Source organism: Flavobacterium branchiophilum FL-15 (assembly GCF_000253275.1).
GTDB classification, from domain to species: domain Bacteria; phylum Bacteroidota; class Bacteroidia; order Flavobacteriales; family Flavobacteriaceae; genus Flavobacterium; species Flavobacterium branchiophilum.
Window position 1 is genome coordinate 1,614,798 of record NC_016001.1, and the last position, 115,343, is coordinate 1,730,140.

A 115,343-nucleotide genomic window follows, 5' to 3' on the forward strand; every position below is an offset into this window, starting at 1 on the left:
GTTTTGAAAATGCCCGACGGCAATATCACGGTTATTTTGCAAGGAACTAAACGATTTAAAATTGTTGATTTTATACAAGAAGATCCTTATTTTGTAGCTAATATACAATCGATTAATGAAAAAAGACCTGTAAAATCTGATTCAGAGTTTAATGTTATAATCGATTCAATAAAAGAATTGGCCATTCAAATAATAAATGATAATCCAAATATTCCGTCTGAAGCCACTTTTGCAATAAAAAATATTGAAAGTAAGCCTTTTTTAATCAATTTCATATCTTCAAATATGAATTTGGATGTTAAAGACAAACAAGTTCTTTTGAGTATTTTGAATTTAAAAGAAAGGGCATTAGAAACGTTGAAGTTTATGAATTTAGAATTGCAAAAATTGCAATTAAAAAACAATATTCAATCAAAAGTACGATTTGATTTAGACCAACAACAAAGAGAATATTTCTTACATCAACAAATGAAAACCATTCAGGAAGAATTGGGTGGGGTATCGCATGAAGACGAGATAGAAGAAATGAAATCCAAGGCTAAAGCCAAACAATGGGACGAGAAAACTCAAAAACATTTTGAAAAAGAACTTTCAAAAATGATTCGATCCAATCCACAATCGCCAGATTATGGAATTCAGCGAAATTATTTAGAATTGTTTTTGGATTTGCCATGGGGGCATTATTCAAAAGATAATTTTGATCTTAAAAGAGCACAGAAAATCTTGGATAAAGATCATTTTGGATTAGACGAAGTTAAAAAACGGATGATAGAACATTTGGCAGTATTGAAACTTCGCAACGATATGAAATCGCCTATCTTGTGTTTAACAGGCCCTCCGGGAGTGGGAAAAACATCAATTGGTCGTTCGGTTGCAGAAGCATTAGGTAGAGAATATGTAAGAATATCATTAGGAGGTTTGAGAGACGAAGCGGAAATACGTGGTCATAGAAAAACGTATATTGGGGCTTTGCCGGGTAGAATTATCCAAAGTTTGAAAAAAGCGGGAACATCAAACCCAGTATTTGTTTTGGATGAAATAGATAAATTATCTAATAGCCATAATGGCGATCCGTCTTCGGCATTATTGGAAGTGCTTGATCCTGAGCAAAATAATTCTTTTTATGACAATTTTTTAGAATTAGGTTATGATTTATCAAAAATCATGTTTATTGCTACTTCAAACACAATGTCCACCATTCAGCCTGCATTGGTCGATAGAATGGAAGTCATTAAAATGTCTGGATATACAATAGAAGAAAAAATTGAAATTGCCAAACAGCATTTGTTTCCAAAACAATTGGAAGCACATGGATTAAATGCTAAACACTTGAGTATTGGCAAAAAACAGTTTGAAAAAATAATTGAAGGATATACCAGAGAGTCTGGTGTAAGAGGCCTTGAAAATAAAATTGCACAAGTAGTTAGAAATGCTGCAAAATGTGTTGCCATGGAAGAGGAATATAATAAAAAGCTAACAGATGAAGATATTGTTACTATATTAGGTGTTCCAAGATTAGAGCGAGACAAAGCAGAAAACAATGAGGTTGCGGGTGTAGTTACAGGCTTGGCTTGGACATCTGTTGGTGGCGATATATTGTTTATAGAATCATTAATTTCTGCTGGAAAAGGCAGTTTGTCTATAACTGGAAACCTTGGTAATGTCATGAAAGAATCAGCAACAATTGCCTTGGAATATATCAAATCTAATGCTGAAATACTTGGCATCAACCCTGAGTTGCCATCGAAATATAATATTCATTTGCATGTTCCAGAGGGGGCAACTCCAAAAGATGGACCAAGTGCGGGTATTGCCATGCTTACTTCGTTGGTGTCGTTGTTTACTCAAAAAAGAGTTAAAAAAAGCCTTGCAATGACGGGTGAAATTACACTTAGAGGCAAAGTATTGCCTGTTGGTGGTATTAAAGAAAAAATCTTGGCTGCAAAAAGAGCCAATATCAAAGAAATTATATTATGTTATGAAAATAAATCAGATGTAGCTGAAATTAAACCTGAATATATTGATGGTTTAACGTTTCATTATGTGAAAGAAATGCACGAAGTAATTGCAATAGCAATTACCAATCAAAAAGTTAAAAATTTTAAGGAATTAATGTAGTATTAAAATATTAAAAAAAATTTAATTTTAAAAAAAAACCTCTTAATAGAGGTTTTTTTTGTTTTTATTTATATTGAAAATGGTACATGATTTTTTTGTCAGAATAAAGTTGATTGCAGGTTTTGCGTGAGGGATTGCAGTGGAAATCCTTTTTTGTTTTTTCTTTAAAAACAAAAAAGATTGCAACGAAAAGCCCGACCCGTAGTTTTACGGAGGGACATGCCCACATCATTTATATTTTGAAAAATATTAAAATATGAAACCGATAAAAGATAACCTTTTAGGTGATTTTATTTATAATATTTGAAATAAATATAGCGATATTATTTACATAACCTTAAAATAATAATAATTGCACTACATATTTGTCTAAATTTTAAACTTTGATAAAGATGATTGATTTGAATAAATACTTATCAAAACGACATTGATAATAATATTATTAATTTGATTTCAATTAAAAAAAAACCTCGATTAATTTTAATAAAATCGAGGTTTTTTATTTCAATATTATTGGTATGCTTCGATAGGGACGCAGCTACAAACTAAATTTCTGTCGCCAAATGCATCGTCTGCTCTGCGAACGGTAGGCCAAAATTTGTTTTCCTTTAAATAGTCTAATGGAAAAGCGGCTTGGGTACGTGTATATGGAAAATTCCACTCGTCTGCTGTTAGCATGGCTTGTGTATGGGGTGCATTTTTCAAAACATTGTTTTTGTCCTCGATTGAAGCGTTTTCAATTTCTTGTCTGATGCTAATCATCGCTTCGCAAAAACGGTCTAGTTCGTCAAGGTTTTCGCTTTCTGTTGGTTCTATCATCAGTGTACCGGCAACAGGGAAGGAAACTGTTGGGGCATGGAAACCAAAGTCCATCAAACGTTTGGCAATATCGGTTACTTCGATGCCTTTTTGTTTAAACGGGCGACATTCTAAAATCATTTCGTGTGCGGCCCTTCCTTGTTCGCCAGAATATAAGGTGTCGTAGTGTCCGTTGAGTCTTTCTTTGATGTAATTGGCGTTTAAAATAGCCATTGTAGTTGCTTTTGAAAGCCCTTCTTCGCCAAGCATGCAAATGTAGCCATAAGAAATCAAACAGACTAAGGCAGACCCCCAAGGGGCTGCTGAAATGGCTGTAATGGCTTGAGAGCCACCTGTTTGGATAATAGGATTGCTTGGCAAAAATGGTACCAACTGTGGGGCAACACATATTGGCCCAACACCAGGTCCACCGCCACCGTGAGGGATTGCAAAGGTTTTGTGTAAATTCAAATGACAAACATCGGCACCAATAGTAGCAGGATTGGTTAGGCCAACTTGTGCGTTCATATTGGCACCGTCCATATATACTTGACCACCGTTTTCGTGTATAATTTGAGAAATTTCTTTAATTGTACTTTCAAAAACTCCGTGGGTAGAAGGATAAGTTACCATGAGGCATGATAAATTATCTTTATATAAAATGGCTTTTTCTCTTACATCTTCCACATCGATATTGCCATTTTCGAGCGTTTTGGTAACTATGATTTGCATGCCTGCCATGGCTGCCGAGGCTGGATTTGTTCCGTGGGCAGAGGATGGAATTAAAGCAATATTTCGGTGGAAATCGCCTCTGGCATGATGATAAGCTCTAATGACCATTAAACCAGCATACTCGCCTTGTGCACCAGAATTGGGTTGTAAGGTTGTTCCTGCAAATCCTGTAATGATGCTTAATTGTTGTTCTAATTTGCTTAACATTTCTTGGTATCCTAATGCTTGGTTTATTGGAGCAAAAGGGTGCATATTGTTCCATTGCGGGTTGCTTAATGGTAACATTTCGCTTGCGGCATTCAATTTCATTGTGCAGGATCCTAACGAAATCATAGAATGATTGAGCGATAAATCTTTTCGTTCGAGCATTTTGATATACCGCATCAATGCCGATTCTGAATGGTATTTATTGAAAACTTCGTGTTGTAAAAATGCGGATTTTCTGTTTAAATGTAATGGTATTGCTGAATTTTCATCTAAACTGTTAAGTTTTTCAACTGATTGACCTTTTGCAGATGCAAATATTTCAAGAATTTTGTTAACGTCATTAATACTTGTAGTTTCATTAAGTGAAATAGCAATATTTTTTTCATCGATATAATAAAAATTATAGGATTGTGCTTCTGCCAAAGGTTGTATGATCGATTGTTCGGCTTCTATGACAATTGTATCAAAATAAGAAGTATTTTTTTGAATATATCCTAAATTATGAAGCTCTTTAGCAAGATTATAAGCTAATGATTGAATGGTATTGGCAATATATTGCAAGCCTTTTGGCCCATGATACACGGCATACATCCCAGCCATTACAGAGAGTAAAACTTGTGCAGTACAAATATTTGATGTAGCTTTATCTCGTTTGATGTGTTGTTCTCTGGTTTGCAGAGCCATTCTTAAAGCTCTGTTGCCATCAGCATCTATAGTGATGCCAATGATACGACCTGGCATACTGCGTTTGTATTCGTCTTTTGTTGCAAAATAGGCAGCATGTGGGCCGCCATAGCCTAAAGGAATTCCAAACCTTTGGGTTGTGCCAACAACAACATCGGCACCCATTTCGCCAGGAGGTGTAAGAATAGTAAGACTCAATATATCTGCTGCTACCGCCACTTTTATATCATTAGATTTGGCTTTAGTTATAAAATCGGTGTAATCATATATTTGTCCGAATTTAGCAGGGTATTGTAAAATTGCTCCAAAATAACCTGATGAAAAATCAAAATTTTCATGATTTCCAATTACAATTTCTATACCAATAGGCATTGCTCGTGTTTGTAAAACAGAAAGGGTTTGAGGAAAAATAGCTTCCGATACAAAAAATTTATTGACATTATTTTTTTTCTGATCTCTAGTTCTAACGTCAAACAAAAGTGCCATTGCTTCAGCAGCTGCCGTACCTTCGTCTAACAATGAAGCATTTGCTATTTCCATTCCAGTAAGTTCTATAACCATGGTTTGAAAATTCAAAATAGCTTCCAATCTGCCTTGAGCAATTTCTGCTTGATAGGGAGTGTAAGCAGTGTACCAACCAGGGTTTTCAAATATGTTGCGTTGAATGACTGCTGGAACTACTGCCTGATTATAACCTAGACCAATATATGATTTGAAAATTTTATTTTTGTTTCCCAATTCATGTATGTGGTTTGCAAATTCATATTCTGTCATGGCAGGAGCCAATTCTAGAGGTTTTTTTAAGCGAATATCGGCAGGTATAGTTTCAGAAATGAGTTGTTCTGTACTGGAAACACCAATAAATTGAAGCATTTTTTGAACATCATTTTCACTAGGGCCAATGTGTCTTAAAGCAAAAGCATCTGTTTTCATGTGTAGATATAGTTATGTTTTTTAAATCATGTTGCTAATAATCAACAGGTTTAAAAATTGATGGTATAATTTTGAAATGGCAAAATTAAATATTAATTGGCTAATAATGATTGTTTTTTTAATGTATTTTTTAATAATTTATCAACTATTTTGAATAATTTAGGAAATCGTTTTGTTAATTTTGCAAAATGAAATTGCTACATAAATGCTTTGATTTATACCTTTCATACAGTTTGCACATCGGATTTGAGGTGTGGTGTATGGTACAAATAACGTATTATTATTTGCATTTAAAACCAGATCATAACTTGGCCATAGTTGTTTTTTTGGGTACTGTTTTTGGGTATAATTTTCTGAAATATGCTGATGGCTTTATTTCAAAAAGAATGCCATGGCACAAATTCAAATGGTTTTTTGTTTTGAACACATTAATTTTTGTAATTTTTTGTTTTTTTTACAGTCAATTAATATTTTTATTGCAAATAATATTAATTATGTTGGTCACTATGATTTTTATTTATCCAAAAATAAGAAAAATAACCAGTTTAAAATTAATTTATGTAAGCTTTTGTTTGAGTTTAGTTACGGTTTTTTTACCTTTATTACAGCATACCCACCTTCAAAGTCAAGTCTTTCTTGTGTTTTTTGAACGTTTTGTATTGATCATAACATTATTGATTCCATTTGAAATTGCCGATCTAAAAAACGACATTGATATAGTAACCATACCTAAAATTATTGGAATTCATAAAACAAAATTATTAGGTTTTTTATTGTTAATAATTGTATTTTTTATTAATATTATGTCAAATGATATTGATTTCATTAAATTTTTTATATATATTTTAATATTTTTAAGTATTTTATTTTCAAATACGATCAAATCAAAATATTTTACAAGGTTTTGGGTAGAAAGTATTCCTATTATTTGGTACTTAATGCTTTATTTTTTGTAAAAAAAAATCATTCAATACATTTCAAATAATTTATAAAATAAGATTCAGGTTCATAGTATATGCCATCTAAATCAGAATGTAATGTTTTTTTAAACACGATATCTTCTGTTTCCGTGGTAAATTTGATCCTCATAAATGAAATAGGTGATTGTTTTAAATCTTCCATGGTGCCTTGTATAAACATAAAATATCCTGTAAGAATTTTTGTTGTAGTATTGGTATGATCCATCAACGAAGTACCACAATCTTCTTTGTCCATAGCTAAAAGCGTAATGATTTTTCCATTTTGAAGTTGAAAATACAATTTGGAATTTTTATCTAAACATTTTGCCTTTGTAAAATTATTATTTTTTGTAATAAATTGAATAGACAAACTTGGAAAACCATCAGAATTGATTAAAGAAAAATATATAAACCTAGAATTTCCAGCAAATATATGTTCGTGTATCAAATATTCTTTGGTAGCTTTATAAACACCTAAACTGTCTTTTACATTGGAACTGTATTCACATTCTTTTTGTGCCAAAAGCGAATGACTTATGAAATAGATCAATAAAAATAGGAATTTTTTCATTTTATGTTGTTTGTTTTAAATTTTGGTGCAAATTAAAACTATTTTTTGATTATTCAAATTAGTAGTAAAAAAACAATAGCTATTGCCTCCATCTTTTATTTTCCATTTCTTTTTTATTACATCTACAGATTCAGGAAAATTCCTGCAACTAACATTCATTTTTTGATTTTCAATATACTTTTTCAGCTCATTTTTTTGATATACAAACACATTTTCCACTTTAAAAATACGTCCTGGAAAGGTAATTAACTCATTTGATGTGTACAAATGACTATTTTGATGTAATTTTGGTACCTGAAATGCAGTACAAATGGCTTGGAAACCACCAGATTTCATAATAGCGGCATTGGGTTCATATATATATTTTTGTGGTAAATTATATAATGCGTAGTCTTCATTTGAATCATTATAAAAATCAAATGTAATTTCTTCATTTTTGGTTATATTGATCGTTTTAATAGTAATATTACCTGTATAATTGTTTTGAATTTCCCATAATAATTCTTTTACTTCATTATCAAGAGCCACCACATGGATATTTTTGACAAAGTGAAGTTCCTTTAATCCTGCGGTAATATCTAATAAAGTTGCAGTTTTTATAAGTATATTATTAGAATATTTAAAATAAAAATCTAAATTTTCAGCTACATTTGGGACACAATCCTTTAATAAAAAAACTTTTCCTTTAGATTCATGTCGCCTAGACGGATCTATATAAATCCAATCAAATTGTTGGTTTAACTGTTCTAATATGACAGTGCTATCGCCATTATAACCTATAATATTTGTCTGATTTAAAGCTTTAAAATTATTTTTTGCTATTAAAGATAAGCTTTCATTAATTTCGCAATGTATAATATGATTTACTTTTTTTGAAAAAAAATAAGTATCAACTCCAAAACCACCGCTTAAATCAATCATACTTTTTCCAGAAACTATCCTTGATTTGTATAAAGCTGTAATTTCTGACGAAGTTTGTTCGACGGCTATCTTTGATGGAAAAATAATATTTTGGGCATTAAAAAAGGTGGGTAATTTATGTTTTGCTTTAGTTTTTGCAGCAATTTGATTTAAAATTGAGGGCCAATCTACTTCAGGAAATGGATTTTTTTGTAATGCCAATTGACTTACTTCTTTTCCAATATTGTTGGTAATAAAACGTTGAATATCAGGCAATAAAATTGTAGAAATGTCCATTATACGTTTTTTGTAAATGCTATGACTAATTTATTATTTGGCATAAATTCTTTCAAAATAACTTTCAAAATAGTATAAAGTGGAATGGCAATGATCATTCCTGCAATACCAAAAAGGGTTCCAAAAATTAAAGTGATCAAAAATATTTCTAATGGATGTGAATTCAATTTTTTTGAAAAAATCATGGGTTGGGAAACGTTATTGTCTATCATTTGAACCAAAATAAAACCAAACATCACATACAAAGTTGTAGGTAATATTTGAGTTTGAAAATCGCCTCCAATACAATTCAACATCGTTAATAAAGCCGCAATAACAGAGCCAATCATTGGCCCAATATAAGGAATAATATTGAGTAAAGCACACAAAAAAGCAATGATAAAGGCGTTTTCGATATCAAATATTAATAAAACAATGAGGTATAGTACAAAAACAATAGTCAGTTGAATAATCAAACCAATCAAGTAATTACTTAAAACTTCGTTTGTTTTATGTAACGAATTTAGGATTTTTTCTTCATGCGAATCGGGTATCAACTTCTTGATTCCAATAATAAAAAGTACTTTGTCTTTTAAAATAAAAAAAGTAATGAATAAAATTGAGGCAAACCCCATTCCAAAATTACCTAATAAAGACAAAGTAGAATTAAGAAAATTTGGAATAAAATCTAAATTGATTTTTGATGTAATGTCATTTTTTTTAACTATTTTATTCAAATCTACATTGTGATTTAATAAATAAATTTTTATTTTTTCTATTAAATTGACAATATTGTGTTCAATTTGATTGATATTTAACAACGATAAATTTTTACTTTGTGTTGTTATTAATGGGATGAACATCATGATGAATCCAATAAAAATTAAAAATATTACAATAATTGATGTAATAACAGCCAAATTATTTGAAAAATTTAGTTTTTTTCTTAAAAATTCAATAAAAGGGTTGAGTATTAATGCCAATATAACAGATAAGATAATGTAAAGCAAAATGGTTTGTAATTCGTATAAAAAATACAAAAAAACAGTTATAAGAATTAAATAAAGGACTGATTTTAAAATGCCTTGGGCAATTATTTTTGAAGTAATCATGGTGTTAATTATTAAAAACGTAATGAATAATATTGGCTCCCATTTTCAAAGCTTTTTCATGAACTTCTTTTGGGTCGTTGTGCACTTCTAAATCTTCCCATCCATCGCCTAAATCGGTTTCAAATGTATATAACAAAATCAGTCTTTTTTCTAAAAAAATACCAAAAGCTTGTGGTTTTTTTGCATCATGTTCATGAATTTTAGGAATACCATCCGAAAAAACAAAAGGTTTTTGAAAAATGATATGCTGCGAAGGTAGTTCAACTAATTCATTATTTGGAAATAATTTCTTAATTTCTTTTCTAATATATACATCCATACCATAATTATCATCAATATGTAGAAACCCTCCTGATGTTAGGTAATTTCTTAAATTTTCTATATCTGCGGTACTAAAAACGATATTTCCATGCCCAGTGGCATGAATAAAGGGATAGTTCATCAAATCAGGACTGTTTGGCATAACCACTGCGGGTTTGGATTTGATTTTAGTGTTCAAATTTTGATTGCAAAAGCGGATCAAATTGGGCAACGACGTAGGATTTGCATACCAATCACCACCACCATTGTATTTGAGTAATGCAATGTCTTGAGCCGAAATACTACAACTTAAAAACACCATTAGGAGTGCTATTTTTTTCATTATTAGATTATTATACATATTATTCATTATGATACACTATACTATGACAAGCAACAATTGCGGCAGTTTCTGTTCGCAATCGGGTATTACCCAAACTCACGGGCACAAAATTTTCTGCCAGTGCTGCTTGGATTTCTGAGGTTGAAAAATCGCCTTCAGGACCAATTAACATTAAAATATTATGATTACTTTTCATCACACTTTTTAAAGTGTTCTTTTGATCATTTTCACAATGTGCAATATATTTTTGACCTTCAAAAGTTTGTTTCAAAAAAGTTTTAAGAGGTATTGCTGCATTCAATTTGGGTAAATAATATTGATTGGATTGTTTCATGGCCGCTAAAATTATTTTCTCAAAACGATCATTTTTAATAATTTTTCTTTCAGAATGATCACATATTATAGGTGTTATTTCATCAATACCAATTTCAGTTGCTTTTTCTAAAAACCATTCAAATCTTTCATTCATTTTTGTAGGGGCAACGGCTAAATGAATTTTATATTTTTTTGGACTAATTTCTTTACAATCGTTGATATGTACAGTACATTTTGATTCAGATTCTAATATGATTTCACATTCAAATAAAAAGCCTTTGCCATTTGTTACATATAAAATATCGTTTAGTTTTTTTCTTAACACTTTGATAATGTGTTTGCTTTCTTCTTTATCAAAACAAAATGTGATTGTTTCTTGATCTATATCTGGATTATAAAATAATTGCATATTAAAATTCAATTCTTGCTTTTGAAACTACAGATGTGTTTTCAAAATTTTGGGTTAAATATTTTTGATACCCCACAATACCTATCATTGCAGCATTATCTGTGGTATATTCAAATTTTGGAATATAGGTTTTCCAGCCATATTTTTTTTCAGCATTTTTTAGAGTTTGTCTAATGCCAGAATTGGCCGATACACCTCCGCCAATGGCAATTTGTTTGATGCCTGTTGCTTTGACTGCTAATTTTAATTTGTCCATCAAAATTTCGACTATGGTGTGTTGAATGGAAGCACAAATGTCGTTTAAATGGTCATGGATAAAATTGGGATTAATGGCTTGTTGTTTTTGGATAAAATATAAAATAGCGGTTTTCAAACCTGAAAAACTAAAGTCTAAATGTGGCACTTTTGGTTTTGTAAATACAAATGCTTTTGGATTGCCTTTTTGAGCATATTGGTCTATCAATGGGCCTCCAGGATAGGGCAGGCCTAGTATTTTGGCACTTTTGTCAAAGGCTTCGCCAACGGCATCATCTGTTGTTTGACCAATAATTTCCATGTCAAAAAAATCTTTTACACAAACAATTTGAGTATGTCCACCTGAAATTGTTAAGGCCAAAAACGGAAAAGTTGGTTTGTCAAATTCTGGTTCATCTATAAAATGTGCTACAATATGGGCGTGCATGTGATTGACTGCTATTAGCGGAATTTGAAGTGCCAAAGCCATTGATTTGGCAAACGACCCACCTACAAGCAACGACCCCATGAGTCCTGGCCCTTGTGTAAAAGCAATTGCATGGAGTTGCGATGGGCTAATTTGGGCTTTTTTTAGTGCTGTGTCAATAACAGGAACAATGTTTTGTTGATGGGCTCTCGAGGCAAGTTCTGGCACTACGCCACCATATTGTTTATGAATCAATTGGTTAGCTACAACGTTTGACAATACTTTGTCGTTTTGCAAAACGGCAGCAGCGGTATCATCGCAGGAACTTTCGATGGCAAGAATATAGACGTTTTTATTTTGCATATAAAAGGCACGATTTTTGTGTATTATTGCTATTATATCTGTAAAAATTTTTAATTTTACAGCGGTTTACAAAATTATAGTTTTATTTCTATTTTTAAACTAATAATCTTTAATTTCTCAAAAAAAAATTGATCAAAAAAATTCAAAAAATAACAGCCCGTTTATTATTAGGCATTCTTTTACTTATATTAGTATCAGGAATACTGCTTTGTTTACCTTTTGTTCAAACCGCTTTAGGACATTATTTTACAAATAAAATCAACCAAAAATATCAAACAAACATCAATATTGAGCAACTCACTTTTACAGCTTTTGGAGGGGTAAAAATGCAACATGTATTGATTAAAGATTATAAAAACGACACTTTAATTTATTCTAAACATCTGAATACTAATATATTAGATGGGCGTAGATTGCTTGATGGCGACTTGCTTTTTGGATCCATTTATTTAGATGGTTTTTATTTGAATTTAAAAACCTATAAAGGACAAAACGATAGTAATTTGGATCGATTTATCGATGCTTTTGACGATGGAACCAAATCTACAAGTCCTTTTTTGATGCAAGCCAAAGCCGTTTCTATTGCAAATGCAAGGTTTTTGCTTACAGATGAAAACAGGAAAAACCCTAAAGATTTAGATTTAAAAAAATTAAATACCCAATTTAAAAATTTTCAAATTTTAGGGCCCAATGTAACTATGAATATTCCTAAAATGTCTTTTTTGGACCATCGTGGTTTGTTTGTAACCAATATGTCCACCTTATTTTCTTATACAAAAAAACAAATCAAACTTTTAAATTTAGATGTAACTACCACAGAATCAGCACTAAAAGGACAAGTTATTTTGAATTATGAACGAAAAGACTTTGCCGATTTTAATAATAAAGTGCTGTTTGATGTCATGATCAACGATGCCAATTTGGCTACTAACGACATTAGATTTTTTTATGATGAAATTGGAAAAAATCAAAAGTTTAATTTAAAAACGACACTTCGTGGGACACTTAATAATTTGTATGCCTCACAATTGAAATTGATAGACGACAAAAACACTCAAATTATTGGAAATGTTCAATTTAAAAATTTATTTGGCAAAGAATATCAAAAGTTTTATATGAAAGGTACTTTTGATAAAGTAGCATCAAATTATTCAAATCTGATTCAGTTATTACCCAATGTTTTAGGCAAAAATTTACCCTCGAATATTGCAAAATTAGGTCAGTTTTCATTAAAAGGCGATGCAGAAATTACCGTTAGTACCATAAAAACAAAGTTCAATTTGTTGTCTGATTTAGGAGGAATAAGTTCAGATTTGGCAATGACCAATATCAATCACATAGACAATGCCAGTTATCAAGGAAATATCATGTTGGATGCCTTTGATTTGGGTACATTTGTAAACGAACCCAATTTAGGCAAAGTAAGCCTTGATTTGGATGTAAATGGTATTGGTTTTGTTCAAAAGTATTTGAATACTAAGTTTTTAGGAAATGTTACTGCCATACAATATCACGGCTACAATTATACAAATGTGGTAGTAAATGGACAATATGAAAAATCATTGTTTCAAGGTCAATTGAGTGTAAACGACCCTAATTTGTTATTGGATTTTGATGGCATAGTCGATTTGGGTTCCCAAAACAAGCATTATGATTTTAATGCCAAAATAGGTTTTGCCAACCTTAAAAAATTGAATTTTATTTCAGATCCCATTTCAAACCTAAAAGGAAATATTACCATTGATGTTGCTGGAAATTCTATTGATAATTTAATAGGACACGTCAATTTTAATCAATTAGAATATCAAAATCCAAAAAATGTATATTATTTTGAAGATTTTGAATTTGAATCAAGTTTCGACGATCAGAAAGTAAGAACAATTTCGGTTAATTCGCCAGATATTATTGAAGGAAAAGTGGTTGGAAAATTTCAATTTAGCATGTTGCAAAAAATGCTCGAAAATGCTTTGGGTAGTTTATACACTAATTATAAACCAAACATCATTCCAAAAGGCCAATATTTGAAGTTTGATTTTAATATTTACAATAAAATAATAGAAATTTTTTATCCTGAAATTCAAATTGGAAACCAAACCGTGATGAATGGCAGTATGAATTCAGACAATAATGGATTTAAGATGAATTTTAAATCGCCCGAAATAAAAGCATATCAAAATGTTTTTGATAAAATAGACATCCAAATAGACAACAAAAATCCGTTGTATAATGCTTATATTCAAATGGATAGCATTAAAACAGATGGTTATAAAATGAGCGATTTTAGTTTGATTAACATTACTAAAAAAGACTCCTTATTGATAAGAACCGAATTTAAAGGAGGAAAAAAAGGCCGTGATTTTTATAAACTGAATTTGTACCATACTTTAAATAAAGACCGAAAAAACGTAGTTGGAATATTGAAATCGGAGGTTAAATTTAAGGAAAGTTTGTGGTTTTTGAACGAAAAAGAAACAGCCGACAATAATGTAGTGTTTGATAAAGGATTTCATAATTTCGATTTCAATAATATAGTCCTTTCGCACGATGACGAAAAAATTTCATTGAATGGAAATTTACAAAGTAAAACCCAAAAAGATTTACAATTGCGGTTTGAACACGTAAAGCTAAATGAAATTACACCAGAGTTAGAGGCTTTTAAATTTGATGGTGTTTTAGATGGCGAAGTCAATTTGAAGCAAATAAACAGTATTTATCAGCCAAAATCCGATGTAACCATTACAAATTTAAAGGTTAATGCAATTGATTTAGGCAATTTGAATTTAGCCATTGCTGGCGATGATGCTTTCCAAAAATTCAATATTTTGTCGAGTATCGAAAATAAAAATGTAGCCTCTTTTGTAGCCAAAGGCGATTTATCTGTTATAGATAACAAAACACAAATCAATTTAGATTTGAATTTTGACCAATTCAATTTAGGAATTTTAGGTGGTATTGGAGGCACAACAATTTCCGATATTAAAGGATTTGCAACAGGACAGGCAAAACTAAGGGGCAACGTTACAGACATGGATATAGATGGAAAATTGTATGTAAAAAATGCTGGACTCAAAATACCTTATTTGAATACCGCTTTTGGATTTGATGACAACAGTATAGTTACCATTACAAAAGACCAATTTATTTTTGACCATCTCAATTTGCAAGATGTTGTTTACAAAACCCGTGGACAATTGAATGGCTACATCCAGCACAAAAAATTTGACAATTGGCAATTGAATTTAGAAGTTGCCTCCAAAAATATAATAGCCATAGACACACAAGACCACGACGATGCGGCCTATTATGGAAAAGCATTTATCGATGGAAAAGCACAAATCAAAGGGCCGGTAGCATCGTTAGTGATTAACGTTAATGCCAAATCCAACAAAGGAACTCAAATTAAAATCCCTATTAGCGATGCTGCTGCGGTAGGTGATAATGATTATATCCATTTTACAACACCAAAAGAAAAAGAAAACATCAAAAAAGGCATTGTTGCCACTCGAAATTATGATGGATTAGAAATGAATTTTGATTTAGACATCAATCAAAATGCCGAAATAGAAGTAATTTTAGACAAAAACACAGGACACAGAATGTCTGGAAAAGGGCTTGGTTCATTAAATTTAGCCATCAATACATTAGGCAAATTCAATATGACAGGTGACTTTATTATATTTGAAGGAAAATATTTTTTCAAATACTATGGATTAATCGATAAAACATTTGATGTAAAAAAAGGAGGGACTATTGCTTGGCAAGGCGACCCATTAAAAGCAGAACTCAATTTAGAAGCAGTTTACAACAATATTTGGGCAAATCCAGCGGCATTATTGGATAATAATTTGAGTACTGTAAATAAAAAAGTACCTGTTTCGGTAACCATTGGGATAACGGGCAATATGAGCCATCCTGAATCAGATTTTGCAATTGATTTTCCTACTGTAAGCCCAATATTAAAATCAGAGCTTCAAACCAAACTTGATGACAAAGACATTAGACAAAAACAAGCCCTAATATTGCTTGGTACAGGAAGTTTTTTAAGCCAAGACGGAATCAATCAATCGTCGATGGTTACTAGCAATTTGTTTGAAAAAGTAAGTAGTTTATTCGACGATTTGTTTACAGATGCAAATAGTAAAATCAAAGTCAATTTAATTTATAACCAAGCCGATAAAACACCAGGACTAGAAAATACAAGTAGGGTAGGAGTGTCGGGCGTTTATCAATTTAACGATAGAATTACCATCAACGGACAATTTGGAGTGCCTGTTGGAGGAGTAAGCCAAACAGCTGTAGTAGGAAATATCGAAATCAGATACAGAGTAAATGATGACGGTTCTTTTAATTTTACCATGTTTAATAAAGAAAACGAAGTTACCTACATTGGCGAAGGAATAGGATACACTCAAGGCCTAGGAATTAGCTATGAAGTAGATTTTAATAAATTCCAAGAATTGATCAACAAAATTTTTAAAGGAGCCAAAAAAATCAATAACAACCTCAATACCAAAGAGTTACCAAAAAGTAAAAAATTAGAAAAAACCAATTCAAATCAGAAAAAAGAACAAGAAACACCACCCATAAATAAAGAGGCCGTTTTGAATAAAGAAGCCGTTTTGAATAAAGAAGGTATGTAGCCTCAATAAATTGAAATGTACTGATACCATCTTATGTATAGCAATTTTAAAACCTTTTTTAAAATAAGATTATTATTACATATAAATAAAAATATTAATTATATCTAAGCAAATTTTATAAAATGAAGTAAAAAAAATAATATTTGATTATACATCAATTGATATAAAAAACGCCACTACTTTTGAAGATTTACTAGTTGAGCGTCTTTTTAAAAATGACTGAAATCTAAAATAGCAAACTTTATGACAGGACCCAATAAAGACATTAAATTTCCCCTACACAATTACGAAAGACTATGTTTTTTAAAGAATATAGTAAAAAATCCTAACATAATTGTAGGCGATTACACTTATTATGATGACTTCGAACATGTCGAAAACTTCGAAAAAAATGTAAAGTACCATTTTGACTTTGTAGGCGACAAATTAATAATTGGTAAGTTTTGTATGATAGCATCAGATGTAAAATTCATAATGAATGGAGCAAATCATGTAACAAATGCGCTGACTACTTACCCATTTGCCATTTTTGGAAACGGTTGGGAAAACGCAATGGACAATAAATCTTACCCACAAAAAGGAGATATAAATATTGGCAATGACGTATGGATTGGTTACAATGCTACAATAATGGCTGGAGTAACCATTGGAGACGGAGCAATAATTGCAACAAATGCGACAGTTATAAAAGATGTCGAGCCTTATACAATTGTAGGCGGCAATCCAGCAAAAGAAATAAAAAAACGATTTCCCGAAGAAACAATTTCAAAATTACTACAACTCAAATGGTGGAATTGGGATATTGAAAAAATAACAAAAAACATTCAAAACCTAACAGACAACAATATTAACAAATTAAAACTATAAAAATAGATAAAAAAAACAAATTTTATTTACTTTTTTTATATAGTTCAAATTATTTGTTTCTACGGAACCTATACCTACAAATTCGATACAGCAAAAAACCAAACAATAGATTAAATCAACAAAATCCAATACAGCAACCAACACCAAAACCATTAGGGCATGCCGGCAAAAAAAAGAAAGCCCCCACGCCCCAAACCCTTCAGGCGGGGCTTCCTTTTTTTGCCGTCGGGCTATCACGAGCACATGGTGCCTTGCTCTATCCCTCATGCGGGCAACCTCCAACAGACAGTCCCCACTCACCAAAGTTTTTTTAAACTTCTTTTTTTTCGTTCTCCCACTTCTAATTTCTTGTTTCTAACTTCTTGTTTCTAACTTCATGTGAACCAAGAGTAACCCTGAACATACAGCAACAAACTGCTGGCACAATTTTGAAAAAAATAAGTTGTAATGATACGTTTGTTTTACGATAATATTTATTCATGTGGCTTTTTTATAAAAAAGTTGCTTAGTATTTTTTTTGTTTGTACTTTTGTGAAGTGGATATAGAATGTTAAAAACGCAATAACTTTCGTATATCTACTAGTTAGCAGAGATTTCAAACAAACATTACGTTAAAAATATGACAAAGAACAAAAAATTGACAGAACTAACTTTAAATGAGCTTAACACTGAAAAAAAGAAAGTTAAAGGAATTTTAACAGGCTTAGGAATTGTGATGATTATAGCTTGTGTAATATTAATTGCTTGTGCAGTTAAAAGTAAAAATTACGCTTTAATTGCAGTAGCGAGTGGTAGTTTTATAACATTACTTCCAATTATGACTCGTTTAGGACAAATTGAAAAGGAAATAAAAAACCGTGAACAGAAATAATTGAAAAATCAATGTCAGAAAATTGTTTAAACTGTGGCAAACAAGTAGCTGAAAAATTCTGTGCAAACTGTGGACAAAAAGCATCTGTTCACAGATACTCTTTTATGCATTTTATAGAAAACGACCTAATTCACGGAATTTGGCACATTGACAACGGAATTTTATTTACGATTAGAGAATTATTTACTAGACCAGGTCATAGTATCAGAGAATTTATTTCAGGAAAAAGAGTTGGCTATTTTAGTTTTGTGACGTTGTTGCTACTTGTTCTCGGAATTTCTCATTTTTTGAGTGAATATACCCAAGTGAAATTATCTGATTTAATGCCCGAGAGTAGTAAAGGAATAATGAAAGAATTTCAATAATTTACTAAAAAAAATCCAAAAACTATATTGCTTTTAACAATTCCATTTTATTCATTTTTTAGTTTTTTATGGTAAAGAAAATCAAAACTTAATTTAACCGAACATTTTGTTCTTAATTCATACAAAACAGTTGGAGAGTCATTAATAGGACTTTTATTTGTTATAATAACAATATTCTATACCAACATAAAAGTATTGACAATTGTATATAGTTTTATTAGTCTTTCTACATTGTTATATGCTTTTTGGTTTTATAGACAATTTTTTGTAACATATGGGTATTCCAAAAAATCTTTGATAATTAGAAGTTTAGGAGTTGTGTTTTCTTATATGTTTTTATCTATGTTCATAGGAATAATTATTGGAATGATGAATTATGAAAAATAGAGAAACTTCTGCTAACGAGGGTTTTGCGTCAGGCGGGCTGAAGTGCAAAATTCAACGGCAGTTTTTCAATTAAACATTAGTAATAAACCAGCATTTGTGCTTCGATTTCCCGCCCGAACGCAAAGCCCCTAACCGTTATAGCCAATTTTAGGACGACACAACGAAATGAAAGAGCCAATAGAAGTTTTAGTTTTAGAAAATCAAGTAATCAAATTTTTTGACGAATCTGATTACCGGTTTGACTCTATGGACAATATTAAAACTTACGATAAGACATTTATAAGTGGTGACAAAAGTGCATTGATTTCTCAAATAGGAATTGAAATTTTTGAAGATGATGACCTGAAATCAAGTTGTATAATTGGTTCAGAAGGTGGAGGGACAGGTATTACAGGAAATACGACTTTAATTAGTTATGGTGGGCTTTTAGTTTGTTGTTCAAATACAGTATTTAAGTTGACGATACCTCACTTGGATTTAGAATGGAAAACGATTTCAGACTCTGCAACTTGTTTTGGCATTCATTATCTCGAAAAAGACTATGTAGTTCACGGAGAACTTGAAATCACAAGACTTGACAAAGACGGAAAAATAGTTTGGCAAAAAGGGGGAAGAGATATTTGGACAACAGCAGAAGGAATTGATGACTTAGCAGTTTATGACGACTATATTTTAGCAACTGATTGGGAGTACAACAGATATAAATTTGACTTTGACGGAAAATTAATAGAAGAATACAAAGTTGAACCTAGGAAAAATGAACTGACATTAGAAAAAAATATAACGAAAAAATGGTGGAAGTTTTGGTAAAAAAGGAAAACTGGCTATAACAGCCAGAGTTTCGTTGCGGCTGAAAGCCGAACAATGAATTAAAATGAACGAATACCTATAAAAAATAAAACCCATCAGTTAAACCGATTCCAATCACGGCCCTTGATAGAGTTTGTCGAAAAGTTTTTGGTTAGTATTTCAAGATGATTTGGTTCCTCTTTTTTTATGATAATTTGTAAATAAATGCTATTTTATTTCATTTTTTTTTTTATTTTTGAAAAATATTTAACAACAGATTTTTCACAGACTGAAGTTACAAGAGACCATTGAAAAACCGTCACCTAAAAAACACAACAGTAAACTATGAAAATATCTTATCATTTAAAATTTTTCTTTTTATTAGTGTTATTTTTATTAAATACTAAAATAATTTTTGCTCAAAATTTTGAGGAAATAAAAGGAACATATAGCCAAGGCAGTCGTGGAGGAATTACCATTTATGAAGATGGAACTTTTGCCTTGTATGACTATGCTACATTAGTTTTTGGAGTATATAAATTTGAAAATGAGGATATTTCATTTACTCCAGATATTCCAAAACAAGCATTTTCTATTATTGGCAGAAAAAACATGAAAATTGAAACTGGTGCTAATTTTACATTTACAAGAAAATTTGACGATGATGGCCCAATATTTATAAAAATAGATGATAGAAACTTTCAACCCATATTTGATGATAATAATAATGGCGGAAGCCCTCACTACACTTTAGATTTTGCCAAAAAACCAAATATTGTGAGTTTGGGATTACAAACTCAAAACCATAGACACAATTTCAACACAAACACTTTTATTTTAAATAATAATTGCAATGAATTTCTATTATTTTATTATGCCACTATTTCAGAGCAAAAACCTTTCGTTGGTAAAATAATAACCGAAAATGGAGCTAAAAAATTAGTTTGCACTTGGGGGACATTTAAAAAAGTCGAAAAAGAGGATAAAGGAGATGAAGAAATGTTACAATTTTTGAATAGATATAAAAAAGAAATTCAAAAAAAGAAAGATGTAAAAGAGTTCTATTTTAATGACCAATTGAAATCTGTCACAGGCTATAATCATCTTTCCGAACAAGAAAATATATTTGATATAAATAATTATGTATTCGACGAAAACTCCAATAAATACATTCATAAAGATATTTATCAAAAAGGTAAAAATTATACCGATGCCATAGCCGAAGATTATCACGATGAAAATATTATTTTAAAATACCACTTAATTGAACCTAATGATATTACAAATATTGATTATAATAAAATAGAATTAGATAAAAATCCACTTTTCCCAATTGATGCACCTAAAAAAAGTAATGGAAATGAATTAGAATTTCCTTCTGAAGTAGAGGGAGAAGAAATTCCTGTAGATCATATAATTGAATCAACGTATATAGAACCAATTCCTATGCCAGAAAAGCCAAAGAAAAAGAGGAAAAAATAAATATGGCTTTCTTGTAACAGCCAGATTTTCGTTGCGGCTGCAAGCCGAGCAATGAATTGTAATCAACGAATACCTATAAAAAATAAAATCCATGAGTTAAACTCGTGTTTAACGAATTGAAAGAAAACGAATACCTATAAAAAATAAAATCCATGAGTTAAACCAATTCCATTCACAGCCCTTGATAGAGTTTGTCGAAAAGTTTTTGGTTAGCATTTCAAGATGATTTGGTTCCTCTTTTTTTATGAAAATTTGTAAATAAATGCTATTTTATTTCAATGTTTTTATTATTTTTGAAAAATATTTAAAGGCAGTTTTTTCACAGACTGAAGTTGGCAGAAATACTAACACAAGACTACTTAAAAATTAAGCTTAAAAATCATTAAAATAATTTCTATATTAGTAGCATATTTAATTTATGAATGAAATTACCAAAATATCCTTTATCATCTAGTGAAACATTAATGTCTTTTGATTTTATTAGTGAAGGACACAAAGGACTAATTCATAAATTAGTAAAGTATCAACCCACGAATATTGATAATGTTTATAATTTAGCTTTTGGAGATAAAGACTTGCAAACTGGAGAAATAGATGATGAAGTTGTTTCGAACAATGGAGATAGTGAAAAAGTTTTAGCTACTGTTGTATCAACTGTTTATGCTTTTACTGATAAATATCCTAATTTTAGCGTTTATGCGTCAGGAAGTACTAAAGCCAGAACTAGATTGTATAGAATTGGAATAACAAGGTATATAAATGAAATTAAGTGTGATTTTGAAATTCTTGGGGAGTTAGAAGATGATTGGGATGAATTTCAAGTTGGTGTTGAATATGAAGGCTTTTTAGTTAGAAGAAAAATATAAATATTTAATATTTTTAATATGAAGGATATAAATGAATTAAAAAATAGAAAAACTCCAATTGTTGTATTGGACAAGTCTCTAAATAAGTTTGACAATTTAAATCTTTTTAAAGACAAATTGGAAAAGGCTAATAAAACATTTGAAAGAATAGGATTGCCTAAACAATGGGCAAAATAAGTACCTCTACCAACAGCTAGCCTTTCGTTGCGGCTGCAAGCCGAGCAATGAATTGTAATCAACGAATACCTTTATAAAATATAGTTAATGAGTTAAAATCCTGTTGAACGAACTGAAAGAAAACGAATACCAATAAAAAATAAAATCTATGAGTTAAACCGATTATATGCTGTCAATACTTTATGGAGTTATCGAAAAGTTTTTGGTTAGCATTTCAAGATGATTTGGTTCCTCTTTTTTTTATGAAAATTTGTAAATAAATGCTATTTTATTTCAATTTTTTTTATTATTTTTGAAAAATATTTAACAACAGATTTTTCACAGACTGAAGTTTTTCGACAGCATTGTGCGTTGAAAACCTTTAAATTAAATCTAAATTTATGAAAAAAATTAACTTTTTAATTATACTAATTTTCTTATATGGGCATCTTTATTCTCAGAATATGTTAAAAATTGGAGATAAAGCTCCAAAAGTAAACATTACAGATTATATTTTAAATATTCCTAATGATAAAAACATTGAAAATAAATATATTATACTTGAATTTTGGGCAACTTGGTGTGCTCCTTGTTTAGGTGCAGTTCCGCACTTAAATGAACTACAAAATAAATTTAAAAACAGAAAAGATTTATATTTTTTTTCTTTAACTTACGAAAAACCAGATAAAATAAAACGAACGCTTGAAAAAGTAGAATTTAAAACTATAGTTGTTTCAGACCAAACAAAAAAAACAGAGGCAAGTTTTAATGTAGAGGGCATTCCACATACAGTTTTAATTGACAATAAAGGAATTATTAAATGGATTGGAGAACCAAATGAATTAAACACTTCAATGATTGAAAACTTATTGAGTGGAAAAAATATTCTAACAGAAAAGATAGAATTAAAAACTGAAAAAAAAGAAGAGATAGAAGCTGAAAAAAAGGAATCGGAAAACAACACAGACGTTGTGTTAGGTTTTCTAAAAGACAAAAATACTCATTATATTTTTAGTCTAATTAATGCAAATAAAAATGATTATGGTATGGCAATTGAAGCTTTTGAGAAAGGAAAATACATAGACTTAAATAACAACTTAAAATCTATACTTGCAAAAATTATAAAAAAACCGGAATTTCAAATAATTATTAAAGATGATTTAATTGAAAAAAAATACAACCTCTTGTATAAAAATTCAAATAAAGTTGACACAGATGTTCATATAAAAATTTTAAAAACTAATTTGCTAAATGCACTAGACTTAGCAGAAAGCATTGAAACAAAAAAAGTAGAAGTTTATAATTTGAAAGTCAAAAATGTAAATAAATTAAGCATTTCTATCAAGGAAGATGATGATGCAAATCATATTAGTGATAATGACACACATTTTGTCTTTTCAAATTCAAAAATTGAAACGCTAATTAAAGAAATTGGTAACTATCAAAAAATAATAATTTTCAACGAAACAGGACTAAATGATAACTTAGACTTTATCATAAGAAAGGGAAATTTGAAAGAATTGAGTAATGATTTAGAGGAATATGGTTTAATTTTGGAGAAATTTTCAAAAGAAATTGATTTTTATAATTATAAATAAAATGCCAATATGAAATTGAACGAAAATTTACAGAAATTACTTCCTTTTGGTTATATTTTTCTTGTTGTACTTGGAATAATTAAAGAGAGTGTTTACTATTACCAATTCGGAATAAACATTTTAAAATATTCAAATATTATGGATATATTAATCAGTCCAATTGCTGACTTAACTTCTCACCCAATTATACTTTTTGGTTTTATCACATATCTTTTTTCGTTGTATTTGATGGTTTTTATTCTATCAAAAAACTATCAAAAAGAATGGGTAAGAAAAATAGTCGGTTCCAAAAAATCTTTAATCGATTTGACAGAAAATGAAGTAAAATCATACTTTGGGAAAATTTTTATTTTAATGTTTGCAATTGGTTTGTTGTCATTTTTTCTTGGAATTGGAATTGGAAATGGAATAAAGGTTTCAAAAAAAATCTCAAAAAACGAGTTAAAGTATGATAATGAAATTACATTTAATAGTAACGAAACAAAACAAGTATATTTGATTGGTTCTAACAGTGCAAATTATTTTTATGTAGAAAAAGGAAATAATAATGTTCAAATTTCTCCTGTTGGAGCTATAAAAACTATAACATTAATAACTAATAAACAATTAAATGAAAAATCAGAAATTAAGTGAAAGAAATACAGCCGATTTAAAAAAATCTGAAAAATCTATAAAAACAATTACGGGTATTCTTTTAGGAATGTTGTTAGTTTTATTTATGCTTTCATTGTATATAACATTTACGAAAGGTTTTACAGCTTTATTAATAATTCCAATTACTTTAATGCCAATTGTAATCTTAAATTTTAACACAATAAATGAAATAAAAAAAGAGCTTAAATCAAGAATTGAAAATTAGCACTGCACACAACGCCAGAGTTTCGTTGCAGCTACAAGCCGAGCAATGAATTGTAATCAACGAATATTAGTTAGTAAATAAAATTAGTATATTGAAAATGATACAAGAAAAATGAAAAGATTTTTTTATGAATTGATCTAAAATTATAGTTATGTTCCTAAAGCTTTATTTTAAAAATCTAAATTATTTGGTATCAAATATTAAACAAACTGGCGAACAAAGTGCAATGGATTTTGAGGTGTTTTTTAAGGTTCCTGTGTGCCTATTGCGTTCAAAAACTTCAATAGTATTCGTATATTGATGGGCTATAAGTAAGTATTTGTCATTAGGAGAAAGTACAAAATTACGTGGGCCTTTGCCATTTGTACTTTGATTTCTTAAAAATGTAAGCTTGCCATCATTGCGAATTTCAAAACACGAAATGGTATTGGCAGCACCTCTGTTGGTAGCATACAAATATCGATTATCTTTTGTAATATGCACATCGGCTGCACTGGTTTCGCCTTCAAATGTGGCCAAAACAACACTTGTGTCCTGTATCCATTTTAATTGTCCTTTTTGATATTCAAACACACTCAAAACGCCATTTAATTCCTGAAGTACATATACATATTTTCCCTTATTATCAAATGTCAAATGTCTTGGGCCAGCGCCTTTTTTTAATAAAACACTGTCTTTTTTTGTTAAAATATCTTTGGTTTGATTGGGATTGTATTGGTACAAATATATTTTATCTAATCCTAAATCGTTTGATAGAATATATTGATTATCAGAACTAAAAACAACCTGGTGTACGTGTGGACTTTGTTGCCTTTTGTCATTAAATCCTTTGCCTTGGTGTTGCACTACTTGTTGGGCTTCGGATAAACTTCCATCAGTATTTTTTTTAAAAACAGTAATATTTCCTCCAGAATAATTGGCTACAATAACATTTTTTTCGTCGTTGATAATGTGGCATGGATCGGCTCCTTTTGAAGCTTGACTGTTTTGAAAAATAATTTGATTTGCTTTTACATCAAAAGCACTTACCGTACTTTGTGGGCCGTTTTCATTTACTGCATAAAGTGTTTTCTTATTTTTTGACAAACTCAAATAACTAGGATTGACTACTGTTTGGCTATGGGTAACGAGTTTGGATTTGCCATTTTGTTCATCAAATTCATATAAGTATATGCCATCACTTTGACAATTTTGTGTGTAAGTGCCAACCCACAAATTTAACTTTTTTGATTGAGCAACATTTTTAGCAAATACAAAAAATAGGCACGAAATGAATAAGTAATTTTTCATTATTATCGAGTTTAGTTGTTACAAATATAATTTTTTTAACTTAATAATCGATTAACTTAATTTTTTTTTAGAGAACAAAAATAAAAGTAGTATTTTTGACCAAATAAAAATAAGTATGCAATTCAAACATCCTGAAATTTTTTATAGTTTTTTATTACTTTTAGTTCCAATATTGGTTCATTTGTTTCAGTTAAGAAAATTTAAAACAGAATATTTTACAAATGTAAAGTTTTTAAAAGCACTTAATTTACAAACTAGAAAAAGTGCTACTATCAAAAAATGGCTTTTATTAGCTTGTCGGCTGTTGTTATTGACGTGTTTGATTGTAGCTTTTGCTCAACCTTATTTTTTATCTAAAGATTTTAAAAATGCTCAAAACAATTTGTATATTGTATTAGATAATTCTTATAGTATGCAAGCAAAAGGCAAGCAAGGAGCTTTATTAAAACGTACAATTCAAGAATTGTTGGAACACACACCAGACAACATTAAGTTTTCAATATTTACAAACGATGCTGTTTTTTGGGATACCGATATCAAATCTTTACAAAAAGAGTTACAAAACACCACTTATTCAACAAAAAAGTTTGATTTATCTATTGCTTTGTCGCAAATACGTACGCACCAAGTATCTCATAAAAAAGATATAGTGGTTATTTCGGATGCAATTGGAACCGTTGCCCCGTTTCAACAAAATCAAGAAAATGAAAATTATTATTTTGTCAACCCAACGGCCGAACATCAAAACAACGTCTCTATTGATAGTGTTTATATAAGCCAAAAGCTTGATAATTTTTATGAAATTACTGTAAAAACCAAGTATTTTGGATCTGATTATCAAGACATTCCATTGACTATAATGGACCAAAACAAAATGGTTGGTAAAACCATTATTCAACATAAAGGCATAGATCATTTACAAAAATTTACAATTCCTAAAAAAGATTTTCATGGCTTTGCTCAAATTCAAGATAACGGATTATTGTACGATAATACATATTATTTTAGTTTGTCCACCCCAAAATTGAGCCGTGTACTTTCTATTGGCAATGCTGCCAATAACGGTTTTTTGAAAAAAATATATACTTCAGATTCATTTGAATTCAAACAACAAGAGGTACATCAAATTCAATTTAATGAACTTGAAAATCAAGATGTTATCATTTTAAATGAACTAGACGAATTATCACAATCGATTCAAAATACGTTATTTACATTTGTTAATAATGGTGGAAGCATGATAATTATTCCTTCAGAAAATCAGAACAATACATCTTTTAATGCTTTTTTGAAACAATTGGGCACATGTCTTTTTTTAGATTGGAACGAACAAGAAAAATTAATTCAAAAAATCAATTTTTCGCATCCCATATTTCAAAATGTATTTGAAAAACAAATGACTAATTTCCAATACCCTTTTTCAAAAAAATCATTACAAATTCAAAACCCAGGAAGTTGGATTTTGAATTTTGATGATCAAAGCCCTTTTCTGGTTCAGTTACAAAATCCATTGGCACAAATATTCATTTTTGCATCGCCTTTAAATAAAAAAATATCAAATTTTCAAAACGCACCGCTCATAGTTCCTGTGTTTTATAAAATGGGAATTCACAATCAAAAAACTGGATTTGAAACTTTTAATATGGGCTATGATTTGCCTTTTTATGTCGAGGAAACGGTTGATAAAGATAGGGTGTTAAGTATAAAAAACCAACAAGAGTCTTTTATACCTGAACAGCAAATTGGGCAGCACAAAGTAAAACTTTTCTTTAATGAATTACCTCAAAATGCAGGTAATTTTGGTGTTTATAATCAAGAAAACTTACTAAAAAACATAAGTTTTAACCACCAACGAACGGAAAGTGATTTATCTATACACAATGCAGCTGCTTATGCTGATTTTAAAAAAATTAACCATTTAGAAGCATTTTTTAGTACACTTCAAAGTGATAGAACAGACAATTTTGTTTGGAAAATCTTTGTTGTATTGGCTTTAATTTGTTTGATATTAGAAATAATTATTCAAAAATTTATAAAATGAATTTAATTCTCCGTTCCGCCAAAGTAATAGATATTGAAAGCCCATTTCATCAGCAAGATGTTGATGTTTTGATAGAAAAGGGGTATATTAAAAATATAGGTTTTAAGCTTGATAATCATGATAAATATGAGGAAATTTCGCTCGAAAATTTACATATTTCTCAAGGTTGGTTTGATAGTAGTGTTTGTTTTGGTGAGCCTGGTTTTGAGGATCGAGAAACCATAGCAAACGGTTTGCATGTTGCAGCAAAATCTGGTTTTACGGCATTGGCATTACAGCCCAACACACAGCCTGTTATCGATACTCAATCGGAGGTGTATTTTGTAAAATCAAAAGCACAAAACCAAGCTGTAGCTATTTACCCAATTGGAGCATTAACCAAAAAAAGTGAAGGTAAGGATTTGGCCGAATTATTTGATATGAAAAATGCTGGAGCAATAGCCTTTGGCGATTATAATAAAAACATAGAAAATCCTAATTTATTAAAAATAGCTTTACAATACACACAAGATTTTGATGGCTTGGTAATTGCCTTTTCCGAAGATTCTTGGTTAAAAGGACATGGAGTAGTTAATGAAGGTATTGAAGCTACTCAATTGGGATTGAAAGGAATTCCCAATATAGCAGAAGAGATTCAAGTAGCTCGAAACTTATTTTTATTAGAATATACAGGCGGAAAATTACATATTCCAACTATTTCTACTAAAAAATCTGTTAGTTTAATAAAAGAAGCTAAGGCTAAAGGGTTGCAAGTTACTTGTAGTGTAAGTGTACATCATTTGGTATTGACAGACAACAAGTTACAAGAATTTGATACTATTTACAAAGTTTTGCCCCCACTGCGAACAGATCATGATCGTAAAGCATTGATAGATGGGGTTTTAGATGGTACTATAGACATGATAACATCAGACCACAATCCAATAGATATTGAATATAAAAAAATGGAATTTGATATGGCTAAATATGGTTCGATTGGGTTAGAAACGGCATTTGGTGCATTGCTTCAGGTACTGCCTTTGGAAGTGGTGGTTGATCGATTTACAGCATCAAAAAGTGTGTTTGGTATTGAAAAACAGTCAATTAGCATAGGGTCAAAAGCCAACATTACTTTGTTTAATCCTGAAAAAGAATGGATTTTTGAAGAAAAAGACATACTTTCAAAATCGAAAAACGCTATTTTTTTGAATCAAAAAATGAAAGGAACCGTGTATGGAATATACCATAATTCCATATTGGTATTATAAAATAAATTCCAATTAGATGTTACTTTTCATCAACATCTAATTGGTAATTTTTTTAATTTTTTATTAAAAATTAGGACTTAGTGTATATTTTTTGTAAAAACTGTCTAATGCTTGTACCACTTCGTCTTCGTTATCTACAATTTTGATTAGATTTAGGTCTTCTGGACTAACCGTTTTTTCAGTATCAATTAATACATTTTTAATCCAATCAATTAACCCCGCCCAAAAACTTGAACCTACTAAAATAATAGGAAATTTCGCTATTTTTTTGGTTTGAATTAGCGTTATTGCTTCAAAAAGCTCGTCTAAAGTACCAAATCCTCCGGGCATGACTACAAACCCTTGAGAATATTTAACAAACATCACTTTTCTTACGAAAAAATAATCAAAGTTTAAGTTTTTATCTCGGTCTATGTAGGGGTTAAAATGTTGTTCAAATGGCAATTCAATATTGAGACCAACCGAGGTGCCTCCTCCAAGATGTGCTCCTTTGTTGCCTGCTTCCATAATTCCGGGGCCACCACCTGTAATAATACCATAGCCTGCTTTGCTTATTTTGTAAGCTATTTTTTCGGCTAATGTGTAATATTTTGTATCATGTTGGGTTCTTGCTGACCCAAATATAGTTACACATGGGCCAATTCTACCCATGGTTTCGTAGCCATTTACAAATTCAGACATGATTTTGAAAATAGCCCAACTGTCATTGGTTCTAATTTCGTTCCAAGTTTTTTGCTTTAATTTGTCTTGAATTACTTTGTCTTCGTCGTTGTCAAAATCTTCTAGTCTCATATTTTTCTTTCTAAAATTAATTAATCGTTTTATTTTACATTAATATGTTTTTTAAATATTAATGTATATATCCTGCATCTTTATCAGTCCAAAAAAAATTTCATATAATTGTGTTTTTCTCCAATCATTTATCATTCTCAAAGTGCCATTTCCAAGTATTTCGATATTTTTCCTAATAAAACAAGGATTTCGAAGAACCGAGAGATGTACTTTTTTTAATTCTTTTATGGTAATACTTTTTATTAGTGCTTATTTTTCAACTTTCTTTTTGTTATCTCGTATTTGAATTTAGGATTATTTGTATGTAAATTTAATAATTTCAGGCATCATAAATATAAACAATCTTTTTTATCTTAATTCTTTTTTCAAAAAAGCGGCCGTAATACTTTTTTTGTTTTTGATTATTTCTTCGGGTGTACCTTTGGCTACCAATTGGCCACCACCTTTACCTCCTTCTGGCCCAATATCTATGATATAGTCTGCCAGTTTAATCACGTCCATATTGTGCTCTATAATGATGATGGTGTTGCCTTTATCTACTAATTTTTGAATGACTTCCATCAAAATTCTGATGTCTTCAAAATGCAAACCAGTGGTGGGCTCGTCTAATATATAAATGGTATTTCCCGTGTCTTTTTTACTCAATTCGCCAGCCAATTTAATGCGTTGAGCTTCGCCACCCGAAAGGGTAGTGCTTTGTTGTCCAAGTGTAATATAGCCTAGACCTACATCTTGTATGGTTTTTATTTTTCGATAAATTTTCGGAACATTTTCAAAAAAAGGAACTGCTTCATCTACGGTCATATTCAAAACATCTGCAATAGATTTGCCTTTGTATCTAATTTCAAGTGTTTCCCTATTAAATCTTTTGCCCATACACGTTTCGCACGATACATAAACATCGGGTAAAAAGCTCATTTCGATAGTTCGCACTCCCGATCCTTCACAGGTTTCGCAGCGTCCACCTTTTACATTAAAACTAAATCGACCAGCTTTATATCCTCTAATCATACTTTCAGAGGTAAGTGTAAATAAATTTCGTATTTCAGAAAATACTTCTGTATATGTGGCTGGATTACTTCGTGGAGTTCGGCCAATTGGGCTTTGATCTATGTCAATTACTTTGTCCAAATGTTCTAAACCTTCTATTTTTTTATAAGGTTTTGGAATTTTAACCCCATTAAAAAAGTGGGCATTCAAAATAGGGTAGAGGGTTTCGTTGATTAAAGTCGATTTGCCACTTCCTGACACTCCTGTAACGCAAATGAGCTGACCTAAAGGCAATTCAATAGTTACATTTTTCAAATTATTGCCTGTTGCACCACTTAATTTCAAAAAATGTCCGTTGCCGGCTCTACGTTTTTGGGGTACTTCAATTTTCATGTGTCCATTCAAATATTGTGCCGTTAGCGTATTGTGTTTCAACAACGCTTTTGGAGTACCTTTGCTAATGATTTCGCCTCCAAACTTACCTGCTTTTGGACCAATATCTATCACATAATCAGCACGTTCTATCATGTCTTTGTCGTGTTCTACAACCAAAACAGAATTGCCAATGTCTCTTAAATTTTCGAGTGAACGAATCAATTTTTCGTTGTCTCTTTGATGCAGTCCAATGCTGGGTTCGTCTAAAATATACAATACACCAACCAACTGCGATCCAATTTGAGTTGCCAATCTGATGCGTTGGGCCTCGCCTCCTGATAGCGATTTGGAGCTTCTACTCAATGCCAAATAATTGAGCCCTACGTTCATTAAAAATGCCAATCTGTCTTTGATTTCTTTTACTACTTCTTTGGCAATTTGTTGCTGTTTTTCAGATAAATATTGGTCTAACGTGGCAAACCATTCGGTTAAATCTGCAATATCCATATCTGATAATGCAGCAATATTTTTTTCATTAATTTTAAAATACAACGACTCTTTTTGTAGCCTTGTACCATTACATACACTACAATTTATTTCGTCCATAAATTCTTTTGCCCATCGTTTGATGACCGCAGAACCACTTTCGTCATATTGATTTTTAATAAAATTTGAAATGCCTTCAAATTCAATTTTATATTCTTTTGAAACGCCAGATATTTTTGAGGCTACTACAAATTTTTCATGCCCACCATTCAAAATCACTTCCATGGCTTCGTCAGAAATTTTTTCGATTGGATCGGTTATTTTAAAATTGTATTTTTCGCCAATATTTTCTAATTGTTTATAAATCCAATTGTTTTTATAGTCGCCCAAAGGGGCAAACCCTCCTGCTTTTATCGACAATTTGGCATCGGGAACTATTTTTTTGATATTAATTTCGTTTGTAGTGCCAAGTCCGTTGCAATGAGGACAAGCCCCTTTTGGTGAATTGAAAGAAAACAAATTGGGCTCTGGATTTTGATAGGAAATTCCAGATGTAGGACACATTAAATTTCTCGAAAAAAATCGCATATTGCCGCTATCTTGGTCTAATACCATCATCACATTTTCTCCGTGTTTCATAGCAGTTTTGATACTTTCAGACAGTCTTTTTGTAATTTCTGCAGAGTTGTCTATTTGCATCCTGTCTATAACGATCTCAATATCATGGGTTTTGTATCGGTCTAGCTTCATGCCAGTTACCAAGTCTTTTATAGCTCCATCAACCCTAACTTTTAAAAATCCTTGTTTGGTAATTTGTTGAAAAAGTTCGGCATAATGTCCTTTTCTGGCTCTAATAACGGGAGCCAAAATATTGATTCGTTTGTGGTCAAATTCTTTAAGTATCAAATTTTGGATTTGTTCATCGGAATAGGAAACCATTTTTTCGCCTGTATTGTAGCTATAAGCATCGGCAGCTCTTGCAAAAAGTAATCTCAAAAAGTCATATATTTCTGTAATTGTACCAACTGTCGAACGAGGACTTTTACTTGTTGTTTTTTGTTCAATAGCAATCACTGGCGAAAGACCATCTATTTTATCTACATCTGGACGTTCTAACCCCCCTAAAAATTGACGGGCATAGGCCGAAAAAGTTTCTATATACCGGCGTTGTCCTTCTGCATAAATGGTGTCAAATGCCAATGACGATTTTCCTGAACCTGAAAGCCCTGTTATTACTACCAATTGATCTCTTGGTATCGAAATATCAATATTTTTCAAATTGTGTACCCTTGCACCTAAAACTTCGATTGTGTTTTCTGAATCCAACATATTTTTATCTGTAAAAAAGCAAAGATATAATTTTTGAAATAATATTTATTGTAATTTTGAGTTATATTGACATGTTTATCACGCATTAATTGTAGTTTTTTTTAAATTAAAATAAATAAAATTGTATTTTTGCTTGCAACATGAAATTACATGGTTTGAAAAGCTATAAAATAATTTTTTTCATTCCTTTTTAATAAAATTTTGATATGAAATACATTGCTTCTTTTTTGCCTTTAATTATTTTATTAGCTTTGATATCTTGTAGGAACGATTTTGAGTTTGTTGCAAGTAATGGTACTTTAGCTTTTTCAGAAAAAACAATTTATTTAGATACTGTTTTTTCAGATATAGGTTCGAGTACTTACACCTTAAAAGTGTATAATCGAAGTGCAAAAGATATTAAAATACCCGTAATAAAATTAGCAAAAGGAAATGCTTCTAAATACAGAATTACTGTAGATGGTATGACTGGAGATGTAGGAAGTACTGGTAAAGTTTTTAGTAATGTAGAACTTTTAGCAAAAGATAGTTTGTATATTTTTATAGAAACTACAGCTAATATAACCGATGCAAATCCGACTGATTTTTTATATACAGATGAAATTCAATTCGATTCTGGAACGAATTTGCAAAAAGTAGATTTGGTAACCTTAATTCAGGATGCTTATTTTATTTTTCCAAATAAAGAAAATGGCACTTATGAATCTGTTCCATTTGGGATTGATGCTGCTAATAATACCGTAAATATTTGGGGCAGAAACTTGCAACATGATCATTTGAAAAACGGAAATGAATTTCAATTTAAAACAGATAAACCTTATGTAATTTATGGTTTTGCAAGTGTTCCAGATGGTGAAACATTGCATATTCCAGCGGGGGCAAGGGTACATTTTCATGCGGAATCGGGTTTAATTGTTCAAAATAATGCTACACTAAACATTGCAGGAACAGTTTCTACGGGCCCTAGTTTGGAAAATGAAGTTGTTTTTGAAGGCGATCGTTTGGAACCCAATTTTAGCGATGTTGCGGGACAATGGGGTTTTGTATATTTAAGACAAGGTAGTTTAAATAATTCGATCAATCATCTTACTTTAAAAAATGCAACCATAGGTCTTTTTGCAGTTGATTGTAATTTGAATATACAAAATTCTCAAATTTATGATTGTACTAATTATGGTATTTTAGGCCGAAAAGCACAAATTGATGCTAAAAATGTTGTAATAAATAATGCAGGACAAGCTACTTTAGCCTGTACAACTGGTGGCAGTTATAATTTTGTTCATTGTACTTTAAACAACAATTGGTCAAATTCGCAACAAGTAGCTTTGTATATTGATAATTATATTTTAAATGCTAATAATCAACAAGTTCCGTATGATTTGGTGGCTTGCAATTTTGTAAATTGTATAGTATATGGTAGCAATAATGTTGCATTGTTTTTAAGTAAAAACGACAGCAAATTATTTAATTTTAATTTTAATCATTCGTTATTCAAATTTAATGATGCCAATACTCAAATAGCCACAAACGTACTATATGAAAGCATCAGAAACGAACAAAATGGCAATAAAAAGAATTTGAATCCTAATTTTGTTAATGTTTCTAAAAACAAATTGTGGCTTTCGCAAGCACTTACTATCCCTGTTAATGTGAATTATGCTAATTTTAATGATATATTAAATTATAGTCGTAATGTCAATCCCAATCTTGGTGCTTATCAGTATCATTAAATTTTTATCTTAAAATTGAAAAATGACCTGATATTTGGATGGTGTCTTCAAAATTTGCGCTGTACCAATAATCGGCTGCTGGCAAATCTAGGCCTAAATATTTACCATCCCAACGGGAGTTACTGGTTGATAGTTTTTGTATCAATTTGCCGTATCTGTCAAAAATATAAAAATGGAAGTTTCTAAAATCCTGAGCATTTTCAATTTCAAAAAAATCGTTTATTCCATCGTTGTTTGGACTAAAAAAATTAGGAATTTGTACCAAAACAAACGCTTTGACATCTGGAATATTACAAGAATTTGTTGTGCGAACATAAGCTTTTTTTAATCCACCACTTACATTGTAAAATGTATTTGAATTTTGAAAATGAATGCCATCTAACGAATATTCAAATGGGCCTTGGTTTTCGCAAATGATGGTTACTGTGCTAAATTCTGTAATCACTTGTGCAATTTTTGGAACCACAGATTGTGTTACAAAAAACGTTTTGGTGCTGGAACAATTATTGGCAATGGTAACTGTAACAGTATAAGCCCCTGCTTGATTCACGAAAATAGATGGTGTTGTAGCAGCATTTGACCATAAATAAGTAGCATTTTCTTCATTTACAGTAAGTAAAAGAGACTCATTTGGACAAATAAGGACATTTTGATTGGCCCCTAATTGAGGTACATCTACCAATTGAATTGTAACAGGTGTTCGGGTGTTTGAAATACACAATGAATTTATATTTTTTGCTTCGGCATAATAAGTTCCAGAACTAGAAGGTGTCAATACATTTGAATTGGCAAGTACCAAATCGTTGCCCGTGGGGCTACCATACCAATTTGTAGTTTCATTAGTATTTACACTTACAGCTATACTTTTATTAATTTCATTAATACAATACGTTTTATTTCCTAAACTCGTTGGAGCATTTGGAATTGATATGATATGAATTCCGAATTCTGGAGTTACTGTCGAACAAAAATCATTATTCAAATTAGAAATATCTTGGGCAATTTTAACTCGATAATAAGTTGTAGTACTAAAATTGGTAACCCAATATGTTGTGGAATTGGCACCAGAAATGGCAGTCCAATTGATGGCATCATTACTTTTTTGCCATTGATAAACATGGTTATTAGGATTGTTTATTTCTACTTGTAATTGAATGTCATTTGGTAATTGATTCTGACAAATATTCATAAAATTACTATTGACTCCAGCTGTTTTTATTTGTGCCAAATCGCCACACGAACGAAACATAATGTCGTCTATAGCCAAGTCGTTGCCACAACCTCCTGCACCATTATTTCTCATTTTCAATACAACAGACGTTTGGTTACTTGCAGTAGTAAATACCAATCCATATTGCGTCCAAATGGGGGCATTAGTGCCTTGAATAGCATTGGTATTGCCCGATTGTAACAATGTGGTTTCTGTTTCGTCCCAAATTTCAAATGTTACATTTATTGGAATTCCAGTACCACTACAAGCCCCAACAGATGCAGCATTATATACATTCATCAACCAAGCCGAAAACTCGAAAGTAGTATTGACACATAAATTGGTTACTACTTTTTTGAAAAAATAATTGGGGGCAATACTGGCATTTACTATCAGCGATTTTCCATTATATCCATTCACATCTGTATCAGGAGTATGATCTAACGAATTGTGCCATGAACTGTATAAATTTGTTCGATAATGTAATGTATATTGCCCATCATTTGGTGTGCCATTTATAAAAGTATAGGAGGTTATACCAGGGTTTAAAGCTGGGCCAAAATCCAATCCTGAACCAAAATTTTCAGTAAATATGGGATCTCCTTTAGTGCCTGTACAAAATCCAAGTTGGGCCTGAACTACGTGAAAATGGCAAAATAGTATAAAAAATAGGGTCAGTGTTTTTAATTTCATTTTGTAAAAATAAATAAAAAAAACAAAAAACCTCATGAACAACTCTAAAATTTTATTAAAAACGATAAGCTAATCCAATTGTATGTTGAATGTGATTGCCCTCGGAACTACCATTCAAATTTGATTTACCAATTGTTTGAGCTACAATACCAAGGTTTTTAACGAATTTTGTAAGTCCAAAACTACTTCCACAATTGCAATCCGTATAATCATCTCTAAACCAAAAATAAAATCCAAATCCATAATTCAAATTGGTATATATTTTATTATTGATGGTACTCATACCTAAACCTGTTACTAAAAATGGGGAAAAATTGTGAATTTCAAATAAAGGTTCATAAAACGTTCTAAATTCATATTTGGCCATGACATCCATGGCAAAATATTCCATAGCATTATTGATGTATTTTCCATTAACGAGTTTACCCGATTTGTATTGATTGAAAGTAACAACACTTTCGGCACTAAAATCGTCAATAACATGCATGTTGAAACCAAAATACGAAGGATATGTTGCCATATTCCATTCTTCTTCAATGTTAAAAGCTTTATTGGTTTTTGTAAATGAATCATCAACAATATTGATCCCTACAAAAATTTTATAAGACTCATTGGTTTCATATCGACTTTGTGCAATTGCAAATAGCGAATTAAAAAAGCAAATTAAAATAATAACTTTTGAAAGTGAAAAAATAGGGGGGAATTTTTTTTTCAGTTTGGATTGTTGTTTTTGCATTACTTACAAGTTTTGTTTTAAATATTGTTTTTGAAATTTTATTTGTTAATGATTAATTCGCAAAGTATTTGTCATTCATCCGAACAACTGAACCATTTGTCTGTTAATAAAAATAGTCTATTTTTATATTCGCAAATTTTATAACTATACCAAAGTTATTGTTAATTTCTTTAATTTAAAACCTATAATCAAATTTGATTTTTTTTTTTTTATTAAGGTTAAAAATACAATCTTATTTTTTAAATTAAATATCAATATTTGTAAAATAATATTAATAATAAATTTAAAAAATTTATATTTTATGATATTTTTTATTTTTTTAAATATTATTATTATAATAATAAAAACATTTTTTTTATTCAAAACCAATTAAATCAACGAATAATTAAGTTAAAATATTAATTTTAATTTAATCATTTCATAAATTGATTGGTAAGCACAATTAGTTTTTTATAAAATTTAGAATTATAAATCTCTAAAAATATGGGTAAAAAGTTTAAATAAAAAGATTTTTAGTATTTTAAGATTTATTTTATAAAAAAGTGTATTTTCATGTATTTTATTTATATTTTTATATTTTATAAAAAAGATAAAAAATTAAGATATAATTTAATATTTATTATACATATTAAATAATTGATTTATAAAATAAAAATATAAAATAATGGAAGTAAATAAAAGAAGGATATAGAAAATAAAATAATTCTTATTTTTATAAATTTTTAAGCAAAAAAAAATCTCCCAAATGGAAGATTATCAAAAATGGCAAGCGACCTACATCGCACCGCTCAACCGCTTACCCTTGCTACGTTCCCATCCTGGGGGATTCTGCAGGAGCTGGTCGTGTAGGACTTGCCGCTGCAAATATACAATCTTTTTGTATATTTGCAAGCGTAAATATTAATTATTATCTATTTTTTTAGTTAATTAAAAAACTTTTTGGTTATGAAAAATTATAAATTACTGTATTATAGTATGTTAACTGTGTTTCTTTTGGGGCTTTATTCTTGTAATAGTACTAAAGAAAATATGTTTAGCTTTGATAAAAAAAGCTTTAAAAGTCAATATACTCGAAGCGAGTCGATGCAAATTGGCATTGAAAATCCAGAAAATAAAGCCATCGACAGCATTATTTTTTATTTAAATGAAAAAAATATTGGTGCACAAAAAGGAGCTGGAGCTTTTAAATTTGAATTGAAAAATCAAATATTGGGACTTCAAGATGTTAAAGCGCTCGTATATTTTGAAGGCAAAAATCAAGAAATTGTATCCAAAATTGAAATTGTATCTTCTATTGAACCCCAATTATTAAATTATAAAATTGTGAATACTTTTCCGCATGATACCACTTCTTTTACAGAAGGGTTTGAGTTTTATGGCAATGATTTATATGAAGGGACAGGTCAAAAAGGCACATCGAGATTGTTAAAAACCCAATATCAAACGGGCAAAATTGTAGATTATATCAAATTAGACAACCAATATTTTGGAGAAGGTATCACTATTTTAAAAGACAAAGTATATCAACTGACATGGCAAGATAAATTGGGTTTCATATATGATTTAAAAACATGGAAACTCGAAAAAACGTTTCAATTTGATCAAAATATTGAAGGTTGGGGTCTAACAAACGATGGCACACATTTGTATCAGTCTGATGGCACTGCACGTATTTGGACAATGGATGCAGCCACTCAAAAAATGGTTTCTCATATAAATGTTTATTCAGGAAGTACAAAAATTGAAAGTTTGAATGAATTGGAATGGATGAATGGTAAATTGTTGGCCAATATTTGGCACAAAGATGCTATTGTGGTGATCGATCCAAATTCTGGGGCCGTAGAAGGCATACTTGATTTATCTGCTTTGCATCAAAAAATAAAAAGCAAATCAGAAGAAGCGGTTTTGAATGGCATAGCTTTTAGAAAATCGACAAATACCATTTTTGTTACGGGTAAAAATTGGGACAAAACGTTTGAAATTACATTACAGTAAGTCTTGAGTCCTAAGTCTTAAGTATTAAATCTTGAGTATTAAGTCTAAAGTCTAAATTAAGACACAAGTCTTGAATACTTACTAAAATACAGAAAAATAAAATGATGATTTCTATTACAGAAAAAACGCTTCAAGATTTGCAATTTCCAACTGTTTTGGAAACTATTTCTGATATTTGCAATACGGATTTAGGCAAAGAAAAAGCCCTTAAAATAAAACCTTACAAAGATAAAGAGGCATTGATGGGGGCTTTATTGCAAACATCTGAATATGTTTCGAGCTTTGACAATAATAATGCTATTCCTAATCATGGTTTTGAAGGTATTGCTCATGAAATTAAATACTTGTCTATAGAAGATAGTTATTTAGAGGCAAGCAGCTTTAAAAAAATAATTACAATTTCTGAAAATGCTAATGCTCTTATTTTATTTTTTAAAAAATTTGAAACGTATTACCCAAATTTGCACCAACGGGCATCGGAAGTAACCTATACAAAAGAAATCATCCAATTGATTGAAGTTGTGATTGATAAATATGGCGAAATTAAGGACGATGCTTCATTAAATTTGAAAGAAATTCGTAAAAATATGAATGTTGTAAGAGGAAAAGTTAATCAAAGTTTTGGATCGGCACTTTCTCAATACCAATCTTTAGGTTATTTGGACGACATCAAAGAAAGTTTTGTTCAAAACAGGAGGGTTTTGGCCGTTTTAGCCATGTACAGACGAAAAGTAAAAGGCAGCATTTTAGGAACTTCCAAAACGGGTAGTATTGCATATATAGAACCAGAAGCCACATTAGTATATTCTAGAACTTTAAGCAATTTAGAATATGAAGAAAAAGAAGAAATTATTAGGATATTAAAAAAATTAACTTATGAAATAAGTAATTATTTACCAGTAATTATTGCATATCAAGATTTTTTGAGTGATGTAGATGTGGTGGCTGCAAAAGCCAAATATGCCAATAAAATAAAGGCCATTTTGCCCCATATTGTTGAGGAAAGAAAATTATATTTTAAGGAAGCTTTTCATCCTATTTTATATTTATCAAATAAAAATAAAGGAGAAATTACTTACCCTCAAACCATATCATTTTCAAACGATAATCGAATTATTGTAATATCTGGACCCAATGCTGGCGGAAAAACCATTTCGATGAAAACCGTTGGTTTACTCCAATTGATGTTGCAATCGGGTATGTTGATTCCTGTTCATGAGCGAAGTGAAACATGTTTGTTCGACCGTATCCTAACCGATATCGGCGACAATCAATCCATTGAAAATCATTTAAGTACATACAGTTATCGGTTGAAAAACATGAACTATTTTTTGAAAAAATGCAATCAAAAAACCTTGTTTTTGATAGATGAATTTGGAACAGGTTCCGATCCTGAATTGGGTGGTGCCTTGGCAGAAGTTTTTTTAGAAGAGTTTTATCACAGAGGTGCTTTTGGCATTATTACGACCCATTATTCCAATTTGAAAATGTTGGCCAACGAGTTGCCTTTTGCCTCAAATGCCAATATGCTTTTTGATGAAAAAACACTGGAACCCCAATACAAATTGGTAATTGGTCAAGCCGGAAGTTCGTTTACCTTTGAAGTTGCCCTAAAAAATGGTATTCCATTTGGATTGATTAATCGAGCCAAAAAGAAAATAGAAGGTGGCAAAGTTCGATTTGACAAAACAATAGCCAATTTGCAAAAAGAACGGTCGAAGATGGAAAAAACGTCTCAAACCTTAAAAGAAGAAGAAACAAAGGCACGTGAAGAGAGCCAAAAAATGGAACGTATAAATACTAAAATACAACAAAAACTTGAAAGTTATCAGGAATTATATGATAGTAATCAAAAAATGATATACATTGGACAAAAAATTGATGATTTGGCATTGAAATATTTTAATAATAAAAACAAAAAAAATCTTGTAAATGAATTTTTAAAAATAATAGAAATAGAAAATTCCAAAAGAATTAAAATTAGCCCAAAGGAAGTTAAAGAAAAAATTGAAAAAAAGAAAGAAATTATAAAAGAAGTTGAAGTAATTGTTGAAGTAATTCGAATAGAAAAAAAGGAGAAGAAACTCAAACCTGTAATCGAAAAACCCAAAGTAGCCTTGAAAGTGGGCGATAGGGTACGAATGATAGAAGGACGTGCATTAGGCACAATAGACAAAATAGAAAAAAACAAAGCCATCGTCAATTATGGCATGTTTACCTCCAAAGTAAGTTTGGAGGAGTTGGAAGTGGTGTAATCAAAACCCCAAAAATAATGAATAAAAAAATAGTTTTATTTGATGGAGTTTGTAATTTGTGTGAGGCTTCGGTTTTGTTTGTAATTGAACACGATAAAAATGATGTTTTTCGGTTTGTGGCATTGGATTCTGAAAAAGGAATAAACATTTTAAATACTATACATTTGGACAGAAACAAAGTGGATAGTATTGTATTGTATGTTGCTGAAAATGAATATTATATAAAATCTGATGCGGCTATCGAAATAGCCCTTCATTTTGATGGCCTTTGGAAAATAATGGTTGTTTTTAAAATTATTCCAAAAATAGTTCGAAATGTAATATATGATTTTGTTGCTAAAAATCGTTATAAATGGTTTGGCAAAAAGGAAAGCTGTTTGATGCCTAATCCAAGTTTGAAAAATAAATTTTTATAAAAAATGTTATTGTATGTAAAAAATATTATTTATTGTCTTTTTTATTTTTTATGTAGAATATAGTTTACAAATAAGCACAAAATATTAATTGAATTTGAATTATTTTGAGTTAGGGATAGTAGTTGAAATCCTTTTTTGAGGTTTTTTCTGTTACAAAAAAGATTATTTCACAATATGATATTTCTTTTGGAGTCCAATGAAAGTTGTTTGAAACAGTTAACACGACCTTGGGTAACACCCCAAAAAGACTAAATATGGACTATTTTATTTAAAATGTAGCTGTTATCGTAAAGTTGATTTGAGCATTGGATTTAATATAATACTATTAAATTTTGAAAATAAATTAAATATATATATCTTTGTTAAATATATCGCAATAAAATGACAATAAAAACATCAAATGAACAAAGCAATCATTTAGAAGCTTATTTTCAAGAATTTAGAAATCAAATCATAGGAATTCATCAAACTTTTGAATCGCCTTTTGGTGTTCAACGCATTATTTATACAGATTGGACAGCAAGTGGCCGCTTGTATGAACCAATTGAACAAAAAATGATACATCAGTTTGGACCTTTTGTAGCCAATACACATACAGAAACTACTGTATCTGGAACTGCCATGACTATGGCCTATCATAAGGCCAGGCACCTTATCAAACAACACGTTCAGGCTAACGAACATGATGTTTTGATAACTGATGGTACAGGAATGACGGGGGTTGTCAATAAATTTCAACGTATTTTAGGTTTGAGAATTTCAGAAAATCTTAAATCTTTTACTACTATTCCAAACGACATCAGACCCGTTGTTTTCATATCTCACATGGAACATCATTCGAATCAAACGTCGTGGCTAGAAACAATTGCTGAAGTAGTAGTTATTCCGCCATGTGAAAAAGGGTTGTTTTGTATAGATCATTTGAAAGCATTATTAGAAAAATACAAACATAAAACCATCAAAATAGCTTCTATTACCTCTTGTTCCAACGTAACGGGTATTAAAACACCTTATATGGATGTGGCACAATTGATGCACGACAATAAAGGATTGTGTTTTGTAGATTTTGCTTGTTCTGGCCCCTATGTTGCCATCAACATGCACGAAGATGAGTCTCGTTATTTGGATGCTATCTTTTTTTCGCCCCACAAATTTTTAGGTGGCCCTGGTACTTCTGGTGTATTAATTTTTAATAAGAAATTATATCAGAATTTAGTGCCCGATTGCCCAGGAGGTGGCACAGTTACTTGGACAAACCCGTGGGGTAAACACCAATATATAGATAATATAGAAGAACGAGAAGATGGAGGGACACCTGGATTTTTGCAAGTGATAAAAACCGCATTGGCAATTCAATTGAAAGAAAAGATGGGGGTTCAACATATTTTAGCAAGAGAAAAAGAATTGGTTTCGTATGTTTTTTCAAGATTGAAAGCTATTCCAAACCTCCATATTTTGGCGGGAGACACCACCGATAGATTAGGGGTTATATCCTTTTATATCAACCATTTGCATTTTAATTTGGGTGTAAAATTATTGAATGACAAATTTGGAATTCAAACCCGTGGCGGCTGCAGTTGTGCAGGAACTTATGGTCATTATTTATTGAATGTCAATCAAGAAAAATCAAACGAGTTGGTCTGTAAAATTGCTTCGGGCGATTTGATCGAAAAACCAGGTTGGATACGTATGTCTATACATCCAACTACTACAAATGAAGAAATAGCTTATGTATGTGATAGTATTGAAGCATTAGCTGCAAATTTTGAAACTTGGAGTAAGGATTATCATTATATTCAAAATTCAAATGAGTTTTATCATCGCACCTATCAGTCAGATGTTGCCACAATGGTTGCTACATGGTTTGAATAATGGTTTTAAAATATTTAAAAAAAGGGTCTTTATTACAATTGTAGTAAAGACTTTTTTTTTGACCAATTTTGAATTGTGGCTCAATTAGATGAAAATCATCATCAATAATTCCGTTTTTATAACCCATAAAATACTATAAATTGTTTTATAAATTTGTATAAATGTTAATATTTTGAATGTACATCAAACTTATTTACAAAAAAAGGATTTGAAAATAGGTCATTTATAAAAAACAAATAAATTTTGGTGCGTTTGTAATTTATTAAAAATAAATGACTATATTTCAAAATTCAAAAAAACTATAAAACTAAAACTAAAAATTATTGATGGAAATATTTCATATAAGTGCAGAGTGTTATCCTGTAGCAAAAGTAGGTGGATTGGCCGATGTTGTTGGGGCATTGCCCAAATATCAGTCGCTTGCGGGCCATCAAGTGCGGGTTGTAATGCCCTATTATGATACCAAATTTAAGCATGAAAATGCTTTAGAATGTGTGCATTGGGGTGATGTAAAATTAGGACATTTTAATTTTAAATTCAATGTTTTTAAAGAAATTTCAAACAAATTAGGTTATGAATTGTACTTAATTGACATTCCAGATTTGTTGGATAGACCACAAGTATATGGCTATGAAGACGATATTGAACGTTTTGTAGCTTTTCAAGTGGCTACTTTAGATTGGATTAATGGCCGACATGAAATACCAGACTTTATTAACTGTCATGACCATCATACGGGTTTGATTCCATTTATGTTATCGTTTTGTTATAAATATGAAAAAATCAAACACGTTGCAACAGTAATAACCATTCATAATGGATTGTATCAAGGCCAGTTTGGTTTTGAAAAATTATTTTATTTGCCTGATTTCGATTTGGCATTTGTCAATATTTTAGAGTGGGATCATTGTATCAATTCGTTGGCAGTAGCTGTAAAATGTGCCCATGCGGTAACCACAGTTTCTCCTAATTATTTGAATGAAATAAATCATTTTGCAAATGGATTGGAATCCTTATTCAACCAAGTGCGATACAAGTCCAAAGGGATTTTAAATGGAATTGATGTAGTGGTTTGGAATCCTGAAACGGATGAATCAATAGAAACGCAGTATAGTTTGAAAACTGTAGGTAAAGGAAAACAACTTAATAAAGAAAAGTTGTGTGCACAGTTTAATTTAGACCCATCTAAACCATTATTCTCTTTTATAGGAAGACTTTTTGATGAAAAAGGGGGCGATTTATTGCCATTAGCTGCTGCAACTGCACTTTCTATGTATCATAAAGACATAAATATACTAATTTTAGGTTCTGGAAATATAAAAATAGAAAATGATTTGAATCATTTATTACATAATTTTACGGGTAATTATAATACATTTATAGGATACAACGAACAATTAGCACATTTGATGTATGCGGGTTCTGATTTTTTAATGATGCCTTCGAGGGTAGAACCTTGTGGACTAAATCAAATGTATGCTTTAAGGTATGGCTGTATTCCAATAGTAAGAAGAACAGGTGGTTTAAGTGATACTGTGATAGATTTTGGCGACAATGGAAATGGTATTTGCCATAATCAGGCAAGTGTAGAAGATATTGTTTACTCTATAGGAAGGGCCTTAACATTATTTAATGATAAAGAAAATTATTATAAAATTGTACAAAGAGCAATGCAAACAAACCATTCGTGGGAAAGAGTTTGTCAAGAATATTTGGATTTATATAGAGAAGTAATCGGCCAATTAAAATCAAGTTAAAAGTTTCAATTTAATTTTATTGAAAAGACATATAATTATTTTTTAATTAAATTTTTATAAAAAAATAATACAATATCCAACAAAGAATTTACAACTAAATATAAAATTTTACGCACATGAAACCAAAAAAGAAAAATGTAATTGCCATTATTTTAGGAGGAGGGCAAGGATCTAGGTTATATCCACTGACAGAATCAAGATCAAAACCGGCAGTACCTATTGGAGGAAAATACCGATTGGTAGATATTCCTATATCAAATTGTATGAATTCAGATATATATAAAATGTTTGTTTTAACACAATTTAATTCAGCATCATTAAACGCACATATAAAAAATACTTATAATTTTAGTATATTTAGTCAGTCTTTTGTAGATATATTAGCAGCAGAACAAACGCCTGATAACCCAACATGGTTTCAAGGTACAGCTGATGCGGTAAGACAATGTATGCCACACTTTTTAAATCATGATTTTGATTATGCTTTAATTCTTTCGGGCGATCAATTGTATCAAATGGATTTTAATGAAATGCTAGAGGAACACATCAAAAATGAAGCCGATATTTCGATTGCAACGTTGCCTGTTAATGAAAAGGATGCTCCTGAATTTGGAATATTAAAAACAAATTCCGATTCGTTAATTGAAAGTTTTATTGAAAAACCCGCCAAAGAATTGCTAAAAGATTGGACATCTGATGTAAGTGAAGATATGAAGAGTCAGGGCAAACATTATTTAGCATCTATGGGAATTTACATCTTTAATCGTCAATTGCTTAAAGATTTGATGGCAAATCCAGATACTAAGGATTTTGGTAAAGAAATTATCCCTCAGGCAGTTGGTCAAAAGAAAATTTTAAGTTATCAATATGAAGGCTATTGGACTGATATTGGAAATATTGACTCCTTTTTTGAAGCCAATATAGGCTTGACAGACGACATACCACAGTTTAACTTATTTGACAATCATAATAAAATATATACAAGACCACGTTTGTTACCGCCTTCAAAATTTAAAAACACTTTAATTAATAAATCATTAATTTCTGAAGGTTGTATTTTAAACGCAAAAGAAATTTCTCATTCTGTAATAGGGATTCGTTCCAGAATAGGGGAGGGCACTGTTATACAGAATAGTTATATAATGGGTAATGATTTTTATCAAAATATAGATGATATGAATCATGAATTAAGTGAAAGTAAATTATTAATTGGAATAGGTGAAAATTGTTTTATAAATAATACAATAGTTGATAAAGATTGTAGAATTGGCAACAATGTATATATTAGTGGAGGACAACATTTAGAAAATGTCAATACCGATTTATATTCTATAAAAGATGGTATTGTAGTTGTAAAAAAAGGAGCAAACATTCCTAATAATTTTGAAATAAAATAAACTAAAAAAAATTATAATTATGAATAAAGTTTTAGCTCATTCTTTATTTTCGGATTTCGATATTTCTTTATTCAAAGCAGGAAAACATTTTAAGCTTTACGAAAAATTGGGTGCCCATCTGATTACAATTGATGGAATACAAGGTGTATATTTTTCGGTTTGGGCACCATCGGCAAAAGCAGTACATGTAGTAGGCGATTTTAATTATTGGAACAACCAAGAACATCCTTTAAACGTCCGATGGGACGAATCAGGTATATGGGAAGGATTTATTCCTGGTATAAATAAAGGAGCATTATACAAGTACAGTATTTTATCTGATATAAATAATGTTGTTACAGAAAAAGCAGATCCTTTTGGGTTTTATTGTGAACATCCTCCTAAAACTGCTTCAGTAGTTTGGGATTTAAATTATAATTGGAAAGACACGAATTGGATTCAAAACAGAAAAGAACATAACGCTTTAGACAAACCATTTGCAGTATATGAAGTACATTTGGGTTCGTGGAGAAGGCACACACACGACAATAGTTTTTTAAGTTATACAGAATTAGCCGTAGAATTGGTAAATTATGTAAAAGAAACAGGATTTACTCACGTAGAATTTATGCCAATTATGGAATATCCTTATGATCCATCGTGGGGGTATCAATTAGTTGGCTATTTTGCACCCACATCGCGATTTGGAAACCCACAGGAATTCATGTTTCTTGTAGATCAACTACATCAAGCGGGTATTGGTGTAATTTTAGATTGGGTTCCTTCTCATTTTCCAGATGATGCCCATGGTTTGGGCTATTTTGATGGGTCCAACTTGTATGAACATCCAGATAGGCGAAAAGGATACCATCCTGATTGGAAAAGTTTAGTTTTTAATTATGGACGCAATGAAGTAAGAGCATTTTTAATCAGTAATGCTTTATTTTGGTTGCAGCATTATCATGCAGACGGGCTTAGAGTAGATGCGGTAGCCTCTATGTTGTATTTGGATTATTCCAGAAAAGATGGAGAATGGGAACCTAATATTTATGGAGGAAGGGAAAACTTAGATACTATTAGTTTTTTAAAAGAATTTAATGAAGCTGTATATCTCAATTTTCCTGATACTCAAACTATTGCAGAGGAAAGCACTTCGTTTCCCATGGTTTCAAAACCAACATTTGTAGGTGGATTGGGATTTGGAATGAAATGGATGATGGGCTGGATGCACGATACTTTACAATATTTTCAGAGAGATAGTATTTATCGTAAATACCATCAGGATGAACTCAGTTTTTCTATGACTTATTGTTTTACAGAAAATTTTATGTTGCCGTTGTCTCATGATGAAGTAGTATATGGTAAACAATCTATTTTTGAAAAAATGGTAGGAGATGAATGGCAAAAGTTTGCAAATTTACGACTTTTGTATGGCTATATGTATGCACATCCAGGAGCCAAGTTATTGTTTATGGGGTCTGAATTTGGACAAAGTTCTGAATGGCAATTCGATCAAAGTCTTGATTGGCATTTGCTCCAATTTAGGTCGCATAATGGCATCAAACAATGGATAACCGATTTGAACCAATGTTATAAATCGCAACCAGCACTATATGAAAATCAATTTGACCCCGCAGGTTTTGAATGGATCAATTATAGTGATCATCAAAATGCTGTATTTTCATTTATAAGAAAAGGAAAAGATATTCGTAATGATTTGATAGTAATTTGTAATTTTACACCCGTTGTTAGAGAAAATTATGTAATAGGCATTCCGCAAAATGGAAAATTAATAGAAATCATGAACAGTGATAACTTACAATATGGTGGAAGTGGTGTTGTAAATTTTGATCCTATTCAAATAGTTAATACCAGTCGTGATGGTAAACCATTTTCAGCGGCTCTTACTTTGCCACCACTTGGTATTGTTGTTTGTAAAATACAAAATGAAGTATAAATAGTATATAAATAATATCTTTCAATTTTGTCAGATAATTTTTATTTATATAGTTTTATTATTATGTAATTAACATATTTTCAGTATGTATTTTAGTATTTGTAAGTGATAATTTCCAAATTAATTCAATTTTCAGGATTTCAAAACTAGATTTTTATTACAGATCCATTTATGTAACTATAATTTTGAAAAAAACATTATATTTGCATCGAAAACAAAATTACAACATGAGTACAGATACCTCAAAAAGATACAATCAAAGAGGCGTTTCGGCATCAAAAGAAGATGTACATAATGCCATAAAAAATATAGATAAAGGATTATTTCCTAAAGCTTTTTGTAAAATAGTTCCAGATTATTTAACAAATGATTCAGAATATTGTTTGGTAATGCATGCTGATGGAGCCGGAACAAAATCTGCTTTGGCCTATTTGTATTGGAAAGAAACTGGAGATATTGCTGTATGGAAAGGTATTGCTCAAGATGCTTTGATAATGAATATTGATGATTTGATTTGCGTTGGAGCAACAGACAATATCATGTTGTCCTCTACTATTGGTAGAAATAAAAACCTGATTCCTGCCGAAGTTATTTCAGCTATAATCAATGGAACCGAAGCGTTGATAGCAGAGTTAAATACTCATGGAGTAACTATTCATTCTACAGGTGGTGAAACTGCAGATGTAGGAGATTTAGTACGTACTATTATTGTTGATTCTACTGTAGTAGCACGCATGAAAAGAAGCCAAGTGATTGATAATAAGAATATTAAATCAGGAGATGTGATTGTAGGTTTGGCCTCATTTGGACAAGCAAATTACGAAAAAAATTACAATGGAGGAATGGGTAGTAATGGATTGACATCTGCTCGACATGATGTTTTTTCTAAATATTTGGCTACAAAGTATCCTGAAAGTTTTGATGCTCTTGTTCCTGATGAATTAGTGTATTCAGGACAAATTTCATTGACGGATTCAATTGAAAATTCGCCTATTAATGCGGGGCAATTGGTTTTATCACCAACAAGAACTTATGCCCCAATTATTAAAAAAATCTTAGAAAAATATACCCCAAACGACATTCATGGAATGGTACATTGTAGTGGTGGAGCTCAAACTAAAATTTTGCATTTCATTGAAAATCTGCATATTATAAAAGACAATTTATTTCCTGTACCTCCACTTTTCAAATTAATACAAGAACAATCTAAAACAGATTGGAAGGAGATGTATCAAGTTTTCAATTGCGGCCATAGAATGGAATTGTATGTGCCAGAGCATTTGGCAAACGATATTATTGCTATATCAAAATCTTTTGGAGTTGATGCTCAAATTGTTGGTAAGGTTTCTGAATATTCAGGTACAAAACTTACAATTAGTAGTGAATATGGGGTGTTTGAATATTAATTTTGAAATTTAATCATTATGTACGAGTTGGTTTTTTGGCAATATCAGGAAGGAATTTACTTAAATCATCAATTGGTGTATGAATCATTGGCAGAAGGAAATGCAGTTGATGGGTTAGAAAACTTACAGATAGATATTATTCTTAATAGAATTAATAATATTTTTAAGGATTGGGAAAAAATTGATGATGATAGCTGGAAAAACCCAAAAGGTAATGGAGCATTTCAAATAAAAACAACTTTGCAAGCTGTGTTTATTGATTGTTATGGTACTGAAGGCAAAATAATGGATAAATTGGTTGCTATATTAGAAGAATATCATGTAGTATTGTATGACCCTCAAATACCGATTCGATACGATGAGTGGAATGAATAATGATTAAATTAAATATTTTGGAAGATTATATTGTACTTGAAAATGAATTTGTTTTATTAAGACCATTAGAAATTTCAGATGTTGGACATTTATTGGAATTTTCAATAAATGAACCAGAAATTTGGCAGTTTGGATGGGTTACTGCAGCTGGAAAAAGCAATTTAGAACGTTACATCACATTGGCATTAGCTGCAAAAGAAAATAATACAGAATATCCATTTATTGTTTTTGACAAAAAACAACAAAAATATGCAGGATGCACCCGATTTTATGACATCAATTTGCCTTTTAAAACCTTGCAATTAGGCTATACGTGGTACGGAAAAGCATTTCAAGGTACGGGATTAAATAAAAATTGTAAATATTTATTATTAGAATATGCCTTTGAACATTTGCATGTAGAGAGAGTAGAATTTAGAGCCGACAATAGAAATGCTAAAAGTATTGCAGCCATGAAAAGCATTGGCTGTGTAGTAGAAGGCTTGTTTCGAAGTCATACTCCAACACTCGAAGGCGGAAGAAGAGACAGTATCATTTTGAGTATTTTAAAATCAGAATGGCTTGGTGAAGTTAAGCAAAAACTTAAATTAAAAATTAATTGAAATAGTTTAAATCAAAATGAATAGCATCTCAAAATTGTTTGGTATAGAATATCCTATTATTCAAGGAGGAATGATTTGGAATAGCGGTTATAAACTTGCCAGTGCTGTTAGTGAAGCGGGAGGTTTGGGGCTTATTGGAGCTGGCAGTATGTATCCTGATGTTTTGAGAAGCCATATTCAAAAATGTAAGAAAAACACAAGCAAACCCTTTGGAGTCAATGTACCCATGCTGTATCCAAATATTGAGGAGATTATGAATATTATTGTGGAAGAAGGAGTAAAAATTGTTTTTACTTCAGCTGGGAATCCTAAAACGTGGACCTCTTTTTTGAAAGAAAAAGGTATAACTGTTGTTCATGTTGTAAGTAGCACCAAATTTGCTTTAAAGGCACAAGAAGCAGGTGTAGATGCTGTGGTGGCTGAAGGTTTTGAGGCTGGCGGCCACAATGGAAGGGAGGAAACTACTACATTTACATTGATACCAATGGTGAAAAAAGTTTTGCAAATTCCATTAATAGCTGCGGGCGGTATAGCTACCGGTAAAGGCATGTTGGCAGCCATGGTTTTGGGTGCCGATGGTGTTCAAATGGGAACCCGTTTTATAGCTTCGATTGAAAGTTCGGCTCACGATGCTTTCAAACAAGTGGTTGTAGAGGCAAACGAAGGAGATACATTATTGACTCTTAAGGAGTTAGCCCCCGTGAGGTTGGTTAAAAATAAATTTTTTAACGATTTACAAAATGTATATGCACAACCACATACTAAAGAAGATTTAGAAAAATTGTTGGGTAAAAGACGTGCAAAAAAAGGAATGTTTGAAGGAGATTTAATTGAAGGCGAACTTGAAATTGGCCAAATTTCAGGTTTGATAGATGATGTTTTGCCTGTTGCAATTATTATTGAAAATATGATAAATGAATTTAAAATTGCAAAATCTAATTTAACACAATTAAATTTTTAAATTTAAATTTTATGAAAATTAATTTAAAATTAAGTATAATACTAATATTTATGTTTGCTTTTTTTCAAAAATCAAATGCACAAGTTTATACTTATAAAACAACTAATGTTTCGGTAGCCGAAAAAAAGAAAGATGGTTTATGGGAAAAATGGTCAAAAGCGGTTGATGCGGCATTAATTGTAAAATTAGATTTGAATAAAAATAGAATTGTTGTGTATTCTTCTATCATTCAATTGTATGAAATTGTAGAATATTTAGAGGTTAAAAGTAATAAATTTGAAGAAAATGCTTCGTTTGTGTGTACAAATCAAGATGGAGAGCAATGTATCGTTTCCATCATTACTCGAAAAGACCAATACAATCGAAAACAATTGTACATAACTTATAACGAAAGTATGTTGAATTATAATATGGTAGCTATACCATAAAAATTTATTTTATCATTAAAACTATTTATCAAGTATTTTATTTTGAAATAATTACTTGCATAGCATATTCGTAAGTGTCTAAGTCAGTAAATGTAATTTTATTTTTATTTACATAATTAAAATAATTGTAAATTCTTTCAGTTGTAAATCTTTGCGACCAAAAGCCTTCTTTTGTTGCAGTAAATGAATCTTTATGTGTTGTAATAACATGCATTCCCATTTTTAAATATGCTTTTTCCTGTTTTAATCTTGTGTTTTGATTGTCTTTATAACATGCTCCCAACACAATTGCTCCATTGGGTTGCAATATTTGATAAGCTGCTTTAAAAATTGTATCAAAAGTTGGATTCATACTCAAATCTAATACAGCTTCATGGGTAGAATAATCTTCAAAAGAAAAATTTTCTGGATAAAAATTTCCAGCTGTAAACCAAGTTGTAATGATTAAATCATATTTTCCATGCCATTGGCTTAAATTTTTGGCATCAAACCAATATGCCTTTGCTTTGTCATGAATTTGTAGTGCTTCCAAAACTTTATTTGAAAGTTCTACACAAGCCATGGCATTGTCGGTACCATCATATTGGGCAATTTTACTCCAAATTTCATCAATTCCAGATAAATGTTTTGGAATTCTGGCATTGCCAATACCTAAATCTAAAATAGTGATGGGACTTCCTTTTTGAATATAAAGTTTAGTAATTATTTTTTTTAATTCAATAAATTCAGCCCATTTTGCTTGAATCAAATCTTCGGTCAAATAGTCCTTATCAAAAGATTTTTCAAACGTATTTTGGTTATCATACATGGTCATAACTTAAAATTTTTATTCAAAATTAACATAATTTTAATATTAAACATCATATAGATGGTAATAATTATTTTAAAATGAATAAATTTGCCAAATATTAATTGCTAGATATTTGAAAAGACAAAATTTTACAGTAAATATCTTACAGTAAATGTAATTATTTGACAAATATATGTAAATGAAAATTTTGGATTTAATAGGAATGTATAATCATTATTTATTAAATAAGTATAAATTTTTAAAATAAAATTCAATTTTATATTAAATCGACATAAAAGTATGAAAAAAATCATTGGATTATTGAGTATAGGAATAGCCATGCAATTGACTGCACAAAATCGGCCAAAATTAGTTGTTGGTGTAGTTATAGATCAGATGAAACCTGAATATTTAACTAGGTTTTCAAATGATTTTTCTGAAGAGGGTTTTAAGCGTTTGCAACGAGAAGGCTATCAATTTCAAAATGTACATTACAATTATATGCCAACTTATACTGCTCCCGGACATGCTTCTATCTATACGGGTACAACACCTTCCGTTCATGGTATTGTAGGTAATGAATGGTTTAATAGAACAAAAGGCAAGCAAATGTATTGTACTGATGATGATAATGTAAAACTTGTTGGTGACGGAAAAGACAAAGAAGGAGCCATGTCGCCAAGAAATCTTTTAGCAACAACGATTACAGATGAACTTAAATTAGCAACTAATTTTGAAGGAAAAGTAATTGGTGTAAGTATAAAAGATAGAGGTGCCATTTTGCCAGCGGGTCATTTTGCAAATGGGGCTTACTGGTATAGTAATACGGGTTCTTTTATATCGAGTACCTATTATGGCGATAAATTACCAGAATGGGTAACTACATTTAATTCTGAAAAAAATTACTTACCTTATATTGAAAAAGGCTGGGATTTATTAAAGCCTATACAAAATTATACAGAAAGTTTAGCAGACGATAATCCTTATGAAGAAGGGCTTTATAAAAAGGAATTACCTGTTTTTCCTTATGATTTGAAAGCTATGTATGGTAAAAATGATGCGGGTGTTATTCGTTCAACTCCTTATGGTAATGATTTATTGACTTCGTTTGCTATGAGAGCTATTGAAAAAGAACAACTAGGTAAGGATAATATTACAGATTTTATCGCAATAAGTTTTTCTTCTACAGATTATGTGGGGCATGCTTATGGGCCAAGAGCAATGGAATTACAAGACACGTATATGAGAATGGATCAAAACATTGCAGACTTACTTAATTATTTAGATAAATTTATAGGTAAAAATGACTATTTATTATTTGTTACAGCTGACCATGCAGGGGCTGAAAATGCAAACTTTTTGAAAGACCATCAATATCAAGTTAAAAATGTCAAACCTAAAAAAATAGTTGAAGACTTGAAGCAGTTTTCGTTAGCTACTTTTGGCGTTGATTTGGTGCAAAATTATTCTAATTTTAATTTGTTTTTGGACAAAGAAGTAATCAAGCAAAAAGGTTTAGATGTAACAATTGTCAAACAAAATTTTAAAAATTATTTGATGACTCAAGAGCAAGTTAAACGAGTATATACAGAAGAGGAAATTCTAAATCCAAATCAAGCTGATTATTATTTGAATTTTATTTTCAAAGGATTTGACCCTACTCAAAATGGGGATTTAGTAGTATTAGACAAACCTGGATATATAGAATACCACGAAAAAGGCACCTCTCATGGCACTCCTTATGCTTATGATACACATGTTCCATTGATTTTTTATGGTTGGAACATACCCAAAGGAGCTACTTCTGATAGAAAAATAATTACACAAATTGCACCTACAATTGCCCAAAAAATTGGAATTTCTTTCCCAAATGGAACGGAGGCTCAGGTGTTATTAGAGGTTTTAAATAAATAAAATGTCGTTAATCAGAAAAAAAAATATACGGGACATCAAATCAAAAGCCAACACAGGATTTGGAAACCAAGCTTCTGAATTTGAAAATCGTTTTATTAATAAAAATGGCAATGCAAATGTTATCAAATCAGGAATTTCCTTTTTAGATTCAATCAGTTGGTACCATTTAATGCTTACAGTTTCAAAAAGGAACTTCATTTTTGCATTATTAATGGGGTTTATATTGATAAATACTATTTTTGCAAGTTTATATTATTTTATAGGAATTGAACATTTAAATGGTATCAACAAAACCTCAAGCCAATTGGAACAATTGGCCCAAGCTTATTTTTTTAGTGCTCAAACTTTTACAACAGTGGGCTATGGACACATTAGCCCTACAGGTTTTTTAACCAGTATGTTGGCTGCACTAGAAGCCCTGATTGGTTTATTATCATTTGCATTAGCAACGGGTTTATTTTATGGCCGATTTAGTAAACCAAAGGCTTTCATATTGTTTTCTCAGCATGCCATTATTGCACCTTATAAATCTGGTAAAGCCTTGATGGTTAGGCTAGTACCATTTAAAAATATTAGTTTGATAGATGCCGAAGTACAAATTACGGCTGGTATTATTATTGAAGAAAATAATACCAGAGTTAATAAATTTTTTACATTAGATTTGGAAATGAATCAAATAGCATCCTTAAATTTAAACTGGACTTTGGTTCACGAAATTACGGAACAAAGTCCATTTTATGGTTTTAGTCAAGAAGATTTTGCACAAACAAAAGGCGAAATCATTGTATATTTCAAAGCTTTTGACGATATGTATAGTAATACCGTTTCTATAAAAACTTCATATATTTTTGAAGAAATTATTTACGATGCTAAATTTGAAAAGATGTATTATAATACACCTAAAGGTATAATTTTAGAAATAGATAAATTAAACCAAATTACTAAATTATAAGTTAAGTTTTACGTTATAATTTTTTAATATTTCTACTTGATTTTCACTTTTATAGTGTTCTTTTTCCTCGTGTAATGATTTTTCTTTTTTTAGAGCAATCATTTTTAAACAATTAAAAAAACGTCTTATATCATTTTCATTACTCAAAATAAGCCCTGGCACTTTTTCACTAGTGCCATTTTTATTTTTGGCAACCATTGTAAAATAAGAGGAATTACAATGTTTGACTTTGCCAGTTTGAATGTTTTCTGACTCTACACGAATCCCAACTATCATCGAGCTTTTTCCCACATAATTGACACTGGCTTTCATTGTAACCAATTCGCCAACCTCTATCGGGTTTAAAAAATCTACGGTATCCACGGATGCCGTAACACAATAATGTCCAGAAAATTTTGATGCCGAGGCAAAAGCAATTTGGTCTAAAAGCGACAGGATATATCCTCCATGTATTTTGCCTGAAAAATTGGTATGCGAGGGCAACATCAATTCGGATATTGTTACTTTAGAATCGCTTACTTTTTTAAATATTTCGGTCATTTTACTTCATTTTGAAAGGAGAAACGTCTTTTTTTACTTCAGTTATAAAATATTTACTATCTCCCCACCAAGGAAAAGTTTTGTATTTTTCTACATAAGTTACTTTTACATATTGTCCTTCATAACTTTTTAAACTGTCAATTACTTCAGGTTTATTGTCTAAAACAGAAAATGCAAAAATTTGTGCCCCTGAAATACCTTGACTAATTTCTCCCTCCCAAGTTTTGAAAACCATCCCTTTGTGGCTAAATTTTATCAATTCGCCCGATCGTACTCCTTCGCTATATGAAGCATAATAAAATATTGAAAAATAACCTGCTACTAATAACAGGGCAATAATTGTTGATATTCCTAAAATTTTTCTCATATTGATTAATTTAATTGTTTATATTTGATTCTTGAATTAGATTTTCTGACATAGATTTTTTGGCTTTTGCTCCTAATGTTTTTAATTTTTCTACACTATATACTAAATTGCCATTTCCCGAGACCAGTTTATTCATTGCGGCCTCATAATCAGCTTTGCTTTCGTCTATTTTTTTGCCTAGTTTTAATAAATCAGCAACAAACCCTTCAAATTTGTCATATAAATTTCCAGCTTGGCGGGCTATTTCTAGTGCATATTTTTGTTGTTTTTGATTGGCCCAAAGGCTATCAATAGTTCGCAATGTGGCCAACAATGTTGATGGGGTAACGATAACAATGTTTTGCTCAAATGCTTTGTTATACAAATGGGCATCTTCTTGTAGGGCTAATGCAAATGCTGGCTCCAAAGGTATAAAAAGTAAAACAAAATCGGGACTTTCTATTTGATATAATTCTTGATAATTTTTTGTTCCTAATTGTTCAATGTGTTTTTTTATTGATGATAAATGTTCTTTTAAATAATTGTTTTTCAGCGATTTATCTTCTTCATTGACGTATTTTTCATAAGCAGTTAATGAAACTTTAGAATCTATAATCATTTTTTTGCGGTCGGGCAGGCAAACCACTACGTCTGGAAAAACTTTTTTGCCATTGCTGTTTGTATGACATTGTTGAATATAATATTCACTATCTTTTTGTAATCCTGATTTTTCTAATACCCGTTCTAATACCAATTCCCCCCAATTCCCCTGTATTTTGCTATCACCTTTTAAGGCCTTAGTCAAATTGACTGTTTCCAAACTCATTTTTTCGTGTGTAGCATGCAATTGGTTGATTTGCTCACGCAAAGTTGCATGATAATCAATACTTTGTTGATGGGTGTCTTGAATTTTTTTTTCAAAAAGCAATATTTTTTCTTGTAATGGAAACAAGATGTTTGCTATATTTATTTTGTTAAACTCTGTAAATTTATTCGATTTTTCTTCTAAAATTTTATTGGCTAAATTTTCAAATTGTACCACAAATTTTTCTTGCATGGCATTAATTTCTTGTTTTTGCTCTTGATGTCTTTCTAGCAAATAATCAAAATCTATTTCTTTTACCGTCAATTCTGTTTGAATAGCTTCTTTTTCCTGTCTTATATTTTCTTTTTCAGCAAGTGCTTTTTCAATTTGGAAATTCCATTGTTTTTTTTCATCATCAAACGCACTTTTTTGAGCTACATTAAATTCTTTCAATTCTTCTATTTTTGATAAAAGATGTTGGTTTTCAAAAGTATATCTATTGGTAAAAATAAATTTACCTAAAAACAAACCTAATATAAAAAGGACAAAACCGATAACTATAAAAATTGTTTGTTCCATTTATTAAATAATTAATGTAATTAAATATATATTAATTTAAATATTTTATGTATTATTTTTAAAAATTAAGTTATAATTCTGCTTTTTTTTATTCAAATTTGATAAATATTAGTAACTATAAATTTTTAGAATCAATAGCATCATCAATAAATAATCAAAATAGGAATTGAATCAGGCCAATTAAAATGCAAAAATAGGTTTTAATTCAGAATAAAAAAAGCCTCAAAATATTATTTTGAGGCTTTTTTGAAAAGATCAGTTTTATTATTTTGTAAATAATAACTCTCTGTATTTAGTCAAAGTCCAACTTTCGTTATCAACTAAAAGTTCTAATTTATCGCAGTGTTCTCTGATTATTTCAAAATATGGTTTTACTTTATTACAATAAGATTCAGCCATTTCTTGGGCATCTGTCAAAATGTTTGCCTCTTTTCTAGCATCAATCATTTCTTCAACTTTTGAATTAATACCTTCAATGTGTTCAGAAATTTCTTTGATAATTAAAATTTGTTCTTTTGCAATAGTTTCAAATTCTTTGCCAAAAATATCTTTCAAACCTTTTACGTTATCAATCAAAGTATTTTGATATTTGATAGCAGTTGGTATTACGTGGTTTCTTGCTATATCGCCAAGAACACGTCCTTCAATTTGGATTTTTTTAGTATATTCTTCCAATTCAATTTCGTAACGGGCTTCCACTTCTACATGATTCATGATGCCTAATGTAGCAAACAAATCCAAAGCTTGTTTAGATGCTCTAGCTTTCAAAGCTTCTGGTGTAGTTTTAAAGTTGCTCAAACCTCTTTTTGCTGCTTCTTGTTCCCAAGCATCGCTATATCCATCGCCTTCAAAAAGAATTTTCTTAGAAACTTTGATGTATTCTCTTAACGTATTGAAAATAGCGTCATCTTTTTTCATGCCTTTTTCTTCAATTAAAGCATCAACTTCAAGTTTAAAATCTCTTAATTGTTTGGCAACAATTGCATTTAAAGTTGTCATGGCATTAGCACAGTTTGCAGAAGACCCAACGGCTCTAAATTCAAATTTATTTCCAGTAAATGCAAATGGCGAAGTTCTATTTCTGTCGGTATTGTCTAATAATACATCTGGAATTTTACCAACAACATTTAATTTTAAATCAGTTTTTTCTTCAGGAGATAATTTTCCTGATGTAACACCTTCTAATTCTGCCAATACTTTTGTTAATTGCTCTCCAATAAATACCGAAATGATAGCAGGTGGTGCTTCGTTGGCTCCTAAACGGTGGTCGTTACTAGCAGTTGCAATAGAGGCTCTTAATAAAGCTTCATTATCGTTTACGGCTTTGATTGTATTGATAAAGAAAGTCAAAAACTGTAAGTTACTCATTGGAGTTTTACTTGGACTCAACAGGTTTACTCCAGTATCAGTAGCCAACGACCAGTTGTTGTGTTTTCCAGATCCATTAACACCTTTGAAAGGTTTTTCGTGTAATAATACTTTAAAATCGTGTCTTTCGGCTACTTTTTGCATCACATCCATCAACAAACAGTTATGATCTACTGCTAGGTTGGTTTCTTCAAAAATGGGTGCCAACTCAAATTGGTTTGGAGCCACCTCGTTATGACGTGTTTTTACAGGAATACCCAATAACATACACTCTTGCTCCAAATCACGCATATAAGTCAAAGCTCTTGTAGGAATAGACCCAAAATAATGATCGTCTAATTGTTGTCCTTTTGCAGAGGTATGTCCTAATAAGGTTCTACCTGTCATCATCAAATCAGGACGTGAATTGGCTAAAGATTTGTCCACCAAGAAATATTCTTGTTCCCAACCTAAAGTGGCAGTTACTTTTTTAACATTTTTATCAAAATATTTACAAACTTCTGTTGCTGCTTCGTCCATTACTGATAATGCTCTTAACAATGGAATTTTATTGTCCAAAGCTTCTCCTGTATATGAAATAAATACTGTTGGAATACAAAGTGTTGTTCCAAATATAAATGCTGGAGAGGTTGGATCCCAAGCGGTATAACCTCTTGCCTCAAATGTATTACGAATTCCTCCGTTTGGAAAACTAGAAGCATCTGGCTCTTGTTGTACCAATTGAGCTCCTCCAAATTTTTCTACTGGATCGCTACCATCATAAGATGTTTCAAAAAAAGCATCATGTTTCTCTGCGGTAGTACCTGTCAAAGGCTGAAACCAGTGGGTATAGTGGGTAACTCCTTTTGATAAGGCCCATTCTTTCATACCCATAGCAATATAATCTGCTAATTTTCTATCTATTTTTGTCCCGTGCTGAATGGCACCTTTTACTCCTTTATAAGCATCAGAGGTTAAAAATTGCCTCATTGCTTTGTCATTAAATACATTCGACCCAAAAATGTTTGATTTTCTGTCGATTTCTTCAAATTTTACTGGTTTTCTGTTTGATGCTTCTTTTAAAGCTTGGAAACGAAATGTTGACATAAATTATTATTTAATTAGATTAAACCCCTATGAATTTGCTGCAAATATATTAAATATTTGATATACAATGCACCATACCTCTAAAAAAAATAGGGTAGAGCGTTAAAATTGTCAAATTCTTAAATTTTTTTACTTATAATTTGAACTTCTTATTTTTTTTTGATTTTTTTTAAAATCTTATATTTTTTTTATCATAATTTCTTTATTAGATATTTTTTTTAAGTCTTTTTATCGATTTATTTGCTTTTTTCGCAATATTTAATTGTTTTTAGTGTTCCTTTTTTAATTTTGTTTTTCAATAATATATTAACATTTTCTATTTTTTATTTGTCAAACTTCATTCTGGTTATTTTTACATGCTTTTTTTGATTATTTTTGCATTTCAAATTGGATATATTATATGTGTGGAATCGTAGGGATTATTTCTAATAATGTTGCCCCCTTATTAGAAAAAGCAACTCAATCAATAGCTCACAGGGGTCCTGATGATTTTGGTTTTTTTTATCATGATCAGCTGGGTTTTGGTCAAAGACGTTTGGCAATTCAAGATTTGTCCGAAAATGGACATCAACCCATGATAAGTCATTGTGGTAATTTTGTACTCATTTTTAATGGTGAAATTTATAATCACTTAGAAGTTAGAAAATCATTAGAAAATAAGTATTGTTTTAAATCTCATTCAGATACTGAAACTTTACTTTATGGTTTTATAGAATATGGTAAGGATATTTTAAATCAATTAAATGGTATTTTTGCTTTTGCTATTTTCAATAAACAAACAAAAGAAGTTTTTATTGCCCGAGATCAATTTGGTGTAAAACCTTTATATTATTATGCAGATGAACATTTATTTTGGTTTAGTTCTGAAATAAAATCATTATTACCTTTACAATTTAACAAAGAAATTAGTATTCCATCGTTAGAAAACTATCTTACTTTTTTATACTCACCTGCAGAACAAACCCCTTTTAAGCATGTTTTAAAACTCTTGCCTGGACATTATATGACTTTCAAATGGGATGAATATGCTCGTTTTAAAATTCAAAAATATTATGATATTCCATTTGATAATGTAAGAAGTTTGAAAACCGAACAAGAACTTATCGACGAATTGGAGCAAAGACTTACAAAAGCTATTGAAAGACAAATGTTGGCAGATGTTCCTGTTGGTTTTTTCCTTTCGGGCGGGCTAGATTCAAGCGGAATTGTGGCTATTGCCAAAAAATTGTATCCAAACCGTGCTTTTAATTGTTATACCATCAAAACCAATGATGGTCAAGACATGGAAGAAGGTTTTGCAAATGACTTAGACTACGCTCGAAAAGTAGCTAAACACCTCGACGTCCATTTGATAGAAGTTGAATCGACAGTTGATATTGTGAAAGATTTTGATCAAATGATTTATCATTTAGATGAGCCACAGGCCGATCCTGCTCCTTTGAGTGTGTTGCAAATTTGTACTCAAGCCAGAAAAGACGGACAAATAGTATTGTTGGGTGGTACTGCTGGAGACGATTTATTTTCTGGTTATCGACGCCATCAAGCCTTACGAATTGAAAAATATTTGGTTTACTGTCCATTATTTTTTAGAAAATTGGTGCAAAAAATTATTAACAAACTCCCAGCAAACAAACCCCTTTTTAGACGTACTAGAAAACTAACAGCCAATATTCATTTGTCGCAACAAGACCGTTTAGTGGGCTATTTTTCTTGGTTAAACAAAGATATTATAGATACATTATTTGCAAAAAAATACCAATTAGAAGCTAAAAATTATCAACCACTTCAAATATTGAAAAATTATTTAAAAAATATTGAAATTGAAAAAGATATTTTAAATAAAATGCTGTATTTAGAAATGAAATTTTTCTTGGTAGATCATAATTTGAATTATACCGACAAAATGAGTATGGCAACTGGAGTGGAAGTTCGTGTCCCATTTTTAGATAAAGAATTGGTTGAATTTAGCACTCAAATTCCTACAAATTTAAAATTGAAAGGAATGACAACCAAATATATTTTGAAAAAAGTTATGGAAAAATACCTGCCACACGAGGTTATTTATCGACCAAAATCGGGTTTTGGAGCTCCAGTAAGACAGTGGATTACTCAGGATATGGACCAAACGATTCAAGCATATTTATCAAAAAGCAACGTTGAAAAGCGGGGTATTTTTGATTATGATAAAATACAAGAACTTATTGAGGATAATAAATCTGGAAAAATTGATGCGTCGTACACTGTTTGGTGCTTGCTTTCAATAGAAAGTTGGATGAGACAATTTGCTGATAACTAAAAAAATACATTTAAAATGCTTCAAATCATACAATCGTTCAAAACGGGCGAAACTATTTTAGAAACCATTCCTGCACCTCAGGTAAAAAAAGGGCATGTTTTAATCAAAACAACACGAAGTTTGGTGTCGTTAGGTACTGAAAGAATGTTGGTTGAATTTGGAAAATCAAACCTTATTTCAAAAGCCCGTCAGCAGCCCGACAAGGTAAAACAAGTATTGGACAAAATTAAAACAGAAGGGCTTATGCCCACTTTAGAGGCTGTTTTTAATAAGCTAGGGCAACCATTGCCATTAGGATATTGTAATGTAGGTAAAGTAATAGCAGTAGGGGAGGGAGTGTCTGAATTTAACATAGGGGATAGGGTAGCCTCAAATGGTGCCCATGCCGAATATGTGTGTATTCCAAGTAACTTAGTAGCCCCAATTCCGGCAAATGTTTCAGACGACGAAGCTACTTTTACTGTTATAGGATCTATTGGTTTACAAGGCATTAGGTTGCTCAATCCTACTTTGGGCGAAACAGTGGTGGTGATTGGAATGGGACTCATTGGGCTTCTAACGGCACAACTTTTGATTGCAAACGGTTGTAAGGTAATAGGAGTTGATTTAGATCAAGACAAACTGAATCTTTCCAAACAATGGGGTGTTATTCCTTTTAACCCTCGAACCGATGGCGATATAGTAAAGTTCGTACAATCTCAAACTAATAATATTGGCTCAGACGGCGTGATTATTACGGCATCTGCAAAAAATAACGACATTATTAGTCAAGCAGCTCAAATGTCGAGAAAAAGAGGCAAAATTGTTTTGGTGGGCGTTATCGGTTTGGATATTAGTAGGGCAGAATTTTATGAGAAAGAGCTTACTTTTCAAGTTTCTTGTTCGTATGGTCCTGGTCGATATGACGAAAACTATGAACAACGTGGTCAGGATTATCCTTTGGCATTTGTTCGTTGGACAGAAAAACGCAATTTTGATGCTATTTTGCAAACGATTGCTTCGGGCAAACTAAAGGTTGCCGAAATGATTACCGAAATTGTCCCTTTAGACAATTACCAACAAATATATGGAGCGATTGGTCAAAGCAAGTCGATAGCTTCTATTTTGAAATATAACGATAATAATACTGACACACCATCTAATTTTGTTAAAGTTAATTCGGTTAATTTTAAGCAAAGTAAAGGAAATATTGGAGTAATTGGAGCTGGAAATTTTACAAAAATGACGATGATGCCCATTTTGAAAAAAACACCAGCTACCCTCAAATACATTGCTAGTGCTGGTGGGGTTTCTGGAACTTCGCTGGCACAAAAATATGGTTTTGAGTATTCAACTACAAATTACAACGATATTTTGCAAGATGATTTGGTCGATTTGGTAATGATTACAACACGTCATAACAATCACGCCCAATTGGTTATGGCTTGTTTGCAACATCAAAAAAACGTTTTTGTAGAAAAACCATTGGCAATAGATGCCCAACAATTAGATGCTTTATGGAATCTATATGAGCAATCAAACTTTCAAAATACGATAACTGTAGGTTTTAATAGACGGTTTTCGCCACATGCCACCAAGATAAAAAAAGTGTTGGGAACAGCACCAATGAATATCATAGCAACTATGAATGCGGGTGCCATTCCAGCCAATGTTTGGGTGCATGATATGCTAGTAGGAGGGGGGCGAATTATTGGCGAAGCCTGCCATTTTATGGATTTGATTACATACTTTACGGGTAGCAAAATCAAAGCCGTTTGTATGAATGCGATGGGAGTTAATCCTGCAGAAAACACCGATAATGCCTCTATATTATTGAAATACGAAAACGGATCTACGGGGGTTATCAATTATTTTGCCAATGGATCAAAAGCCTATTCAAAAGAAAGAATAGAAATATATTCTCAAGAACGTACTGCAATTATAGATAATTTTCGAAAAACAGAAGTGTATGGCTTTAAAGGGTTACAATCTTTTTCGACCAAATTGGATAAAGGACATAAAGCCCAGTTTGAGGCCTTAATCCATCAAGTGCAACATGGCGGAAGTCCCATAATTCCATTTGATGAGATATTGAACACTACAAAAGCCAGTTTTGCGGCTATAGAAAGTTTAAAATCAGGCAGTTGGATAGCAGTTAAGTAATGTTTTTTGTCAAAAGCTAATGGTAGTTCAAGTGTTGTTTTTTTAATTTGCGTTAGGGATTGCAGTGGAAATCCTTTTTTGTTTTTTCTTTAAAAACAAAAAAGATTGAAACGAAAAGCCCGACCCCTTGTGGGTAACGCCCAATTGCTGGTTTTGAAACGGAAGTTATTTTGAAAGAGGAAAAATATTTGAAAAAAAACATTATTTTATTAGTTACATTTGTTGTAACTAAAACGGGTATTTGCTAACTAATGGATTAGCAATGTCAAAAAAACAGCAATTTTATGGAAACATTAATCAAAATAAGTAATATTAAACGAGATTTCGTTCTTGGTAATGAAATAGTGTATGTGTTAAAGGGGGTGAATCTTGAAATTAAAAAAGGAGAGTATGTTGCCCTCATGGGACCTTCAGGATCGGGGAAATCGACTTTGATGAATATTTTAGGTTGCTTGGATACGCCTACGTCTGGCACTTATATTTTGAATGGAAAAGATGTGAGCCAGATGCATGATGATCAATTGGCGGAAATTAGGAATAAAGAAATTGGATTTGTTTTTCAGACGTTTAATTTATTGCCTCGGACAACGGCTTTAGACAACGTGGCGTTGCCTATGGTTTATGCTGGATTTTCGAAGAGCGAACGCAATATTAGGGCTACCGAAGTGTTGAAGCAAGTCAATTTGGCCGATAGAATGGATCACCAGCCTAATCAACTTTCTGGAGGGCAACGGCAACGTGTTGCTGTGGCTAGAGCCTTGGTAAATAAACCTTCTATTATTTTGGCTGATGAGCCAACAGGGAATTTGGATAGTAAAACTTCTGTAGAAATAATGAAACTTTTTGGCGATATTCATCAACTAGGGAACACGGTTATTTTGGTAACTCACGAGGAAGATATTGCTGCTTATGCCCATCGAATCATTCGACTTCGAGATGGTATTATTGAAAGTGATACAGTTAATACCCATTTAGTTGTTGGAAAAGAGTAGTTTATGTAAAGCTTGGAGGGTAAGCTTTTATTAGATAAGTGTTATAAATATGTATAAAAAAAACAGCTTAATAAAAATATATTTATAGGCTGTTTTTTTTATTGTTTATAAGCTATTTCAATAGGTTAGCTTTTTTTGATGAGTTGCATTTTGTAGTTATAATAAATTATCTTTTTATTGAATTTAAAATATTATTATTTAGAATATTTTTTATATAATATAAAACCTAATAGGCTTAATACGATTAAAGACCAAAATTGGATAATAAAAGTTATCATATCTTCTATAAGGTACCATCCAAATTGTAGGCCATCTACAATTTTGAGTCCAAAACCTTGTCGAAACATTTTTTCGGAAGGTTTAATGTCTTTTTTGATGCTTTCGTTTTGATATAATTGTAAGGAAAGTGTGCTAAAATCAACTTTGTCTTTTAATGAAAGGTTGTCTAATTTTTTTTCGTCGTTTTCTTGTTTTTTGGTTTCTAAATCCTCTTCTGCATTAGATATTTCAGTTACTTTTTTGCCTTTAGTGTCGATGGCATTTTCTAATCTAGTTGCATGAGCATTTTTTCTGACTTGTGCTAATTGATTGGCTAAAATTTGTAATGAAACATCATCGGCCTTGATTTGTCTGGAATCTAAAAAATCAATTTCTTTGGCAATAATTTTGATGACCGTATCTAATTTTGTGTTTGGTACTCTAATAGTCATGTCGTTCAAAACAGTGTATTTGGTAATTTCGAGAATTGAATCTTGAGCAATTTTTACTTCAGATTTTTCTATTATTTGACTGTTTAAATCGGTAAAAGTAACAAAACCTCCAAATTTACTAACTGCATTTTCTATAGCATAAGTAGATTTTGCAACATTTTTGGTTTTAAATTTTATATCGGCCGTGCGAATAATTTTTCGTCCATCATCTTTTTGAACGGCAGCTGATGAGGATACTGCTTTTGCATCTACTTCCGATGCAGTAGTTTCTGGTGCTTCTGCTTGTTTACAAGCAACAATTGTAGTGGCCAAAATGAGGCCAGCATAACCCAAATGATTCCAATTTTTCATATATATAAAATTTATTTGTTTACACTATTGATAGGTTTTATAATAATCTTAAATTTCATAATAAAATAATTTTAAAAATTTATTTATTTTTATTAATTATTTATTAGTTTAAATATTCAATATGTTATTTTTAAATAGTAATTTTATATCAATTTTTGCAATATTAGAAGTTATGAAATAAGTAGTATAAAAATCATGCCAAACTTTTAAAATATATCATTGTTATCAAAAAAAAATGTATTTTTGAATGCAATTCCTAAAAAATTAAAATCTTTGAGAACGATTATTTTTAAAGAACTAACAGATCCAGAAAGTTTCAAAATCCAATTATTGCATTGGACACAGCCCTATAGAGAAATTTTATTTCTTGATAGCAACGTGCAGTTTAATAATAGAAATCAATATTCAAAATTTGATTATCTTGCTGCATGTGAAGCATTTACATCAATAAAAACAGATTTTTATAATGCTTTTGATGATTTGCAACAATATCAAAGCAATATTAAAGATTGGATTTTTGGATATATAAGCTATGATTTGAAGAATGATGTGGAAGTATTATTTTCGAAAAATGCAGACCACATATATTTTGATGATTTATTTTTTTTTCAACCCAAAAAAATATTTATAGTTAAAGGAAATTCCTTAGAAATGCAGTATTTAAAATTTTGTGAAGACGAAATGGAGTCGGATTTTAATGAAATTATAGCTTCAAAACCTTCAATGCATATTTCAAAAGATACCATAAAAGTACAACAACGTTTAGATCCAATTTTGTATGAAGAAATAATACAAAAAATACTAAAAGAAATTCAAAAAGGTAATATTTATGAAGCGAATTTTTGTATGGAATTTTATGCAAATCAAAAAATAAATCCATTAGAAAAATATATTAACCTAGATAAAATATCAAAAGCACCGTTTGCGGCATATTTTAAAAACCATCAAAAGTTTATCATGTGTGCATCTCCTGAAAGGTACTTACAAAAAACGGGGCAAACGGTAATATCGCAGCCAATAAAAGGAACTTCCAAGCGGTTTGCAAATGAACAAGACGACGAACAAAGCAAGCATAATCTTGAATCAAATCAAAAAGAACGATCAGAAAATATCATGATTGTAGATTTAGTTAGAAATGATTTATCTAAAATTGCTACAAAAGGATCTGTTCATGTAGAGGAATTTTGTAAAATATATACATTTAAACAAGTTCATCAAATGATTTCGACTATAAAATCCTGTGCCAAAACGGATTATACATCAGTTGAAGTGATTAAAAATACTTTTCCGATGGGTAGTATGACCGGTGCCCCAAAAATAGCTTCGATGCATATAATTGAAGCATTAGAAGTTACAAAAAGAGGGGTTTATAGTGGTTGTATGGGCTATTTTACTCCAAGTGGTGATTTTGATTTTAATGTAATTATTAGAAGTATTTTGTATAATGCAGATAATCAATATATTTCTTTTCATGTAGGTAGTGCAATAACAGCAAATGCAATTCCAAAACACGAATATGAGGAATGCCTCTTAAAGGCAAAAGCGCTGTTAGAAGTATTGGAGTAACTACTATGTAATTTCAAAATAAAAGCCGTGTAATTTCAAAATAGAAGTTATGTAATTTCAAAATATAAGTTGTGTAATTTCAAAATAGAAGTTATGTAATTTCAAAATATAAGTTATGTAATTTCAAAATAGAAGTTATGTAATTTCAAAATAGAAGTTGTGTAATTTCAAAATAAAGGTCGTGTAATTTCAAAATAGAAGTTGTGTAATTTCAAAATAGAAGTTGTGTAATTTCAAAATAGAAGTTGTGTAATTTCAAAATAGAAGTCGTGTAATTTCAAAATAGAAGTCGTGTAATTTCAAAATAGAAGTCGTGTAATTTCAAAATAGAAGTCGTGTAATTTCAAAATAAAATTTGTGTAATTTCAAAATAAAATTCGTATAATTTCAAAATAGAAGTCGTGTAATTTCAAAACAGAAGTTGTGTATTTTCAAAATAGAAGTTGTGTAATTTCAAAATAGAGTTCGTGTAATTTCAAAATAGAAGTCGTGTAATTTCAAAATAGAAGTTATGTAATTTCAAAATAGAAGTCGTGTAATTTCAAAATAAAATTTGTGTAATTTAAAAATAGAAGTCGTGTAATTTCAAAATAGAAGTTATGTAATTTCAAAATAAAATTTGTGTAATTTCAAAATAAAATTCGTGTAATTTCAAAATAGAAGTTGTGTAATTTCAAAATAGAAGTTGTGTAATTTCAAAATAGAAGTTATGTAATTTCAAAATAGAAGTTGTGTAATTTCAAAATAGAAGTTGTGTAATTTCAAAATAGAGGTCGTGTAATTTTAAAAAAAATAATAAAAAAACTATTGCAATTTAAAAAAATAATTTTACTTTTGTGTTGTAAAACAAACAGTTATGATAGTTAATAGAACCATTGTAGAATCCATCTTATTTCTAAAAAACAAATACCCAATTATAGCTTTAACTGGGCCTAGACAATCAGGAAAAACAACACTTCTAAAAGAACTATTTCCGGATTATCAATATTTGAGTTTAGAAAACCCAGATATGAGAACTTTTTTTAGAAATGATCCTAAAGGTTTTTTCAAACAATATTCTAAATTTTGTATTATTGATGAAGCACAAAGAGAACCAGATTTATTTTCATACCTTCAAACGATAGTTGATGAAGATAAAATTATGGGACAATATATTTTATCAGGATCTCAAAATTTTCATTTGATGAAAAACATCACACAAAGTTTAGCAGGAAGAGTGGCACTATTTAAACTTTTTCCATTTGATTTAGAAGAATTAAAAAATCACCAATTGTTAGAACATAACTATATCAATTATATTCTGAAAGGGAGTTATCCAGCTGTATATGACAGAGACATACCGTATAAAAATTTTTATAATAATTATATGCAAACATATATTGAACGAGACATTTCAGAGCTAGTTAATGTGAGAGACATACGATCATTTAGAACCTTTTTGAGTTTGTGTGCATCAAGAGCAGGACAGTTATTGAATTTGAATGCTATGGCCAATGAGTGTGGTATATCTCAACCCACTGCAAAATCTTGGATTTCAGTTTTGGAAAGCAGTTATATAATATTTTTATTACAGCCTTACTATAAAAATTTTGATAAAAGGGTAATTAAAAGTCCAAAATTGTTTTTTTATGATACAGGGCTTTTATGTCATTTATTAAAAGTCAAAAATCCAGATCAAATTAAGTTAAACTCTTATAGAGGAAATTTATTTGAAAACATGGTTGTTTCTGAAAGTATCAAACTAAATTATCATAAAAACATGATGCAAGAATTTTGGTTTTGGCGAAATTCTGGCGGGCATGAAATAGATTTATTAATACAAGATGATGAAAAATTGAAAGTTGTCGAAATCAAATCTACCTCAACTATATCACAAGATTTATTTAAAGGTATAGAATATTTTGAAAAATTAGCTAATGATTTAATCAAAAGTAAAACATTGATATATAATGGATTAGAAAATCAAACAAGAACGATTGCTCAAGTTGTGAGTTGGTATGATTTAAACACTTATTTTGATGGAGAATAAATTTAAACAAATAATAAAAAACAAGTTGCCTTTTTTGGAAGGGAAGAAAATACTTTTGGCGGTTAGTGGTGGTTTAGATAGTATGGTTTTGACTGACTTGTTTATAAAAACTAAGTTTTCAATAGCTATTGCTCATTGCAATTTTAACCTTCGAGACACAGAAAGTCAAGGAGATCAAGAATTTGTTGCTACTTTTTGTACGAATAAACATATACCGTTGTTTGTTAAATCATTTGAAACTTTGCAATTTGCCAACGACAATAAACTTTCTACACAAGTAGCCGCCCGAAATTTGCGTTATGAATGGTTTCAAAACATTTTGAAGCAGCATGAAATAGATTTTATAGCAACGGCACATCATGCAGATGATAATTTAGAAACATTTATTATCAATTTAAGCAGAGGGACTGGTATAGACGGTTTGAAAGGAATGCCGTTTTACAATAACAACATTGTTAGACCTTTACTGTATTTTTCAAGAGAAAATATACAAAATTACGCTTTAAAAAATAATATTCAATGGAGGGAAGACAGTAGCAATGCTTCTGATAAATATTTGAGAAATAAAATCAGACATCAAATAGTACCCATTTTGAAAGAACTAAACCCATCTTTTTTAAATAATTTTCAGAAAGCACAATTATTTTTAGACGATACTCAAACATTAGCAAAGGATGCTGCTACATTGTTATTTGAAAAATTGACATTGATGCAAAATGGTGTCATTTATTTTGATTTGGTTGCAATTAAAAAACTTCCAAATTTCAAAGCCTATTTGTATTATTGGCTCAAAGATTATGGTTTTAAAGCATGGACAGACATTTTTGATTTGATTGACAGTCAAACAGGGAAGCAAGTTTTTTCTAAAGAATTTCAATTATTAAAAAACAGAGAACAACTGATTTTGAAACCAATTTCAGAAACGATAAATTCTTTTTTTTGGATTGATAAAAATCAAACAAAAGTTAATTTTCCCTTAAATTTGGACATTTCAAAGGTTGACTGTATTTCAAATTCAAAAAATAACACTATTTTTGTTGATGCAGATCAATTAAAATTTCCATTATGCATTAGAAAATGGCAGTTGGGCGATATTTTTTTTCCGAAAGGGATGAAAGGCAAATCAAAAAAAATAAGTAAATATTTTAAAGACGAAAAATTTTCAGCACTAGATAAAGAATCTACTTGGCTTTTATGTTCTGACGATCAAATTGTTTGGGTAATTGATAAAAGACAAGATGAACGTTTTGCTGCAAACAACAATACTATAAATATATTGCAAATTAAATCAAATTTATGAGAAAATTATTTTTATTTTTATTCTTAATTATTGGATTATTCCAAATACAAGCACAAATAAAAAACCCAGTAAAATGGACTACCAAAATTGATAAAATTTCTGAAAATGAATTTTTATTGATTGTTAATGGAGCTATCGATAGTGGTTGGCATCTTTATTCGCAATTTACACCAGACAACGGGCCTTTGCCTATGACCTTGTCTTATAAAAACACTAAAGGTAATTACGAATTAATTGGAAAAACAAAAGAAAGTACCTATAAAAAACAATATAATGACATTTTTGAGGTAGATGAATATTATTTTGAAACCAAAGTTCAACTGACGCAAAAAGTCAAGATAGTTAATCCAAAAACTACTGAAATTGATTTGCATTTAGAGTATCAAGTATGTAAAGACGCTTGTATAAACGACAAAAAAGATTTTTTATTTACACTTCCTAAAACGGTAAATGCAGCCTCTAATGAAGTCGTAAATGCGGCTTCAACTCAAGAAGACACCTCTAAAAACAGTTCTAATACCCCACAAGAAGTTAAGGCTACACCAACAACCACAAGTGCCGTTGCCACAGCAATACAACCTGAAGGCGTTAAACCTGAAGTTGAAAATCAAAGTAATTGGTCTATATTTTTCTATGCTTTTTTAGGCGGTTTTGCGGCATTACTAACGCCATGTGTGTTTCCAATGATTCCAATGACGGTAAGTTTTTTTACTAAACAGAGTAAAACAAAAGCACAGGGTAAGAAAAATGCTTTGATTTATGGAATAGCTATCATATTGATATATGTTGTTTTAGGGCTTGCTGTTACTGCCATTTTTGGTGCGGGTGCTTTGAATGCTCTTTCTACAAATGTATATTTTAACCTAGCGTTTTTTGTGTTATTGGTCTTTTTTGCGTCATCCTTTTTGGGTGCTTTTGAAATTATGTTGCCAAATTCTTGGGCAAATAAAATAGACAGCCAAGCAGACAGAGGGGGTGTTATTGGTATATTGTTTATGGCTTTAGCCTTGGCAATTGTTTCTTTTTCTTGTACTGGCCCCATTGTAGGAACGGTTTTAGTACAAGCAGCATCAAATGGTGGCATTGCACCTATACTTGGTATGTTTGGATTTTCATTAGCCTTGGCCTTACCATTTATGGTTTTTGCTTTATTTCCTGGGTGGCTTAATTCATTACCAAAATCGGGCGGATGGCTCAATACAGTAAAAGTTTTTTTAGGTTTTTTAGAGTTGGCTTTGGCCTTCAAATTTTTGTCCAATGCCGATTTAGTGCTTCAAATGCACTTGCTTGAAAGAGAAGTATTTATAGCTATTTGGATTGCTATTTTTGGCACTTTAGCTTTGTATTTGTTTGGAAAAATCACTTTGCCTCATGATAGTCCTTTAGCAAAAATATCGGTTGGACGATTGTATGTTGGCTTGTTCATTTTGGCTTTTACAGTGTATCTTATTCCTGGGCTTTGGGGAGCTCCTTTGCAGCTCATCAATGCTTTTCCGCCACCATTAGAGTATAGCGAAAGTCCATCGGGACTTGGAGGTAACGCTACAAAAAGTGATCTTTTGTTGCCAAATGGTGCCAAAAAAGGCCCTCATAATTTGATCGTTTTTGATGATTATGAAATTGGTTTGGCTTATGCCAAAAAAGTAAACAAACCTATATTACTCGATTTTACTGGACATGCTTGTGTAAATTGTCGAAAAATGGAAAATACTGTATGGATTGATCCAGCTGTTTTGCCCATTTTAAAAAATGATGTGGTGCTGATTTCGTTATATGTTGACGATAAAAGAGAATTGCCTGAAACACAACAAACAATTTCTAAAACAACAGGGGCAAAACTTGAAACCATTGGCGAAAAATGGACTGATTTTATGATTTCAAAATACAAAACCAATACACAACCCTTATATGTAATGACAGATTTACAAGGAAATAATTTGAATAAAACTACTCCTACAACAAGTTATAATCCAGACAGTCAATATTATAAAAATTGGTTAGAAATGGGAATAAAAAATTTTAAAAAATAAGTAATTGCTCGTTCCAATTCAAATTTTTCGGCAATAATTGGTTGCTAAACTCTAAATGAATCACCCTTCTACGTGATTCATTTTTTGTTTTGTCAGACGCATGAAACAACAAGGGTTTCATTAATAATAGTCCTCCTTGTCCTACTTCACATATTTCGGTATCATAACATGCAATATTTTCAACCTTTTGAATGCCTTTCAAATGTGATTTTTTCATCACTTTCAATGCTCCATTGTGTGCAGTGGTATGATCCAAATGGATTCTGATGGTAAAGTTTTGTTCCAAGATGTTAGTTGGAGGTTGTACTCCAAACTGATTTTGTTTGATTGTCCAATTTTTGAATCCCTCAGCATCTTGTTTTTGATCAACCGAAATAATAATATCTTGATGATTTGCCACAAACCAATTGGATAATGGTGGTTTGTCAAAATAAATAGATTTGGTCATAAAATAGTTTTCACCAAAATGGTGAGCAATCAATTGGAGCATTTTTTTATTAAAAATATGGGGAATAAGTCCCGGAAATACCTTTATAAATTGTCTTATAGCAAATAAATCTTTTGATGGTTTACCAAAAAGGTTTGATTGATTTGTTTGGCTTATAAACGCCTCTATTTCAAGTTGAATATTCTGTATTTCTGAAGTTGTATAAAAAGATTCTATTATACTAAAACCTTCATTTTCAAATGTTTGTCTTAAATCTGTCATGTTTTAAAAAATAAAAAGCAATTTGAAATAATTTTTCAAATTGCTTTTTAAGTTATTTTATACCCCAATAATGTGTAATTCTGTAAAATCTTTATCTATTGTAATGCTGTTGTTACCGTCAAACAAAACAGATTCAAATGTAACCTCTTCGTTGTCAAATTCAATTTTAGCTATTTGAAATGGAAGCCCTATCAATTTGATTTTGAATTTTTTGTAGGGTGTTTCAAATTTGCCTTCCCGATGTTGTTGAATGATAAGCTCTTTGTCTTTGCCTCGTAAATTAAATTTCGACAAGCTGTAACGGCCTTTATTATAATCATATCCATCTTGTGCATCTTCAAAAAGTTCTGATTTTTCTTTTCCGTTTTTATAATAAACTTCCAAAGTTATTTCGTCAAACTCTTTTTCTCCTACATATTGTTGAATTGGATATTTTGGAATCACAGCGCCTTCTTTAACAAAAAGCGGAATTTGATCATAATCTGTTTGTACCCATAATTCTCTACCGCCTGTCGTATGTTCGTTTGTCCAATAATTGTACCAATTTCCAGAAGGCAAATACATTCTACGTCCTTGTGCATTTGGTTCCAATATTGGGCAAACTAATATTTGGTTTCCAAAAATAAATTCGTCTGTTCTATAATGGGTTTGCGAATCAGCTTGGTCATAATAGACTAATGGTTTTAACATTGGTACACCATCGTTGATGTATTCCCAAAACATGGTGTACAAATAAGGAAGCAATTGATAACGTAAATTTACAAATTTTCTTGTAATATTTACTACATCAACATCAAATGACCAAGGCTCTTGATCACCGTGATGCCCAGACGAATGGGTTCTACAAAATGGATGAAAAACCCCAAGTTGTATCCATCGAGCATACAATTCGCCCGACGGTTGCTCTGCAAATCCACCAATATCAGAGCCTGTAAATCCCATTCCAGAAATAGACATTCGTTGCATTTGAATGTTGGCAATCCATAAGTGTTCCCAGCTGGCTACATTATCGCCCGTCCATGACGACGTATAACGCTGTGCTCCCGAATAAGCAGATCGGGTAATAATAAAAGGCCTTTTTGGATATGCAAACTGTTTGACCCCTTCATACGTAGCTCGAGCCATTTGCGTTCCATATATGTTGTGTGCTTTTCGATGGCTACATGGATTTCCGTCAAAATCATGACGTACGTCCATTGGAAATGTTTTGCCCGGAACTTCCATTACAGCAGGCTCATTCATGTCGTTCCAAACACCTTTTACGCCATAATCTGATATTAATTCTTTAAACAAACCTGCCCACCATTCTCTTACTTCTGGATTGGTATAATCTGGAAAATTACATTCTCCAGGCCAAACTTTTCCTTTCATATAAGGCCCATCGGCTCGTTTGCAAAAATAATCTTTGTCCAAGGCTTCTTTATAAACCCAATAATCTTTATCAATTTTGATACCTGGATCAATAATCACTACAGTTTTAAATCCGTCGGCTGCCAACTCGGAAACCATTCGTTTGGGGTCTGGAAAATAATCATTATTCCATGTAAAACATCTAAAACCATCCATATAATCAATATCTAAATATATGGCATCACACGGAATTTCAAGTGCTCTAAACTTATTGGTTACTTCTTTTACCTTACTTTCTGGATAATAACTCCATTTGCATTGATGGTATCCTAAAGCCCACATAGGCGGCAACTCGGGTTTGCCAGTCAAATGGGTATAGGTTGTTACAACATCCTGCATTTCTGGACCATATATAAAATAATAATTCATTTCGCCACCCTCTGCCCAAAAGCTCGTTACATTGCGACGCTCATGTGCAAAATCAAAAAATGATTTAAAAGTGTTGTCAAAAAATATTCCATAAGCCTTTTTATCATGTAGTCCAATATAAAATGGTACTACCTTATATAGCGGTTCTTGGTCTTTTTGAAAAGCATATTGATCGGTTGCCCAATTTTCTACTCTTTTGCCTTTCAAATTCAAATGGGTTGCCTTGTCGCCTAAGCCATAAAAACACTCGCCATCTTTGCTGGATTTACTCATTTTGACAATATTGCCCCCAAAATGGTAGCTCTCTTCCCAATGAAATCCTAATTCGTCTTCTAATATTGGCATTCCTTCCAAGTCCAATATAGACACTCGGAGGTCTATTTTTTGAATTTTACAAATAACTTTGCTTGTTTTTATTTGAAAATATTCTGTATTTTCTGTAACTTCCAAAAAATTAAATCCATGCGATTGTGTTTTGTCAATGGCATAAGAAAAATCATTGCTAAAATACCCTTTGGCGGTATATCTAAATCGCAAGAGACTGTCTCTCAAAACAGTAACTTTTAATATGACATTATTATCTGTATAAAAATAAACACTATCTACATCTTTTTTAAAAGATGCTATCTTGGAGGGATATAAATCGCCTTTGAATTCGAGCTCGGTACTGGTAATCATGCTTCAAATAGTTTATGAATTGTTGTTGTTTTTTAGAAATTCAAACATACAAAAAAAATAGACTTTATTCATTAAAAATATCACTTTTTTACGCAAACGTTATAGTATTGTTTTTGTATTGTTGATTAAATTCTAAATAAAACAACAATTTATATAAACAATTTTTGGGCGTTCCCCAAGGGTCGGGCTATCCGTTGCAATCTTTTGTGCCAAACCCTGGCACAAAAGGATTTCCACTACTATCCCTAACGCAAAATCCGGTAAATACTAGCATACTGCTAAAATTACTCCCATTATTAAAAGAAAAAATAATTGCACAGCTGGCTACAACATATACAGAAGAAACTCACGAATAAAACTAAAATTTTCTTAATTTTCATCAAAAAATAAAAAATATATAGAACTATTTTATATGTATATTTGGTATAAATTGATATTACATCAAATTAAAGCACAAAAAAACCCATCATATAGATGGGTTTTGAATTATATACCATTATTAAGCATCAATTTTTGCATAAACAGCATTTTTTTCAATAAATTCTCGTCTAGGAGGAACTTCGTCTCCCATCAACATCGAAAATACTTGATCGGCCTCGGCCAAACTTTGAATGTTTACTTGTCTTAATGTTCGGAAATTAGGATCCATGGTGGTTTCCCATAATTGTTCGGCATTCATCTCTCCAAGACCTTTGTATCGTTGAATACCAGCATTGCCTCCCATACGTTCATTGGCCCTGTCTCGTTGATCGTCTGTCCAAGCATATTCTTTTTTATTTCCTTTTTTAACTAAATATAATGGTGGTGCTGCTATATAAACGTGTCCACGTTCTATCAGTTCTTTCATAAATCTGAAAAAGAAAGTCAATATCAAAGTAGAAATATGACTTCCATCCACATCGGCATCACACATGATGATTACTTTATGATAACGTAATTTTTCTAAATTAAGGGCTTTGCTGTCTTCGGCAGTTCCAATAGTAATACCTAAAGCTGTAAATATATTTCTAATTTCTTCGTTTTCAAAAACTTTGTGGTGCATGGCTTTTTCTACATTCAAAATTTTACCTCTCAATGGCAAAATTGCTTGAAAAGCCCTGTCTCTTCCTTGCTTGGCTGTTCCGCCTGCCGAATCTCCCTCGACCAAATAAACTTCACATCGAGCAGGGTCTTGTTCTGAACAATCTGATAATTTACCAGGCAAACCTCCTCCGCCTAAAACGGTTTTTCGTTGTACCATTTCTCGAGCCTTTTTTGCCGCATGACGGGCTTGGGCAGCTAGTATTACTTTTTGAATGATAATACGGGCATCATTTGGATTTTCTTCCAAATAGGTTTCAAGCATTTCTGCAACAGCCTGACTTACAGGCGATACAACCTCTCTATTTCCTAATTTTGTTTTAGTTTGCCCTTCAAATTGTGGCTCCGAAACTTTTACAGAAATGATAGCAGTAAGTCCTTCTCTAAAGTCGTCTCCTGCAATTTCAAATTTTAATTTTTCTAACATCCCCGACGCATCGGCATATTTTTTTAGTGTTCGGGTTAGTCCCGCTCTAAATCCTTGCAAATGGGTTCCTCCTTCGTGGGTGTTGATGTTATTTACATAAGAAAAAATATTTTCTGAATAACTGGTATTGTAAATTAAGGCAACTTCTACAGGAATTTCGCCTTTTTCGTTGTCCATCGATATCACATGAGCAATTATTGGCTCTCTGTTGCCATCCAAATAACGAATGTATTCTTTCAAACCTTCTTTTGAATGAAAAACTTCCGATTGAAAATGTCCCTCTTTATCAACAATTCGTTTATCGGTAAATGTAATGGTAATTCCTTTATTTAAAAACGAAAGTTCCCTCATCCTTGCCGATAAGGTATCGTAAGAATATTCTATTGTTTGTTGAAAAATAGTTTCGTCTGGATAAAAAGTAACAATTGTACCTCTTTTTTCGGTGGTACCAATTTGTTTTACGGGATATAAAGCCTTACCTTTTTCATATTCTTGTTCATACACTTTGCCATCTCGATGAACAGTGGCTCTTAAATGATTGGACAAAGCATTTACAACAGACACCCCTACACCGTGCAAACCACCCGAAACTTTGTAAGAATCTTTGTCAAATTTACCTCCTGCACCAATTTTAGTCATGACCACTTCCAAGGCAGAAACCCCTTCTTTTTTGTGTAAATCAACAGGAATTCCTCGTCCATTATCTTCAACTGTTATAGAACCATCCTCGTTGATTGCTACACTAATCGTGTCGCAATGGCCTCCCATGGCTTCATCTATAGAATTATCTACTACTTCATAAACCAAATGGTGTAATCCTCTGACACCCACATCTCCAATATACATTGATGGTCGCATACGAACATGCTCCATTCCTTCTAATGCCTGAATACTATCAGCCGAATATTTATTCTTATTTTCGTCGCTCATATAAAATTTATTCTTTTTCGATTTTTTTGACTATAACACGCAAATATATAAAATTGAAAATTAACTAGGTGTATTTTTTATTAAAAATCTAATGGAGTTATCAACAAAATTTTGTGTTTTGGCCTGAAATTTGATGCTTAACCATTTTAATAAACATATTGAGGCTAAATTAAAGTTGTATCAATACAACATGAAACATTTTATGATGTATTTAATCCAAAAAAAAGATATTAATAAATTTACATTTTTATATAAATTGTAAATAAAAAATATTATTCCTCTACCCATTTTATAAATTCATCAAAAACAGTCATCCATTTCCAATCCCAATTATCGTTTTCGTTTTTGGGCGCTATTGCAAATGAATGGTTGAATTCTGGATATATTTTGAAAGTTAAATTGTTTTTTTTGTGTCGTATAAACTCAATTGGAATTAACAAACTACTTTCAATTGGTACAGCTTCATCTTTTCCGCCTACTGCTACAAATATTGGTTTGTTGATTTTTAATAAATTATCTAAAGAAGGTTCTGCAAATTTCGACCACCTACGATAGGAATTACCTTGCCATTGTTTGTTTGTATTGGTGGGGTCATTTTCAATATTTTTTATTTCAATAAACAACGAATCTAATGATTTGCTGGCTTGAGTTTGGGTTATTTTACCGTTTTGAACCTCTTTTTGAATCAATAAGGCAAAATCATAATATTGGGTATTGGCTCCACCTGCCCAAAAACCTACGTGAGTTATTTTTTTATTTTGATGTCCTAGTTTGGCAACTACATCAGAACCTTCAGAATGACCTATGATTACTAACTTATCGGGTTTTTTAATCCCATTTTTTGTTAATTCATTGATGACTTTATTCCCTTGCCAAACTCTATAATCAAGCCCTTCGTTTTCATAAAATATTTTATTCGGTTTAAACGTCTCATTGATATTTATAAATGGCACTCCTTTTTTTGAAATCAAAACAAAAAGATACTCATCTGGAATTTTATCTAAATCAAAAGGCACACTAGAGCCCATTATTTTCGATTTTTGAATTTTTTTCTTGGTTTCACCGTTTTCAATTATGCTTAAAGTATCAATATGAATTGCCTCGCTAAACAAAGGGGTTGGCCCAGAGCCATGAAAAAAAATGAGAATTTTGTTTTTTCCTTCTATAGTACCTTTTGAATAGAGGTGATAATTAATGGTATCTTTATTTACAAATAAGCTTTTTTGTATGTATTTGTCGGTTTTTGGATCAAATTGACAAAAAGCTAAAATCGGACTTAATATCAAAAAAATGTATAAAATTATTCTTTTTTTCATATATAATGTACTTTTAAAATAAAATTATTTTTTTTTAATATATAATTTATATTTTTTATAGTTTCTTTTAATGTAAAAATACCTTTCAAAATTAATAATTATATAATATTTATACTATATTATATTGCTCCTGCTTGACTATTGTATTATTTGACATTTGGCAATATTGGTAGCCACAAAAATAATATAAAAATGAAACAATTAAACCCTTTTTTGGTAAAAAAGAGGCAACAATTTAGGTAAGTTTAGTTCTTTAGTTGAATTCATTTTTAGTTTCAGTTTCATTATGAATTGCTAAACGAATTAGTACAAATCCAAACGAATACAATCAGGTTACGGTAGTTTAAGGTATTTTTTATTTTTTTAAAAATGCTGTTTATATGATTAATATATATTTTTTTATATAAATTTATTACACATATTTCATTATTATTAGAAAATATATTCGGATAGTCTTCAATTAATTGTCCAACAAAATTCAATACATATTTATTTGATTCAAAATCAAATAATATGATTGTATCATTTTCTATTTTTAATTCAGCTTTACCTTCTATATTTACCCAAATATCTCTTCCGGCAAAACTCCAAACTATTTCTCCATTTCTTGTAATTCTTTTTATTTCTAATTCGCCATGAGTAATGAAATCATTTTCAATTTTTACAAAACTAAAAACCGTAGCAAAATCAAACTCTCTATTCCATTGTATTTCTAAATTAGGTATTTCTAAACAGTAAATTTTATTACAAACTCGAATCCAAATTTTGTCATCTTCTATGATAAAAGAATTTTTAAATACGCTATTTTGTCCTCCAATTTCACAAATTAAGGCACTTGAAATTTCAATTTCAAATTCTTTAACAATAATAGCTAGTTTGTTGTTTGGGTAAAATCGGTCTTCTTGATGCTTGCCTTCAAAGTAAATTTTATTATAAAATCTTAAATTATCGGCTGAATTTAATGTATAATTTTGCTCTTCAAATAATTCAATTTCATAATTCTTGTACTTCAATATCATTTTATTATTCGGTTTTTTTAAATAAAAATAGCAAACAGAGTTATATGAAAAAACTGCCGTTAAATATTTTTCAAAAATAATAAAAAACATTGAAATCAAATAGCATTTATTTACAAATTTTCATAAAAAAAGAGGAACTAAATCCTCTTAAAATGCTAACAAAAACTTTTCGATAAACCCATTAAGAGGGTTAATGTAATCGGTTTAACTCATGGATTTTTATTTTTTATAGGTATTCGTTTTCTTTCAGTTCGTTCAACACGATTTTAACTTATGGATTTTATTTTTTATAGGTATTCGTTGATTACAATTCATTGCTCGGCTTTCAGCCGCATCGAAACTCTAGATGTTGGCAGGAGTGTTTATTTTTCCAAAACTGGTATTATATGTTGCCAATTCATTTTATTTGCAAAGTCTAAAGCAGTTTCTCCTTGATTAGATTTTATATTCTTGTGTGCTCCATTACTCAATAATACTTCAACAGAAGTCAAGTTCCCTGCAATCGTTTCTTTGTGTAATAAAGTCAAGCCGTATTCGTCTCGGTTGGTTATTTCATCAGAGTGTTCTTTTAAAAATTCAATAAGCTTTTCTCTCATATTTTTGCTCATTGGGTGTTCTATCAAGTTTTCTGGGTTTTCTTTTTGTTCATTTACAAGCAAAATTTCATTAAAATCGCCAAAGTCTAATCCCCAAGCACTATCGTGTTCTTTTCGTTCTTGATTTGTCATTTCAGAACGCATTACTTGAATAGTAAATCCTCCGTATGTTACAGGCTTTGGTGTAGAAGAAAACAGTTTTGATAAACCTTTTTTTGGTTTTTGACTGCTGTAAGTCGCAAATAACCAGTCACTAATTTGGTTTAATGGAATATTTACAAAGTCTCCATTTGAAACATTGGTTAATTCATTTGGACTATTAACAAGAGTTCCTTTTACATTGCTTCCGTCAAACTGTACATCGTTAATCCACATATGTTCAACAATTTGTCCATTGTCAGTGTCTTGGGTAAAGGCGATTTTCACGCAAGCAACTGTGAGTGCAGGAATAATTCTTCGATATTCCCACGATAATTCTCTCCAAAAATATTTAAAAGTTTCTTGTGCATTTTTAAATGCTTCAATCATATTTGGGTTATTTCCATCTGCAAAAAATATTTCTTTATCTGTCATAATTTATTGTCTTATTTTTTTGTTTTTTCTATGTTCGTTACTGTTAGGGCAACATTTCTGCCAACGTAAGTCTGTGAAAAAACTGCCGTTAAATATTTTTTAAAAATAATAAAAAACTATGAAATAAAATAGTGTTTTTTATTATTATTTTTTGTACAATTAACCATGCAACATATTCAAGGAATTTTTGATAAGCATGCGAAGGGATTTGTGTGGGAGTGGCGAATTACGTTATCCCACCTGTAAGGTTTCCAAAACCTTGTAGGTGTAAATAAATAGATATAAAAAAGAGTAACTAAATCCTCTTGAAATCCTAACCAAAAACTTTTCGAAAAACCCATAAGGGGCGTGAATGTAATCGGTTTAACTCATGGATTTTATTTTTTAATAGGTATTCGTTTTCTTTCAATTCGTTAAACACGAGTTTAACTCATGGATTTTATTTTTTTATAGGTATTCGTTGATTATAATTCATTGCTCGGCTTTCAGCCGCAACGAAACTCTAGCTGTTAGCTGCGGGCTTTGTTTTTAATTTTAGCACCTTTTATTCTTTTATTACTTGCTTGGTTAAAACTCTTTTTTTCTCTTTGAGAAATACAATAAAATAAATCCCTTTCTCCAAATTTATTAAGCTAAATGAATTGTTTTTAGGGTTATTGATATTTGAAACTACTTGCCCTTTTGAATTATAAATAATAATTTCATCAAGCACAATATTTTTATTCCAATAAATTATAGACGATGTTGGGTTGGGAAAAATTAATGTTTCAGAGTTTTCAGAATTATAATCAATAGAAGATAAGGTACCTGTTCGGGTAATATCTACCTCAATACCATGAAAAATATCGTCAATAGTATCTGTGTTTACCAACATAAAGTCAGAACCTAAAACCCCATTTTGGGTTATAATTGGATTTTGTATGGTTACGTTTGTTGTTTTCCATTGATTGTCACCAATACCTGTTATATATAACGCAGTCTGTAAGCCAGATGAATTATAGTATTTTAATGCCCAAGTCGAATTTGCGTTTTTATCGAGCCACGTAATTTTAAATGTTAAACTGTTTGGATCTGAAAGTGAAAAAACATCCGAATCGAATTTAAAATACATTGTGTCTTTACCACTGCTATTTTCAAAAGAACGTGCAAAACGGTCGTACTTTGATGAGTTTGAATTTAAAACCCCTCTTACCCTGAAAAGACCGATGGATGTTTCATTTGGATTTATTTGAGTAATCCATCTTTCGTAATTCCCTTCATGAATATTCCATCCAGCATCATTATACCCTGTTTGTTGGTCACGTTGCCAAACTTGACCTTTCGTGGCCGCAAATACATGATCCATTTGTGCACCTTTGGCTGCATACGCATTACATATTGCGGTATAACGAGCTTGATTGGATTGGTTGGCTTGACCATAAATATTTTCTGGAAATTTAACGGTATTTTGAGAATTTAACCCTTCGTGGAAAATGGAATATGCAGCATCTGCTGTGCTAGGATACATTTGCTTGGAATATTTATTAAACATCTTAAAAACGTCATGTAGTTCGGGCCTTGCTTGTGCTTCTTGCAACGCACTTTGGGTAACAAGCCAAACCGAAAGTCCTGTATTCAGTCCGCTTAATGCGCCCCAATAAAAGCCTAACGGAACATTAATTTGGTACAATGGTTTTGTCCATGTTTGATCCATTTCGGCAGCAGAGAATAAATGTAATCCTTGTGGATTAACAAGATATGGTGTCCATGTTGTTTTGAAATCTTGTTCATCTGAAAGGTGATGTCCTCTAGCATAGGCTCCGCCTTTGGTGCCAAATCCATAAGTAACATTATTGGTAACCCATTGCCATTCTAAAGGTTCGTCAACAGGATCAATATTATTAAAAAGAAGTCCAATTTGGGTGTTACTATTCCCTGTGTTAAACGTTAGTCTAAATTTTTCAAATACTTCTAAACGGAACGCACGCCATTGATTATCGGAAATAGTATAAGTAGCATTTAGGGGAGTTCCCTTATAGGCAACTTCATCACCTGTGCAGCCAGTTTTTACCTGAATATATGCAATTTTACTGAATAAATTTGAAGGAAGTGTTCGTAAGAAATTGCCGAAACTGTCGATCATATTGAAATAATAGGTTTTATAATCGATGTCTAAATAATACGGATATTGTGTCCAATTTGGATGTTGTGTATCATTAGTAGCGACACTCTCCACACCATTTGCGTAAATCCAAGCTGGAGCATCGGGTCCAACTCCTACACTTATGTTAACCATCTGATTGTTGTTGGAAGCTGCTTGTAATATAGTTTGAATTTCAGACCAATCGTATTGATTTGAGTTATTTGGTTGCACATCTTCCCAGTTTACATCGGCACTTTTGCCTCGCAAATAATTGTAATCAGTATTCACTGAAATATCATAAGTATTTGATCTGTCCCAAACACCATAGGAATTAATTGGTAAAATGGTCGTTTGAGCATTTAAAGAAAGCGAACATAATATAAATGAAATTACATTTAATATATAGTTTTTATTTTGTTTTTCCATTTGAATTTAATTTTTAGTCAACCAATTTTAGGACGGCAGCTCTTAAGTTTTCAGGTAACGGCAGACTATGAAAAAACCCCACAATCTTTTTTAGCAAAAATAAGTAAATTTATTTGGTTATATAAAATATTTCGTATTTTTAACCATGCAATATATTCAAGGAATTTCTTTTGTATTCAATAGCAAAAAAAACTAAATTCTCTTAAAATTCTAACCAAAAACTTATCGAAAAACCCATAAGGGGCGTGAATGTAATCGGTTTAACTCATGGATTTTATTTTTTATAGGTATTCGTTGATTATAATTCATTGCTCGGCTTTCAGCCGCAAGGAAACTCTAGCTGTTAGTGGCTGGCTTTATTTATATTCTTAAGCTTAGGGTTAAATTCCACAGAATCCTCTTTGAACCAACTAGTGTCAATTTTCGCCCAAATTTCTACTTCTTTTTTGTTATTTGCTATTGCTGTAATTTTTCTGTAATATGTTTTTTCATATTGAATTGTTCCTTTATTTATTTGAGGTTTACCTATTTCAATTTCAAACTTCTTAAACGGACCAACTTTAAAAATCCCAGGATATTCTTCTTTTACATATTTCAGTCCATTCTGTTCCAATTTAGGCTCAATTAATTTTCTAAAATCTTTTGACTTGTTGTGTTGCCAATTTAACCACCAAAGTGCAACCGATATACAGACAATAAATAGTATTAAAAAGTATTCCATAAGCGTTTAATTTTTAGTCAACTTATTATAAGACGAGATTTGTTAGATGCTTGCCGCTAACGTCAGACTGTGAAAAAACCCCACAATCTTTTTTAGCAAAAATAAGTAAATTTATTTGGTTATATAAAATATTTCGCATTTTTAACCATGCAACATATTCAAGGAATTTCTTTTGTAATCAATAGCAAAAAAAACCAAATCCTCTTAAAATTCTAACAAAAAACTTTTCGATAAACCCATAAGGGTCGTGAATGTAATCGGTTTAACTCATGGATTTTATTTTTTATAGGTATTCGTTGATTATAATTCATTGCTCGGCTTTCAGCCGCAACGAAACTCTAGCTGTTGGCAGAAGGTTTTAATTTTTTAATTCAAAATTACTTAGTCTTATTTTATATGTTTTTTTTGCCCAAATTTCGGTTGTTTTAGAGCCTTTATGTGTTCCAACATTTTCTATTACACTGAATTCTCCATTTTCTTCTGTTTGAATTTTAGATTTAAACTTAATAGAATATTTTGACCTGCTTTGCATTACTAAAATATTACTATTGTTTGTAGTTTCAGCAAAATAAAACTCGATAGTTTCTGTTTCTCCATTTTCATCAAATAAGTTTCCAGTATTCCACATTTCAAGTTTTTTGTTGTAAGGTTCAGTTTTCAAAATTTCATATTTAAAATTGAGTTCGTCTATTTTTGTAACTTTTATTGTAAATTTAGTATTGATTGGAAATTCAATTCCAATAACCAAATTTTCAATATTCTCAACCTTTTCAGATTTTTTTTCTTGGGCATTTATAATGTTATCTTTAGAAGAAAATATTGAAATTATTATTATAATGTATAGATATTTTTTCATTTATTTTTTTTCGTTATGTTCTCATAAACTTTCTTCCAACACGTCAGACTGTGAAAAAACTCAAAATGAGTCTTTGAGAATTGGCTGTATGGAATTTTTCTCCTACAGGTATCCGAATTCTTTCTCTTTTTGAGTTTGTTTTTTCACAGACTGACGGTTTGGGGCTTTGCGTTCGGGCGGGTTTTCGAAGCACAAAAGCTGGTTTTATTACTATAGTTTAATTGAAAAACTGTCGTTGAATTTTGCACTTCAGCCCGCCTGACGCAAAACCCTTGTTAGCGGTAGTGCTATTTTTCGTAATATTTGTATCCAATTTTGCTTACTGTATTTTCAATCTCTTCTTTGTCAACTATTTTATGAACAAAAATAACATACTCATCTGATTGTGTGTCGATAAATCCCATTTGTAGTCCTTGATTTCTTAATGGTTTGTCATAGTCTTCAAAAATATTATCGAATGAAACTGATACTCGTTTTTCATAGTTAGTTGGATTTGGTAATTCAATAGATAAACCAAAATTTTTGTGTAGTGAATTTTTCAATCTCCATTCTAAAGTCTCAATGTCTTGTTTCCAATCAAGAGACATAATGAAGAATAAGTTCTTTTTATCAGAATATTCCATAACATAATTAAGAGTTGTCATATAATCTTCATCTTTTGTATAGTCTCTAAGTTTTTCAAAAAATGAGATTAAATTATTTTGCATTTTTGAAGCTAAGCAAAGTTTTACAAGTGAAATGTAACCGCTTTTTTCTTGTTCAGAAATTAGAGGATAATTTTCTTCGACATACTTATTATACTCTTCTTCATTCATATCATCCATTGGCGAAGGTTCATGTGGCAATTTAGGTTTAGTTTTTTCAAACCATTTCCTACCTGTACATTCATCCTTACACCATATAAATAAAACTAAAACTCCAATATTTCCAATCCAATATTTAAAGTTCAAGTCAAACAAGTATCCAAATGTCAACGAACTTAAAATCAAAATTATTAGAATGAGATAGTATGTTTTTTCTTTCATTTTTTTTGTTGTTATTTAATTACTGTTTCGGTCGCATTACTGCCAACTTGTCGCCGCTTCACGAAGTTGCGGATTTTGAAAACGGATTTTTTATTTTAGCACTTAACTTTCTTTGATGCACAAAGTTTACTTTTAGCACTAAACCCGCCATATTGCAAAACCGCTGTGTGTGCCCTGCATCCGCAGGGCACACCCCGTAAGCATTAGAAAAAACTCAAAAACACAAATTTTTGATTAAAACACAAATTTTTTTCTAATTAATTATGGGGTGTGTCCGAATTTTTCCAGAGGGTGTAAGTCCCTTACGAGCGGTTGAAACCCGAATCGTTAGCACGTGGCAAGGTGGTTTATCGTGAGGTATGCACTGAAGGAAGCCAAATGCGAAGCATTCATGAACTCCCAAAAAAAAAATGAAAACTTCGTGAATAAACGGCAAAAGTCTGTACCGACGAACAGAATTTAGCGAAGCGATATCACGAACACCAAAAAAATAATAAAAACTTGTGAGTAAATTGCATAAGAGGCATTTAGTAGGGGATGAGCGTCCACGTCAGCGTAAATTCCGAAGAATACAAAACCTATTAGATGTAGATGCAGCGGGGATAGACGGAAGGAAAAAGCGTTTACCAGGGGAGGTCTTGGCAACCACGAGTTGGTTAGGTCAAGAAGTCAGCAGAGGTCATAGTACTTGTGACAAACGAGGTGCAAAAGAAATGCACAGGTCTCACAAGCAAGGAAGGACTGAACGCAAAGAGGTTTTCAATGAATATCGGAACGCATAGTAGCCCTATTTAACGAAAACAGGTTAAAAAACAACTAAAATGATAGAAAGAATAGTACATCCTTACAATCTTCAAGAAGCATTGAAACACGTGATTGCCAACAAAGGTTGTGCGGGTGTTGATGGCGTTTCGGTGCGTGAAATCCGAGCGGTTTTTACGCAAAAGAAAACGCAACTTATTGAAGATATTAAACAGGGAAACTACCAAATTCAACCCATTTTAGGGATAGAAATTCCCAAAGGAGACGGAAAAACCCGATTATTGGGCATTCCAACTACTACCGAAAGAGTATTGCAACAAGCAGTTAGTCAATACATTGCGATTTATTTTGAACCCGAATTTAACAGTCAAAGTTATGGATTTAGACCCAATAAAAACGCCCGACAAGCCGTTGGACAAGCATTGGAATACATCCATCAAGGACTAAATTACATTGTGGACACCGATTTGAAATCATTTTTTGATGAAGTGGACCATTGTTTATTGATGAATTTGATTTACAAAAAGATACAATGCAAAACAACGCTAAAACTCATTCGGAACTGGCTCAAAGCACCGATAAAAATCAACGGAAAACTGCAAAAACGAAGAAATGCTCGCATTCACGAACTCCAATAAAACAATAAAAAAGTGTGAGTAAAAGGCGTTCCGCAAGGTTCTCCTTTAAGTCCTTTATTATCAAACATTTTGCTCCACGAATTGGACAAAGAAATGACTAGAAGAGGACACAAATTTGTACGTTTTGCCGATGATTTTAGTATCTATTGCAAGAGCGAAAATCAGGCGAAAGCTACTCGAGTGGTAATTGATAAATTCCTGAAAAACAAGCTCAAATTGACAATAAATGAAGAGAAGAGCGGAATTAGAAAACCAACCAACTTCACAATTTTTGGTTTTGGATTCGTACCCACGTATGAAAAAGGGAGCAAAAACAAATACCAACTCGTGGTAGCCGAAAAGGCATGGAAGAAGCTAAAAGAGAAGCTAAAAGCCATTACCCGACCCGAGCATTTGCGAACTGGCGAAGCAAAAACCACCCCAGCCACATTTGAAGAGCGTATTGCCAAAATAAAACAAGTACAACGAGGATGGTTAAACTATTTTCAAGGCACAAGTATTATGGGCAAATTACGCTATTTAGACGGCTGGTTACGCAACCGACTACGCTACTGCATTTGGCACAACTGGAAGAAACCCGAACGCAAGAGGAAAAACCTTTTACGGCTTGGCGTTGACCCCGACCACGCATACGCATGGAGCAGAACACGCAAAGGAGGTTGGGCAATAGCACAGAGCCCCATTTTTATTACAACCATAACCCTACAACGCTTGAAGAAACGAGGATATGTCTCATTAACAGAACTTTACATTCAACTCAATCCATCTCTTTGCGAACCGCCGAGTACGTGACCCGTATGCTCGGTGGTGTACTCAAAGTTTTATTTGTTTTTTTAGGATTTCGTGAATGTGAACATTTGAGAGGCTCTCCCTGCTAGTTTCTGGCAGGGCAGTCTACTCGATTGTGCGATGTATTAATATGTATAATTTATTGGCAAGTTTGTGTTTGGATTATTGACTAGTATTGTTTCATTTGTACCTTCGTCTAAACCGTTTTTAAATCTTATAACTCGAAAATTGTTTTCTCCGTAAACACTTGGAATTATAATAGTTGAATTAACTCCATTTGCGTATCCAAATCCTGTATCAGTATTTTGTTTTGTTAAAAACCTATTAATATCTAATTGAAATCCATATGGTATTCTGTTGCCAACGCCAAATCGGTCATTTGGATTTGTTGAATTGAAATTGTTTAAATTAACTGTTAGGTTTGTTTTATATGGAATTTTATAATCAATATTTGTTATTTGAGTTCTATTTTCTAAATTTGGGATTATACATTCATTAATATTTGGTGCAACTTGATTTACTAATTCCGAAGGTTTATAAAATTCACTTGTAATTGCATTTTCAATTTTATTTTGGTCTATAGTTAAATGAAAAAAACCTACATTAAATTCGTTGTCTTTTATAAAAGCTTCAAAATTATAATTTCCATTACTGTCTGTTTTAGACTTCGCAATAATTCGATTGTAATTTGCTCCGATTTGATTTAATGAATAGGATAATGTAATTTCGACATCAGAAATTCCAACATTGTTTTCTGTATATATTCTACCATTAAAAGTATTACAATTTCCATTACAAACTTTATCAGTATCATCATCTGTTCCGTAACAAGATGTTAAACAAATGCTTAAAACTAAAAATAGATATTTAATTAAACTTTTCATACTCTGTTTTTTAAATTATATTTTCTTATTTCAACGATTTTTCAAAATATTCTAACTAACGTTTTATTAATGTTTTGTAAATCAATTATTTACAATAATAATTATTTATTATTCCTCTTAATTTTTTCGCTTTCGTACCGTTAGCTTACGGGGTCAGGGCGATAGTCTAGGGGGAATGACGGCTAACGTCAGTCTGTGAAAAAACAAACTCAAAAAGAGAAAGAATTCGGATACCTGTAGGAGAAAAATTCCATACAGCCAATTCTCAAAGACTCATTTTGAGTTTTTTCACAGTCTGACGTTTTGCATATTTATGAAGTTGGGGATTTGTAAACCCAAAACTTTCGATTAAACACCGAACTCCAAAAGTACAAAACAAACTTTAAATTAAGCCCGAAACCCCCAATTTCTTAAAACCGCTGTTATAGGCTGGCTTTTTTTGCTAACTTTCCAATTACTATACCGCTAACAAATGTCGAAATAATTGTCGCAATTAGTATTTTGTTGTAATTTATGTTGTTCGAATGATACATCAATGCTCCATTTATATAAGTTGGATTGGTAACAGTTATTTTAATGAATTCAGTTTCCAAATAACAGTATAAACAATAAAAGAAAACAATACTTATTACGTAGAAAATTGCCAACTTGAGTTTTACTAATTTTCTGCTTAATACAAAAAAACTTATTGGAATTAAAGTCAAAATCAAAGCTACATTGTTAGGAAGAATCCAAAATTCTTTTCCACCATAATATTCTATTTTGAATAGGGAAAGATATTTTATTGACTTTCGAGTTAAAATTCTATAATCTGGTTCTAACAAAACTCCGATTGCAAAAAACAAGATTATTGATAAAATAAATACGAGTAAATTAATATGTTTTTTCTTCATTTACGCAAGCTTTTAAATTATCTGAATGAATAAAGTTTGAGAAGCGAATTGTCCATTTTCCATTATCGGCTAACCAAACATAAAGTATTGGATATTTTCTATTGAGTTTTACATCAAAACAACTTTTTTTATTAATTGACTCAACTTTAAAAATTGGAATTGAATCTTCTGCTTTTCCAAATGAAAAGCCAGAATTAAATATTTCGTCATCTTCTGTTCTGCTAATTTCCTTTTTGATGATGAATTCATTGTTAACGTATAGTTTAAACAAATCATCATATTCAGACACGAAATAAATTGTAAAACCACCTTTAAAATATTTATTAGCAACTATGTGATTTTTGTCTTCTTTATCAAGATCTAACCATTCATATTCTACTTTCAAATTTCCACCACAAGTTACATTTTTTACAATATTTTCTTTTGGTTTACAGCTGTAAACACTTAAGATAATTAGAAATAATATAATAGTTCTTTTTTTCATTTTGGTTTTTAAACTCAATCTTGGTGAAAGCTTGCCTATAACGTCAGTCTGTGAAAAAACAAACTCAAAAAGAGAAAGAATTCGGATACCTATCGGAGAAAAATTCAATACAGCCAATTCTCAAAGACTCATTTTGAGTTTTTTCACAGTTTGAAGTGGCGCAGCTTGCAGAAGTGGCGGATTAAGGAAGCCTAAACTTTCGGTTTTTCACTTACTTTGCAAGTACAAAACCAACTTTAAATTAAGCCCAAAACCCGCCATTTCTGCAAACTGCTGTTAGCTGTTGTTTTTATTATTAATTCTTAATTCCATTATCGGTAAATATCTGTCTTTTATTGAACTTTCAAGTTTTCCAATTGTCTCAAAGCCAAAATTTTTATAAAAATTTTCAGCATTTGGTTCTGCATCAAGAGTTACTTTTGTTATACCTAATTGTTTTATATTTTGTAAAAAGTCATTCATTAGGATTTTACCAAATCCTTTTCCAATAAACTCCGGAAGAATAAAAATATTATCAAGTTTAATTATGTTTTCGTCAGTAGAGAAGTAGGAATAATATCCGATAATTTGTTCGTTTTTAACAAGTTTATATACTTTATTTTTTTTTAATATAGTCTTTTGTAACAGTCAATAAATGTTCCCATTCTTTCAAAACATCTTCCGAAAATCCCCAAAAAGCTTTTGACTTTTTTGTGATCAAAGTCAATAACTCATTGTCAGAAGCCTCCGCTTTAAGTATATCCATTTTTTATACAATTATTTTGTTACCCGTCTTCATATTATTTCAATTTCCAAGGTGGATTTAATCTATTTTCACCTGCATAATATAAAATCAAATGGTTGCTGTCAATGTCTTTTAAATGTGCTTCACGCCATAACCAATTTTTGTCGTTTGGCATTTCTTCAAATTCAATTCCCTTTTCTAATAGTTCGCTAACATAATTATCAAGATTGTCACATTCAAAATAAATGTGTATTCCGTTTCCTGTTGTTAGTTGTTCTACTTGTTGTATTGAAAATGTTGAAGTTCCATCAGGACATTCAAATCTTGCATAATGAGGTAACGATTTTACAATTAGTTTCAGTCCAAGTGTTTGATAAAATGGAATGGACTTTTCGAGGTCTATAGAAGGAATCGTAATTTGATTTAAGTTCATACTTGGTTACTTTCTTTTATTTAACAGTTTCGGTTTTCAAAATTCTAACTAACGTTTTATTAATGTATTGTAAATCAATTATTTACAATAATTATTATATATTATTCCTCTTAATTTTTTCGCTTTCGTACCGTTAGCTTAAGGGGTCAGGGCGTGAGTCTAGGGGGAATAACAGATAACGTTTTGCATATTTATGAAGTGGCGACTTTTGAAAACGGATTTTTCATTTTAGCACTTAACTTTTTTTGATGCACAAAGTTTCTTTTTAGCACTAAACCCGCCATTTCATAAATATGCGGTTGGCAGATAGCCTTTTTATCAATTTTTAATTATTTTTACAATTTGAGTTTTCTTGTCTGTATGAATTTTTAAAATAAATGTTGCTTTCTGTAAATCTGAAATGTTTAAAATAAAATTATTTTTATTTACTATTTCTGTTATTATTAGTCTACCTGTAACATCATATAATTCTATTCTATCTATTTGATATTTATTATTTTCAATATTAATTATGTTGTTAGTTGGATTTGGATAAATTTTAAGTTGACTATTATATAAATCTTCAACGGATAAAGATGTTGGGCAACTTATAGCAGTGGGATTCCATAAATCTATTGTTATTCCATTACCTAATTGACCATAGTAATTTTCTCCAAATACCCAAAGTGAGTTATCGCTTTTTAATACTAAAGAATGTGTATAACCAACACTAATTTTATTCCAATCTGTCTCATTATTAACAGCATTAATAGTGTTTCCACCACCACCTAACTGCCCCCAATTATTAGAACCCCAAGAGTATAATTTTCCATTATTGTTAATAGCTAACGTATGAGAATGACCAGAAATCACTTTAACCCAATTAGTTGAAGTTCCAATTTGTGTAGGAACTACTAAAGTTTGACTGTTTCCATTTCCTAATTGACTAAAATAATTATAACCCCAAGCCCATAATGTTCCATCAGTTTTAATTGCAAAAGAGCATAATTCTCCAGCTTCAACTTTAGCCCAATTATTTGCTGTGCCAATTTGAATGGGGAAGTTTTTTGCAGTTGTGGTGCCATCACCAAGTTGAGCAAAATCATTTGCACCCCACGCCCATAAAGTTCCATCAGATTTAATTGCTAATGAATGTCTATCTCCTCCTGATATTTGAGTCCAGTTTGTAGATGTACCTATTTGTATTGGTGAGTTTTTATTTACATTAGTACCATCTCCAAGTTGTCCATATTGATTCACTCCCCAAGTCCAAAGTGTTCCATTTGATTTTATTGCTAGAAAATGATATTGAGCAGCTATAAAATTTACCCAATCAATTGATGTTCCAATTTGTATTGGTGTAGAACCATAGTTAGGTCCATCACTTGAAAACGGATCATCACCCCAGCCCCATAAAGATCCATCTGATTTTTGTAAAAGTGTGTACCAATATGAACTTGAGATATTTGACCAATTTGTGTTGCTACCAATTTGAATTGGAACACTAGATGTTGTTTGAAGCCTTCCATCGTTTTGCCCCCAACCCCATAGAGTTCCATCATTTTTTATTCCAAAAGAATTCCAATGACCACCATCAACTTTGTTCCAACACTGGGAGTATATATTTATACTTGAAAGAAAAAGAAAAATGATTATTACCAGTTTTATTTTAATTTTAAAATTTTGTTTCATAATTTTTTGGATATTAATTTAAGGTTGTTATTTTAAGGTTTCTGCCAACGTTTTGCATATTTATGAAGTGGCGGCTTTTGAAAACGGATTTTTCATTTTATCACTTAACTTTATTTGATGCACAAAAGCTTCTTTTTAGCACTAAACCCGCCATTTCTTAAATATGCTGTTAGCAAAGGTTTTACTATTTTTTCTTAGATAATTTAAGTTGTTCTTCGCTAACTCCTAAATTTAATAATAATTCATTATTTTCAAGTGAAATAATTTTATATAAAGTTTCAGATTTATCTTGCTTAATTAGAGTTAATTCATCGCCTTTTTCACTTAATTGCCATTTTCCTTTTTCTTTAATTTTCATCATTTCAACATCATAATTGTTTTTAACTTTAAAAACAAAATTACTACCTTCAACCATACTCTTTAATAACGCTAATTGTTCTTTACTTCTGTTTGGTTTAATAAACTCTGTAATATACCATTTACCAATTAAATCACTTTCTGTAATTGATGTTGTTTTAATAGAAACTTTTTTCTCTTCAGTAGTATTTTTTTTATCTATAAATGATTTATCACGTTTAAAAATCATTGCAAAATCATTATCAAAAATGACCAATTCATCACCATTCAATTTATAATTATCAGTACTTTTGTTACCATTATTTAAAGTTAGGTTTACTTTATCTTTTTCAAGGGTAAAACTGCCTTTTACTTCTTTTCCTTTTGCGTTTACTTGACTATATGAATAATCATTTCTATAAACAATATAACTGTCTTGAAACATAGGTTTCATTTCATTCAAATCGTTAATTTGTTGTTTTGATAATCCTTCTTTTTTAAAATCACTAAAAATCCATTTACCAAATAAATTGTTATTTGATATTTCGTTTTGTTTGTTTATTAATTTTGGAGTATATGTTTTATCTTTTGTGTAAATTTGCTCAAAATCACCATTTTTTATATAAAGATTATTGTTTTTAAATCTAAAGTTAAATGATTGTTTTTGACCATTTTCTAATAGAAAAAATATTTTATTATTTTCTATTTTATAGTTCATTTGAAATGTTTCACCAGAATTAACACTTTGTTCAGCTGTCATATCATTGTTGAAAATCATAAATAAATTTTCGAATAAAGAATTTGATTCATTTAAAGATTTTTGAATTTTCTTTGATAAACCCTCTGTGTTGAAACTTAAGTAAACCCATTTTCCTGTTAGTTCTTTATTTTCATTTTGAGAAAAAATTGTATTACAAATAAGTAATAATGAAATGATGATAAATTGTCGCATAAATATTAAATTAAAATTAGTTGTTTGTTAAAATTATTATTGTGTTGTTTGTAAAAAATCTCTGCTAATCGAGTCACGCAGGGGAATTTCACCCCTACGTTCTCACGGAACCGTGCTTGAAATGAAATTCGACGTAGTCAAAGTCTCCCTTCACACGGCTCTTCATAGTATTAAATCACACAAATATAATTATATTTATGGATATACCTATAACCAATGAAAAATAAATTAGTTATTGGCTGTGATTTTGTTTCGTAATAATCAATCATCCCATTTCTGGTTGTTAATTGTTAGTAAAACTTACTATGCCTAGTCCTTTGCTCCATTTCCATTACAGAAACTTCATCACTACTACGACTAGGTCTGCCCCCTATATCTCAACCACATCCTTTGTTGTCTGTTTCCTCTTGCGATTTGGCAGAACGATATAGAGTTCACTTGTTCCTTAAAACAGCCTATTGATGCGTCTTGCCAACTTAACCCCGGATGTCGTGTATTCAGTAATCAGGTTTCCAATACACTCTATCATAGGTACAAACGTAACTACCTATTTTTGACATCGTCTTTTGCGCTTACGAGGCTTCATCATTGGTTCAGAGCTACGCTCGCCTCCTTCTAAATAATGTGTTTTTACACATAATTTCTTGGACATGTTCAACTCACATAAACACACCTACAGCAATCTTGTTGCCGTTTTTCTTTGTCGCTCACCACACCATAGTTTCCTAGATAATGCAGCACAAAGTGGTTTACGGATTATTTTTTAATGTTTTTTTGGTATCCGTGCATCCGCTTCGCTCAAGTAGTAACTACTCCTGAAAGTCGTCACTGAGAGACCTACTCTCATCTGTTTTAAAGCATCAACAACTGCGTTGTTGTTCAAGTCACACACGTTCCGCCGCTTCTCGTCAGTTGCGAACTTCGGAACGAATTATTTTCCGCTAAAGATAAAAATTCTTGCGAAACGTGAACGTGAACTTACCACAAAATTTGCAATTGCGAGAAACGGCTGTTAGCTGCCGTTTATTCTACTTATTAGTTTTTCAAGATTCTGTTTAGGCATTTTCACGACTGATTCAATTTCTGATTTTCCATTTGAGATTACAAGAATTCCATAGTTCTCTTCTTCATATCCAACAGGCTTTATTGAATATGTTATTTCATTTTTATCAAGAGTTTTTTTTCCATCTTTAAACCATCCGTAATCAGCAACGTAAATTATTTCATTATCATTGAATTGAATTGTTTCTTCTCCATGACTATTCCATAAACTTATACGCAATAAATAAAAACCTATCAAACAAAATATTCCGAATGCTAAAATTCCGCCAAACTTAATTCCGTTTCCTTCAACCACATTAAAAAATATTCCAAATAATGGTAATGCAAAGCATAGAAATGTAATTATGAATAGAACTAAACGTATTAAAAATGGTGTTTTAGAAACCTTAAGTTTCAATTGGTTATTTTCGAATAAATATTGATTCATAAGCTCTTTTTTTAGCAGTTTTCCTTAAATGGCAGCTAACGGCAGTCTGTGAAAAAACCAACTCAAAAAGAGAAAGAATTCGGATACCTGCCGGAGAAAAATTCCATACAGCCAATTCTCAAAGACTCATTTTGAGTTTTTTCACAGTCTGACGTTTCGCAGCTTGCAGAAGTGGCCGATTAAGGAAGCCTAAACTTTCGGTTAAAGGCTGACTTTGCAAGTACAAAACCAACTTTAAATTAAGCCCAAAACCCGCCATTTTTGCAAACTGCTGTTGGCAGATCGTTATTCTTTCATTATTTTAGTGTTCATTATTCCTTTTTCAGTAAAAAGTTTAAGAATATAATTACCTGTTTTTAGTTCGCTCAAATCAATTTTATTTTCAGAAATCGAATTTGAACTTAAAATTCTTCCTGCAATATCGTAAACTTCAACTTTTGAAACATTATGTTCTGTTTTGAAATTTAAAATATTTTTTACAGGGTTTGGATATACAGAAATGTTATTAATAAAATCATTTTCTTGTAAACCCAATGTGTTTTGAATTGTTGTTGTATAATTATTTGTAACTATTGGGAAATTATAATCAAAATAGATATTTGCTGAATTGCTAAAAGTATTTCCAACAACTAAATTTAGTTTTGTTTTAATTTTAAACGCTACATAACCATCATTGTTAGCATCATCAAATGGAAGATTTATGTTTTGAAAAATAAATTCAATGCTGTTATTTACTGCTCTAACTTTTAAAGGATGACTAGAGGAAATTGGTTGTAGCGAATTTATTTCAAATTTTGATTGATCGATAATGTCTTTTACAACAATATTTTCTGCTGCAAAAGTTCCAGTATTTTCAAATCGTATTAAGTAATGAACATATTCACCGACCATATTTTGTGTAATGGTTGTTCCTTCTATACAAGTTTTATCATTTGGATCGAATGAATTTACCACTGTTTGATTTAAAATTACTTGATTGTCAATTGGATTTTCATCAGTTAATCCCAAAATTGAAGCAGAATAAGTTAAAACATTTCCACTATTTAATGGAGGAGTTTCCAATGGAGAGTTAAGATTAAAAATGACTTCAATTTCTCTACTTTCAAATGGTAATAAGTTTAAAAAACTCCAAGTTAATAAATTTGTAGACTGACTATCAAGTGCTAGAGTGGTTGACACAAAATCTAATACATTATTATCATATGATAAATTTGTAGTTCCTGATTGAATTTGGTTACCATTATTCCTATATATAATTTTATATTTTGAATCAAAACCAGGTCTTGCAGGAGTTAGAGGTATGATACTTATCTCTAAATCATTATGGATACCGTTAGAAATAACACAAAAATCTTGTTGCTGTACTTGATTTAAAAAATTAACTGAAGCAAATTGAGGCGATTGAATAAAATAATTTATGTTTGGATATGGAGTAATAGTTACGCTATTACTTTGGGTGTAAAATTCATATTCACCATTAGAGTTTGTAAAAGTATATCCCGTTTCTATTGTGTCATCAATTACTACTTTAATATTATTAACAGTAACATCATTAATATCGCAACCATTAGAATTCAGGTCGAGTCTTATTTTTCCTGAAATTGTATTATAAACACCACCAGGAGTGAAATTACAATAAGTACTGAAAAAATTACTAGATGCATCCCCAGTTAAAATCCAATTGGTTGTAGTATCATTCTCGTCTATACATAATTTTAAATTGGAATTATATTTTTGAATATCGACTAAGGATTCTGTTGAACCGTTTTTAAGTTTCACAAAATTAGACGGATAGATATTATTTCCAGATGAAGTGGCAAGTTTTATCGTCACACTATCAAGATTAATACTATTATTCAAATCTATTTCTAAAATATCTTTAATTGAATTAAAGTTTAGATCTATTAAACTAGAAAAAGAAGTTAGATTTATTGTTTCAAGTTTTGATTCTAAAATATTTAATTTAGTGATAGTATTTACATTTCCAAAATTTATATTATTTAAATAGTCATCATAAATAGTCACTTCTTCTAATAACTGATTTTGAGATAAATTTATAATGTAAGGAGCAGGAATAGTTGATAATGTAATTCCACGGAGAGTCAATTTTTTGAGGTTTACATTATTTGTTAAATTTATTGGACTGGTTTGATGGCTAGACTGCAATACTAAATTCTCTAATAAAACATTGTTGTTTAAAGAAATAGAACTAGAATTGTAACTATAAAGTTCTAAATGTTTAAGATTTACATTACTTGCCAGATTAATGGGAAGATAATCACCTGTTGAAGCACTTAGGTAAATGTATATATATTCCAACTGCGGATTGCTTGAAAAATTTAATAAATTACCTGGAAAACTTGGACTAAAACTCCAATTAGAATTTAGTGTTAACTTTTTCAAATTGGTTAGTGTATATAATTTGTTATATAAATAGTCATAATCACAAGATCCACCCAAACTAAATTCTCTTACATTATTTAAAAAGGAAAAACTAATTGAACTTGATATTGAAATATTATTAAAAGAAATTTTATATAAATTTGGTATTGTGCCTGTAAAAGTGTTTAGAACTACTCCATTAATATAGCTATCTAAATATATTTCTGTCAAATTATTTAATGTACCTAATGGCAAATTTGGATAATCTGTTTCAATTATATAAATATTTAGTTTTTGAAGTAGTGCTTTATTAAACGCACTCAAAGATTGAAAGGTTGCAGAAGCACATTTTAATTCAATTAATTGCGTTTGAGAATTTAGAAGTACGCTTGAAACATCTCTGTCTAAAAACAATTTTTTTAATGGAATAATTTGGTTACAATTGATAGCAAGAATTTGATTATTATTAGATAAATCAAGCTCTTCAAGCAATAATTGAGTATTAAAAACTAATGGTGAACTTTCTGTTGAAGCAAGACTATTAGTAGACAAATTAATTTTTTTAACATTTATAAAAGCCTCAATACCAGTACTATTTGTTATAGATTTATTATTTAAAATTAATTCATCCGTTATTAACTGGGCTTCGGATGTTTCTATTTGACCATTTGAATTTAAATCAATTACAGGAATATGATTTAATAATGCAGTTTTTAAATTATTATCAGGTATGTTAACTACTTGAGCTTTACAAAAAGTTGTAAAAACTAAAATTATAAAAAAGATTTTTGCTTTCATTTGTTATTATGTTAAAATTTTGTTTCGGGTTCTGGTCGTCAATAATGTCTGCCAACTAGTAGATATACGAAAGTTATTGCGTTTTTAACATAATATATCTACTTTCCAAAAGTACAAACAAAAAAATACTTTGCAACTTTTTTTATTAAAAAAAATACAATAATATAATTTATCGTAAAACAAACGTATCATTACAACTTATTTTTTTCAAAATTGTGCCAGCAGTTTGTTGCTGTATGTTCAGGGTTACTCTTGTGGAGTCTAACTGAAGGTCGCCCTTGGGCTATGGATGAAAGGTCGCTACATTTTTTGTAGGTCATCTTGTTTTTGAAAAAAAAGCTGCTTGAATAGGGTTTGTTAAAAATGGTTTGCTAACTTTAATTTATTTTAAATGTAAAATTTACTTTTGTTTTTATCACTCTTATATCCATTGCAAACATAAACATTTTTTTATTTCTGAAAACTATTTTTACATTTTTTTGTTCCAATACCATGAGGGATGTTAGAGGTACGAAGTTAGAGGTTAGAGGTACGAGGTTAGAGGTACGAGGTTAGAGGTACGAAGTTAGAGGTACGAGGTTAGAAATTAGAAGCAAGAAGATAGAAACAAGAAATTAGAAGCAAGAAATTAGAAGCAAGAAATTAGAAGTGGGAGAACGAAAAAAAAGAAGTTTGAAAATATCTTTGGTGAGTGGGGACTGTCTGTTGGGGGTTGCCCGCATGAGGGATAGAGCAAGGCACCATGTGCTCGTGATAGCCCGACGGCAAAAAAAGGAAGCCCCGCCTGAAGGGTTTGGGGCGTGGGGGCTTTCTTTTTTTGGCGGCATGCCCAAATGGTTAGTGTTTTTATGGATGAAGTGGCTTTTGGTGGGGTAGTAGGTATTGGTTTGAAATTTTTTGTATTTTTTTTTGTTTATTGAAAATAAATTGTATTTTTGAAACATTAATAATAAATAAATCATAATAAGATGTTTGAACAATTAACAGAATTAGTGAAACAATTTGGTGGCGATGCTGTGGTGAATAATGCTGCGGTGCCTAATGAACACAATGAGGCCGTTTTGGGCGAGGCCAGCTCATCTATACTTGATGGTTTGAAAAAAATTGCTACTCAGGGTAATGGGGCCGAGTTGATTGGGGGGTTGTTTAATGGCAATAGTGCTGGCGACACATCGAACCCTGTTGTAAAAATGCTTACGGAACAGTTGTCGGGCAGTTTGGGTCAGAAATTTGGTTTGGGGTCTGAGGCTGCATCGGGTGTGGCGGCTAGCTTGATTCCAAAAGTTTTGGGTTCTTTGATTGGCGGGGCAAAAGATCCGAATAATGCGGGTATTCAGATTACGGATGTTATTGGGGCCATTTCGGGCGGTAATAGTGGTGGCATTATGGACGTGGTATCGAAGTTTGGTGGTCAGTTTGGATTGGATCAAAATGGCGATGGCAAGGTGGATATGAGCGATGCTTTGGCTGCTGCTACTAAACAAGGTGGTCTTGGTGGTATGTTGGGTGGTTTGTTTGGTAAATCGTAATTTTTTTTACAATTAATGCCTAAATTCTCCTAAAAATGTCCTGAAATTGCTGTTTGATTGTAAAACCAAGAGGGGAATATATAGCTATTTACACTCGGAATTTTGCATAAAAGATTAATAATCATGTAGATAACGTACGCTATTGGGAGTTTTACATTTTAGCTAAAATACATGATATTACATGTTTATAAATTATATGATTTTGTACCTTTAGCTGGTATTCTTTTTTATAGGCATAATTTAAAAAATTAACCTTTGATATATTAAATAGCAGCTTTTTTTGTTTGGATTTTGTTAATTTTAAATTTTTTGTGTGCTATCATTTTAAATAAAAACCATTCTATTGTTAGAATGGTTTTTTTGTTAAGGAAATTTCTATTACTTTTGTTGTTTAGTTTATTTAATCAATTATGATTATCTTTGTGCTGCATTTGTGTATTAGTATTGATTTTTGACCAATGGTCGTGATAATTAATAGTGATTTATTGCAATAACGTAAGGTATTATTTTATAAAAATATAGTTTTTTAGCAGTGTATAGGTAATGTATTTGCTTTAACTTTATAAAAAATCATGGAAAAGTTTAAACAAAAATGGCGGATTCGGTCTAATGTTCAATTGGCCATAATTGTATTGGTATTTGCAATAAATGGTTCGTTGTCTGCCAAAATTGCCTTGTTTGTTTTGGATCGATTGGGGTTGTCTATCAAGGAATTGCCGGCTGTGTTGTATTATGTGGTGTTGTTTTTGATTGTTTTGCCATTTTATCCTTATTTGTTGAAAGTGGTGGGCTTTGTTTTTGGGCAATCGTCTTTTTTTAATCCAATAGCTAATAAAATGTTGGAACAATATAAAAAAGGCATCAGAAAATGGATTTTTTTTAATAGGAAATAAATTTTGTGGTTGGTATAATGAAATATTTGTCTTACAATAAAATCATTAAAATGATACGATAGTAGTTTTTATTAAAAAAATGCGATAATTTGAGGAGTATTTTTTGTTTTGTATTTAAAAAACATTACCTTGCATTAAAATTTTAAATTAACAATTGAAAAGTAGTATAAAAACGAGTTTAAACCAATTATTTTTAAGTAAAAATTAACAAAATTATGAATCAAAAAACATCAACGGCATTTATTATTGCCTCTTGGATTGCTATGGGTGCTGGAATTATAGGATATTTAGTAGGTTTGATGCGGGCCGACATGTTGCTAAACGAAAAAGGCTATTATTTTACAGTATTAATGTTTGGTTTGTTTTCGGTAGTATCGTTGCAAAAAAGTGTTAGAGACCGACTGGAGGGCATTGTGATAACGGATATTTATTATGGCATTTGCTGGTTTGGCTCCATTTTGTCTATTGCGTTGTTGGCCATTGGGTTGTGGAATGCCACGATTTTGCCTAGCGAAAAAGGATTTTATGCCTTTGCCTTTTTGTTGGCTATTTTTGGAGCTATTGCCGTGCAGAAAAACACAAGAGATAATTTGGCTTCAGAGAAATAAATGATTGACAAGCTAGATAATACTTAAAATTAATTGTAATATTAATTTTAAGTATTTTTTTTGTAATAAAAATGAAAAAAAATGGATAAAATAAAACTCGTATTTGCCTCAAATAATGCTCACAAAATTGAGGAAATACAACAATTAGTGCCAGAATTTGTTGAGATTTTAAGTTTGCAAGCCATCAATTGTTTGGAGGACATACCCGAAACTGCCACTACCATAGCCGGCAATGCCCAATTGAAAGCCAATTATGTAACAGAAAAATATGGTTACCCTTGTTTTGCAGATGATACAGGCCTAGAAATTGAGGCTTTGAACGGAGCTCCAGGTGTTTTTTCGGCAAGGTATGCGGGCGAACCTAAAAATGACAAGGCAAATTTAGAAAAAGTATTGGAAAATATGGCCCAAGAAACCCACCGAGCGGCCCAATTTAAAACTGTTATTTGTTTGAATTTAAATGGGTTACAACATTTGTTTACAGGAATTGTAAAAGGCAATATAGCGCTAACTCCAAAAGGTAATCAGGGGTTTGGTTATGATCCCATTTTTAAGGCAGCAGGATACGATAAAACATTTGCTGAAATGACTATGAAAGAAAAATCTGAAATAAGTCATCGAGGAAAAGCGGTGGAACAATTGGTAGCATTTTTGCAAAAAATGTAACAAAAACGAGCAGGTGTTCCTAAAAAAAACAACAAATAGCAAGCGACAATTTATTTCAAAAAAGCTAAATAATTGATAGTCAATTTATAATTATAAAATAAATAAAGAAAAAGCATTAGTTATTAACAAAAATTCGATGTACCTTTGCGACCTATTTTAAATACATATAATGAATAAATTTGAACAATTAGGATTGAGTGAATCGCTACAACGTGCGATTATCGATCTAGGATTTGAAAATCCGACCGAAGTGCAGGAAAAGGCGATTCCCCTATTATTGGAAAAAGACACAGATTTAGTTGCGTTGGCTCAAACAGGGACAGGGAAAACGGCAGCTTTTGGTTTTCCGCTGATTCAAAAAATTGATGCCAACAACAGAAATACACAAGCATTGATTTTATCACCGACACGAGAATTATGTTTGCAAATTACAAACGAAATTAAAAACTACGCCAAATACGAAAAAGGTATAAATGCCGTAGCCATTTATGGAGGAGCCAGCATTACAGAACAAGCCAGAGAAATAAAAAGAGGGGCACAAATTATTGTAGCTACACCTGGCCGTATGCAAGACATGATTAATAGAGGATTGGTAAACATTTCTCAAATTAATTATTGTGTTTTGGACGAAGCAGACGAAATGTTGAACATGGGATTTTATGAAGATATTGTAAACATCCTTTCGACATCGCCCGACGAAAAAAGTACATGGTTGTTTTCGGCAACGATGCCACAAGAGGTAGCCCGAATTGCAAAACAGTTTATGCACAATCCACTTGAAATTACTGTTGGAACCAAAAATTCTGGTTCGGCCACGGTTTCACATGAGTTTTACCTTGTCAATGCCAGAGACCGTTATGAAGCACTAAAAAGATTAGCCGATTGTAATCCAGATATTTTTTCGGTAGTTTTTTGTAGAACCAAAAGAGATACCCAACAAGTTGCCGAAAAATTGATTGAAGACGGATACAACGCCGCAGCCCTTCATGGCGATTTGTCGCAAGCCCAACGTGACTCTGTTATGAAATCGTTTAGAGGCCGACAAATTCAAATGCTTGTTGCAACAGATGTTGCCGCAAGAGGCATAGATGTGGACAATGTAACACACGTTGTAAATTACCAACTTCCAGACGAAATTGAAACCTACAACCACCGTTCTGGTAGAACAGGAAGAGCAGGAAAACTAGGTACCTCTATTGTAATAGTTACCAAAAGTGAATTACGAAAAATTGCTTCTATTGAAAGAATTATCAAACAAAAGTTTGAGGAAAAAAGCATCCCATCTGGAATTGAAATTTGCGAAATACAATTGTTGCATTTAGCAAACAAAATAAAAGACACCGAAGTAGATCATGAAATAGACAATTATTTGCCAGCTATCAACACTGTTTTGGAAGGTTTGTCTAAAGAAGATTTGATTAAAAAAATGGTTTCTGTAGAATTTAATCGTTTTATTAATTATTACAAAAAAACCAAAGATTTATCTACACAATCAGCAGGTAACGACCGTAATAGAGAAGAAAGAGGCACTAGAGAAACCAATACAAACGGTGCAGTTCGTTATTTTGTAAACATCGGATCGAGAGATAATTTTGATTGGATGACTTTGAAAGATTGGTTGAAAGAAACATTAGACCTTGGCAGAGACGATGTATTTAAAGTGGATGTAAAAGAAGGTTTTTCATTCTTTAACACCGATGCTGAATTTACAGATAGAGTAATGGATGTTTTGAACAATACACAATTGGAAGGCAGACGCATCAATGTGGAAATTTCTAAAAACGACGGAGGAGGCAGACGTGACCATAACGGACGCAGCGCTGGCGGATTTGGTGGAAGCCGTAATGGCGGAGGCGAAAGACGTTCGGGCGGTAGCGGTTTTAGAGGGGCGGCCAAAGAAGGTGGTTTTAGAAACGAAAGAAGCGGCGCTAGAGAAGGCAGCTTTAGAAGTGAAAGAGGTAGCAGCTCCCGACGTGAAACTACTGTAACTGAAAGAGCTCCAAGACGTTCAGAAAGTTTTGGAACAACTCCAAGAGCCAGACGTACTAGAAGAGATTAAAACTATTTGTTAATTTTCTGGTAAATATACTAGCAAACTACAAACTATTTCGTGTTTATTTATTACTTTTGAGTTTTATTTAAATTTATGAAATATTTTGTAGTTTTCTTTTTTGCACTCTTTGCTACAACCCTTGTAGCTCAAGATAAAAATGCCCAAAAAATATCGGGAAACATTATCAATAGTGTCAATTCATTGCCCGTAGCAAATGTTAATATCATCAATATCAACAAAGTAAAAGGTGCTGTTTCGGGTAGTTTTGGACTATTTGAAATAGAGGCCACTGTAAATGATACCTTACACATTACTTGTATCGGATTTCAATCTTTGAAAGTAAAAGTTACCAATGACTGGGTAAAAAATAAAATTACAAAAATACAACTTACTCCAAAATCGTATGCCTTGGAAGAAGTTATTGTAAGGAAATACAATTTGACGGGATATTTAGAAATTGATTCCAAATTAATCCCCGTTAGAGAAGACTACCGATACAGTATTTCTGGACTTCCACAGGCTTATGAAGGTGGGCAGTATGCTCCAAATGCTTTTAATAAAGTAATGGGATCCTTGTTTAACCCCGCTGACATGCTTTATAATTTTTTTGGCAATAAGCCCAAAGAACTTCGCAAACTCAAAGAAATGAGAAAAGACGATACCGTACGAAATGTATTGGAATCAAGATTTGACAGAGAAACATTGGCAGCCTTGTTGGGCATAGACAAAAAAGAAATAGCCGAAATTTTAGAACGTTGTAATTATTCTGAATCTTTTGTAAAATCAGCAAACGATTTGCAAATTATGGATGCCATTAGCGGTTGTTATGAAGAATATAAAATTTTGAAAAAAAATTAAAAAACTTGTAGTTTTAGCAATAATTTAAAATGGAAATTTTTGCAGACAACAATTTTAATGTATTTTTTTCTTGAATATTCAACAGAAATGTTTAATTTTACTTTTCAAAAAGCCTTTAAAAAATTAATTTATCAAAAAATAGGCTTTTAATATAAATTAAAACTAAAATTAATTCAATAAAAAATGATGAGAAAACATTTTATAGTAGCCGGGCTTTTAAGTTCGATGGGGCTATTTGCTCAAGACGATTTGGTAAAAAAAGTCATCAACAATGCTTCTATCAATTCTAAATTTATTTTTACAGATGTTATCAATTTAGAAAGTACTTCGGTAAAAAGCCAAGGATCTGCAGGAACTTGTTGGAGTTATTCTGGTAATTCTTTTATCGAGTCAGAAATGATCCGTATGGGAAAAAAACCAGTTGATATTGCAGAAATTTTTACGGCACGAAAAGTATATTTGGGCAAAGCCCGAAATTATATTTTGTTTAACGGTAATTTAGGACTTGGCGACGGTGCCGAGTTACATGATGTAATGAACATGTTGCGTCAATATGGTGCCATGCCACAAGAAGCATATACGCTGGAAGATTATGGAAAAGGAAGTGTAAAATCTGACGATTTTCAAAAAGAGTTAAAAGATATTTTAGATAATTACATCAAATTACCTAAAAAAACTGCTGCGACATGGCTTACAGATGTAAACCAATTTATGGATCAAAAATTAGGTAAATTACCAGAAAATTTTGATTATAAAGGCAAAAACTACAACTCTCATTCTTTTGCAAAAGAAGTAATAGGCATCAATCCTGATGATTATATTGAAATATCAAACTACAAAGACAGTCCATATTACCAAAAAATAGTACAACCTGTTTCTGATAATTGGAGCTACGATCAATTATATAACGTTCCAATGACGGCACTTACAGATGTGGTTGATGCGGCATTGTCTAAAGGCTATACGGTGGGCTGGGCTACAGACGTGTCTGAACCTTATTTTAGTTGGAAAAATGGTGTGGCTCAGGTACCCGATTTAGATTTGTATAATATTACAGACGAACAACGCAAAGGGCTTTTTGAGGCTCCATTGGATGAAAAAAAGATTACAGAAGACCTGCGTTTAGATGGTTTTTATACCATGACTACAACAGACGATCATGGTATGCACATCGTGGGCAAAGGCAAAGACCAAAAAGGGAAAGAATATTATAAAGTAAAAAATTCATGGGGTGCCAGCAACGATTTTAAAGGTTATTTGTATGTTACAAAAGCTTATGTTCAACTAAAAACTACTGCTTTGATGGTGCATAAAAAGGCTTTGCCAATGGCACTTGCCAAAAAATTGAAGCTATAATTTTTTATAAAAATAAATAAAAAACGCATCTAAATACGAATCTTATGACTCATTATGGGTATAAAAAATGTGTTTTAGATGCGTTTTTTTATTTGCAATATGTTGTTATTGTAATATTTTTTTCGTTAATACCAAATATACATATAAAATAGTTCAATCTACTTGTTCTTTTTTGCTAAAATTATTCATAAAAAATAGTTCCGTAGCCCAGCTATGCAACGATTTTTTTTGAAAATTTTTTCTAAAAAATAACTATGCATCTTTGGACTATTTTATAAATATATTTGGTATAAGTATAGCAGTCGAAATCCTTTTAGAAGTCCCCCAGCTCCCAAAAGGGGTGTTGCATTGCATGAAAATAGTTTCTGAATGTGGTAATCAAAAAAGATTATTTCCAATATTATATTTCTTTTGGAGTTCAATGAACTTTGTTTGAAACGAAAAGCCCGACCCTTTGGGAACAACAAAGTAATTTAAATATGCGAATTGTTTAATTTAGAATTTAAGTTGATCTAATTTAGTTGAAAACAATGGATTTGTATAATTGTTCTGTCTCATATTGGTAAAAATGGATGGGCATTTAAAATATAGAAATTTTATCCCAAAATAAATTTTGTTTGAATTGTTTTTTTATTTAATTTTAGAAAATCAAAAAAAACAACGCCATGAACGAGATAGACATTGAAAAAGAAAATAAAGCAATTGCTCAAGAATACAAAGAATTGTTACGCATCAGTTACCAAACACTTACAGACGAAGACAAAAAATTGATTCGAAAAGCCTTTGATGTTGCTGTTGATGCCCACAAAGAACAACGCAGAAAATCTGGCGAAGCCTATATTTTCCACCCCATTGCAGTGGCCAAAATTGTAGCCTCAGAAATTGGTTTAGGAGCCACTGGTATTGCTGCGGCCTTGCTGCACGATGTAGTCGAAGATACCCCTTTTACGGTTCAGGATATCGAAACGATGTTCAACCCAAAAGTGGCCCAACTTGTGGAAGGATTAACCAAAATATCGCAAGTAAAAAAAGATTTAAACATTTCGATGCAAGCCGAAAACTTCAGAAAAATGTTGCTTACCCTAAACGACGACGTGCGGGTTATTTTGATCAAACTGGCTGACAGATTGCACAACATGCAAACGATGGATTCGATGGCAGCTTATAAACAAACCAAAATAGCTTCCGAAACATTGTACATCTATGCCCCTTTGGCTCACCGACTAGGGTTGTACAACATCAAAACAAAACTGGAAGATTTAGGGTTAAAATACACAGAACCAGCTGTTTATAAGGATATTGTAAGCAAAATAAAAGAAACCAAAGAAGAGCAAGACGCTTATATAAAAGACATTTCGGATGTTTTAAAAAAATCATTAGACGAAGAGGGCATGGACTACATCATCAAAGGGCGTCCAAAATCTGTCTATTCTATACGTCGAAAAATGAAAGCTCAAAACGTAACTTATGACGAAGTTTACGATAAATTTGCCTTGCGAATTGTGTATAAATCCAATCCGCACGACGAAAAATTCTTGGCGTGGAAAATTTATTCCATCGTAACCGATCATTACAGACCAAGCCCTAGCCGTTTAAGAGACTGGATTTCGTCGCCAAAATCAACAGGATACGAGGCCCTACACATAACCGTTATGGGACCAAAAGGCCGTTGGGTAGAAATACAAGTTCGTAGCGAACGCATGGACGAAATTGCCGAAAAAGGCTATGCAGCCCATTATAAATACAAAAATGGAGGCGAAGAAAGCGGTTTGGATGTATGGCTCAACTTACTCAAAGAAGCTCTCGAAAACTCCGAAAGCAATGCCGTAGATTTTGTAGAAGATTTTAAAATGAACCTCTATTCAAAAGAAATTTACGTATTTACTCCAAAGGGCGACATCCGATCCTTACCAAAAGGGGCCACTTCTTTAGATTTTGCCTTTAGCATCCATTCAGAAATTGGAATCAAAACCCGTGGCACCCGTGTAAACGGCAAACTTGTACCCTTAAACTACGAACTCAAAAGCGGCGACCAAGTAGAAATCATTACCTCTACAAGTCAAAAACCAACCTCACATTGGCTCGAATATGTAACAACGTCCAGAGCCAAAAATAAAATTAGAAACGTATTAAACGAAAATACCAAAAAAATAGCCGAAGAAGGCAAAGAAATATTAACCCGAAAATTACGCCATTTAAAAGTAACTTTGAACGAAAAAACAACCAACGAATTGGTTAATTATTTCAAACTCAAAACCAGTTTAGACTTGTTTTATAGAGCCGGTATTGGAGCCCTAGAAAACCAAGCCCTAAAAGACTATGCAGCCAAAAAAAGCAATACACTGTTCAATTTTTTCAAGAACAAAATCAAACGATCACCTAACAATTCCGATATTGATTTTTCAAAAAACACCCCAACTCAAAACTACGACATGCTTGTTTTTGGGGCAGAACAGGACAAACTCGACTACAAATTTTCTACCTGCTGCAACCCCATTCCTGGCGATACAGTATTTGGATTTTTAACCATCAACGAAGGCATCAAAGTGCACAAACACGATTGCCCCAATGCCATTTCGCTCCAATCCAATTATGCTTATCGCATTATGGCCGCCAAATGGGTCGATTCGACACAACAAGAGTTCAAAGCCATCCTCAACATCATGGGTATGGACACCCTAGGACTTACCAACGAATTGACAAAAGTAATTTCAAACAACATGCATGTCAACATCCAAAGCATTTCCTTAAGCGGCGATGCAGGAATTTTCAACGGTCAAATTACCGTAATTGTACAAAATAATACCATTTTGAAAAAATTAATAGACAATATCAAAAAAATTGACGGCATCGAAAAAGTAGTAAGAGTATATCATTAAACCAACAATTATCAAATGGGCGTGCCCCTTCGTAAACTACGTGTCGGGCTATCCGTTACAAACGACGTTCTTTGAACTCCAAAAGAAATGAAATATTGTGAAATAATCTTTTTTGCCCCAAAAAGAGGAGCAAAAAAGGATTTCCACTACTATCCCTCACGTAAACCAACATTATAGGGTCTAAAAAAGCAACAAAAAAATCAAAAGTAGCACAACACAATAAATATATAATTTAGATATAAAGCAGCAAATACAAAAATTATGAATTTATAATACTTACATTTTATACAATGAAACAAATTTTTATCAACTTACCTGTAAAAGATGTAGAAAAATCTATGAATTTTTACAAACATTTAGGTTTCACAGTCAATCCTTTGTTTAGTTTCAACGACCAAAAATGTATGGTTTGGAGCGACCAAATTTATGTAATGCTACAAACGCATGACATGTTCAAATCGGGCAATAAAAAAAAACTTGCCAACGCCAAAACAAGCACCATTGCTACCTTTACACTTCCTGTACAAAGCATAGAAGTAATGAATGACATTGTAGCAAAAGGGATAAAAGCAGGCGGCACAGCGCCAACACAAACAATCGACGAAGGCTTCATGCAAATAAGAAACATCGAAGACTTAGACGGACATCATTGGGCAGTAATTTATTTAGACTTAGACAAATTCAAAAAAATAACAGGAAAACAATAAAATTTAAAAAAGATAACAACCAGCTACCATTTAAAAATTTACAGACTATAAAACTAACATACATGAAGTTAAAAACAACATACTTTTTTTTATATGAACTTGTTAGTCAAAAGTTTATAAAAACAATGTAAAAGAAAAAAGATGAAAAGAAAAATTATTTATACAATTTTAAGTTTTGGAATATTTGTTTTGTCGAGTTGCTTTGAAAAATCCAAAATACAAGCAAATAACACAACCAAATTTACATTAAATTCAAAAAGCGCAACTATTATAAAAGATTTAGATGCAAAAAAATTTATAGATTTGTGCTTAAAAAATTATAAAGAAGATAGAAAACTTAATTTTGTTGTTTTCTCTGGTGATTTCCCACAAGATTTTATTACAAAACAAGATATAGAATATTTAGTTGCTAATATTGATTCAAAACAAAAATGCTGTGGTTATATGCATATTTTTTCTTCATACATAAGTTCAGATAATGCTGAAGTTGGTGGATTTGCTATATTGTTTCTCAAATCATATATAGAAAAGAAACAATTAAATTTGGGGCTAAACTCGAATCCAAAAATTGACAAAAAAGAAATTCTAATTATTAAAAATTGGTATAAAAACGAAATGCAAAAATAGAAAACCATTTGATAACAACTAGAGCGTACACATTTTTTTCATCGGTTTTTTATTGTATTCATAAGTACTTCGTATTTCATTGCGACTGAAAGCTGAACTACGAAAAATTGCTGTTTTTGACAATATTTTAAGAACTTGCTGAAAAAATTAATATCAAACATGACAGAACTAAAACTTTACAAATCTAACTCAAAAGGATTTAAAATTCTTGCTTTGTCTTTGCCTTTTGTTTCAATTGGAATTTGGATGATTGCTGAAAATCATAATGGAACATTTGACTTTTATATGGGTTGGTTTATTACTTCTTTTTTTGGTTTAGGAATTCTAATAATTATTTTTAATTTTTTAGACAAAAGACCGCAAATAGTAATAAATGAAAATGGAATTTGGAACAGAACGACAAAACAGAACGAAATCAAATGGGAACAAATTAAGGAGTGTTACTTGATAGATATTTATAATCAAAAATTCATTTCTATTGTTACCAAAGAAACATTTGTGCTCAAAAAAAAATACTTTTAGTTGGTTAAACAAGTTGAATAAATATGTTGGAGCTCAAGAAATGAACATAAATTTAAGCCTAATAAACATTGACGAAAACAAACTGACAGATTTTATCAACAACATTAGATTGTCAGAAAAAAGTCTTCGAAATAATCAAATAAAGAACTTCAATTCTAATTTGACTATGAATAAAGTCTCAAATACTCATAAATATATTGCTAATTTGCTAATTTTAATTTGTTTGCTTATTGCTTCTTTTAGTAATTTATATGCGTTTTGGGTTATGATGATTACTATGGGGATTGGAGGTTTCATAGGAAAGTGGTTTAGAGGAACAAATAATAATTCCAATTTGAGAAAATACGCTGTACGAATAGTTTATATAGGATTTACTAATATGGTTTTATATTTACTTATTATTAAATGCTATGATTACACAACAAATAATATTGGAACGAAATTGACTAATGAAATAGAAAATTATAAAACAAAAAA

88 protein-coding genes, 1 other RNA gene and 1 pseudogene (2 of these 90 cut by a window edge) are annotated in these 115,343 nt (G+C 31.1%); 51 read left to right on the plus strand and 39 right to left on the minus strand.

Annotation, left to right across the window (positions count from 1 at the left end; all coding sequences use genetic code 11):
- A protein-coding gene (gene lon, locus FBFL15_RS07010; protein ID WP_014083922.1) for an endopeptidase La crosses the window boundary here: on the plus strand, positions 1-2,118 show its 3' portion. The gene continues 336 nt to the left of window position 1, outside the view; the window shows 2,118 of its 2,454 coding nt (coding positions 337-2,454); its start codon lies beyond the left edge, outside the window; the stop codon is at positions 2,116-2,118.
- Positions 2,119-2,628: 510 nt separating this feature from the next.
- Here the strand turns inward: lon and gcvP are convergent.
- The 7 genes from gcvP to tsaD all read right to left on the minus strand — a co-directional run bounded on the left by gcvP (position 2,629) and on the right by tsaD (position 11,681).
- Complete coding sequence (gene gcvP, locus FBFL15_RS07015; protein ID WP_014083923.1) at positions 2,629-5,472, minus strand: aminomethyl-transferring glycine dehydrogenase; 2,844 nt, start codon at positions 5,470-5,472, stop codon at positions 2,629-2,631.
- Between the two features lie 963 nt (positions 5,473-6,435).
- A complete protein-coding gene (locus FBFL15_RS07025; RefSeq protein WP_014083925.1) occupies positions 6,436-7,002 on the minus strand; it encodes a hypothetical protein in 567 nt (188 codons plus the stop codon).
- Positions 7,003-7,017: 15 nt separating this feature from the next.
- Entirely contained in the window at positions 7,018-8,199 is a 1,182-nt protein-coding gene (locus FBFL15_RS07030) for a class I SAM-dependent methyltransferase (protein ID WP_014083926.1), read from the minus strand.
- The gene (locus FBFL15_RS07035) at positions 8,199-9,290 is read right to left on the minus strand and encodes an AI-2E family transporter (protein ID WP_014083927.1); all 1,092 of its coding nucleotides are present in this window, start codon (positions 9,288-9,290) and stop codon (positions 8,199-8,201) included. The genes FBFL15_RS07030 and FBFL15_RS07035 overlap by 1 nt, the downstream gene beginning before the upstream one ends.
- Before the next feature lie 4 nt (positions 9,291-9,294).
- On the minus strand, positions 9,295-9,933 hold the full coding sequence (locus FBFL15_RS07040; protein ID WP_014083928.1) for a DUF4159 domain-containing protein: 639 nt from the start codon (positions 9,931-9,933) through the stop codon (positions 9,295-9,297).
- Positions 9,934-9,952: 19 nt separating this feature from the next.
- Entirely contained in the window at positions 9,953-10,657 is a 705-nt protein-coding gene (locus FBFL15_RS07045; RefSeq protein WP_014083929.1) for a 16S rRNA (uracil(1498)-N(3))-methyltransferase, read from the minus strand.
- A gap of 1 nt (position 10,658) precedes the next feature.
- Entirely contained in the window at positions 10,659-11,681 is a 1,023-nt protein-coding gene (tsaD, locus tag FBFL15_RS07050; protein WP_014083930.1) for a tRNA (adenosine(37)-N6)-threonylcarbamoyltransferase complex transferase subunit TsaD, read from the minus strand.
- 128 nt (positions 11,682-11,809) lie between these two features.
- On the opposite strand from tsaD, the gene FBFL15_RS07055 reads away from it, so the two are divergent.
- The 11 genes from FBFL15_RS07055 (at position 11,810) to FBFL15_RS07105 (ending at position 24,561) form a co-directional block, all read left to right on the plus strand.
- Entirely contained in the window at positions 11,810-16,321 is a 4,512-nt protein-coding gene (locus FBFL15_RS07055; RefSeq protein ID WP_014083931.1) for a translocation/assembly module TamB domain-containing protein, read from the plus strand.
- Positions 16,322-16,564: 243 nt separating this feature from the next.
- Entirely contained in the window at positions 16,565-17,188 is a 624-nt protein-coding gene (locus FBFL15_RS07060; protein WP_014083932.1) for a CatB-related O-acetyltransferase, read from the plus strand.
- A 619-nt stretch (positions 17,189-17,807) separates the two neighbouring features.
- Positions 17,808-18,059, plus strand: coding sequence for a hypothetical protein (locus tag FBFL15_RS07070; protein ID WP_014083933.1), 252 nt, complete (start codon positions 17,808-17,810; stop codon positions 18,057-18,059).
- An 11-nt stretch (positions 18,060-18,070) separates the two neighbouring features.
- The gene (locus tag FBFL15_RS16685) at positions 18,071-18,424 is read left to right on the plus strand and encodes a DUF3667 domain-containing protein (protein WP_044032204.1); all 354 of its coding nucleotides are present in this window, start codon (positions 18,071-18,073) and stop codon (positions 18,422-18,424) included.
- A 552-nt stretch (positions 18,425-18,976) separates the two neighbouring features.
- Positions 18,977-19,621, plus strand: coding sequence for a hypothetical protein (locus FBFL15_RS07080; RefSeq protein ID WP_014083934.1), 645 nt, complete (start codon positions 18,977-18,979; stop codon positions 19,619-19,621).
- 324 nt (positions 19,622-19,945) lie between these two features.
- A complete protein-coding gene (locus FBFL15_RS07085; protein ID WP_014083935.1) occupies positions 19,946-21,082 on the plus strand; it encodes a hypothetical protein in 1,137 nt (378 codons plus the stop codon).
- A gap of 422 nt (positions 21,083-21,504) precedes the next feature.
- Complete coding sequence (locus FBFL15_RS07090; protein ID WP_014083936.1) at positions 21,505-21,948, plus strand: DUF6934 family protein; 444 nt, start codon at positions 21,505-21,507, stop codon at positions 21,946-21,948.
- A gap of 18 nt (positions 21,949-21,966) precedes the next feature.
- Complete coding sequence (locus tag FBFL15_RS16615; protein ID WP_014083937.1) at positions 21,967-22,125, plus strand: hypothetical protein; 159 nt, start codon at positions 21,967-21,969, stop codon at positions 22,123-22,125.
- 380 nt (positions 22,126-22,505) lie between these two features.
- On the plus strand, positions 22,506-23,702 hold the full coding sequence (locus FBFL15_RS07095) for a TlpA family protein disulfide reductase (RefSeq protein WP_014083938.1): 1,197 nt from the start codon (positions 22,506-22,508) through the stop codon (positions 23,700-23,702).
- Between the two features lie 9 nt (positions 23,703-23,711).
- The gene (locus tag FBFL15_RS07100) at positions 23,712-24,335 is read left to right on the plus strand and encodes a hypothetical protein (protein ID WP_014083939.1); all 624 of its coding nucleotides are present in this window, start codon (positions 23,712-23,714) and stop codon (positions 24,333-24,335) included.
- A complete protein-coding gene (locus FBFL15_RS07105; RefSeq protein ID WP_014083940.1) occupies positions 24,313-24,561 on the plus strand; it encodes a hypothetical protein in 249 nt (82 codons plus the stop codon). The genes FBFL15_RS07100 and FBFL15_RS07105 overlap by 23 nt, the downstream gene beginning before the upstream one ends.
- Positions 24,562-24,744: 183 nt before the next feature.
- Here the strand turns inward: FBFL15_RS07105 and FBFL15_RS07110 are convergent, their stop codons facing one another.
- Positions 24,745-25,851 (minus strand): lactonase family protein, encoded by a 1,107-nt coding sequence (locus FBFL15_RS07110; RefSeq protein WP_014083941.1) that lies wholly within the window; start codon positions 25,849-25,851, stop codon positions 24,745-24,747.
- Between the two features lie 115 nt (positions 25,852-25,966).
- On the opposite strand from FBFL15_RS07110, the gene FBFL15_RS07115 reads away from it, so the two are divergent.
- Both FBFL15_RS07115 and FBFL15_RS07120 read left to right on the plus strand, forming a co-directional pair.
- Positions 25,967-27,892 carry a vWA domain-containing protein gene (locus FBFL15_RS07115; protein WP_014083942.1) on the plus strand — a complete coding sequence of 642 codons (1,926 nt, stop codon included), beginning with the start codon at positions 25,967-25,969 and terminating at the stop codon, positions 27,890-27,892.
- Positions 27,889-29,139, plus strand: a complete 1,251-nt coding sequence (locus FBFL15_RS07120; RefSeq protein ID WP_014083943.1) for a dihydroorotase — start codon at positions 27,889-27,891, stop codon at positions 29,137-29,139. The genes FBFL15_RS07115 and FBFL15_RS07120 overlap by 4 nt, the downstream gene beginning before the upstream one ends.
- A 63-nt stretch (positions 29,140-29,202) precedes the next feature.
- Here FBFL15_RS07120 and FBFL15_RS07125 read toward each other — a convergent pair whose 3' ends face one another.
- Both FBFL15_RS07125 and uvrA read right to left on the minus strand, forming a co-directional pair.
- Positions 29,203-29,931: an LOG family protein gene (locus tag FBFL15_RS07125; RefSeq protein WP_014083944.1), complete on the minus strand. Its 729-nt coding sequence runs from the start codon at positions 29,929-29,931 to the stop codon at positions 29,203-29,205.
- 348 nt (positions 29,932-30,279) lie between these two features.
- Positions 30,280-33,111, minus strand: coding sequence for an excinuclease ABC subunit UvrA (gene uvrA, locus FBFL15_RS07130; protein ID WP_014083945.1), 2,832 nt, complete (start codon positions 33,109-33,111; stop codon positions 30,280-30,282).
- 206 nt (positions 33,112-33,317) lie between these two features.
- Between uvrA and FBFL15_RS07135 the strand changes: the two genes are divergently transcribed.
- Positions 33,318-34,841, plus strand: a complete 1,524-nt coding sequence (locus FBFL15_RS07135; protein ID WP_014083946.1) for a hypothetical protein — start codon at positions 33,318-33,320, stop codon at positions 34,839-34,841.
- A 4-nt stretch (positions 34,842-34,845) separates the two neighbouring features.
- Here FBFL15_RS07135 and FBFL15_RS07140 read toward each other — a convergent pair whose 3' ends face one another.
- From FBFL15_RS07140 to ffs, 3 genes are all read right to left on the minus strand, one after another.
- Positions 34,846-36,744 carry a T9SS type B sorting domain-containing protein gene (locus tag FBFL15_RS07140; RefSeq protein ID WP_014083947.1) on the minus strand — a complete coding sequence of 633 codons (1,899 nt, stop codon included), beginning with the start codon at positions 36,742-36,744 and terminating at the stop codon, positions 34,846-34,848.
- 55 nt (positions 36,745-36,799) lie between these two features.
- A complete protein-coding gene (locus FBFL15_RS07145; protein ID WP_014083948.1) occupies positions 36,800-37,480 on the minus strand; it encodes a hypothetical protein in 681 nt (226 codons plus the stop codon).
- Positions 37,481-38,240: 760 nt separating this feature from the next.
- An RNA gene (ffs, locus tag FBFL15_RS16000) (signal recognition particle sRNA small type) lies at positions 38,241-38,338 on the minus strand.
- A gap of 87 nt (positions 38,339-38,425) precedes the next feature.
- Between ffs and FBFL15_RS07155 the strand changes: the two genes are divergently transcribed.
- The 12 genes from FBFL15_RS07155 to FBFL15_RS07210 all read left to right on the plus strand — a co-directional run bounded on the left by FBFL15_RS07155 (position 38,426) and on the right by FBFL15_RS07210 (position 52,880).
- The gene (locus FBFL15_RS07155) at positions 38,426-39,475 is read left to right on the plus strand and encodes a glutaminyl-peptide cyclotransferase (RefSeq protein ID WP_014083949.1); all 1,050 of its coding nucleotides are present in this window, start codon (positions 38,426-38,428) and stop codon (positions 39,473-39,475) included.
- 104 nt (positions 39,476-39,579) lie between these two features.
- A complete protein-coding gene (locus FBFL15_RS07160; protein ID WP_014083950.1) occupies positions 39,580-41,730 on the plus strand; it encodes an endonuclease MutS2 in 2,151 nt (716 codons plus the stop codon).
- A 17-nt stretch (positions 41,731-41,747) separates the two neighbouring features.
- A complete protein-coding gene (locus tag FBFL15_RS07165) occupies positions 41,748-42,146 on the plus strand; it encodes a thiol-disulfide oxidoreductase DCC family protein (protein WP_014083951.1) in 399 nt (132 codons plus the stop codon).
- A 381-nt stretch (positions 42,147-42,527) separates the two neighbouring features.
- A complete protein-coding gene (locus FBFL15_RS07170; RefSeq protein WP_014083952.1) occupies positions 42,528-44,018 on the plus strand; it encodes an aminotransferase class V-fold PLP-dependent enzyme in 1,491 nt (496 codons plus the stop codon).
- A gap of 326 nt (positions 44,019-44,344) precedes the next feature.
- Positions 44,345-45,775, plus strand: a complete 1,431-nt coding sequence (locus FBFL15_RS07175; RefSeq protein WP_014083953.1) for a glycogen synthase — start codon at positions 44,345-44,347, stop codon at positions 45,773-45,775.
- Positions 45,776-45,891: 116 nt separating this feature from the next.
- Complete coding sequence (locus FBFL15_RS07180) at positions 45,892-47,172, plus strand: glucose-1-phosphate adenylyltransferase (protein ID WP_014083954.1); 1,281 nt, start codon at positions 45,892-45,894, stop codon at positions 47,170-47,172.
- Positions 47,173-47,191: 19 nt separating this feature from the next.
- The gene (gene glgB, locus FBFL15_RS07185; RefSeq protein WP_014083955.1) at positions 47,192-49,108 is read left to right on the plus strand and encodes a 1,4-alpha-glucan branching protein GlgB; all 1,917 of its coding nucleotides are present in this window, start codon (positions 47,192-47,194) and stop codon (positions 49,106-49,108) included.
- 227 nt (positions 49,109-49,335) lie between these two features.
- Positions 49,336-50,514, plus strand: a complete 1,179-nt coding sequence (locus FBFL15_RS07190; protein WP_014083956.1) for an AIR synthase related protein — start codon at positions 49,336-49,338, stop codon at positions 50,512-50,514.
- Positions 50,515-50,532: 18 nt separating this feature from the next.
- The gene (locus FBFL15_RS07195) at positions 50,533-50,889 is read left to right on the plus strand and encodes a hypothetical protein (protein ID WP_014083957.1); all 357 of its coding nucleotides are present in this window, start codon (positions 50,533-50,535) and stop codon (positions 50,887-50,889) included.
- Entirely contained in the window at positions 50,889-51,491 is a 603-nt protein-coding gene (locus FBFL15_RS07200; protein ID WP_014083958.1) for a GNAT family N-acetyltransferase, read from the plus strand. The genes FBFL15_RS07195 and FBFL15_RS07200 overlap by 1 nt, the downstream gene beginning before the upstream one ends.
- Positions 51,492-51,507: 16 nt before the next feature.
- Positions 51,508-52,452: an NAD(P)H-dependent flavin oxidoreductase gene (locus tag FBFL15_RS07205; protein WP_014083959.1), complete on the plus strand. Its 945-nt coding sequence runs from the start codon at positions 51,508-51,510 to the stop codon at positions 52,450-52,452.
- Between the two features lie 11 nt (positions 52,453-52,463).
- Complete coding sequence (locus tag FBFL15_RS07210) at positions 52,464-52,880, plus strand: hypothetical protein (RefSeq protein WP_014083960.1); 417 nt, start codon at positions 52,464-52,466, stop codon at positions 52,878-52,880.
- Between the two features lie 37 nt (positions 52,881-52,917).
- On the opposite strand, the gene FBFL15_RS07215 is transcribed toward FBFL15_RS07210, so the two are convergent.
- A complete protein-coding gene (locus tag FBFL15_RS07215; protein WP_014083961.1) occupies positions 52,918-53,694 on the minus strand; it encodes a hypothetical protein in 777 nt (258 codons plus the stop codon).
- Between the two features lie 276 nt (positions 53,695-53,970).
- On the opposite strand from FBFL15_RS07215, the gene pafA reads away from it, so the two are divergent.
- Both pafA and FBFL15_RS07225 read left to right on the plus strand, forming a co-directional pair.
- Positions 53,971-55,584 (plus strand): alkaline phosphatase PafA, encoded by a 1,614-nt coding sequence (gene pafA / locus FBFL15_RS07220; protein WP_014083962.1) that lies wholly within the window; start codon positions 53,971-53,973, stop codon positions 55,582-55,584.
- A gap of 1 nt (position 55,585) precedes the next feature.
- A complete protein-coding gene (locus FBFL15_RS07225; RefSeq protein WP_014083963.1) occupies positions 55,586-56,536 on the plus strand; it encodes an ion channel in 951 nt (316 codons plus the stop codon).
- Here the strand turns inward: FBFL15_RS07225 and FBFL15_RS07230 are convergent.
- From FBFL15_RS07230 to FBFL15_RS07245, 4 genes are all read right to left on the minus strand, one after another.
- On the minus strand, positions 56,531-57,076 hold the full coding sequence (locus tag FBFL15_RS07230; protein WP_044032207.1) for an acyl-CoA thioesterase: 546 nt from the start codon (positions 57,074-57,076) through the stop codon (positions 56,531-56,533). The two genes, FBFL15_RS07225 and FBFL15_RS07230, sit on opposite strands and share 6 nt — an antisense overlap.
- A gap of 1 nt (position 57,077) precedes the next feature.
- Entirely contained in the window at positions 57,078-57,443 is a 366-nt protein-coding gene (locus FBFL15_RS07235; RefSeq protein WP_014083964.1) for a hypothetical protein, read from the minus strand.
- A gap of 10 nt (positions 57,444-57,453) precedes the next feature.
- Positions 57,454-58,806, minus strand: a complete 1,353-nt coding sequence (locus FBFL15_RS07240) for a DNA recombination protein RmuC (RefSeq protein ID WP_014083965.1) — start codon at positions 58,804-58,806, stop codon at positions 57,454-57,456.
- Positions 58,807-59,070: 264 nt separating this feature from the next.
- On the minus strand, positions 59,071-61,260 hold the full coding sequence (locus FBFL15_RS07245; protein ID WP_014083966.1) for a glutamine synthetase III family protein: 2,190 nt from the start codon (positions 61,258-61,260) through the stop codon (positions 59,071-59,073).
- A 400-nt stretch (positions 61,261-61,660) separates the two neighbouring features.
- Between FBFL15_RS07245 and asnB the strand changes: the two genes are divergently transcribed.
- From asnB to FBFL15_RS07260, 3 genes are all read left to right on the plus strand, one after another.
- Positions 61,661-63,556, plus strand: coding sequence for an asparagine synthase (glutamine-hydrolyzing) (gene asnB / locus FBFL15_RS07250; protein ID WP_014083967.1), 1,896 nt, complete (start codon positions 61,661-61,663; stop codon positions 63,554-63,556).
- Between the two features lie 15 nt (positions 63,557-63,571).
- On the plus strand, positions 63,572-65,698 hold the full coding sequence (locus FBFL15_RS07255; RefSeq protein WP_014083968.1) for a bi-domain-containing oxidoreductase: 2,127 nt from the start codon (positions 63,572-63,574) through the stop codon (positions 65,696-65,698).
- Between the two features lie 284 nt (positions 65,699-65,982).
- Complete coding sequence (locus FBFL15_RS07260) at positions 65,983-66,690, plus strand: ABC transporter ATP-binding protein (protein ID WP_014083969.1); 708 nt, start codon at positions 65,983-65,985, stop codon at positions 66,688-66,690.
- A 194-nt stretch (positions 66,691-66,884) separates the two neighbouring features.
- Here FBFL15_RS07260 and FBFL15_RS07265 read toward each other — a convergent pair whose 3' ends face one another.
- Complete coding sequence (locus tag FBFL15_RS07265; protein WP_014083970.1) at positions 66,885-67,751, minus strand: DUF4349 domain-containing protein; 867 nt, start codon at positions 67,749-67,751, stop codon at positions 66,885-66,887.
- 273 nt (positions 67,752-68,024) lie between these two features.
- Here FBFL15_RS07265 and FBFL15_RS07270 point away from each other — a divergent pair, with 273 nt between their 5' ends.
- From FBFL15_RS07270 to FBFL15_RS07285, 4 genes are all read left to right on the plus strand, one after another.
- Positions 68,025-69,317 (plus strand): anthranilate synthase component I family protein, encoded by a 1,293-nt coding sequence (locus FBFL15_RS07270; protein ID WP_044032486.1) that lies wholly within the window; start codon positions 68,025-68,027, stop codon positions 69,315-69,317.
- A gap of 856 nt (positions 69,318-70,173) precedes the next feature.
- The gene (locus FBFL15_RS07275; RefSeq protein WP_014083972.1) at positions 70,174-71,346 is read left to right on the plus strand and encodes an ATP-binding protein; all 1,173 of its coding nucleotides are present in this window, start codon (positions 70,174-70,176) and stop codon (positions 71,344-71,346) included.
- On the plus strand, positions 71,336-72,646 hold the full coding sequence (gene tilS, locus FBFL15_RS07280; RefSeq protein WP_014083973.1) for a tRNA lysidine(34) synthetase TilS: 1,311 nt from the start codon (positions 71,336-71,338) through the stop codon (positions 72,644-72,646). Before FBFL15_RS07275 ends, tilS begins: the two co-directional genes overlap by 11 nt.
- Positions 72,643-74,676 carry a protein-disulfide reductase DsbD family protein gene (locus FBFL15_RS07285; protein ID WP_014083974.1) on the plus strand — a complete coding sequence of 678 codons (2,034 nt, stop codon included), beginning with the start codon at positions 72,643-72,645 and terminating at the stop codon, positions 74,674-74,676. Before tilS ends, FBFL15_RS07285 begins: the two co-directional genes overlap by 4 nt.
- Here the strand turns inward: FBFL15_RS07285 and FBFL15_RS07290 are convergent.
- Both FBFL15_RS07290 and FBFL15_RS07295 read right to left on the minus strand, forming a co-directional pair.
- Positions 74,666-75,385, minus strand: a complete 720-nt coding sequence (locus tag FBFL15_RS07290; protein ID WP_014083975.1) for a phytanoyl-CoA dioxygenase family protein — start codon at positions 75,383-75,385, stop codon at positions 74,666-74,668. The genes FBFL15_RS07285 and FBFL15_RS07290 overlap by 11 nt on opposite strands.
- Positions 75,386-75,442: 57 nt before the next feature.
- Positions 75,443-77,842 (minus strand): glycoside hydrolase family 31 protein, encoded by a 2,400-nt coding sequence (locus tag FBFL15_RS07295; protein WP_014083976.1) that lies wholly within the window; start codon positions 77,840-77,842, stop codon positions 75,443-75,445.
- 164 nt (positions 77,843-78,006) lie between these two features.
- Here FBFL15_RS07295 and FBFL15_RS07300 point away from each other — a divergent pair, with 164 nt between their 5' ends.
- Complete coding sequence (locus FBFL15_RS07300; RefSeq protein ID WP_044032208.1) at positions 78,007-78,198, plus strand: hypothetical protein; 192 nt, start codon at positions 78,007-78,009, stop codon at positions 78,196-78,198.
- Between the two features lie 143 nt (positions 78,199-78,341).
- Here the strand turns inward: FBFL15_RS07300 and gyrB are convergent, their stop codons facing one another.
- The 8 genes from gyrB to FBFL15_RS07340 all read right to left on the minus strand — a co-directional run bounded on the left by gyrB (position 78,342) and on the right by FBFL15_RS07340 (position 88,933).
- Positions 78,342-80,279, minus strand: coding sequence for a DNA topoisomerase (ATP-hydrolyzing) subunit B (gyrB, locus tag FBFL15_RS07305; protein ID WP_014083977.1), 1,938 nt, complete (start codon positions 80,277-80,279; stop codon positions 78,342-78,344).
- Positions 80,280-80,551: 272 nt separating this feature from the next.
- A complete protein-coding gene (locus FBFL15_RS07310; protein WP_014083978.1) occupies positions 80,552-81,595 on the minus strand; it encodes a dienelactone hydrolase family protein in 1,044 nt (347 codons plus the stop codon).
- A gap of 284 nt (positions 81,596-81,879) precedes the next feature.
- Positions 81,880-82,614: a hypothetical protein gene (locus FBFL15_RS07315; protein ID WP_014083979.1), complete on the minus strand. Its 735-nt coding sequence runs from the start codon at positions 82,612-82,614 to the stop codon at positions 81,880-81,882.
- Between the two features lie 362 nt (positions 82,615-82,976).
- Positions 82,977-83,783, minus strand: coding sequence for a DUF2314 domain-containing protein (locus tag FBFL15_RS07320; RefSeq protein WP_014083980.1), 807 nt, complete (start codon positions 83,781-83,783; stop codon positions 82,977-82,979).
- Between the two features lie 544 nt (positions 83,784-84,327).
- Positions 84,328-86,331, minus strand: coding sequence for a T9SS type A sorting domain-containing protein (locus FBFL15_RS07325; RefSeq protein WP_014083981.1), 2,004 nt, complete (start codon positions 86,329-86,331; stop codon positions 84,328-84,330).
- Between the two features lie 343 nt (positions 86,332-86,674).
- Complete coding sequence (locus FBFL15_RS07330; protein WP_014083982.1) at positions 86,675-87,052, minus strand: hypothetical protein; 378 nt, start codon at positions 87,050-87,052, stop codon at positions 86,675-86,677.
- A gap of 358 nt (positions 87,053-87,410) precedes the next feature.
- A complete protein-coding gene (locus FBFL15_RS07335) occupies positions 87,411-87,908 on the minus strand; it encodes a hypothetical protein (protein ID WP_014083983.1) in 498 nt (165 codons plus the stop codon).
- A gap of 287 nt (positions 87,909-88,195) precedes the next feature.
- A complete protein-coding gene (locus FBFL15_RS07340) occupies positions 88,196-88,933 on the minus strand; it encodes a DUF6630 family protein (protein ID WP_014083984.1) in 738 nt (245 codons plus the stop codon).
- Between the two features lie 821 nt (positions 88,934-89,754).
- Here FBFL15_RS07340 and FBFL15_RS17250 point away from each other — a divergent pair.
- Both FBFL15_RS17250 and FBFL15_RS17255 read left to right on the plus strand, forming a co-directional pair.
- Positions 89,755-90,600: pseudogene (locus FBFL15_RS17250) on the plus strand (reverse transcriptase domain-containing protein); the annotation flags it as partial.
- Positions 90,601-90,660: 60 nt separating this feature from the next.
- Entirely contained in the window at positions 90,661-91,125 is a 465-nt protein-coding gene (locus FBFL15_RS17255) for a group II intron maturase-specific domain-containing protein (protein ID WP_462917098.1), read from the plus strand.
- Positions 91,126-91,247: 122 nt separating this feature from the next.
- Here the strand turns inward: FBFL15_RS17255 and FBFL15_RS07355 are convergent, their stop codons facing one another.
- From FBFL15_RS07355 to FBFL15_RS15745, 10 genes are all read right to left on the minus strand, one after another.
- Positions 91,248-92,006: a hypothetical protein gene (locus FBFL15_RS07355; protein WP_014083985.1), complete on the minus strand. Its 759-nt coding sequence runs from the start codon at positions 92,004-92,006 to the stop codon at positions 91,248-91,250.
- Between the two features lie 422 nt (positions 92,007-92,428).
- Positions 92,429-92,899, minus strand: coding sequence for a hypothetical protein (locus FBFL15_RS07360; protein ID WP_014083986.1), 471 nt, complete (start codon positions 92,897-92,899; stop codon positions 92,429-92,431).
- Entirely contained in the window at positions 92,880-93,383 is a 504-nt protein-coding gene (locus FBFL15_RS07365) for a hypothetical protein (RefSeq protein ID WP_014083987.1), read from the minus strand. Before FBFL15_RS07365 ends, FBFL15_RS07360 begins: the two co-directional genes overlap by 20 nt.
- Positions 93,384-93,659: 276 nt before the next feature.
- A complete protein-coding gene (locus FBFL15_RS16005; protein ID WP_083839244.1) occupies positions 93,660-94,010 on the minus strand; it encodes a GNAT family N-acetyltransferase in 351 nt (116 codons plus the stop codon).
- Positions 93,979-94,128, minus strand: a complete 150-nt coding sequence (locus FBFL15_RS16495) for a hypothetical protein (RefSeq protein ID WP_158309090.1) — start codon at positions 94,126-94,128, stop codon at positions 93,979-93,981. Before FBFL15_RS16495 ends, FBFL15_RS16005 begins: the two co-directional genes overlap by 32 nt.
- A gap of 34 nt (positions 94,129-94,162) precedes the next feature.
- Entirely contained in the window at positions 94,163-94,540 is a 378-nt protein-coding gene (locus FBFL15_RS07375) for a VOC family protein (RefSeq protein WP_014083988.1), read from the minus strand.
- Positions 94,541-94,858: 318 nt separating this feature from the next.
- Positions 94,859-96,211: an RCC1 domain-containing protein gene (locus tag FBFL15_RS07380; protein ID WP_014083989.1), complete on the minus strand. Its 1,353-nt coding sequence runs from the start codon at positions 96,209-96,211 to the stop codon at positions 94,859-94,861.
- 184 nt (positions 96,212-96,395) lie between these two features.
- Complete coding sequence (locus FBFL15_RS07385) at positions 96,396-97,499, minus strand: lipocalin family protein (RefSeq protein ID WP_014083990.1); 1,104 nt, start codon at positions 97,497-97,499, stop codon at positions 96,396-96,398.
- 1,012 nt (positions 97,500-98,511) lie between these two features.
- Complete coding sequence (locus FBFL15_RS07390; protein WP_014083991.1) at positions 98,512-98,988, minus strand: hypothetical protein; 477 nt, start codon at positions 98,986-98,988, stop codon at positions 98,512-98,514.
- A 285-nt stretch (positions 98,989-99,273) separates the two neighbouring features.
- On the minus strand, positions 99,274-102,168 hold the full coding sequence (locus tag FBFL15_RS15745) for a T9SS type A sorting domain-containing protein (protein WP_014083992.1): 2,895 nt from the start codon (positions 102,166-102,168) through the stop codon (positions 99,274-99,276).
- Between the two features lie 968 nt (positions 102,169-103,136).
- Here FBFL15_RS15745 and FBFL15_RS07400 point away from each other — a divergent pair.
- The 12 genes from FBFL15_RS07400 to FBFL15_RS07455 all read left to right on the plus strand — a co-directional run.
- Positions 103,137-103,697, plus strand: a complete 561-nt coding sequence (locus tag FBFL15_RS07400; protein WP_014083993.1) for a hypothetical protein — start codon at positions 103,137-103,139, stop codon at positions 103,695-103,697.
- A gap of 572 nt (positions 103,698-104,269) precedes the next feature.
- Positions 104,270-104,590, plus strand: coding sequence for a DUF6787 family protein (locus FBFL15_RS07405; RefSeq protein WP_014083994.1), 321 nt, complete (start codon positions 104,270-104,272; stop codon positions 104,588-104,590).
- A gap of 215 nt (positions 104,591-104,805) precedes the next feature.
- On the plus strand, positions 104,806-105,198 hold the full coding sequence (gene yiaA, locus FBFL15_RS07410) for an inner membrane protein YiaA (protein WP_014083995.1): 393 nt from the start codon (positions 104,806-104,808) through the stop codon (positions 105,196-105,198).
- A gap of 90 nt (positions 105,199-105,288) precedes the next feature.
- Positions 105,289-105,864, plus strand: a complete 576-nt coding sequence (locus FBFL15_RS07415; protein ID WP_044032491.1) for a non-canonical purine NTP diphosphatase — start codon at positions 105,289-105,291, stop codon at positions 105,862-105,864.
- A 169-nt stretch (positions 105,865-106,033) separates the two neighbouring features.
- On the plus strand, positions 106,034-107,923 hold the full coding sequence (locus FBFL15_RS07420) for a DEAD/DEAH box helicase (RefSeq protein ID WP_014083997.1): 1,890 nt from the start codon (positions 106,034-106,036) through the stop codon (positions 107,921-107,923).
- A gap of 87 nt (positions 107,924-108,010) precedes the next feature.
- On the plus strand, positions 108,011-108,775 hold the full coding sequence (locus FBFL15_RS07425) for a carboxypeptidase-like regulatory domain-containing protein (protein ID WP_014083998.1): 765 nt from the start codon (positions 108,011-108,013) through the stop codon (positions 108,773-108,775).
- Between the two features lie 183 nt (positions 108,776-108,958).
- Complete coding sequence (locus tag FBFL15_RS07430; RefSeq protein ID WP_014083999.1) at positions 108,959-110,131, plus strand: C1 family peptidase; 1,173 nt, start codon at positions 108,959-108,961, stop codon at positions 110,129-110,131.
- A gap of 665 nt (positions 110,132-110,796) precedes the next feature.
- Positions 110,797-113,010, plus strand: coding sequence for a RelA/SpoT family protein (locus tag FBFL15_RS07435; protein WP_014084000.1), 2,214 nt, complete (start codon positions 110,797-110,799; stop codon positions 113,008-113,010).
- 290 nt (positions 113,011-113,300) lie between these two features.
- Complete coding sequence (locus FBFL15_RS07440) at positions 113,301-113,717, plus strand: VOC family protein (protein WP_014084001.1); 417 nt, start codon at positions 113,301-113,303, stop codon at positions 113,715-113,717.
- 141 nt (positions 113,718-113,858) lie between these two features.
- Positions 113,859-114,344 carry a hypothetical protein gene (locus FBFL15_RS07445; protein WP_014084002.1) on the plus strand — a complete coding sequence of 162 codons (486 nt, stop codon included), beginning with the start codon at positions 113,859-113,861 and terminating at the stop codon, positions 114,342-114,344.
- A gap of 159 nt (positions 114,345-114,503) precedes the next feature.
- The gene (locus FBFL15_RS07450) at positions 114,504-114,866 is read left to right on the plus strand and encodes an STM3941 family protein (RefSeq protein ID WP_014084003.1); all 363 of its coding nucleotides are present in this window, start codon (positions 114,504-114,506) and stop codon (positions 114,864-114,866) included.
- A 40-nt stretch (positions 114,867-114,906) separates the two neighbouring features.
- A protein-coding gene (locus FBFL15_RS07455) for a hypothetical protein (RefSeq protein WP_148267901.1) crosses the window boundary here: on the plus strand, positions 114,907-115,343 show its 5' portion. The gene runs 178 nt beyond the window's last position; only the first 437 of its 615 coding nucleotides appear in the window; it begins with the start codon at positions 114,907-114,909; its stop codon lies beyond the right edge, outside the window.

Bases quoted from the DNA above. Each gene is read 5' to 3' on its own strand.
- FBFL15_RS16685 (WP_044032204.1), top strand. From the start codon at position 18,071: ATGTCAGAAAATTGTTTAAACTGTGGCAAACAAGTAGCTGAAAAATTC.
- FBFL15_RS07135 (WP_014083946.1), top strand. From the start codon at position 33,318: ATGAAATACATTGCTTCTTTTTTGCCTTTAATTATTTTATTAGCTTTG.
- tilS (WP_014083973.1), top strand. From the start codon at position 71,336: ATGGAGAATAAATTTAAACAAATAATAAAAAACAAGTTGCCTTTTTTG.
- FBFL15_RS07320 (WP_014083980.1), bottom strand. From the start codon at position 83,783: ATGACAGATAAAGAAATATTTTTTGCAGATGGAAATAACCCAAATATG.
- glgB (WP_014083955.1), top strand. From the start codon at position 47,192: ATGAATAAAGTTTTAGCTCATTCTTTATTTTCGGATTTCGATATTTCT.
- FBFL15_RS07450 (WP_014084003.1), top strand. From the start codon at position 114,504: ATGACAGAACTAAAACTTTACAAATCTAACTCAAAAGGATTTAAAATT.
- FBFL15_RS07170 (WP_014083952.1), top strand. From the start codon at position 42,528: ATGACAATAAAAACATCAAATGAACAAAGCAATCATTTAGAAGCTTAT.
- FBFL15_RS07160 (WP_014083950.1), top strand. From the start codon at position 39,580: ATGATTTCTATTACAGAAAAAACGCTTCAAGATTTGCAATTTCCAACT.
- gyrB (WP_014083977.1), bottom strand. From the start codon at position 80,279: ATGAGCGACGAAAATAAGAATAAATATTCGGCTGATAGTATTCAGGCA.
- FBFL15_RS07125 (WP_014083944.1), bottom strand. From the start codon at position 29,931: ATGAGACTAGAAGATTTTGACAACGACGAAGACAAAGTAATTCAAGAC.
- FBFL15_RS07365 (WP_014083987.1), bottom strand. From the start codon at position 93,383: ATGAAAAAAAGAACTATTATATTATTTCTAATTATCTTAAGTGTTTAC.
- FBFL15_RS07340 (WP_014083984.1), bottom strand. From the start codon at position 88,933: ATGAAAGAAAAAACATACTATCTCATTCTAATAATTTTGATTTTAAGT.
- FBFL15_RS07425 (WP_014083998.1), top strand. From the start codon at position 108,011: ATGAAATATTTTGTAGTTTTCTTTTTTGCACTCTTTGCTACAACCCTT.
- FBFL15_RS07295 (WP_014083976.1), bottom strand. From the start codon at position 77,842: ATGATTACCAGTACCGAGCTCGAATTCAAAGGCGATTTATATCCCTCC.
- FBFL15_RS07235 (WP_014083964.1), bottom strand. From the start codon at position 57,443: ATGAGAAAAATTTTAGGAATATCAACAATTATTGCCCTGTTATTAGTA.
- FBFL15_RS07240 (WP_014083965.1), bottom strand. From the start codon at position 58,806: ATGGAACAAACAATTTTTATAGTTATCGGTTTTGTCCTTTTTATATTA.
- gcvP (WP_014083923.1), bottom strand. From the start codon at position 5,472: ATGAAAACAGATGCTTTTGCTTTAAGACACATTGGCCCTAGTGAAAAT.
- tsaD (WP_014083930.1), bottom strand. From the start codon at position 11,681: ATGCAAAATAAAAACGTCTATATTCTTGCCATCGAAAGTTCCTGCGAT.
- FBFL15_RS07385 (WP_014083990.1), bottom strand. From the start codon at position 97,499: ATGCGACAATTTATCATCATTTCATTATTACTTATTTGTAATACAATT.
- FBFL15_RS07155 (WP_014083949.1), top strand. From the start codon at position 38,426: ATGAAAAATTATAAATTACTGTATTATAGTATGTTAACTGTGTTTCTT.
- FBFL15_RS07260 (WP_014083969.1), top strand. From the start codon at position 65,983: ATGGAAACATTAATCAAAATAAGTAATATTAAACGAGATTTCGTTCTT.
- FBFL15_RS07080 (WP_014083934.1), top strand. From the start codon at position 18,977: ATGAAAGAGCCAATAGAAGTTTTAGTTTTAGAAAATCAAGTAATCAAA.
- FBFL15_RS07120 (WP_014083943.1), top strand. From the start codon at position 27,889: ATGAATTTAATTCTCCGTTCCGCCAAAGTAATAGATATTGAAAGCCCA.
- FBFL15_RS07245 (WP_014083966.1), bottom strand. From the start codon at position 61,260: ATGTCAACATTTCGTTTCCAAGCTTTAAAAGAAGCATCAAACAGAAAA.
- FBFL15_RS07405 (WP_014083994.1), top strand. From the start codon at position 104,270: ATGGAAAAGTTTAAACAAAAATGGCGGATTCGGTCTAATGTTCAATTG.
- FBFL15_RS07040 (WP_014083928.1), bottom strand. From the start codon at position 9,933: ATGAAAAAAATAGCACTCCTAATGGTGTTTTTAAGTTGTAGTATTTCG.
- asnB (WP_014083967.1), top strand. From the start codon at position 61,661: ATGTGTGGAATCGTAGGGATTATTTCTAATAATGTTGCCCCCTTATTA.
- FBFL15_RS07085 (WP_014083935.1), top strand. From the start codon at position 19,946: ATGAAAATATCTTATCATTTAAAATTTTTCTTTTTATTAGTGTTATTT.
- FBFL15_RS07445 (WP_014084002.1), top strand. From the start codon at position 113,859: ATGAAAAGAAAAATTATTTATACAATTTTAAGTTTTGGAATATTTGTT.
- FBFL15_RS07420 (WP_014083997.1), top strand. From the start codon at position 106,034: ATGAATAAATTTGAACAATTAGGATTGAGTGAATCGCTACAACGTGCG.
- FBFL15_RS15745 (WP_014083992.1), bottom strand. From the start codon at position 102,168: ATGAAAGCAAAAATCTTTTTTATAATTTTAGTTTTTACAACTTTTTGT.
- FBFL15_RS07390 (WP_014083991.1), bottom strand. From the start codon at position 98,988: ATGAATCAATATTTATTCGAAAATAACCAATTGAAACTTAAGGTTTCT.
- FBFL15_RS07095 (WP_014083938.1), top strand. From the start codon at position 22,506: ATGAAAAAAATTAACTTTTTAATTATACTAATTTTCTTATATGGGCAT.
- pafA (WP_014083962.1), top strand. From the start codon at position 53,971: ATGAAAAAAATCATTGGATTATTGAGTATAGGAATAGCCATGCAATTG.
- FBFL15_RS07060 (WP_014083932.1), top strand. From the start codon at position 16,565: ATGACAGGACCCAATAAAGACATTAAATTTCCCCTACACAATTACGAA.
- FBFL15_RS07435 (WP_014084000.1), top strand. From the start codon at position 110,797: ATGAACGAGATAGACATTGAAAAAGAAAATAAAGCAATTGCTCAAGAA.
- FBFL15_RS07175 (WP_014083953.1), top strand. From the start codon at position 44,345: ATGGAAATATTTCATATAAGTGCAGAGTGTTATCCTGTAGCAAAAGTA.
- yiaA (WP_014083995.1), top strand. From the start codon at position 104,806: ATGAATCAAAAAACATCAACGGCATTTATTATTGCCTCTTGGATTGCT.
- FBFL15_RS07165 (WP_014083951.1), top strand. From the start codon at position 41,748: ATGAATAAAAAAATAGTTTTATTTGATGGAGTTTGTAATTTGTGTGAG.
- FBFL15_RS07440 (WP_014084001.1), top strand. From the start codon at position 113,301: ATGAAACAAATTTTTATCAACTTACCTGTAAAAGATGTAGAAAAATCT.
- FBFL15_RS07045 (WP_014083929.1), bottom strand. From the start codon at position 10,657: ATGCAATTATTTTATAATCCAGATATAGATCAAGAAACAATCACATTT.
- FBFL15_RS07290 (WP_014083975.1), bottom strand. From the start codon at position 75,385: ATGACAGATTTAAGACAAACATTTGAAAATGAAGGTTTTAGTATAATA.
- FBFL15_RS07255 (WP_014083968.1), top strand. From the start codon at position 63,572: ATGCTTCAAATCATACAATCGTTCAAAACGGGCGAAACTATTTTAGAA.
- FBFL15_RS07275 (WP_014083972.1), top strand. From the start codon at position 70,174: ATGATAGTTAATAGAACCATTGTAGAATCCATCTTATTTCTAAAAAAC.
- FBFL15_RS07230 (WP_044032207.1), bottom strand. From the start codon at position 57,076: ATGACCGAAATATTTAAAAAAGTAAGCGATTCTAAAGTAACAATATCC.
- FBFL15_RS07335 (WP_014083983.1), bottom strand. From the start codon at position 87,908: ATGAAAAAATATCTATACATTATAATAATAATTTCAATATTTTCTTCT.
- FBFL15_RS07210 (WP_014083960.1), top strand. From the start codon at position 52,464: ATGAAAATTAATTTAAAATTAAGTATAATACTAATATTTATGTTTGCT.
- FBFL15_RS07205 (WP_014083959.1), top strand. From the start codon at position 51,508: ATGAATAGCATCTCAAAATTGTTTGGTATAGAATATCCTATTATTCAA.
- FBFL15_RS07195 (WP_014083957.1), top strand. From the start codon at position 50,533: ATGTACGAGTTGGTTTTTTGGCAATATCAGGAAGGAATTTACTTAAAT.
- FBFL15_RS07310 (WP_014083978.1), bottom strand. From the start codon at position 81,595: ATGAAAAAAAGAATAATTTTATACATTTTTTTGATATTAAGTCCGATT.
- FBFL15_RS07315 (WP_014083979.1), bottom strand. From the start codon at position 82,614: ATGATATTGAAGTACAAGAATTATGAAATTGAATTATTTGAAGAGCAA.
- FBFL15_RS07035 (WP_014083927.1), bottom strand. From the start codon at position 9,290: ATGATTACTTCAAAAATAATTGCCCAAGGCATTTTAAAATCAGTCCTT.
- FBFL15_RS07180 (WP_014083954.1), top strand. From the start codon at position 45,892: ATGAAACCAAAAAAGAAAAATGTAATTGCCATTATTTTAGGAGGAGGG.
- FBFL15_RS07190 (WP_014083956.1), top strand. From the start codon at position 49,336: ATGAGTACAGATACCTCAAAAAGATACAATCAAAGAGGCGTTTCGGCA.
- FBFL15_RS07225 (WP_014083963.1), top strand. From the start codon at position 55,586: ATGTCGTTAATCAGAAAAAAAAATATACGGGACATCAAATCAAAAGCC.
- FBFL15_RS07110 (WP_014083941.1), bottom strand. From the start codon at position 25,851: ATGAAAAATTACTTATTCATTTCGTGCCTATTTTTTGTATTTGCTAAA.
- FBFL15_RS07380 (WP_014083989.1), bottom strand. From the start codon at position 96,211: ATGAAACAAAATTTTAAAATTAAAATAAAACTGGTAATAATCATTTTT.
- FBFL15_RS07100 (WP_014083939.1), top strand. From the start codon at position 23,712: ATGAAATTGAACGAAAATTTACAGAAATTACTTCCTTTTGGTTATATT.
- FBFL15_RS07375 (WP_014083988.1), bottom strand. From the start codon at position 94,540: ATGAACTTAAATCAAATTACGATTCCTTCTATAGACCTCGAAAAGTCC.
- FBFL15_RS07330 (WP_014083982.1), bottom strand. From the start codon at position 87,052: ATGGAATACTTTTTAATACTATTTATTGTCTGTATATCGGTTGCACTT.
- FBFL15_RS07070 (WP_014083933.1), top strand. From the start codon at position 17,808: ATGACAAAGAACAAAAAATTGACAGAACTAACTTTAAATGAGCTTAAC.
- FBFL15_RS16615 (WP_014083937.1), top strand. From the start codon at position 21,967: ATGAAGGATATAAATGAATTAAAAAATAGAAAAACTCCAATTGTTGTA.
- FBFL15_RS07200 (WP_014083958.1), top strand. From the start codon at position 50,889: ATGATTAAATTAAATATTTTGGAAGATTATATTGTACTTGAAAATGAA.
- FBFL15_RS07140 (WP_014083947.1), bottom strand. From the start codon at position 36,744: ATGAAATTAAAAACACTGACCCTATTTTTTATACTATTTTGCCATTTT.
- FBFL15_RS07355 (WP_014083985.1), bottom strand. From the start codon at position 92,006: ATGAAAAGTTTAATTAAATATCTATTTTTAGTTTTAAGCATTTGTTTA.
- FBFL15_RS07215 (WP_014083961.1), bottom strand. From the start codon at position 53,694: ATGACCATGTATGATAACCAAAATACGTTTGAAAAATCTTTTGATAAG.
- uvrA (WP_014083945.1), bottom strand. From the start codon at position 33,111: ATGTTGGATTCAGAAAACACAATCGAAGTTTTAGGTGCAAGGGTACAC.
- FBFL15_RS07360 (WP_014083986.1), bottom strand. From the start codon at position 92,899: ATGAAGAAAAAACATATTAATTTACTCGTATTTATTTTATCAATAATC.
- FBFL15_RS07145 (WP_014083948.1), bottom strand. From the start codon at position 37,480: ATGCAAAAACAACAATCCAAACTGAAAAAAAAATTCCCCCCTATTTTT.
- FBFL15_RS07090 (WP_014083936.1), top strand. From the start codon at position 21,505: ATGAAATTACCAAAATATCCTTTATCATCTAGTGAAACATTAATGTCT.
- FBFL15_RS07430 (WP_014083999.1), top strand. From the start codon at position 108,959: ATGATGAGAAAACATTTTATAGTAGCCGGGCTTTTAAGTTCGATGGGG.
- FBFL15_RS07325 (WP_014083981.1), bottom strand. From the start codon at position 86,331: ATGGAAAAACAAAATAAAAACTATATATTAAATGTAATTTCATTTATA.
- FBFL15_RS07030 (WP_014083926.1), bottom strand. From the start codon at position 8,199: ATGGACATTTCTACAATTTTATTGCCTGATATTCAACGTTTTATTACC.
- FBFL15_RS16495 (WP_158309090.1), bottom strand. From the start codon at position 94,128: ATGGATATACTTAAAGCGGAGGCTTCTGACAATGAGTTATTGACTTTG.
- FBFL15_RS07285 (WP_014083974.1), top strand. From the start codon at position 72,643: ATGAGAAAATTATTTTTATTTTTATTCTTAATTATTGGATTATTCCAA.
- FBFL15_RS07265 (WP_014083970.1), bottom strand. From the start codon at position 67,751: ATGAAAAATTGGAATCATTTGGGTTATGCTGGCCTCATTTTGGCCACT.
- FBFL15_RS07025 (WP_014083925.1), bottom strand. From the start codon at position 7,002: ATGAAAAAATTCCTATTTTTATTGATCTATTTCATAAGTCATTCGCTT.
- FBFL15_RS07105 (WP_014083940.1), top strand. From the start codon at position 24,313: ATGAAAAATCAGAAATTAAGTGAAAGAAATACAGCCGATTTAAAAAAA.
- FBFL15_RS07400 (WP_014083993.1), top strand. From the start codon at position 103,137: ATGTTTGAACAATTAACAGAATTAGTGAAACAATTTGGTGGCGATGCT.
- FBFL15_RS07115 (WP_014083942.1), top strand. From the start codon at position 25,967: ATGCAATTCAAACATCCTGAAATTTTTTATAGTTTTTTATTACTTTTA.